The sequence below is a fragment of the Mesorhizobium sp. WSM4983 genome (genome assembly GCF_029625765.1).
Taxonomy (GTDB): Bacteria; Pseudomonadota; Alphaproteobacteria; order Rhizobiales; family Rhizobiaceae; genus Mesorhizobium.
The window spans coordinates 2943-113176 of sequence record NZ_JARTVM010000004.1; the positions used below are offsets into that span (position 1 = coordinate 2943).

Annotated in this window: 115 protein-coding genes, 1 tRNA gene and 3 pseudogenes (1 of these 119 only partly in view); 63 read left to right on the forward strand and 56 right to left on the reverse strand. The window is 63.8% G+C overall.

Translation table 11 applies throughout. The annotated features are described in order from the left end of the window. From P9254_RS13900 to P9254_RS13915, 4 genes and pseudogenes are all read left to right on the forward strand, one after another. Positions 1-1011 (forward strand): annotated as a pseudogene (locus P9254_RS13900) (hypothetical protein); the annotation flags it as partial. Between the two features lie 312 nt (positions 1012-1323). Continuing rightward, complete coding sequence (locus P9254_RS13905) at positions 1324-3555, forward strand: peptidase domain-containing ABC transporter (RefSeq protein ID WP_278056578.1); 2232 nt, start codon at positions 1324-1326, stop codon at positions 3553-3555. A gap of 80 nt (positions 3556-3635) precedes the next feature. After that, on the forward strand, positions 3636-5042 hold the full coding sequence (locus tag P9254_RS13910) for an HlyD family type I secretion periplasmic adaptor subunit (protein ID WP_127403582.1): 1407 nt from the start codon (positions 3636-3638) through the stop codon (positions 5040-5042). Positions 5043-5085: 43 nt separating this feature from the next. Then, positions 5086-6813 (forward strand): tetratricopeptide repeat protein, encoded by a 1728-nt coding sequence (locus P9254_RS13915; RefSeq protein WP_278056580.1) that lies wholly within the window; start codon positions 5086-5088, stop codon positions 6811-6813. A 44-nt stretch (positions 6814-6857) separates the two neighbouring features. On the opposite strand, the gene P9254_RS13920 is transcribed toward P9254_RS13915, so the two are convergent. Beyond that, complete coding sequence (locus tag P9254_RS13920; RefSeq protein WP_143749080.1) at positions 6858-7178, reverse strand: hypothetical protein; 321 nt, start codon at positions 7176-7178, stop codon at positions 6858-6860. A gap of 460 nt (positions 7179-7638) precedes the next feature. Here P9254_RS13920 and P9254_RS13925 point away from each other — a divergent pair, with 460 nt between their 5' ends. Then, on the forward strand, positions 7639-8067 hold the full coding sequence (locus P9254_RS13925; RefSeq protein ID WP_067330644.1) for a hypothetical protein: 429 nt from the start codon (positions 7639-7641) through the stop codon (positions 8065-8067). 68 nt (positions 8068-8135) lie between these two features. On the opposite strand, the gene P9254_RS13930 is transcribed toward P9254_RS13925, so the two are convergent. The 3 genes from P9254_RS13930 to P9254_RS13940 all read right to left on the reverse strand — a co-directional run bounded on the left by P9254_RS13930 (position 8136) and on the right by P9254_RS13940 (position 12232). Further along, entirely contained in the window at positions 8136-9638 is a 1503-nt protein-coding gene (locus P9254_RS13930; RefSeq protein ID WP_067330646.1) for a PAS domain S-box protein, read from the reverse strand. 321 nt (positions 9639-9959) lie between these two features. Next, a complete protein-coding gene (locus P9254_RS13935; RefSeq protein WP_278056583.1) occupies positions 9960-11156 on the reverse strand; it encodes a flavin-containing monooxygenase in 1197 nt (398 codons plus the stop codon). 104 nt (positions 11157-11260) lie between these two features. Beyond that, on the reverse strand, positions 11261-12232 hold the full coding sequence (locus P9254_RS13940; protein WP_127215450.1) for an NAD(P)H-dependent oxidoreductase: 972 nt from the start codon (positions 12230-12232) through the stop codon (positions 11261-11263). A gap of 290 nt (positions 12233-12522) precedes the next feature. Between P9254_RS13940 and P9254_RS13945 the strand changes: the two genes are divergently transcribed. The 5 genes from P9254_RS13945 to P9254_RS13965 all read left to right on the forward strand — a co-directional run bounded on the left by P9254_RS13945 (position 12523) and on the right by P9254_RS13965 (position 15625). Next, the gene (locus P9254_RS13945; RefSeq protein ID WP_278056586.1) at positions 12523-12828 is read left to right on the forward strand and encodes an ETC complex I subunit; all 306 of its coding nucleotides are present in this window, start codon (positions 12523-12525) and stop codon (positions 12826-12828) included. 117 nt (positions 12829-12945) lie between these two features. Continuing rightward, positions 12946-13022: transfer RNA gene (locus tag P9254_RS13950), tRNA-Arg, on the forward strand. 330 nt (positions 13023-13352) lie between these two features. Further along, on the forward strand, positions 13353-13982 hold the full coding sequence (locus P9254_RS13955) for an FkbM family methyltransferase (protein ID WP_278056588.1): 630 nt from the start codon (positions 13353-13355) through the stop codon (positions 13980-13982). A gap of 78 nt (positions 13983-14060) precedes the next feature. Continuing rightward, positions 14061-14642: a CatB-related O-acetyltransferase gene (locus P9254_RS29070; RefSeq protein ID WP_278056591.1), complete on the forward strand. Its 582-nt coding sequence runs from the start codon at positions 14061-14063 to the stop codon at positions 14640-14642. A 17-nt stretch (positions 14643-14659) separates the two neighbouring features. Further along, the gene (locus tag P9254_RS13965) at positions 14660-15625 is read left to right on the forward strand and encodes a glycosyltransferase family 8 protein (RefSeq protein ID WP_278056593.1); all 966 of its coding nucleotides are present in this window, start codon (positions 14660-14662) and stop codon (positions 15623-15625) included. A gap of 447 nt (positions 15626-16072) precedes the next feature. On the opposite strand, the gene P9254_RS13970 is transcribed toward P9254_RS13965, so the two are convergent. The 3 genes from P9254_RS13970 to P9254_RS13980 all read right to left on the reverse strand — a co-directional run bounded on the left by P9254_RS13970 (position 16073) and on the right by P9254_RS13980 (position 17371). Continuing rightward, a complete protein-coding gene (locus P9254_RS13970; RefSeq protein WP_066999301.1) occupies positions 16073-16315 on the reverse strand; it encodes a DUF982 domain-containing protein in 243 nt (80 codons plus the stop codon). Positions 16316-16791: 476 nt separating this feature from the next. Continuing rightward, positions 16792-17037, reverse strand: a complete 246-nt coding sequence (locus tag P9254_RS13975; protein ID WP_059186167.1) for a DUF982 domain-containing protein — start codon at positions 17035-17037, stop codon at positions 16792-16794. 115 nt (positions 17038-17152) lie between these two features. After that, positions 17153-17371, reverse strand: coding sequence for a hypothetical protein (locus tag P9254_RS13980; protein WP_245299680.1), 219 nt, complete (start codon positions 17369-17371; stop codon positions 17153-17155). Between the two features lie 424 nt (positions 17372-17795). Here P9254_RS13980 and P9254_RS13985 point away from each other — a divergent pair, with 424 nt between their 5' ends. Both P9254_RS13985 and P9254_RS13990 read left to right on the forward strand, forming a co-directional pair. After that, positions 17796-18155 (forward strand): ArsR/SmtB family transcription factor, encoded by a 360-nt coding sequence (locus tag P9254_RS13985; RefSeq protein ID WP_066999308.1) that lies wholly within the window; start codon positions 17796-17798, stop codon positions 18153-18155. Next, a complete protein-coding gene (locus P9254_RS13990; protein WP_067330670.1) occupies positions 18152-18427 on the forward strand; it encodes a hypothetical protein in 276 nt (91 codons plus the stop codon). The genes P9254_RS13985 and P9254_RS13990 overlap by 4 nt, the downstream gene beginning before the upstream one ends. Before the next feature lie 252 nt (positions 18428-18679). On the opposite strand, the gene P9254_RS13995 is transcribed toward P9254_RS13990, so the two are convergent. The 5 genes from P9254_RS13995 to P9254_RS14015 all read right to left on the reverse strand — a co-directional run bounded on the left by P9254_RS13995 (position 18680) and on the right by P9254_RS14015 (position 23714). Continuing rightward, positions 18680-19486 (reverse strand): ABC transporter permease, encoded by an 807-nt coding sequence (locus P9254_RS13995; RefSeq protein ID WP_278056596.1) that lies wholly within the window; start codon positions 19484-19486, stop codon positions 18680-18682. A gap of 4 nt (positions 19487-19490) precedes the next feature. After that, positions 19491-20324 carry an ABC transporter permease gene (locus tag P9254_RS14000; RefSeq protein WP_066999251.1) on the reverse strand — a complete coding sequence of 278 codons (834 nt, stop codon included), beginning with the start codon at positions 20322-20324 and terminating at the stop codon, positions 19491-19493. Between the two features lie 23 nt (positions 20325-20347). After that, positions 20348-21460, reverse strand: coding sequence for an ABC transporter substrate-binding protein (locus P9254_RS14005; RefSeq protein WP_278056598.1), 1113 nt, complete (start codon positions 21458-21460; stop codon positions 20348-20350). Positions 21461-21528: 68 nt separating this feature from the next. Beyond that, positions 21529-22623 carry an ABC transporter ATP-binding protein gene (locus P9254_RS14010; RefSeq protein ID WP_095801538.1) on the reverse strand — a complete coding sequence of 365 codons (1095 nt, stop codon included), beginning with the start codon at positions 22621-22623 and terminating at the stop codon, positions 21529-21531. A gap of 194 nt (positions 22624-22817) precedes the next feature. Beyond that, entirely contained in the window at positions 22818-23714 is an 897-nt protein-coding gene (locus tag P9254_RS14015) for a LysR substrate-binding domain-containing protein (protein WP_066999260.1), read from the reverse strand. 82 nt (positions 23715-23796) lie between these two features. Between P9254_RS14015 and P9254_RS14020 the strand changes: the two genes are divergently transcribed. Then, positions 23797-25383 (forward strand): amidohydrolase, encoded by a 1587-nt coding sequence (locus tag P9254_RS14020; protein WP_164746764.1) that lies wholly within the window; start codon positions 23797-23799, stop codon positions 25381-25383. A gap of 31 nt (positions 25384-25414) precedes the next feature. Next, positions 25415-26347: a dimethylarginine dimethylaminohydrolase family protein gene (locus P9254_RS14025; RefSeq protein ID WP_127325416.1), complete on the forward strand. Its 933-nt coding sequence runs from the start codon at positions 25415-25417 to the stop codon at positions 26345-26347. Between the two features lie 113 nt (positions 26348-26460). On the opposite strand, the gene P9254_RS14030 is transcribed toward P9254_RS14025, so the two are convergent. Continuing rightward, positions 26461-26790: a hypothetical protein gene (locus tag P9254_RS14030; RefSeq protein WP_127246655.1), complete on the reverse strand. Its 330-nt coding sequence runs from the start codon at positions 26788-26790 to the stop codon at positions 26461-26463. A gap of 222 nt (positions 26791-27012) precedes the next feature. On the opposite strand from P9254_RS14030, the gene P9254_RS14035 reads away from it, so the two are divergent. After that, positions 27013-28452, forward strand: a complete 1440-nt coding sequence (locus P9254_RS14035; protein ID WP_095801537.1) for an FAD-binding oxidoreductase — start codon at positions 27013-27015, stop codon at positions 28450-28452. A 14-nt stretch (positions 28453-28466) separates the two neighbouring features. Here the strand turns inward: P9254_RS14035 and P9254_RS14040 are convergent, their stop codons facing one another. Further along, positions 28467-28667, reverse strand: a complete 201-nt coding sequence (locus tag P9254_RS14040; protein ID WP_095779104.1) for a hypothetical protein — start codon at positions 28665-28667, stop codon at positions 28467-28469. A gap of 137 nt (positions 28668-28804) precedes the next feature. Here P9254_RS14040 and P9254_RS14045 point away from each other — a divergent pair, with 137 nt between their 5' ends. Both P9254_RS14045 and P9254_RS14050 read left to right on the forward strand, forming a co-directional pair. Further along, the gene (locus tag P9254_RS14045) at positions 28805-29065 is read left to right on the forward strand and encodes a hypothetical protein (RefSeq protein ID WP_127246657.1); all 261 of its coding nucleotides are present in this window, start codon (positions 28805-28807) and stop codon (positions 29063-29065) included. Between the two features lie 3 nt (positions 29066-29068). Continuing rightward, positions 29069-29329, forward strand: a complete 261-nt coding sequence (locus P9254_RS14050; protein ID WP_127246658.1) for a hypothetical protein — start codon at positions 29069-29071, stop codon at positions 29327-29329. Here the strand turns inward: P9254_RS14050 and P9254_RS14055 are convergent. From P9254_RS14055 to P9254_RS14065, 3 genes are all read right to left on the reverse strand, one after another. Then, positions 29326-30030, reverse strand: coding sequence for an SOS response-associated peptidase (locus tag P9254_RS14055; protein WP_278056603.1), 705 nt, complete (start codon positions 30028-30030; stop codon positions 29326-29328). The two genes, P9254_RS14050 and P9254_RS14055, sit on opposite strands and share 4 nt — an antisense overlap. 104 nt (positions 30031-30134) lie before the next feature. Continuing rightward, positions 30135-30353: a hypothetical protein gene (locus P9254_RS14060; protein ID WP_066999287.1), complete on the reverse strand. Its 219-nt coding sequence runs from the start codon at positions 30351-30353 to the stop codon at positions 30135-30137. A 581-nt stretch (positions 30354-30934) separates the two neighbouring features. Beyond that, positions 30935-31081 (reverse strand): hypothetical protein, encoded by a 147-nt coding sequence (locus P9254_RS14065; protein WP_082954140.1) that lies wholly within the window; start codon positions 31079-31081, stop codon positions 30935-30937. A 230-nt stretch (positions 31082-31311) separates the two neighbouring features. Between P9254_RS14065 and P9254_RS14070 the strand changes: the two genes are divergently transcribed. The 8 genes from P9254_RS14070 to P9254_RS14105 all read left to right on the forward strand — a co-directional run bounded on the left by P9254_RS14070 (position 31312) and on the right by P9254_RS14105 (position 39800). Then, a complete protein-coding gene (locus tag P9254_RS14070) occupies positions 31312-31470 on the forward strand; it encodes a hypothetical protein (RefSeq protein ID WP_164748208.1) in 159 nt (52 codons plus the stop codon). A 178-nt stretch (positions 31471-31648) separates the two neighbouring features. Further along, positions 31649-32776, forward strand: a complete 1128-nt coding sequence (locus P9254_RS14075; RefSeq protein WP_336619652.1) for a type III polyketide synthase — start codon at positions 31649-31651, stop codon at positions 32774-32776. After that, entirely contained in the window at positions 32773-33507 is a 735-nt protein-coding gene (locus tag P9254_RS14080) for a methyltransferase domain-containing protein (RefSeq protein WP_278056606.1), read from the forward strand. The genes P9254_RS14075 and P9254_RS14080 overlap by 4 nt, the downstream gene beginning before the upstream one ends. After that, positions 33504-34757 (forward strand): NAD(P)/FAD-dependent oxidoreductase, encoded by a 1254-nt coding sequence (locus P9254_RS14085; protein ID WP_278056608.1) that lies wholly within the window; start codon positions 33504-33506, stop codon positions 34755-34757. Before P9254_RS14080 ends, P9254_RS14085 begins: the two co-directional genes overlap by 4 nt. 399 nt (positions 34758-35156) lie before the next feature. Further along, positions 35157-35636, forward strand: a complete 480-nt coding sequence (locus P9254_RS14090; protein WP_278056609.1) for a DUF2231 domain-containing protein — start codon at positions 35157-35159, stop codon at positions 35634-35636. Positions 35637-35927: 291 nt separating this feature from the next. Further along, positions 35928-36176 (forward strand): hypothetical protein, encoded by a 249-nt coding sequence (locus tag P9254_RS14095; protein WP_176477998.1) that lies wholly within the window; start codon positions 35928-35930, stop codon positions 36174-36176. Between the two features lie 503 nt (positions 36177-36679). Beyond that, complete coding sequence (locus tag P9254_RS14100) at positions 36680-38266, forward strand: tlde1 domain-containing protein (RefSeq protein WP_278056610.1); 1587 nt, start codon at positions 36680-36682, stop codon at positions 38264-38266. Between the two features lie 292 nt (positions 38267-38558). Next, positions 38559-39800: a glycosyltransferase gene (locus tag P9254_RS14105; RefSeq protein WP_278056611.1), complete on the forward strand. Its 1242-nt coding sequence runs from the start codon at positions 38559-38561 to the stop codon at positions 39798-39800. A 3-nt stretch (positions 39801-39803) separates the two neighbouring features. Here the strand turns inward: P9254_RS14105 and P9254_RS14110 are convergent, their stop codons facing one another. Then, a complete protein-coding gene (locus P9254_RS14110; protein ID WP_067325426.1) occupies positions 39804-40559 on the reverse strand; it encodes a bestrophin-like domain in 756 nt (251 codons plus the stop codon). 217 nt (positions 40560-40776) lie between these two features. Between P9254_RS14110 and P9254_RS14115 the strand changes: the two genes are divergently transcribed. The 4 genes and pseudogenes from P9254_RS14115 (at position 40777) to P9254_RS14130 (ending at position 44321) form a co-directional block, all read left to right on the forward strand. Further along, positions 40777-41562: a ThuA domain-containing protein gene (locus P9254_RS14115; RefSeq protein ID WP_278056614.1), complete on the forward strand. Its 786-nt coding sequence runs from the start codon at positions 40777-40779 to the stop codon at positions 41560-41562. 89 nt (positions 41563-41651) lie between these two features. Further along, a complete protein-coding gene (locus P9254_RS14120; RefSeq protein ID WP_278103884.1) occupies positions 41652-42710 on the forward strand; it encodes a Gfo/Idh/MocA family protein in 1059 nt (352 codons plus the stop codon). Between the two features lie 209 nt (positions 42711-42919). Beyond that, positions 42920-43841, forward strand: a pseudogene (gene add, locus P9254_RS14125) (adenosine deaminase). 78 nt (positions 43842-43919) lie between these two features. After that, positions 43920-44321 carry a GFA family protein gene (locus P9254_RS14130; protein ID WP_095801529.1) on the forward strand — a complete coding sequence of 134 codons (402 nt, stop codon included), beginning with the start codon at positions 43920-43922 and terminating at the stop codon, positions 44319-44321. 40 nt (positions 44322-44361) lie between these two features. On the opposite strand, the gene P9254_RS14135 is transcribed toward P9254_RS14130, so the two are convergent. Both P9254_RS14135 and P9254_RS14140 read right to left on the reverse strand, forming a co-directional pair. Beyond that, positions 44362-45084, reverse strand: coding sequence for a 3-keto-5-aminohexanoate cleavage protein (locus P9254_RS14135; protein WP_278056616.1), 723 nt, complete (start codon positions 45082-45084; stop codon positions 44362-44364). A 134-nt stretch (positions 45085-45218) separates the two neighbouring features. Next, positions 45219-45635: a winged helix-turn-helix transcriptional regulator gene (locus P9254_RS14140; protein ID WP_095824647.1), complete on the reverse strand. Its 417-nt coding sequence runs from the start codon at positions 45633-45635 to the stop codon at positions 45219-45221. A gap of 105 nt (positions 45636-45740) precedes the next feature. Here P9254_RS14140 and P9254_RS14145 point away from each other — a divergent pair, with 105 nt between their 5' ends. After that, positions 45741-46328 (forward strand): dihydrofolate reductase family protein, encoded by a 588-nt coding sequence (locus tag P9254_RS14145; protein ID WP_127246668.1) that lies wholly within the window; start codon positions 45741-45743, stop codon positions 46326-46328. Positions 46329-46416: 88 nt separating this feature from the next. On the opposite strand, the gene P9254_RS14150 is transcribed toward P9254_RS14145, so the two are convergent. Both P9254_RS14150 and P9254_RS14155 read right to left on the reverse strand, forming a co-directional pair. Continuing rightward, positions 46417-46560: a hypothetical protein gene (locus tag P9254_RS14150; RefSeq protein ID WP_164763732.1), complete on the reverse strand. Its 144-nt coding sequence runs from the start codon at positions 46558-46560 to the stop codon at positions 46417-46419. Positions 46561-46742: 182 nt separating this feature from the next. Beyond that, the gene (locus P9254_RS14155; protein ID WP_127246669.1) at positions 46743-47987 is read right to left on the reverse strand and encodes a cytochrome-c peroxidase; all 1245 of its coding nucleotides are present in this window, start codon (positions 47985-47987) and stop codon (positions 46743-46745) included. A 205-nt stretch (positions 47988-48192) separates the two neighbouring features. Here P9254_RS14155 and P9254_RS14160 point away from each other — a divergent pair, with 205 nt between their 5' ends. The 4 genes from P9254_RS14160 to P9254_RS14175 all read left to right on the forward strand — a co-directional run bounded on the left by P9254_RS14160 (position 48193) and on the right by P9254_RS14175 (position 51487). Beyond that, positions 48193-48615: an OsmC family protein gene (locus tag P9254_RS14160; protein WP_127246670.1), complete on the forward strand. Its 423-nt coding sequence runs from the start codon at positions 48193-48195 to the stop codon at positions 48613-48615. Positions 48616-48620: 5 nt separating this feature from the next. Then, complete coding sequence (locus P9254_RS14165; RefSeq protein WP_278056618.1) at positions 48621-49148, forward strand: hypothetical protein; 528 nt, start codon at positions 48621-48623, stop codon at positions 49146-49148. A gap of 85 nt (positions 49149-49233) precedes the next feature. Beyond that, on the forward strand, positions 49234-50664 hold the full coding sequence (locus P9254_RS14170) for a patatin-like phospholipase family protein (RefSeq protein WP_278056620.1): 1431 nt from the start codon (positions 49234-49236) through the stop codon (positions 50662-50664). A 79-nt stretch (positions 50665-50743) separates the two neighbouring features. Then, the gene (locus tag P9254_RS14175; RefSeq protein ID WP_095824686.1) at positions 50744-51487 is read left to right on the forward strand and encodes a 2OG-Fe(II) oxygenase; all 744 of its coding nucleotides are present in this window, start codon (positions 50744-50746) and stop codon (positions 51485-51487) included. A gap of 28 nt (positions 51488-51515) precedes the next feature. Here the strand turns inward: P9254_RS14175 and P9254_RS14180 are convergent, their stop codons facing one another. Further along, positions 51516-51842, reverse strand: a complete 327-nt coding sequence (locus P9254_RS14180) for a GYD domain-containing protein (RefSeq protein ID WP_164750533.1) — start codon at positions 51840-51842, stop codon at positions 51516-51518. 216 nt (positions 51843-52058) lie between these two features. Here P9254_RS14180 and P9254_RS14185 point away from each other — a divergent pair, with 216 nt between their 5' ends. Further along, positions 52059-53681 (forward strand): ABC-F family ATP-binding cassette domain-containing protein, encoded by a 1623-nt coding sequence (locus P9254_RS14185; RefSeq protein WP_095824639.1) that lies wholly within the window; start codon positions 52059-52061, stop codon positions 53679-53681. 160 nt (positions 53682-53841) lie between these two features. Here P9254_RS14185 and htpG read toward each other — a convergent pair whose 3' ends face one another. The 3 genes from htpG to groES all read right to left on the reverse strand — a co-directional run bounded on the left by htpG (position 53842) and on the right by groES (position 58000). Next, positions 53842-55734, reverse strand: a complete 1893-nt coding sequence (gene htpG / locus P9254_RS14190) for a molecular chaperone HtpG (protein ID WP_278056623.1) — start codon at positions 55732-55734, stop codon at positions 53842-53844. 270 nt (positions 55735-56004) lie between these two features. Further along, a complete protein-coding gene (gene groL / locus P9254_RS14195) occupies positions 56005-57633 on the reverse strand; it encodes a chaperonin GroEL (protein ID WP_066992865.1) in 1629 nt (542 codons plus the stop codon). A 52-nt stretch (positions 57634-57685) separates the two neighbouring features. Continuing rightward, positions 57686-58000, reverse strand: coding sequence for a co-chaperone GroES (gene groES, locus P9254_RS14200; RefSeq protein WP_066992870.1), 315 nt, complete (start codon positions 57998-58000; stop codon positions 57686-57688). 347 nt (positions 58001-58347) lie between these two features. Between groES and P9254_RS14205 the strand changes: the two genes are divergently transcribed. The 3 genes from P9254_RS14205 (at position 58348) to P9254_RS14215 (ending at position 61222) form a co-directional block, all read left to right on the forward strand. Continuing rightward, positions 58348-58824, forward strand: coding sequence for an Hsp20 family protein (locus P9254_RS14205; protein WP_127246674.1), 477 nt, complete (start codon positions 58348-58350; stop codon positions 58822-58824). Positions 58825-58913: 89 nt separating this feature from the next. Continuing rightward, positions 58914-59423, forward strand: a complete 510-nt coding sequence (locus P9254_RS14210; RefSeq protein WP_278056627.1) for an Hsp20/alpha crystallin family protein — start codon at positions 58914-58916, stop codon at positions 59421-59423. Positions 59424-59794: 371 nt separating this feature from the next. Next, a complete protein-coding gene (locus tag P9254_RS14215; protein ID WP_127216122.1) occupies positions 59795-61222 on the forward strand; it encodes a hypothetical protein in 1428 nt (475 codons plus the stop codon). A gap of 41 nt (positions 61223-61263) precedes the next feature. On the opposite strand, the gene P9254_RS14220 is transcribed toward P9254_RS14215, so the two are convergent. After that, positions 61264-62157: a hypothetical protein gene (locus P9254_RS14220; RefSeq protein ID WP_278056629.1), complete on the reverse strand. Its 894-nt coding sequence runs from the start codon at positions 62155-62157 to the stop codon at positions 61264-61266. Between the two features lie 565 nt (positions 62158-62722). Here P9254_RS14220 and P9254_RS14225 point away from each other — a divergent pair. Next, the gene (locus tag P9254_RS14225) at positions 62723-64279 is read left to right on the forward strand and encodes a serine hydrolase (protein ID WP_278056630.1); all 1557 of its coding nucleotides are present in this window, start codon (positions 62723-62725) and stop codon (positions 64277-64279) included. A 66-nt stretch (positions 64280-64345) separates the two neighbouring features. Here P9254_RS14225 and P9254_RS14230 read toward each other — a convergent pair whose 3' ends face one another. Beyond that, positions 64346-65281 carry a hypothetical protein gene (locus tag P9254_RS14230; RefSeq protein WP_278056631.1) on the reverse strand — a complete coding sequence of 312 codons (936 nt, stop codon included), beginning with the start codon at positions 65279-65281 and terminating at the stop codon, positions 64346-64348. A 184-nt stretch (positions 65282-65465) separates the two neighbouring features. On the opposite strand from P9254_RS14230, the gene P9254_RS14235 reads away from it, so the two are divergent. Both P9254_RS14235 and P9254_RS14240 read left to right on the forward strand, forming a co-directional pair. Further along, complete coding sequence (locus P9254_RS14235) at positions 65466-66572, forward strand: KamA family radical SAM protein (RefSeq protein ID WP_278056632.1); 1107 nt, start codon at positions 65466-65468, stop codon at positions 66570-66572. A 78-nt stretch (positions 66573-66650) separates the two neighbouring features. After that, complete coding sequence (locus tag P9254_RS14240) at positions 66651-67487, forward strand: BA14K family protein (protein ID WP_127246679.1); 837 nt, start codon at positions 66651-66653, stop codon at positions 67485-67487. A gap of 151 nt (positions 67488-67638) precedes the next feature. Here P9254_RS14240 and P9254_RS14245 read toward each other — a convergent pair. Further along, positions 67639-68763, reverse strand: a pseudogene (locus P9254_RS14245) (alpha-hydroxy acid oxidase). Positions 68764-68970: 207 nt separating this feature from the next. Here P9254_RS14245 and P9254_RS14250 point away from each other — a divergent pair. The 4 genes from P9254_RS14250 to P9254_RS14265 all read left to right on the forward strand — a co-directional run bounded on the left by P9254_RS14250 (position 68971) and on the right by P9254_RS14265 (position 72887). Continuing rightward, on the forward strand, positions 68971-69579 hold the full coding sequence (locus P9254_RS14250) for a TetR/AcrR family transcriptional regulator (RefSeq protein ID WP_164746757.1): 609 nt from the start codon (positions 68971-68973) through the stop codon (positions 69577-69579). A gap of 83 nt (positions 69580-69662) precedes the next feature. Then, positions 69663-70088, forward strand: a complete 426-nt coding sequence (locus P9254_RS14255) for a globin family protein (RefSeq protein ID WP_127246681.1) — start codon at positions 69663-69665, stop codon at positions 70086-70088. Positions 70089-70403: 315 nt separating this feature from the next. Continuing rightward, complete coding sequence (locus P9254_RS14260) at positions 70404-71276, forward strand: ferritin-like domain-containing protein (protein ID WP_278056635.1); 873 nt, start codon at positions 70404-70406, stop codon at positions 71274-71276. Positions 71277-71366: 90 nt separating this feature from the next. Then, positions 71367-72887: an FAD-dependent oxidoreductase gene (locus P9254_RS14265; protein WP_278056636.1), complete on the forward strand. Its 1521-nt coding sequence runs from the start codon at positions 71367-71369 to the stop codon at positions 72885-72887. 84 nt (positions 72888-72971) lie between these two features. Here the strand turns inward: P9254_RS14265 and P9254_RS14270 are convergent, their stop codons facing one another. Together P9254_RS14270 and P9254_RS14275 are read right to left on the reverse strand one after the other, a co-directional pair. Further along, a complete protein-coding gene (locus P9254_RS14270; RefSeq protein WP_278056638.1) occupies positions 72972-73160 on the reverse strand; it encodes a hypothetical protein in 189 nt (62 codons plus the stop codon). A 219-nt stretch (positions 73161-73379) separates the two neighbouring features. Continuing rightward, the gene (locus P9254_RS14275; RefSeq protein ID WP_066992896.1) at positions 73380-73589 is read right to left on the reverse strand and encodes a cold-shock protein; all 210 of its coding nucleotides are present in this window, start codon (positions 73587-73589) and stop codon (positions 73380-73382) included. A 541-nt stretch (positions 73590-74130) separates the two neighbouring features. Here P9254_RS14275 and minC point away from each other — a divergent pair. The 3 genes from minC to minE all read left to right on the forward strand — a co-directional run bounded on the left by minC (position 74131) and on the right by minE (position 76187). After that, positions 74131-74994 carry a septum site-determining protein MinC gene (gene minC / locus P9254_RS14280; protein WP_066992899.1) on the forward strand — a complete coding sequence of 288 codons (864 nt, stop codon included), beginning with the start codon at positions 74131-74133 and terminating at the stop codon, positions 74992-74994. Between the two features lie 108 nt (positions 74995-75102). Next, positions 75103-75918 carry a septum site-determining protein MinD gene (minD, locus tag P9254_RS14285; RefSeq protein WP_067321964.1) on the forward strand — a complete coding sequence of 272 codons (816 nt, stop codon included), beginning with the start codon at positions 75103-75105 and terminating at the stop codon, positions 75916-75918. Further along, positions 75915-76187, forward strand: coding sequence for a cell division topological specificity factor MinE (gene minE / locus P9254_RS14290; RefSeq protein ID WP_042638296.1), 273 nt, complete (start codon positions 75915-75917; stop codon positions 76185-76187). The genes minD and minE overlap by 4 nt, the downstream gene beginning before the upstream one ends. Before the next feature lie 232 nt (positions 76188-76419). Here minE and P9254_RS14295 read toward each other — a convergent pair whose 3' ends face one another. From P9254_RS14295 to P9254_RS14310, 4 genes are all read right to left on the reverse strand, one after another. Beyond that, positions 76420-78192 (reverse strand): ABC transporter ATP-binding protein, encoded by a 1773-nt coding sequence (locus P9254_RS14295; protein ID WP_278056644.1) that lies wholly within the window; start codon positions 78190-78192, stop codon positions 76420-76422. Beyond that, the gene (locus tag P9254_RS14300) at positions 78189-79214 is read right to left on the reverse strand and encodes a glycosyltransferase family 2 protein (RefSeq protein ID WP_095801510.1); all 1026 of its coding nucleotides are present in this window, start codon (positions 79212-79214) and stop codon (positions 78189-78191) included. Before P9254_RS14300 ends, P9254_RS14295 begins: the two co-directional genes overlap by 4 nt. 112 nt (positions 79215-79326) lie before the next feature. After that, a complete protein-coding gene (locus P9254_RS14305) occupies positions 79327-80442 on the reverse strand; it encodes a glycosyltransferase family 2 protein (protein ID WP_278103885.1) in 1116 nt (371 codons plus the stop codon). Continuing rightward, complete coding sequence (locus P9254_RS14310; protein ID WP_278056648.1) at positions 80439-81590, reverse strand: acyltransferase family protein; 1152 nt, start codon at positions 81588-81590, stop codon at positions 80439-80441. The genes P9254_RS14305 and P9254_RS14310 overlap by 4 nt, the downstream gene beginning before the upstream one ends. Before the next feature lie 581 nt (positions 81591-82171). Between P9254_RS14310 and P9254_RS14315 the strand changes: the two genes are divergently transcribed. From P9254_RS14315 to P9254_RS14325, 3 genes are all read left to right on the forward strand, one after another. Next, complete coding sequence (locus P9254_RS14315; RefSeq protein WP_278056650.1) at positions 82172-83059, forward strand: EamA family transporter; 888 nt, start codon at positions 82172-82174, stop codon at positions 83057-83059. 311 nt (positions 83060-83370) lie between these two features. Then, positions 83371-83877 (forward strand): hypothetical protein, encoded by a 507-nt coding sequence (locus P9254_RS14320; protein ID WP_067321952.1) that lies wholly within the window; start codon positions 83371-83373, stop codon positions 83875-83877. Positions 83878-84468: 591 nt separating this feature from the next. Continuing rightward, positions 84469-84942: a hypothetical protein gene (locus P9254_RS14325; RefSeq protein WP_095801507.1), complete on the forward strand. Its 474-nt coding sequence runs from the start codon at positions 84469-84471 to the stop codon at positions 84940-84942. Positions 84943-85124: 182 nt separating this feature from the next. Here P9254_RS14325 and P9254_RS14330 read toward each other — a convergent pair whose 3' ends face one another. Then, the gene (locus tag P9254_RS14330; RefSeq protein ID WP_066992920.1) at positions 85125-85769 is read right to left on the reverse strand and encodes a response regulator; all 645 of its coding nucleotides are present in this window, start codon (positions 85767-85769) and stop codon (positions 85125-85127) included. Further along, complete coding sequence (locus tag P9254_RS14335; protein ID WP_095801506.1) at positions 85766-87166, reverse strand: sensor histidine kinase; 1401 nt, start codon at positions 87164-87166, stop codon at positions 85766-85768. Before P9254_RS14335 ends, P9254_RS14330 begins: the two co-directional genes overlap by 4 nt. A gap of 557 nt (positions 87167-87723) precedes the next feature. On the opposite strand from P9254_RS14335, the gene P9254_RS14340 reads away from it, so the two are divergent. After that, positions 87724-87906: a hypothetical protein gene (locus tag P9254_RS14340; protein WP_066992926.1), complete on the forward strand. Its 183-nt coding sequence runs from the start codon at positions 87724-87726 to the stop codon at positions 87904-87906. A 14-nt stretch (positions 87907-87920) separates the two neighbouring features. Here the strand turns inward: P9254_RS14340 and P9254_RS14345 are convergent, their stop codons facing one another. Together P9254_RS14345 and P9254_RS14350 are read right to left on the reverse strand one after the other, a co-directional pair. Then, on the reverse strand, positions 87921-88079 hold the full coding sequence (locus tag P9254_RS14345) for a hypothetical protein (protein ID WP_278056654.1): 159 nt from the start codon (positions 88077-88079) through the stop codon (positions 87921-87923). A gap of 495 nt (positions 88080-88574) precedes the next feature. After that, complete coding sequence (locus tag P9254_RS14350) at positions 88575-88712, reverse strand: hypothetical protein (RefSeq protein WP_156751036.1); 138 nt, start codon at positions 88710-88712, stop codon at positions 88575-88577. Positions 88713-88754: 42 nt separating this feature from the next. Here P9254_RS14350 and P9254_RS14355 point away from each other — a divergent pair, with 42 nt between their 5' ends. The 3 genes from P9254_RS14355 to arsC are packed head-to-tail and all read left to right on the forward strand — an operon-like array spanning position 88755 to position 90207. After that, a complete protein-coding gene (locus P9254_RS14355; RefSeq protein ID WP_067321941.1) occupies positions 88755-89105 on the forward strand; it encodes an ArsR/SmtB family transcription factor in 351 nt (116 codons plus the stop codon). Continuing rightward, complete coding sequence (locus P9254_RS14360) at positions 89102-89800, forward strand: aquaporin (RefSeq protein WP_278056656.1); 699 nt, start codon at positions 89102-89104, stop codon at positions 89798-89800. The genes P9254_RS14355 and P9254_RS14360 overlap by 4 nt, the downstream gene beginning before the upstream one ends. Then, complete coding sequence (gene arsC / locus P9254_RS14365; RefSeq protein WP_067321933.1) at positions 89797-90207, forward strand: arsenate reductase (glutaredoxin); 411 nt, start codon at positions 89797-89799, stop codon at positions 90205-90207. Before P9254_RS14360 ends, arsC begins: the two co-directional genes overlap by 4 nt. A 177-nt stretch (positions 90208-90384) precedes the next feature. On the opposite strand, the gene P9254_RS14370 is transcribed toward arsC, so the two are convergent. After that, complete coding sequence (locus tag P9254_RS14370; RefSeq protein ID WP_067321930.1) at positions 90385-90567, reverse strand: hypothetical protein; 183 nt, start codon at positions 90565-90567, stop codon at positions 90385-90387. 204 nt (positions 90568-90771) lie between these two features. Between P9254_RS14370 and P9254_RS14375 the strand changes: the two genes are divergently transcribed. Continuing rightward, on the forward strand, positions 90772-90921 hold the full coding sequence (locus P9254_RS14375) for a hypothetical protein (protein ID WP_095778956.1): 150 nt from the start codon (positions 90772-90774) through the stop codon (positions 90919-90921). Between the two features lie 166 nt (positions 90922-91087). Further along, positions 91088-91360: a PilZ domain-containing protein gene (locus P9254_RS14380; RefSeq protein WP_095783349.1), complete on the forward strand. Its 273-nt coding sequence runs from the start codon at positions 91088-91090 to the stop codon at positions 91358-91360. Between the two features lie 148 nt (positions 91361-91508). Here P9254_RS14380 and P9254_RS14385 read toward each other — a convergent pair whose 3' ends face one another. The 5 genes from P9254_RS14385 to P9254_RS14405 form a co-directional block, all read right to left on the reverse strand. After that, positions 91509-91793, reverse strand: coding sequence for a photosystem reaction center subunit H (locus P9254_RS14385; protein ID WP_095801503.1), 285 nt, complete (start codon positions 91791-91793; stop codon positions 91509-91511). Positions 91794-91892: 99 nt separating this feature from the next. Further along, the gene (locus P9254_RS14390; RefSeq protein WP_278056657.1) at positions 91893-92216 is read right to left on the reverse strand and encodes a DUF2934 domain-containing protein; all 324 of its coding nucleotides are present in this window, start codon (positions 92214-92216) and stop codon (positions 91893-91895) included. A gap of 102 nt (positions 92217-92318) precedes the next feature. Then, on the reverse strand, positions 92319-93428 hold the full coding sequence (locus P9254_RS14395; protein WP_278056658.1) for a mandelate racemase/muconate lactonizing enzyme family protein: 1110 nt from the start codon (positions 93426-93428) through the stop codon (positions 92319-92321). Further along, a complete protein-coding gene (locus tag P9254_RS14400; RefSeq protein WP_278056659.1) occupies positions 93428-95866 on the reverse strand; it encodes a GcvT family protein in 2439 nt (812 codons plus the stop codon). Before P9254_RS14400 ends, P9254_RS14395 begins: the two co-directional genes overlap by 1 nt. A gap of 148 nt (positions 95867-96014) precedes the next feature. After that, positions 96015-97013: a L,D-transpeptidase gene (locus tag P9254_RS14405; protein WP_278056660.1), complete on the reverse strand. Its 999-nt coding sequence runs from the start codon at positions 97011-97013 to the stop codon at positions 96015-96017. A gap of 387 nt (positions 97014-97400) precedes the next feature. On the opposite strand from P9254_RS14405, the gene P9254_RS14410 reads away from it, so the two are divergent. Both P9254_RS14410 and P9254_RS14415 read left to right on the forward strand, forming a co-directional pair. After that, a complete protein-coding gene (locus P9254_RS14410; protein WP_066992956.1) occupies positions 97401-97595 on the forward strand; it encodes a DUF3606 domain-containing protein in 195 nt (64 codons plus the stop codon). A 188-nt stretch (positions 97596-97783) separates the two neighbouring features. Further along, positions 97784-98041 carry a helix-turn-helix domain-containing protein gene (locus P9254_RS14415; RefSeq protein ID WP_095801499.1) on the forward strand — a complete coding sequence of 86 codons (258 nt, stop codon included), beginning with the start codon at positions 97784-97786 and terminating at the stop codon, positions 98039-98041. A gap of 248 nt (positions 98042-98289) precedes the next feature. Here P9254_RS14415 and P9254_RS14420 read toward each other — a convergent pair whose 3' ends face one another. Then, positions 98290-98508 carry a hypothetical protein gene (locus tag P9254_RS14420; RefSeq protein ID WP_095824617.1) on the reverse strand — a complete coding sequence of 73 codons (219 nt, stop codon included), beginning with the start codon at positions 98506-98508 and terminating at the stop codon, positions 98290-98292. A gap of 239 nt (positions 98509-98747) precedes the next feature. On the opposite strand from P9254_RS14420, the gene ligD reads away from it, so the two are divergent. Further along, positions 98748-100517 (forward strand): DNA ligase D, encoded by a 1770-nt coding sequence (gene ligD / locus P9254_RS14425; protein WP_278056662.1) that lies wholly within the window; start codon positions 98748-98750, stop codon positions 100515-100517. A gap of 289 nt (positions 100518-100806) precedes the next feature. Here the strand turns inward: ligD and P9254_RS14430 are convergent, their stop codons facing one another. Continuing rightward, entirely contained in the window at positions 100807-100929 is a 123-nt protein-coding gene (locus tag P9254_RS14430) for a hypothetical protein (RefSeq protein ID WP_278056501.1), read from the reverse strand. A gap of 44 nt (positions 100930-100973) precedes the next feature. Continuing rightward, complete coding sequence (locus tag P9254_RS14435; protein ID WP_067321902.1) at positions 100974-101162, reverse strand: DUF3606 domain-containing protein; 189 nt, start codon at positions 101160-101162, stop codon at positions 100974-100976. A gap of 212 nt (positions 101163-101374) precedes the next feature. On the opposite strand from P9254_RS14435, the gene P9254_RS14440 reads away from it, so the two are divergent. After that, on the forward strand, positions 101375-101884 hold the full coding sequence (locus tag P9254_RS14440) for a ferritin-like domain-containing protein (RefSeq protein ID WP_066992977.1): 510 nt from the start codon (positions 101375-101377) through the stop codon (positions 101882-101884). A 51-nt stretch (positions 101885-101935) separates the two neighbouring features. Here P9254_RS14440 and P9254_RS14445 read toward each other — a convergent pair whose 3' ends face one another. The 4 genes from P9254_RS14445 to P9254_RS14460 form a co-directional block, all read right to left on the reverse strand. Next, positions 101936-102223 (reverse strand): DUF982 domain-containing protein, encoded by a 288-nt coding sequence (locus tag P9254_RS14445; protein WP_067321896.1) that lies wholly within the window; start codon positions 102221-102223, stop codon positions 101936-101938. A 22-nt stretch (positions 102224-102245) separates the two neighbouring features. After that, on the reverse strand, positions 102246-102545 hold the full coding sequence (locus P9254_RS14450; protein ID WP_067321894.1) for a DUF982 domain-containing protein: 300 nt from the start codon (positions 102543-102545) through the stop codon (positions 102246-102248). Positions 102546-102887: 342 nt separating this feature from the next. After that, entirely contained in the window at positions 102888-103193 is a 306-nt protein-coding gene (locus P9254_RS14455) for a hypothetical protein (protein WP_066992982.1), read from the reverse strand. Positions 103194-103555: 362 nt separating this feature from the next. Continuing rightward, positions 103556-103786, reverse strand: a complete 231-nt coding sequence (locus P9254_RS14460) for a hypothetical protein (RefSeq protein WP_278056665.1) — start codon at positions 103784-103786, stop codon at positions 103556-103558. A 309-nt stretch (positions 103787-104095) separates the two neighbouring features. Here P9254_RS14460 and P9254_RS14465 point away from each other — a divergent pair, with 309 nt between their 5' ends. Next, entirely contained in the window at positions 104096-104353 is a 258-nt protein-coding gene (locus tag P9254_RS14465) for a hypothetical protein (RefSeq protein WP_278056666.1), read from the forward strand. Between the two features lie 130 nt (positions 104354-104483). On the opposite strand, the gene P9254_RS14470 is transcribed toward P9254_RS14465, so the two are convergent. Next, positions 104484-104669 (reverse strand): hypothetical protein, encoded by a 186-nt coding sequence (locus P9254_RS14470; protein WP_066992988.1) that lies wholly within the window; start codon positions 104667-104669, stop codon positions 104484-104486. A gap of 268 nt (positions 104670-104937) precedes the next feature. Further along, a complete protein-coding gene (locus P9254_RS14475) occupies positions 104938-106473 on the reverse strand; it encodes an FAD-dependent oxidoreductase (RefSeq protein WP_278056668.1) in 1536 nt (511 codons plus the stop codon). Between the two features lie 478 nt (positions 106474-106951). On the opposite strand from P9254_RS14475, the gene P9254_RS14480 reads away from it, so the two are divergent. Further along, complete coding sequence (locus P9254_RS14480; RefSeq protein WP_245457179.1) at positions 106952-108901, forward strand: putative bifunctional diguanylate cyclase/phosphodiesterase; 1950 nt, start codon at positions 106952-106954, stop codon at positions 108899-108901. 72 nt (positions 108902-108973) lie between these two features. Here P9254_RS14480 and P9254_RS14485 read toward each other — a convergent pair whose 3' ends face one another. Together P9254_RS14485 and fabF are read right to left on the reverse strand one after the other, a co-directional pair. Beyond that, positions 108974-109789 (reverse strand): oxidoreductase, encoded by an 816-nt coding sequence (locus P9254_RS14485; protein ID WP_095778940.1) that lies wholly within the window; start codon positions 109787-109789, stop codon positions 108974-108976. Between the two features lie 78 nt (positions 109790-109867). Continuing rightward, on the reverse strand, positions 109868-110234 hold the 3' portion of the coding sequence (gene fabF, locus P9254_RS14490; RefSeq protein WP_095824610.1) for a beta-ketoacyl-ACP synthase II. Its footprint extends 908 nt past the window's final position; the window shows 367 of its 1275 coding nt (coding positions 909-1275); its start codon lies beyond the right edge, outside the window — the gene reads right to left on this strand; the stop codon is at positions 109868-109870.

The window sequence follows — 110234 nt, forward strand, 5'->3', positions numbered from 1 at the left end:
GCGACTGGAGCAACGGGTGCGACAGGTGCGACCGGCGCCACGGGTGCGACCGGCTCGACCGGCGCCACGGGTGCCACCGGCTCGACTGGGGCGACCGGCGCTACCGGTGCAACCGGCGCGACCGGAGCAACGGGCTCGACCGGAGCAACCGGCTCGACCGGCGCTACGGGTGCAACCGGAGCAACCGGCTCGACAGGTGCGACCGGAGCCACCGGTGCGACTGGAGCAACGGGCTCGACCGGAGCAACCGGTGCGACCGGAGCCACCGGTGCGACTGGAGCTACCGGAGCAACTGGCGCGACTGGAGCGACCGGCGCTACGGGTGCCACGGGCTCGACCGGTGCGACCGGAACTACCGGCTCGACCGGTGCGACCGGAACTACCGGCTCGACTGGAGCTACCGGAGCAACTGGCTCGACTGGGGCGACTGGAGCAACGGGTGCGACCGGCGCCACCGGCTCAACCGGAGCGACCGGAGCGACCGGCGCAACGGGTGCAACCGGCGCAACCGGTTCGACGGGTGCTACTGGGCCGGGCGGCGCAACGGGCCCGACCGGAGCGACCGGCCCCGGCGGCGAGACCGGTGATCGCGACAAAGGCAACAACGGCCATGGCAATGATCCTGACCACAACGACAGCAGCAATCCTGGGAAGGGACATTCCAACGATGGCACTGATGCCGATGGCTCGCCTGGCCATCGCACCGCCGCGGTCACGGCCAACTCGCTCGGGCTCAAGGACACGACGCAGTTCCTGCAATCCGGCTCGACCGACAGTGATGCCGTCAGCCATGCGTCGTTCCGTCAGCTTGTCAGCCAGGCCGCCGGTTCGGTGACGACCGACCTCCTGAATGTTCTCAACACGATCAGGGGATTTGGTCAGAACCAGAACAAGCCGTTGGGTGCAAGCACCGACCTGACCTCGGATCAGAACAAGCAGGGTGCCGGCTTCGCCAATAGCGACGACACGGTGAAGAAGGCGCTGAAGGATATTCTGAAGCCGCATGACTGAGCATGAGTGAGCAGGAATGGCGACCGGACAGACGACGATAGAAACCGGTCCAAAGCTGAGAAGCGGGCGCGCGGGCTTTGCCGAAGGGCAGGGCCCGCGCGTTCGGCCTTTCCGAGTGGTTAAGGGGCTCGCGCGACCGACCGCCGTGGAGTATCATCAGCGCCCCCAGAGATTCCGGCGGAAATGGTCCGCCCCGGGCAATGTCGAACCACCGCCTGCCTACCCGAAGGGGAGTCCATGGTGAACGTTCCTGGGAGTGCTGAAGTCCAGCCTGTGGAGCTGCGTGCCGGGACCGCGGCCGACCCGACCGGCATGCCCGGCGGCACCAGCGAAACGGGGCAGAGCCCCGGTGGCCCCGCCGAGTTCGACCAGGTCGGGCCGCGCCTCAAGGCGATGCTCCGGGTCGCCCGCTATCACGGTATCGAGCTCGATCCGAACGAATTCAGGGCAGCGAGCGCAGGCCCGTTTCCAAGCGCTACCGACCTGTCGGAATGGGCGCAGAACGGCGGCATGTGGTCCCGGGCAGTGCGTGTTCGCTGGTCACACCTGTTGCGCTTTCAAGATACCGGACCAGTCGTTCTCTTGTTCAGCGATGGCGGCGCCGGTCTCCTCACCGGGGCGAGTGCCGAGCGCAACGTGGTCTTCCTCAAAAGTCCGGAAGCGCCCGACGATGGTCCATCCACCGCTGTCGACGAGTTGCGCCTGTCGCAGGTGTGGACGGGCGAGGCGGTGCTGCTGCGAAACGCGCGATCCTATGTTGCCGCGGATGCGCCTTTCACCCTTCGCTGGATCGCCGAACTGGTGCGGCACGAAAGCCGGCCGCTTCGCGACGTGGCCATCGCCTCCTTCACACTCAGCGTTCTGACGATTTTGCCGCCGCTCATCGTCATGACGGTGGTCAACAAGGTATTGCAGTTCAACAGTGTCTCGACGCTGTTACTCTTGTCGGCCATAGTCGCTGTCGTCTTCGCATACGAGACGCTCCTGGGCCACGCGCGGCGACTGATCATCAACGTCGTCGGAGCCCGCCTCGACACCAAGCTGCAGCTGCACGTTTTCAGCCGCCTCTTGCGTCTGCCGCTCGACTATTTCGAGCGCCACCCCGCCGGCGAGACAATGTACCACCTCGCGCAGGTCTATCGAATCCGCGAGTTTCTGACAGGCAAACTGCTCAGCACGTTCCTGGACCTGATCACCCTGTGCGTGCTGCTGCCGGTGATGTTCTATATCAACGTGACGCTTGCCTGGATCGTCGTTGCGTGCGCAGTGGTGATCATGCTGATCATCCTTGCCTTCCTGAAGCCGCTGCGCCGAAGGTACCAGCGGGTGATCGAGGCCGAGACCTGGAAGTCGGCGGCGCTGGGCGAAACCGTTGTCGGCATAAAGACCGTGAAGGCGCTTGGTCTCGAGCCGCAACGCAAGGCGCTTTGGGACGAGCAGGTGGCGGAGGCGGGAAGCGCGCGCCTCTCCTTCGGGCAGTTCGCCAGCTGGCCGCAGACCCTGGTTACGCCCATTGAACGCGTAATGGTGCTCGGCACCATGCTGATCGGCGCCTATCTCGCGATGAACGACAGTTCCGGCTATATGGTCGGCGGTCTGTTCGCCTTCATGATGATCTCCCAACGCGTCGCGCAACCGCTGGTCGGATTGGTGCGGCTGATCGAAGACTACGAGGAGGTGGGAGCGGCGATCGGCGAGGCGGCATCCGTCCTTAACCGGCCGTTGGAGACGAGTTCGAACTCCCTCGGTCTGCGGCCAAGGCTCCTCGGCGAAGTTACGTTCAGCGATCTGACGTTCAGCTACATCGGTACCAAGACGCCCGCCCTCGACCGGGTCAGCTTCCACATTCCGGCTGGGACCATGTTCGGCATTGTCGGGCGGAGCGGGTCGGGAAAATCGACCATCGCGCGGCTGCTGCAGGGGATCAACCGGGATTACAGCGGGTTCCTGAAGCTGGACGGCGTCGACCTCAAGGAAATCAACCTGCGTCATCTTCGCCAGGGGCTCGGCGTGGTCCTCCAGGACAATTTCCTGTTCCGCGGGTCGATCCGTGACAACATCATCGCCGGCCGCGCAGGCTTGACGCTGTCCGATGCCATGCGTGCCGCGCATCTCGCCGGCGCGGAAGAATTTATCGAACGCATGCCGAACGGATACGATACCTACATCGAGGAAGGTTCGCCCAACCTGTCGGGCGGTCAAAAGCAACGGCTGGCGATCGCGCGCGCCCTCATCCACGATCCGACCATCCTCATTCTCGACGAGGCCACCAGTGCTCTCGACCCGGAAAGCGAAGCGGTCGTCAGTGCCAATCTCATGCGTATCGCCAGCGGCCGCACCATGATCATCGTCTCGCATCGGCTGTCCTCGCTCACCGACTGCGACCAGATCCTGGTCATGGAGCAGGGCAAGGTTCTCGACGTCGCTTCGCACACCGTCCTGCTCGAACGATGCGCGCTCTATCGCCAGCTGTGGTCGCAGCAGAACCGACATTTGGACAATCGTGGCGGCCGGCCGGCGGCCGTACCGCCGCGATTGGTTTGACGATGTGGTGCCGCAACGGGGTCGAGATTGAAATGGTGGTTCTCGCCAAAGATGAGTTAGATAACAAGGGCCGGTAAGCCATGAGTAGCACCTCGCTCACCGTCCGCCAGGCTCGCTGGGGCCGAGCGAAAACGAACGATCCGACGACGCCGGCCATACTCGAGTTCCAATGGCCGTCGACAGCAGTCTCGAATGCGCCGATTCCTCGGGCGGCGCGCGGCATCGTATGGATGATTTCGAGCCTCGTGATCGTCTTGATCACCGTGGCAGGACTGATACCGGTCGACCAGGTCGTGACGACGAGGGGGCTCGTGGTTTCACAATCGCCCAACATCATCGTGCAGCCGCTGGAGACGGCGATCGTCCGCTCGATCGAAGTGCGCGAGGGACAGCATGTGCAAGCCGGCCAATTGCTTGCACGTCTCGATTCGACCTTCGCCTCGGCAGACCTGCAGGCCTTGGCCATGCAGGTCTCTACGCTTGAGGCCGAAGTGGCACGGTTGAAGGCGGAGGCCGACGGCAAGGAGTTCAACTATGACGGCCTCGACCCCAGCTGGACCCTGCAGGCCTCGATCTTCGAGCGCCGCAAGGCGGTCTACGAGGCTAAGCTGGAGAATTTCGATCGGCAAAGCGATGAACTCACTTCCGTGATCTCGCGCGCGCAATCTGATGCCGCTGGCTACCGGCAGCGGCTCTCCGTCGCGGCATCGATAGAACAGATGCGCAAGCAGCTGGAAGAAAGGCAAGTCGGGAGCCGCCTCAATACCCTGCTGGCCGAGGACAATTCGGCCGAAATGTCGCGCGCGCTCGGCAACGCCGTGCAGACGGCGGAAGCTGCCAGGCGCCAGCAGGCTGCGGTAGCCGCCGACCGCGCCGGCTACATTCAAGGCTGGCGCGCGGAAGTCTCGCAAGGTTTGTCGGAGGCGAGCTCTCGCATGTCCGACGCGCGCGAGCTCTTCAACAAGGCAAAGCTGCGCAAGCAACTGGTCGAGCTGAAAAGCGAAGGAGATGCCATTGTCCAGTCCGTGGCAAAGGTGTCGGTCGGCTCGGTCCTGCAGTCGGGCGAGCGCCTGATCACGCTGGTGCCCGCCAAGGCGCCGCTCGAGATCGAGACAAATGTCGTCGGCCGAAGCAGTGGCTTCGTCCATGTCGGCGATCCTGTCGTCATCAAGTTCGATACCTTCCCCTATTCGCAATACGGCCTCGCTCACGGCACCGTGCGCACGCTCAGTCCGGATTCCTTCTCCGCTCAGGAGCAAGCCCGCGATCCAGACAGTTCGCTGGCAATGCTGCCCTCGAACACAGAACCGTTCTATCGGACGCGCATTTCCATCGATCAGGTCGCGCTGCATGACGTACCCGCCGGGTTTGCCCTCACCCCCGGCATGCCGGTGACCGCCGACGTTCAGGTCGGCCGGCGCACGGTGCTCAAATACATGCTTGGGGTGATGCTCCCGATCGGTCAGGAAGCGATGCGCGAGCCGTAGTCTGCAGCTCAAGAGGAACCGGAGCAGCCAGAGGCTGACATCGATGACAATCCTGGATCGCCTGACTGGTTTGGCTAGCCCATCCGTAGCATTGCGCAGGGCGATCCAGCTTGCTGAAAATGGCAAGCCCACCGAGGCCTTTCCGCTCTTCGCCACGGCTGCGCGTGCGGGCATAGGCCAGGCCGAGTATCGGGTCGCGCGTTGCTATCTCGAAGGTTCCGGCGTGCCGCCCAGCCGGGCAGAGGGGACGCGCTGGCTGCGGCGAGCAGCGGATCACGGGAGCGCTGATGCGCAGGCGCTTCTCGCCGCACTCTACGTGACCGGGATGGCGACAGCCGAGACTGACAAGGGCTCCGAGTCGGAACGCCTGTTCGTGGAGGACACCACGAGCGAGCCAGACTTTGCGTCAGCGCTCGACCTTGCCACGAAGGCGGCCGAGGCGGGCTCCGCCACCGGCCAGGCACTCCTCGGCTACATCCTGACCAGCGGTCCCGAACCGATGCGCGACGCGGATGCTGCCTGTAAGTGGTACGAGCGGTCGGCTGCGGCCGGCTGCGCCGAAGGAAGCCTTGGTTTTGCCCTTTCGCTGGCACGGCGGGGTCTATCGGCAGACCGAGCCAGGATTGCCGATGAGGTCCGGCGGGCGGCGGACGCTGGCTTGCCGACAGCGATCTATCTTCTCGCGATCCTGACCGAACATGGCCTGGGTGTCGCTGGCGACATTGCGGGTGCGGCGCGATTATACCAGTCAGCTGCGGAGAAAGGGCTTCCTGCGGCCCAATTCCGATTGGGTCTGGCGCTTATCGACGGGAGCCTCGGCGATCAGGATCCTGTGACCGGAGAGGCCTGGATACGGCGTGCGGCATTGGCGGGCAACGTCGAGGCGGCGAATCTTCTCGGCGATCGTAACGTGAAGAGCCGGCCGCCGGACTTTTCAGAGGCGGCAATTTGGTATCGTCGTGCGGCCGAGGGGGGTCACCAGGCCGCCGCTCGCGCGCTGGCCTCTCTCTACCTGACGGGAAACGGTGTCGCCAGGGACGAGCAAGAGGGGGCGCATTGGCTGCGCACCGCCGCAAGCAGCGGGAACCGGGCAGCGCAAGTCGATCTGGCCAATCTTGTTCTTCAGGGAGCCGGCGAGCCGGACGATATCACGAGCGTAGCGGGGTGGTTCGAGGCGGCCGCATTATCGGGCGACCTTATCGCCGCCTTCAATCTCGGGCTGTGTTTCGCCAAAGGCGTCGGCGTGCACCAGGATGAAACTCGCGCCGCGCAATGGCTGAGGCGCGCGGCTGAAGGCGTGGCTGAGGCTCAGTACATGTATGCGCGCATTCTCAGGGACGGGCGCGGCGTGGCTGCCGACGCGCAACAGGCTCGTGCCTGGTTTGCCCAAGCGGCCGAAGGCGGCATGCTCGATGCGCAAGTGGCACTTGCTGAGATGCTGCTCAATGGCAGCGGAGGCAAACGCTCTCCCGAAGCCGCAATACAGCTGTTCCGACGGGCTGCTGCCGACGGACATGCCGGCGCAATGTTTGCTCTCGGCGCGCTGCAGAGCTCCGGCGAGGGACTGCCGGTCGATCACGTGGCGGCGCAGAAATGGTTTGCGGCCGCGGCCGAGCGTGGGCACGGGCAGGCCCAACTGATGCTCGGCCGATATTTCTCGAAGGGCCTAGCCGGAGAGCACTACCCGGCAGTCGGCCGCCTTTGGCTCGAGCGAGCGGCGGCGCAAGGTCTTGAGGAAGCGGCCGACGAACTCTCCGAATTGGCCGGCTGAGGCATTCACTGCCAAGGCTTAGCACCGGCATCGGTCGCGCCCGACTACTGCGCGCCGGGCGTCCACTCAGGCAGCGGCGCTAGGCTGTGGTTGAACTGTTTCCACCACATGGACTTATCGATCTCGCAGCAGGCGAGAAGCAGGTTATGCGCCTTCTCGAAAGCCTGGGTAGCGATTTCATCAAAGGTCATCTGCGCGTCGTACGGGACCGACACCACCAGTTCCTGACCGGTTTGTGTGCCGCCTTCGTCGACCTGAAGATAAAGCCAAACGACAAAATGCGCGCCCTGGCCACTCGCGTCGGCGTTGCCGATCTTGATGCGGTCGATGCCTGCTGCAGTGACTTTCATGCCGAAGTCCTTCATTTTGGGATTCATGGAATTCCAGAAGTTCGCAGCAATCAGAAAGGTTCCGGGACCGCTGTTCCTATGGTGAAGCATTGATAAAGAGGTACCACCTGGCTGCCGGGCGGGGGCGCAAGCGGCCACGCGCGCACAACCTCGGTCCGAACCCTGGACGTCCGATCGTCGCCGTCTTGCCCTACTGACGGTGCCATGTGATGGTTTTATATAACCTATTCATTTAATTGAATAAGCTTAGGCCCGGATGCCTCTATGCAGCAGCATCGCAACGTTGCCTTTTGACGGCGGAGCCCAGGAACGCTCCGTTGCCAGCAAACCTTCGCGCGTCGGCCCGTCGACCGATCAACCGCGCGCCGAAGGGCTGTCCATTGCAACGCACTGGGATGGCGCGCGTTTTATTGATTGGCAGGGCGGTGACCAATGTGAGCGCCGCTTCATAGGCTGACAAGTCGGAGGCGATTAGGTGGCTAAGTTCAAAGAAGCCCTTGAGCGCGGCAAGAAAGCTCCTCGCCAGCAAAAGGAGGATGCGAACGCCACGGTGCCGGATTTCGGCACCCAAGCCAGGGCCTGGCTGGACGATGTCGTTGTTGCGTCGTTGGTAGCGGCCAAGGCAGAGGTGTCGGGCGAGATGACCATCGACATAGACACCGTTCCGCGGGGCCGTGACAAAGCGCTGACGCCCTCTGTTCGGTTTCGAATCTACCGAAAGCCGGAAGTGAAAAACACCGCCGGAAGGGTATTCACCGTCAACGTTCACGTCAGTGGGGAGGTGTCGGTTTCGTCACCCGGTATGGTCGCCGAGGATGTTGGAAATATAGGGAACAGGTCCGGCGAGAGGTTTCGCAATTTGGTTGTCAAGCTGATCGAAGACGCCGCTAGGGACATGAGCTAGCCCGACTGTCATGCTCGATTGGTCGACCCGGCCGAGGAGATCCCCACCTCAGCTCGGCCTTCTGGTCGTCAGGCAGAAAATCTTTCGCCGTCAAGCGTGATCTCGATAGTGACGCCGGCCGGGTCCCAGTTTCGCTCGACTCGGCCCAACTGGCTCGCGGCGACGCGGACCAGGCGGCTCCCGAAACCTTCTTCTTCGGTTGCGACGGGAGGTGGTCCTCCAACCTCTCGCCATTGAATAAGCACCTTGCCGTCCCGATTGGCGCAAGCGATCTCTATTGAGCCGGCGGCCGCCGAGAGGCTGCCATGTTTGGCGGCGTTGGTGGCGAATTCGTGCAGCAGGAGGGAAAGTGGCGTGATCATTGCCGCGGGCACGGGAATATCGATGCCGGTGATCGCGAAGCGGGGATGCTCATCGGCCGCATGGCGGTATGGCGCGAGGATCGCGTTGACCAATGTATGCAGGCTCGTGGAGACCTGAGCAGAGCGGCCACCAGACGTGAGCATCGTCAGCGCATGCGCCCGCGCCAAGGCGCCGAGGCGGTCAGACACGATCGAGGCGAGCGCCGCCGGCGTTTCGGCGGCCGAAGCGCTCAGCTTGACGATCGAGCTTGCGATGGCGAAGAGGTTCTTCACACGGTGGTCCATCTCGCGGAGCAGTATCTCCCGCTGCTCTTGCGCGCGCAGCCGCTCGGAGATGCCGCGGGCGATCTTGGAGGCACCGACAATTGCGCCCGACGCGTCCGCGATGGGGGAAACGGTCAAAGAGATGGGAACGATACTGCCGTCCTTGCGCAGGCGAACGGTCTCGAAATGCTCGACATGCTCTCCATCCCGAATGCGCGCCAGGATCTCCCTGTCCTCGTTCCGGCGATCGGGCGGTATCAGCAACATGAGCGAACGACCGACAATTTCCGCGCGGGGGTAGCCGTAGAGCCGCTCGGCGCCACGGTTCCAGTCCGTGACGATGCCGTCGGGATCCGTCGCGATGATCGCATCATCCGAGGATTCGACAAGCGCGCTCAGCCGCGCCGCAGTGGTTTCCGCGTGGCCCCGTTCGATCGCAAACCCGAGCTGGCGGGCAATGGTCAACGCAAGTTCGCGTTCACGATCGGTGAAGCTATGGGGGGCTGGGTAGTAGACCATGAACTTGCCGATGAGCTCGCGGGAGCTGGCAAGCGGGATAAAAGCCAGCGCTTCGATGCCTTCGCCGAGGACCGTGTCGATGAGTTGCTGAGATTCACCGCTGAAACGAATATCCTCGACAAAGATGGGCTCGGCGTCGCGCTGATCGGTTGTCCACGGCGTGTGGCCGTTGACAGCCTTGCGGTATTCTTCAGACAGTGAGCGCCACGCGACGAAGCTCATGACGCCGTGGTTGTCAAATCTCAGGATCGAGGCGCGCGACGAACCGAGGGCGTCGCATATGGCATCCAGGGCCGCATCGTAGATCTCGACGAGCCCATGGGCGCGGTAAAGTCGGTCGGTGAGGCGAAAGAGGACGGTTTGCTCGCGGGCAATATCGCCGTCGGCTTGCTCACGCTGGCCGCGCCCTGTGGCCGTAACACTCATAGCCCCTTGCTGCATCGAGTCCTTGACCCAACCGCCTAACGCAGCACCGCGTCGATCGCCCCCTTCGACCGCCGGGTACGATCCCCGACCATGCTCGACAATATGCGCTTTGCGCGGTTTCGCAATAGGACTTGTCACGTTGCGGCGCGGCGGCTGGTGTCGCCGACGAGCCGCGAGCGGCGCCCGTCTAGCGGCTTGAGCCAAATGGCAATTCGCGATCCCAAATCAGGTGCCTACCAGGCCGCGCCGTACTCCGACGCTCGCGGCATATAAAGCTTCCGCGGCCGGCCCAAACGGAAGCCTCGCGCGCAGACTGGCGCCTCAGCGCCTTTGCTTGGCAATCCTGCCGGCGATCGCCGCGCCCTGGATGCGCGCATTGGCGAAGCAGCCGCGAATGCTCGGCCGCATGCCGGTGAACCAGAGGCCGGGCAGTTTCGGGTCGTTCGCCGGGCCGTTGAACAGCGGCACTCCCTTGGCATCGAGCACGCCGAGCCTGCCCACCATCGCCTCCAGCCCGGTGCGGTAGCCGGTGGCGGCAATGACGATGTCAGGCGCGATCGACTGGCCGCTTTCGAGAACGACGCCGTCGTGCCTGAATTCCTTGACCTGCGGCACGACGATGATGCGGCCGGCCTTGATCGCGTCGACCGCACCGTCATCGGCGGCGATCGCCGTATAGTCCGAGCCGAGGCGGCTGGCGCCGCCCGACGGGGCGGGGGGCAGGCCGTACTTCCCGAGATCGCCGAAGACCAGCCGCTGCGTCGCCGCCATCACCGCATCGGCGAGCCGGGCAGGCAGTCTCGCCATGACGGGCGAGAAACGATGCACGGCGATCTTGCCGATGCGCTTGGGCAGCAGCGACGGCCCGTTGCGCGCCGAGAGCCACATCTGCCCGGTCTCGACCCCGGAAAGATGGTTGAGCGCGTCGAAGCCGGAATTACCGGCGCCGACCACCAGCACTTTTGTCCCAGCATAGTCGCTCGCCCGGCCGAAATGCGCCGAATGGACGATCTTGCCCGAAAAATCCTTCATGCCTTTCCAGGCCGGGATAAAGGGTTGTCGGTCGCGCCCGGTGGCGATCACCACGTGGCGCGCCGCTCGCGGTCCCGTACTGGTCTTCAGCAGCCAGTGATCGCCGCGGAAATCGATTTCCTCGACGACGACGCCGAAGGCGATCGGCAGCCGGTGCGTCTGGGCGAAGTCGTTGAACAGGCGGATCACCGCGCTGCGGTGCGGAAAGGCGGGCGTGCCTTGCGGAAATGAAACGCCGGGCAGCGTTGAGAGGTCGCGATGCGTGTTGAGATGCAGGTTCTCATGGCGGTGGTGCCAGGGCTCGGCCAGCCGCCCCTCGCGCTCGAGGATCTCGGTGGCGATCCCGGCCTCGATCAGGGCGTAGGCCGCCGCCAATCCGGCCGCGCCGGCGCCGATCACGATCGCGCCTTCGAGGATCGCCGGCTCGCCGGTCCAATCCGACGAGATTTCCGCTTCCATGCCCATTCTTGTCTTTGTCGTCGTCATGGCTCTCACGTGCCACGGCCATGTATCCGACATATGCCGCTGACGAGGCAATGGGAATAGGCCGTGGTTGCAAAGAGCCCGGCATTGTGTCGCGGATAGGGAGATTATCCGTTGGCGGGGTCGGCGTGGCGATGCACAAGCTTGAAGGCGCCGTCCTCCAGCCGGAACACTTCCGTCACCCGCAAGGTCATCTCGGCCGGCTGTCCGTTCTTGCCCATGCGCGCCTTCGCATGCTGCAGCCCGGTCCAGAAGGCGAGATCGCCGCTCGCGGAGGCCTGCAGCACCTCGATGTCGGTGCTGCCGCCTTCGTGGAAGCTGGCGGCGTCGCGCTCGTATCGGCCGGCAACGGCATCGGCGCCTTCGAGATGGTCGCCGCGCGGCGAAAAGAAGGTGGCCGGCTCGCTATGCGTCACGATTGCCTTCAGCGATGCAGCGTTGCCGTTGACATAATCCTCGGCGATCTTCTCACGCTGCTTCATGAAGGCGTCGAAGGACGAGCCGCCCGGCCGCACGGTTCTGATCCACGTCTCCAGCGCCTCGATGAAATCTTTCAGGAGGGCGGCCGTGTCGCTGTTCTTAACCGCGCCGCTGTCGTCGAGCAGCTCGGCGACATTTCCGATATAGGCCTCCGGCTGCTGCATCACCGGCATGTCGAGGAAGACGAAGGTCTGCCTGAGCGCCTGGTTGGAACCGAAGGCGCCGATCTTGCCTGGGCTGACACTGACGACGCCGGCGGGCAGGCCTTTGAAGACGCTCTTGCCAGAGGGGCGTGAGCCGACGTCGAGGGCGTTCTTCAGGCAGCCCGGGATCGAACGGTTGTATTCCGGCGTGACGAACAGCACCGCGTCGCATTCCCCGATGGCGGCGCGGAACGCCGACCAGGCGGCAGGCGGCGTCTCGCCGTCGAGATCCTGATTATACAAAGGCAGCTCGCCGATCTCGATGAAGCGGCAGCGCAACGAATCCGGTGCGCGGGCCGCCAGCGCCTTGGCGATCTTGCGGCTGTAGGATTGGGCCCGCAAACTGCCGACAAGCAGGGCCAGCTGCAGGACGGGATGTTCGGTTGTCATGGTCATGGCGAACTGTCCAGGCTTGTTGAGGGGGATGGCGACGCGAGGCGGACATAACGAAGGCCCGCAACCTTGGACCTTTGGTCGGAGCGGCTGTGCTGGTCGCCTCTCATTTCGGTCAATGTCCGGGCTGGCGCGAGGTTCCGACCTCCGCTGGCCAAGCCGTGGCTGCGTATGGCCTTGCCGCCGGCGCCGTTGCACAGTATTGACGGGCTGGCGCGTGGCCTAAGGCTCCCATTCGGCCTTTTGGCGCGCGCTAAATGATTGCCCGGTCTTCGGGCGGCAAAGAGGTGGCCATGTCCGCGCGCATTTTCAGCCCAGCCAAAACCGCGATGCAGTCCGGCAAGGCCAAGACCGGCCACTGGGTGCTGGAATTCGATCCAGCCCAGCGCAAGAAGATCGATCCGCTGATGGGTTACACCGCGTCCGGCGATATGCTGAGCCAGGTGCGGCTCACCTTCGATACCAGAGAAGAGGCGGTCGCCTATGCCGAGAAGCAGGGCATTGCCTATCGTGTCGAGGAGCCGAAGGAGCCGAAGCGCCGGCAGATTTCCTATTCGGACAATTTCCGCTATGACCGCAGGACGCCCTGGACCCATTGAGCAATCCGAGCAAAAGTGCACAGCGGTTTTCCGTCCGGAATTGCGTAACAAAATCGGAGCGGATCATCCTTTTAGATCGATCCGCGTACTCGCATCAGCCGGCTCCGGCCGGCCAGCGGTCCCGTAGCTCAGCTGGATAGAGCACCGGCCTTCTAAGCCGATGGTCGCAGGTTCGAATCCTGCCGGGATCGCCATTAATTTCAACCACTTAGCACTTCCTGGCTAAAAGGTTCCAACTCGAAAAAAGAACCGATTTCCAACTTTCAATCCGTTTCGCGGTTGCGGCCGAGGCGGCGGCGAGTTCGCGCTGAGTGCCTCCTTCGACACCCACCGAACGGTCGATGATGGCATGAAAGCGATCGTTCCCGAGGTGATCGCCCGCCGATGACCTGAATGTCTGATCCAAGTGGAAACACGGCGCCTTGACGAATTTGGATGCTTGAAGACGCGCGCGGTGCCCAGTATATCCGCGCCGAAGGGCAGACGGACTTAGAGTGTTACAGGAAAGTTATCTCGAATTTGTATTGCGCTGGCATCTGTATCGCAGATGGCATCGTCCGCCGCGTCCGAAGAGGCAGGCTGAGTTCGACTTTCATCAGCTGATGAAATCCCTTCCGCGCCATGGCCTTTTCATCGACCTCGGGGCCAATGTAGGCGACGTTACCCGGCACGCTCTCAGCTACGGCATGAAGGTAATCGCCTTTGAGCCGGACCCTAGGGCTCTCAAGATCTTGAAGGGCCGGTTCGGCAATGACGAGCGGGTAACGATCGTTCCAAAAGCGGTAGGCGGCTCCGCGAGGACGGCAATCCTTAATCAGAGGCCCGACACGAAAAATGTCCGGATGACCGAGTGGTCATCTCTGTTCGAGGTGCCCGAGCACGCGAACGGCCCCGCCGTTGAAGTCGAAGTGATCGATCTCGTGCAGTTTCTGAGAGGGATCGAGGAACCGATTGCCGTTATTAAGATGGACATTGAGGGTGCGGAAGCGGAATGCATCGAGTCCATGCTCGATGACGGCATCTATCGGTCCATCGGCCATGTTCTGGTGGAGACGCACGAAAGGCTTTCGCTGGATTTGGCCAATCGGATCGCCGTGCTTCGCGACCGCATCAGTAGAGACGGGATTACCAATATAGACTTGGGCTGGGGGTGATATCAGGCTGAGAATCACGAGAGCTATGGCTGGCTCATTTACTGCTAAATCGCAGAAGGGCTGCGGGGAGCTCTGCATATGTCTATCTTTTCCAAATGGTTGCGGGATGCCCGCTCTAAACTTCCGGAGAATGTTGCTATCGGCCGCCACACTTACGGCGTGACGTGGCGAAAGGTTCTGTTCCCATCGAAGGAATCACCTTTGCAAGTAGGGGCCTTCTGCTCGATCGCGGGTGACGTGCTTTTCATGTGCTCCGGTCAGCATTCGACCGGCAGCGCCACCTCATTTCCAATCCACAGCCGGATACTGAACCAACCGGAGCCGATCGGAAATGGCGGCAAACCTGGCGGCATCACGATCGGCAACGACGTCTGGATCGGCCACGGCGCCATAATTTTACCAGGAGTTGAGGTCGGCGATGGCGCGGTGGTAGGCGCCGGGGCGGTGGTCACTAGGGCCGTGCCGACCTATGCGATCGTAGGCGGGTCTCCAGCCCGGCTCATCAGATATCGCTTTTCGCAAGACGTCATCTCGAAGCTGCTGGCAATCCGGTGGTGGGAGTGGGAGGACGATAAAATAAAAAGAGAGGCGGGCGCCCTCACTGGTCCCATCGAAACTTTCATCGAGAAGCATTTTGTGACAGGCACTAGGGCTAAATAGGCCCACAAACGGTTCAAATGACCAATTCGTGTTTTTTTCTGGCGGCAGATGCCAAGTACTTTCCGTATGCATGCCTAGCAGCGCGCAGAATTCTCGACGTTTCGCGCAAAACGACGCCTGGTTTCATCATGCATCTCGGGGCAAATGAGGACGATGTCGGCATTGCGTATCGGTTGCTGAAAGACCGTGTCCGGATCGTGGACGTGATGAACTTCATGGCTAACTCGGGCTACCGTTTTCGGCCGGGGAGCGTCGCCACCTTCATCCGCCTGTTCGCCGACCGGTTCAGCGAATTCGCGGTATACGATCGCATCGCACATATCGACTGCGACGTTCTGTTCAACCGCGACATTGCCGATCTGGTGGACCAGCCTATCCACGCGCACCTGCTAGCGGCCCACGACGACTACATGTACTTCCGCCCGGGTTACCGAGACGAGATGTCGATGCAACCGGGCGCGCCCTATTTCAATGCCGGCATTATCGTCTTCAACATGCGGCCGGTGCGAGAGGAAGACCTGTTGAAGCAGGCCCGAAAGCTCGCCGTTGACGGACAAATGAACGACCAGAACGCGCTCAATGTCGCCTTCGAGGGCAAATGGCAGACGATGCACCCGAACTGGAATCTGATGTCGAACGGGGCCCGGGATTATCGGTTTTCTCAGGCCTATGCACGGCATTTCGCGGGCGGCAAGCCTTGGGGCAGCCAGATTGGAGTCGAGCTTGAAGCCCTCAAGATCTGGCGTGATCTGGCAGAGGATACGCCTTGGAATAAGCCCTTCCGGCAGCGGCTGCCGTTCGAGCGCGGGATAACGAAACGCTTCCTCCGCCGCTTCGATGCCGTCGGCGGTCTCTTCGGTAACGACGTGCATCGCCGCCGCGCGCGTTACGACGCGGCGAAAATGCACCAGATCTACGCAAGGCAAGCGGAGGAGGGCGCGATGGCCGTACAATTCCCGGAGGTGCTCGGCGGGTTTGGCTGATCTTCTTTCCAAATCGGCCGCATCCTGTGGATATTAGCCGCCCGTTCACCATGCCTCTCGCTTCGCATTGAGCGCCGGCGGCCGGCTCGTTGAAATGGTACGGCCTGAACAACAGGCGCCCCGAAAGTCCAGCGGCCGGCGTTTTCATGTATCCCCGTCAGGATGTCCGCAAGGGCGTGCTGAAAAGTATGCGTCGGTCGCTGCTCTCACTCGCTGGGATGCCGCGCAACCAATACCGGACAAAATCAAGCCCGCCCCGGCGATGGGAGGCCGGAACGGGCTCGGCTTGGGTCTGGAACCCTGTAGTCAGGAGACTACGGGGAAGGAACAGGTCGGCGGCTGCAATGTTCCGAAGTTTCTGGCTTACGGGCCGCCGGGAGCAAGTCCTTGGCGGTAATTCGAGACGATCCGGGTGGCGGATTTTTCCGCACGGGATCGCGACACGCTTCAGGCCAGCAGGCCGGCGGCCTTCGCTGCCTTGCGCAGGGTTTTGCGGGCTTCGGTAGGACTTCTCAAGCCGTCGAGCGCGTCGCGGCAGACGCGGCTTGCCGACCGCCAGGCGCGGTCGCGCGCCCGCCTTGGCCAGCGCAGGTCGAGGCATTCGACTGCCTCGAAGCAGCTTGAGACCTTGCGATGTCCGCTTGGTTCGAAATCGATCACGACCGGCTCGGAAAACCAGACGTCGTTCATCACATGCTCCGTTCGTATGTTGGTCTTTTGATAAGCAACGGCGCCGGCAGGCGCCTGTTGGGATGCGGGCCCCGGATGATCGGCGGACCCGCGCATTAACCAAACACTCCCGATAATGTTCCGGAAAATTTTAGAGATTAGCGATGGGCCGGCCGGAGTTGGCTCACGCAGCGGATTCATTGCGCCGGCGCGCCGCGCAAAAAACGTGTGACAACGTCACTGGCCCCGCTGTCGCCCGCGGCGAGATCGGAGCCGACAGGCGGATGAATGCGGGAAGCCTGGTGATTGCCGCGCCCGCACCCACCATTACCGTCGCCACGCTGATGGGGACCGCTTTCGGGCTCTATTGGGAGGTTGGGCGCAGCCAGTTTTACACCGAACCGGACAGCAAGCAGCGGTTTCGGCCGGCGCGGAAGCGTCCGGTCAATTCGCGCGTCGTGTCGCTCTTCTACAGAAGACAGGATGCCGCCTTGGGACTATTCGACCAGCACATGCGCTTCGCGGGCCGCGCTGATGAAGGCTTCCCTGGCATTGTCGGCCGGAACGTCGCCGCTCATAGCCCGGCGGCAGGCGCGCAGCGCCGCGCCATGCTGCGCGCTGCCGGCGTCGCGCCATTGGCCCGTCAGCAGTTCCACAGCCTGCTGGGCGTTGGAGATGTGTCGGATCGAGCCTGCCACGCCGACGGCGACTTCGACCGGCCTGGAAAACCATCCCTGGATCATCGCGAAACCCCTGATGCGTTGTGAGCGGATAATAAACGCGCCACCGCGCGGCAAGTTTCATCCCGATATTTCAACAGGATGTGAGCAGCGCGCCGGTAACGGGCGTGGCTGCCGCCTATCTTCCGAGCGGCTTGCGGGACAGTTCGATGAGTTCCGTCTCATCGGTGATGCCGGCCATGTAATTGGCGATGATGCGGGAGGCTCGCGCCTCCTTCTGCTCTTCGGTTTCTCCATCGATGCGGCCGCTCTCGAAGACACGCCCCAACAGCGCCGTCTCGGCGGGCGTGAATGTGTTTCGCGACATGTTGGACACGGGCTTCTTCCTCCAGCTCATGTCCCCCTTGCTCCCCGGCCAAATATTAGCACGGGTTCGGAAACGGGGTGAGTCCTCAAGGAAACGGCGACAACGTGCGTCTTTCGCGGCCCCCGGCCGGTCAGGTTTTCGTCTCGTTGTCCTGCCCGACGGCATGCCGGAGATGGGGCCAGCTTCGCTATCTTGCTGAACGGACGAAGCGCTGATACTCATTAGCGGCGCGGAATTATTCCGAGTCTGCGCCAACTTGCGCCGCGCAACAACGCGGCGCAGGCTGTCCGAGACCAAGATCCCGACGTGGTGGCAACCGGGTTACGGAGGGTTTTGGTCGAACAAAGAAGCAGGGCAGGTTCCGACTGCGTGTCGGAGCAGGCCCATCAAATGCTCTGGAATTCCGAAGCCATTGCCCCCGTGGCCTCGGAAGAGCATGAACATGGGGAAACCGATGGTGACCAAGAAACTTACCGCCAACGCAGAAAGCGCGGCAGCCTTTCTTGCGGTAATGGGCAACGAGAAGCGTTTGCTCATCATGAATTACCTGGCCGAGGGCGAATTGTCTGTCGGCGCGCTCGCCGACAAGGTTGAACTCAGCCAGTCCGCACTCTCCCAGCATCTGGCCAAACTGCGCAGGTTTGGCCTGGTCGACACCCGCCGCGACCGCCAGATGGTCTATTATTCCTGCAAGTCGTCCGCGGCGCGCGAGCTCCTCGTTCTGCTCGACGGGCTGCTGACCATGGACAGGCCGCTCGCCGGCCCGGCCCGGCAGGCTCTTGTCGAAAGAATGCGGCCGCCGCAGGCCGCTTGAACGGCTCCGACCGCAGGCGAGGGCGAGCAGCCTTCGCCTGCTTCGCCTGCGCGGCGCGCCCTCTGAAGGCGCGATGCAAACAGGATGGCAATGCGCCGGCCGGCATACCTGCCCTGGCGGCACTTTATGATCACTTCATTCGCCGGGACGCGATCCTGGCCAGAATGCTGCTGCCGGGGAAACCGGTAGCGGCCGGATTTCGTCATGTCGTCACGGGCTGGCCGTCGTCGCCGATCGGGCTCGACTTCTCGCGCTCTTCCCATCACTTTTGATTGAAGGATGCTGCGCCGGCGCGGTCGCGGATGCTCACAAGCCGATGATATTATAGCACTTTTCTGCCGCCGCCGACCGCTCCAGGCGGGCCGAAGTTTACGGATTTGTAAATCGCGCGCCGGACTTCGGGTGGCTAGACTTTTGCGCGATCCACACCCCCGGATCACCACGGGCCAGACTTCCACTTTGGCACCGTCAGAGGCTCGTCGCTCCCGGCGGGCCTCTTTCGTTTTGGGGACAAAGCCGCGGATTTACGGTGCGGCTTGCCGGCGCGCAATCATGCTGCGCACGGCGAGCACCAGCACGGTGATGATGATCAGGATCACCGAAAGGGCAGCGATCGCCGGATCGATGTTGTCGCGCAGTCCCATCCACATCAGGCGCGGCAGCGTGATGGCGTTCACCGAGGTGATGAACAGCGTCACGCCGATCTCTTCCCAGGAGAGCACGAAGGAGAGGAGCGCCGCGGTGACGATGCCGAACTTGATGTTGGGCATGATGACGCGCGTCGCGCGCTCCCACACACTGGCGCCCAGGCCTCGTGCGGCGAGGTCGATGCGCCGATCGAGCTGGCTGAGCGAGACCAGGATCAGAACGGTGGCGAAGGGCACCGTCATCACCGAATGCGCCATCGCGACACCCAGCCAGGTGTCGTAACCGAAGAAGGACGAGATGCCGGAGACCGAGGTGAGCAGGAAATACAGGGTCACCGCCGAGACCACCGGCGGCACCACCATAGGCAAAAGGACGAAGCCGACCAGGGCGGCGGTGAAGCGCGGCTGGAACATCCACACGCCGAGGCTGAAGGTGAGCGCGAGCGCCGTGGAAATCGCGCTGCTGACCACACCGATGCGGATCGAGAGCAGGATGGACTCCAGCCAGCGCGGATCCTCGATCAGCGAACGGTAGTGGCGCAGCGACAGTTCGCCGGTCGGCATGGTCAACATGCGGCTCGGCGTCAGCGACACCGGGATGACGGCGAGCAACGGCATAAGCAGAAACAGCGCCACCAGGACGGCGAGGATGAGCGAGACGGGGCCAGGGCGGTAGGTGGGCATCTTGCTACACCAATTGCTTCGGTTTGACGTAGCGGAACAAAAGCGCCATCAGCGCGCCGACGAACACCACCAGCACGACGCTTATCGCCGCGCCCAGGCCCCAGTCCGGGCTCTGGAAGATGCGAAGATAGATGAGTTCGGCGATCATCACGCTGCGGCCGCCGCCGAGGATCGCCGGCGTGACGAAGAAGCCCAGAGAAAAGACGAAGGTGATCATCGCCGAGCCGATGATGCCCGAGCGCGTCATCGGCACGAACACCGTCCAGAAGGTGCGCATGCGGCTGGAGCCAAGCCCGCGCGCCGCGAGCAGCACGCGCTCGTCGAGGCTGCGCATGGCCGAAGCCAGCGGAAATACCGCGAAGGGGATGAGGAAATGCGACATGCCGACGATGACGCCGAACTCGTTGCGCACGAGCGTCAGCGGCTCGGAGATGAAGCCGATCGATTGCAGCCAGGTGTTGACGAGGCCGCGGTTGGACAACAGCGCCACCCAGCCGAAGGCGCGCGTCAGCACCGAGATCCAGAACGGCACCAGGATGCAGAATTCCGCAAGCACGCGCTGCACCGGGCTGCCGCGCACCCAGACGACCGTGATCGCATAGGCGGCGGTGACGGAAACGATGGTGACGATCGCCGCGATGCGCAACGTGCGGACGAATACCGACTGCACCAGCGGATCGCTGACCAGCGCGCCATATTGGCCGAGTCCCGGCGTCGGCAAGGTGAAGCTCCACTTCACCACGCCGAGGAAAGGCCAGGCATAGGCAAGGACCAGGAACAGGAGCAGCGGCGCCATCAACAGCGCCGCGCCCGTCCTGTCGGAGAGGGTGCCCCTCATGTCAGTTCAGCATCTCCGCCCGCTCAAGCCGAGATGATCTTGGTGTATTCGTCGAGCGCCGCGCCGTAGTTCTTGGCGTACCACTCCATGTCGAGCGGGATCTGCTTCTTCATGTTTTCCGGATCGACCGGGTTGATGCGCTTCTTGTCGGCCGGGATCAGCGCGTCGGCCGCCGGGTTGGCCGGGCCCTGGCCGAGCTTGTCGAACATCACCAGTTCCTTCTGCGGATCCTGCGTGCTGGCGATGAACTTCATCGCAGCTTCCTTGCCGCCGGGGTTGTTCTTCAGAACCGCGAGCGCGCCGGGCGAGATCAGGCCCTGGTCCCAGATGAACTTGATCTGGCCGCCCGAGTCCTGCTCGATCAGCGAGGCGCGCGTCGACCAGACGATCGCCATGGAAGCCTCGCCGTTGAGCAGCACGCTCTGGCTTTCGGCGCCGCCGCCCCAATAGGAGACGACGTTTTCCTTGAAGGCGGCGATCTTGTCATGCGCTCGCTTGAGGTCGAGCGGATAGAGCGAGGCGGGTGCCACGCCGTCGGCGAGCAGGGCGGCTTCCCAGCTCGACACACCCCATTTGTAGAGCGAGCGCTTGCCGGGGAATTTCTTCACGTCGAAAAAGTCGGCCATGCCGGTCGGTGCATTGGAGCCGAACTTCTGCGAGTCGTAGGCGATCACGTAGGAGAAGAAATAGGTCGACGCGGCAAATTCCCAGCCGAAGCCCGGCCGCATCTTGCTCTTATCGACGATCTTGTAGTCGATCGGCTCGAGCATGCCCTGGCCGCCCAGCGTAATGGCCGAGAACGGATCGACGTCGACCAGGTCCCAGGTCGGCGCGCCGCTCTTGAACTGCGCGGCGATCGCGCCCTCGGTCGGGCCCGAGCCGTCCATCTTCACCGGGATGCCGGTATCCTTGGTGAAGGCCTGGCCGTAGGCGGCGTCGTAAGCGGTGATGGCGTCGCCGCCCCAATTCACCAGCACCAGCCCCTTGGTCTCGGCTTGAGCATGGGTCGAGCGCAGCAGCATCGGCGTGCCGGCGAGCACGAGGCCTGCAAGCTGCGCGAATTGCCGGCGCGAGATCTCGCCGCGTCTTGCCCTCTCTGCGAGGGAGTCGATGGTCTGTTTCTTGGTCTCGTTCATGTCAGTTCCCCTTGTTTTAATTGATCTGATCCGGAAACCGACGCGGCGAATTCACGCCGCTTCGGCGCTCATTGTCCTCCGTCCGGCAGGAGGAAGCCCTTTTCCGCCGGCCAGGTCAGCCAGACGGAATTGCCCTTGCTCAACGCTGCCGCCGCCACCTCGTTCGGCACCGAGACGGTGACCTTCGCACCCTGGCGCGTGGTCAGGTCGAGCTTGGTCGCCGCACCCAGATAGGTCGAAGCGACAGCAGTGGCGGCGATGCCGTTTTCGCCGGCCGCTGCCTCCGGCGCGATCGACATGTGTTCCGGCCGGATTGCCAGGATAGCGTCGCCGCGGACCTTTTCTGCTTTGCAGCGCATGTTGACCGCCCGGTCCTCGCAGACACCGGTGGCGCCATTATCGGCGGGCTTGACGCCCTTCACCGGCAGCATGTTGATCTCGCCCAGGAACTCGGCGACGAAGCGGCTGGCCGGCCGGTCGTAGACCTCGTCCGGCCTGCCGACCTGCAAGAGCTTGCCGTGATTGAAAATGGCGACGCGCGAGGAAAGCGCCAGCGCCTCGCTCTGGTCGTGAGTGACGAAGACAAAGGTGGTGCCGGTCTCCTGGTGCAGCCGCTTCATCTCGGCCTGCATCTGGCCGCGCAGGCTCTTGTCCAGCGCCGAGAACGGCTCGTCGAGAAGCAGCACGCCCGGCTCGAACACCAGGGCGCGGGCGAGCGCCACGCGCTGCTGCTGGCCGCCGGAAAGCTGCGCCGGCAATTTCTTCTCGTGGCCTTTGAGACCGACGCGCTCGATCATCTCGCCGACACGGCTTTTGATCTCGGAAGCGGACTTCTTGCGCACCTTGAGCGGAAAGGCGATGTTCTGTTCCACGCTCATATGCGGGAACAAAGCATAGCCCTGGAATACCATGCCGGCGGCGCGCTGTTCGGCCGGCCGGTCGGTAATGTCGGTGCCGTCGCTGAAAAGCCTGCCCTCGCTCGGCTGCACGAAGCCGGCCAAGATCATCAGGAAGGTGGTCTTGCCGGAACCGGATGGCCCAAGCAGCGTCAGGAACTCGCCGCGGCCGATATCGAGCGTGAGATTGTCCAGCGCCCGGAACGAGCCGAAGCTCTTGCCTATCCCGTTCGCCTTGATCTCTGCGGCCCGGCCGGGTTGCTGCATCCTGCCTTCGTCCTCACGCTTGTTTCAAATCGTATGCACGGCGCGCGTTCACCGCAACCGAATAGTTTTCGTCTGTTCGGCAAATTTGATTCACGGGTGGGCAGGTGGCGGGAGCGTCTCCCGACTCGGGCGTTCGGAGCGCTCGCCAACGTTCGCGACTAAGATATCCTAAGGCGTGCCGGCGTCCTCCGCCTTCAATACTTCGCCAGCCTGCTTTCCAAAAGCTTCGCCCGCAGCCAGTCGCTGAAGGCATTGAGTACCGGGTGGCCCGCCTTGGCATGCTCGAAGACCAGATAGTAGGAGCGCGGCGAGGGCACCGTCGCTTCGAACGGCTTGACCAGCCTGCCCTCGCTCAGCGCCCGGCGGCCGGTCAGCTCGTCTCCCATGGCGATGCCCTGGCCGGCGATTGCCGCCGAGAACACGAGGTTCATGTCGGAAAAGAAGATGCCGCCTTCGGTGTCGGGATTCTCCACCTTGGACAGCGCCAGCCAGCGCGCCCAGTCCTCGGTATCGCTGAGATGCAGCAGGTTGGCGCGCAGGACGTCGGCGGGCTTGGAAAAGCCGCCCACCTTGTTGAGCAACGTCGGGCTGCAGAGCGGCGTGAAGGAGACCTCGCAAAGCAGCTCCACCGCGCGGTTCGGCCAGTTGCCGACGCCGAAGGCGATGAAGGCGTCGGCCTCCGGATTGCTGACATCGTCGAGCCGCCGCGGCGTCAGCACCGAGAGCGCGACGTCCGGATACATCTGCTGGAACTCGCCGATATGGGTGCATAGGAACATCGAGGCGAAGCCCGGCGGACAGGAGATACCGAAGGAGCCGCCGACGCCGGCGCCGCTGTTCTGCGTCCCCGCGTCGCCGAGCACGGTCAGCGCCTTCCTGACATCGGCGGCGTAGCGCTGGCCGCGCGGCGTCAGCGCCACGCCCTTGCCGATGCGCTGCAAGAGATCGAAGCCGAGGTCGCGTTCGAGCAGCCTCAGCTGATGCGAGACGGCGCTGCGGGTGAGGTGGAGTTCATCGGCCGCGCGCCACACGCTGCCGTGACGAGCAAAACTGTCGAGGGCGCGAAGCGCCTGCGTGGAAGGTATGCGCAAGAGGCCTCAGGTGAACCGAATTTGCACGAGCCGGGAAAACATATCACTTTTTGAAGAGCCGCTTCACTGCTTTCTTTGCGGCATGGAGAAACCGGTGACGACATCAGCGCAGGAAACGGCACTGGCCTGCATCGACGGCATCCAGCCGCTCTTGTCGGCCTGGACGCGCACCATCTTCGACCTCGGCGAGACCGCCTGGCGCGAGTACCAGTCCGCAGCCTGGTATGTCGACCGGCTGAAGCGTGAGGGCTTTTCGGTGGAAGAGGGCTCGGGCGGCATGCCGACCGCCTTCTGCGCGCATTGGACGAATGGCGAAGGACCGACGATCGGCATGTATGCCGAATACGACGCGGTGCCCGGCAACTGCCAGGATGCCGTGACGGTCAAGCAACCGCGGGCGGGGCTCAGCGTCGAGGCGGGTGGCCATACCGATCCGCACTCGGGCCTCGGCATTGGCAGCCTCGGCGGGCTGCTCGCCGCCAAGGCCGCGATGCAGCAGCATGGCATTCAAGGCACGCTGCGCTTCACTGGCGAGCCGGCAGAGAAGGTGAGGGGCTCGAAGCCGATCCATGCCGCCAAGGGCTATTATGACGGCCTTGCCGGCATGATCTCCTTTCATCCCTTCTATATGCTGCCGCTCTGCAACACCGCGCGCTGGGACACGCATTGCGGCGCGGCGTATTCGATGATCTACCGCTTCATTTGCGACGAGCCTCAGAACTGGGGTCGCGCAAGCGATGGCGCCCCGATCCCGCAGGCGCATTCCGCGGTCAGGGCGCCAGGTGCCAACGACGCGCTGATGATGATGTACATGGCTTCCAAGGCGCTGCGCGATTCCATGCTGACCCACCAGGGCGGCTGGTCGATCAGCGAAGCGATCCTGACCGCGGGCCAGGCGACCGCCGACAATCTGCCGGCGGGTCTTGCCGAGATCCAGTACATGATCCGCGTGCCGACCATCGCCATGGCCGAGCAGGTGACCGCCGTGCTCGACCGAAACGCGGAAGCCGCCGCCAGGATGAGCGGCTCCCGCTACGAACGCCACTGGGTGTCGAAGTCGCGCCCGGGACTGGCCAACCACGCCATGGCCGGCATCACCTATGAAGCGCTCTCGACCGTCGGTCCGCCACAGTGGAACGAAGAGGCGAGGGCGATCGCCCGCGAGGTCCAGGTCAATGCTGGCGGCGAGGCGACCGAGAATCCGTTCATCGACGAGCTGGAGCGCCTTATCACGCCGCAGGAGGCCGAGGCGATCCTGCGGCGCGACCTGCCGCCCTCGCAGGTGAACTCGACCTCGGACGACTATACCGACATGAGCTGGCACGCGCCGACATCGCGCTTCTACGTCGCCCGCCCGGCGCTGCGCTCGGCCAACGGTCACGCCTATCCCGCTTGGGTGATGAACGCGTTGGGCGGCATTGCGGCCACCATCGACCCGATGGTGACCTGCGCCTCCAAGACCGTCGCGCTCACCGCGCTTCGCCTACTGGAAGACAAGGCAGCGCGCGATGCGGCCATGGACGAATTCGTCAAGCGAACCGGCGGCGGCGCCGGCGGCTCGAACTGGATCGCGCCGCTTTGTGACTACGAGCCGCCGATAAACTTCCGCTGGCCGGAATATGTCACCACCGGGCGCGGGCGCGACTGGTGGATACCGAGCAGCCAATGATCTCAAGCAGACCGACCCCGAGGAGAACACCATGACCGTCCATGACCGCATCGTCGCTGAGCCGTTCTCGCTGCAGCGCCGCAATCCCAATGGCGGCACCAAGCCGCTCACTGCCTGGGGCTTCGCCAACGAGACCGACGTTCTGAGCGACGTGCTGCTCGGCTCGCCCAATTTCCTTCGCCATCTTTCGACCAGTTCGCTGTCCAGAAAGCATTTGCGCGAGGCGCCCTGCAACATCCAGATCGCCCAGGCGCAGCACAAGGACCTCGTCGCCGCTTACGAGCATTTCGGCGTCACCATCCACTGGCACGAGCCGACGCCGGAACTGCCGATGCAGGTCTATTCGCGCGACTCCAGCGTCATGACGCCCTACGGCGCGTTCATCACCGCAATGGCCAACTGGTGGCGGCGCGGCGAGAACTACGCCGCCATCCGCACCTATGAGAAGCTCGGCATCCCGATCTACGACATGGTGACCGCCGGCACCTTCGAGGGCGGCGACTTCAACGTCATCGAGGAAGGCGTGGTGCTGATCGGCTGCGGCGGCGCCCGCACGCAGGAGGAGGGAGCGCGCCAGGTGCAGGCCTGGTTCGACAAGGAAGGCTGGGAGACGCGCATCGCCTTCATCGACGAATACTACGTGCACATAGACCTGATGGTGGTGCCGATCGCCGAAAAGCTCACCGCCGTCTGCCTTGCTTGCACCGAGCCCGGCATCGTCGACTGGCTGAAGGGCAAGGGCCACGAGATCATCGACGTGCCCTTCCAGGATACGATGGCGCTCGGCTGCAACTTCATGTCGCTAGGCAAGGACAGGGTGATCGCCCCGACCTCGAGCAAGACGCTGATCGAAAAGCTGAAGGCACGCGGCTTCGAGGTGGCGGCCGTCGACATGAGCGAGATCTCCAAGACCGGCGGCGGCATTCACTGCATGGCGCAGGCGCTGAAGCGGGTGAAGGCATAGGAGCACGGCGCCGAAGCTGCCAATCTCCCCCTTGAGGGCCCTTGAGGGGGAGATCTCCAGCAGGACAGAAGGGGGCGCGAAAGAGCTTCGATCTGTCCCGTTTCGCTCCCGCTCTACGCTGCGCCGGTCCACTCAGCGTATCGCCTCAGGCCCATGCCGGCGAACAGCATAATCATCATGATAGTGAAGAAGAAGGCGATGCCGAGGTAGAAGAAATTCGCTATGGGCGAAATCTTCACATACCGCACCTGCTTGAACGGCACGCCGCTCGGCTTTGTCGCCGCCAGTCCGAGCCAGAAGAAGAGGGTGACGGCAACGAGCACGCCGATATAAGGATCCATCCAGTCCGGCACTCTGACGAAGCCGAAATTGAACGCAAACGCCCGGTTCGCTGACAATAGCAGCACAGACGATATCGAACAGGCAAACAACATGCGTTTCATGCGGCATTCCCCTATATCCGCAGCGATAATCTCTCTTGATTGAGAGCCTGTTATTCCTGCCCGTCAAGATTGCTGGCAACGCGCGTGCCGTTCTTGCCAATCGTTTGTTGAGCAACGCCCGCACGGCCGGCTCGCTGCCCGCGATAACTTGCGGGATGCCGAACATGAGCGCACACTAAAATTCGGGCGGAGGGGGCTCATCAACAAGAACGGGAGGAATTCATGAATGCCATGAGCTTCACTGCCCTTGAGGGCGGCAAGACCACAGTCGATGCCGCCGCCCTGGAAACGCTTTCGACGCAAATACGCGGCACGGTGCTGCGGGAGGGTGACGCCGGCTACGACGGCGCGCGCAGCATCTGGAATGACATGATCGACCGGCGGCCCGGGCTGATCGCGTGCTGCGTCGGCGCCTCCGATGTCGTTGCCGCGGTGAATTTCGCCCGTGAGAACGGACTTCTCGTCTCCGTGCGCGGCGGCGGTCACAACATTGCCGGCAGCGCCATCTGCGAGGGCGGCCTCGTCATCGATCTCTCCATGATGAAGTCTGTGCGGGTCGATGTCGCGGCGCGGCGCGCCTGGGTCGGACCCGGCGCCACGCTTGTCGATGTCGACCGGGAAACACAGGCCTTCGGACTGGCGCTGCCGACCGGCATCAACTCGACCACCGGTATTGCCGGCCTGACGCTAGGCGGCGGCTTCGGCTGGATCACCCGTAAATACGGGCTGACCATCGACAATCTCGTTTCGGCCGACGTGGTAACCGCGCACGGCAAGCTGCTGCGCGCCAGCGAGACCGAGAACGCGGACCTGTTCTGGGCGCTGCGCGGCGGCGGCGGCAATTTCGGCGTCGTCACGGGGTTCGAGTTCAAACTTCACCAGTTCGGGCCGCAAGTGCTGTCGGGCCTTGTCGTCCATCCCTTCGCCGATGCCGGGAAGGTGCTTCGGGAATACCGCGCCGCGCTCGAAACCGCCCCCGACGAACTGACCTGCTGGGTGGTCATGCGGCAGGCGCCGCCGCTGCCCTTCCTGCCGGCCGAATGGCACGGCAAGGAAGTGCTGGTGCTGGCCATGTGCTATTGCGGCGATATCGAGGCTGGCGAAAAGGCGACGCAAAAGCTCCGCGCCATCGGCACGCCGATCGCCGACGTCGTCGGTCCCAACCCGTTCACGGGCTGGCAGCAGGCCTTCGATCCGCTGCTCGCGCCTGGCGCCCGCAATTATTGGAAGAGCCATGACTTCACCGAGCTTTCCGACAGCGCGATCGAGATCACCACGACCGCGATATCCAGGCTTCCGGGTCCCGAATGCGAGATATTCTTCGGCCATGTCGGCGGCGTCGCTGGCCGCGTCCCGGCGGAAGCGACGGCGTTTCCGCAGCGGAGCTCGCATTTCGTCATGAATGTTCACGCCCGCTGGCGCGAACCGGCCATGGACAAGGCCTGCATCGAATGGGCTCGAGACATCTATGAAGCATCAAAGCCTCATGCTGCCGGAACGGCCTATGTGAACTTCATGCCGGAGGATGAGATCGACCGTGTCGAAGCGGCCTATGGCGGCAATTATCGCCGGTTGCTCGAGATCAAGCAGCGCTACGATCCGCAGAACCTGTTCCGCATGAACCAGAACCTGCGTCCGAAGGAAGGACTGCGGGCCGCCTGACGGGGCAGCATGCCTCAGCCGCGCCGTCCCGACGCGTCTCGTTGACGAAGCCTTGAAGCCTGGAGCGCGTCGAGCCGTTGCTGGAGATGGCCGTTGAACACGATCATCTCCTTCAGCGCCTTCACCGGGTCGCCCTTGTGCCGGGCGATGAACCGCTCGGCGATTGCCTGAAGCGCCGCTTCCTCGCGGCTGTCGAGCCTGACGATGTGATCCATCTCGGGTGCTCCGCAGGTTCCCACTAGCATGTAAACAAAAAGGGAACAAAATTGTCAACGACGAATTGACTCAGCGAGGAACGGGTTCCTATTTTGTCAGCAGATGGGGCGGTTGCTCAGGATCACGGAGAGCCGCGTTGGGCAGACGGAGAAGCCGCTATGACAGATTGTTCCGGTCGGACGCGGAGGCGATCATCCGCGATGCGTTGGAACTGCGCCAGACCGTGCTGGCGGCGCAGCTCAATCTCAAGACCAACGGCGAAATGTACTGGCGGCTCAACGGGTTGGTGGAGAGGCTGCATGAGATGATGGGCGCGGTGGCGGGCAGGGACCTCGATTTCCGCGCCGCCTGGCTCGGCCTGCTGCCGCTGCCTGAGGATTATTCAGACCGGACATGAGAAATGGCCGGACCCATGGACAGCGTCGGCCGGGCGGCCAAGGCCAACATGCTGCTCAGAGTCGAATGCCGCCACTGCTACCACGCCGGCCGCTTCAAGGCGAACGACGTCGCGAAGGTGGTCGGCTGGAACAAGCCGCTCGAAACCATCCGCTTCCGCTGCAAGCGCTGCGGCCGCAAGGACACTGAGGTCAAGACCCAGTTCATCGACCAGGACCATCCGCCCAAGGGTTATATCTGGGTGCTGCAGAAGGCGAGGAGCTAAAACAACGACCCCTGCGCCGGCGGTTCCGCCGGAAACTTGATCTGCGTCGCCGGCTTGTCCACGATCACCAGCGCGTCGTCCGGCGCCGGCCGCTGCAGCGTCTTCGCCTCCGACCACGGCGCTGTCAGCCACAGCTCGGTCTCCTCCTGAGTGGTCAGGATCACCGGCATCGCCTTCTCGTGGATCGGCGCGATCAACGCGTTCGGCCTGGTCGTCAGGAAGCCGTAGAGCTCGTGGTCGCCCGGACCTTCCTTCACCTTGCGCACGCCATGCCAGGGCGTCCACAGCCCGGCGAAGAAGAACAGCGGGCGGTCCTCGCCGAGCGCGAACCAGAAATTCTTCTGCACGCCGGTTTCAGGATCCTTGTCGCCGGGCTTTGGCGAGGGTTCGGCAAAGCTCGTCACCGGCACCAGGCAGCGGTTCTCGACGCCGAGATAAGGCAGCCAGTGGGCATATTGCGGGTTGCGGATGTTGGTCGTTCCGGGATCGGCATTGCCGCGCACGCGTTCTTGCGGCGTCGGCATGCCCCAGCGCAGCCGGGCGAGCTCGCGGCTGCCGTCGGCGGCATTGCGCACCACCGGCGCCGGCTGGTTCGGATAGATGTCGACCGAAGGTTCGAGATTGCCCGAAATGTCGCGCAGCGCTCGCGTCCACTGGCGGATCGCTTCCTGGCTTGTGGTGATGTTGTAAAGATTGCACATCGGCAGCATCCCCGTCCCGCCGATTGTTCCCATATTTTCCGCGGAGCGCAAACTGGTTGCCGGTGAGGCGATGGCAAGCCACACGAATTGAGGATATCGGGCGCTCAGCGTCTGCGCCCGCCGCGCCGCTTTGGCTCGGCCGGCTCCGCGGCCGGCGGCTCGCCCGGCAGGCCCAGCCGGTGGCGTTCCTCCTCGGCGAAGGCTTCGGCTTCCGCGTGGATGTTGAACAGTTGATGGGCCAGCCGGCCGCCTTCGACGACGCGCACCAGCCATTGGCCGTTGATGAATTTTACGCGGACACTGTCTGGTTCGCCTGCCACCATGTGCAGCTCCAGCTCGTCGTCCTAAGAATTGCATCCTCGAACAGCAATACGATTTAACGCACGAAGGGTCGCCGCAAGCAACCGCTTATTATCCTCAGCAGGAGAATAGTTGCAAGGCACGAGCACACTTGATGTCGAAAATACAGATTTCCGGTAAGGGCCGTTCAAAATGGATAAAATCCAGACACTGAAAGCTTGAAGGACACCCTAGGTAGAATTCGACTTCGATGCGGCGCCCGGTCCGCGCAACGATACGCCTCTCGAGCGCTTTGGAGCGATTGTGAGCGCGTGCAGGTCCACCGCGGCAGCAGCGCTGGTTACGGACCCATCGGTGGTGTGGAGGGCTTGCTTGCAAGGCGCGCCGACGGCCCGGCAGCCTGGGGGGGTGTTTTGGGTTCGGCGGCCGGGCCTGACCGGAGTTTGCGAGCCTGCCGGCTACTTCGAACATGCGCTTGTACTAATGCAAGGGCAAGAACGACCTAGGCCCTAGGACCAAAGCAGTGGGAGGGGCGCAAACGGCCGAATACGAGCACCGGCCCGCGCGAGGCTCCGGCCCGCCTCCACAGAACATTTGCCCAGCATCAGAAACCGAAGAACTGCTTGCCCACGAGGTAGCCCAGCGCCACGACTGCCAGCGGGAACAGCGCCGGCGCTATCCTGCCGAATGGCGAGGATCTTATCTCGCCCGCAGGGGCGTTGGGCTTGGCGTTGCCGAGGTTCTTGGTCATGGGTCCGTTACCGGAATTCGCTGCCGGGTGACCAACAATATTAGAAAGCGCTGATTAATTTTCTCACAATTCGATTGATGCAATTTGCAGCTATCGCCGGTAGTCGCTCTTCGCCCGGGGGTGCGCTTCCCGCTTCCTTGCCGATACCGTCAATGTCGGACCGGGCGAGCGTTCTACCCGCCTGGGAACCCTTCCCGCCCTCGCCAGGTTGATATGCGAGGCGAACCACCATGCTAGATAGGCCCCCTGCCGAAAACCCGGGAAGGACCCTCGCCATCGTGCTGGCGGTCGGCCTCACCATCATCGCCTTGTTCTTTATCGGCTTCAGATATTCGGAGCGCGATCAGGGAGCCTTGATCGTGCCCGGAACGGTGCAGGGCAGCAAGTGATCGAGCCGAAATCCTTGCCTGCTGCTAGGGCGCGGAAAAGGCTGTAACACTTTGATTTGCCTATCATCCCCTTCAAATCTTTTAGTTTCGGGATCATACGCCAGGGGAAGAAACAGGTTTTCCGAAACGTTTATCGAACAGGCAACGGTCAGCGCTTGGCGCCTGCCAAGGCGCGCTCATGAGCAAGGAACCCCTCCGGCAACAGCGCGCACCGCGCCGAGGCCCAGGGAGACAGTACATGTCCGCTAACGCCTACATCAACCGGATCGCGACGGCGGTTCCCCAGCATGAAGTCCACCAGTTCTACCTGCGCTACGCGGCCTCCATGCTCTGCAGCGACCGCAGGAAACTATTCGAACGCATGGCCGGGCTTGCCGGCATTGACCACCGCTTCTCCTGCTTTGCCCCGGCTCTCGACCCCGAAGGGCCGTCGGTCGATCTCGGCGGGATCTTCAAGCGCGGGGCATTTCCCGGGACGGCCGCCAGAATGGCTATGTTCGCAGAGGCCGCCCCCGCGCTGGCGCAAAAGGGCGTCGACGGGCTGCATCTCGGCAACGAGGCTTCGCGCATCACACACCTCATCGTCACCACCTGCACCGGTTTCTCCGCGCCCGGCATCGACCTCGACCTGGTTCAGCGCTGCGGCCTTGCGGACGGCGTCGAACGCACGATGATCGGTTTCATGGGCTGCTACGCTGCGGTCAACGGCCTCAAGCTTGCACGCCACATCGTACGCTCCGATCCGGGGGCAAGGGTACTGCTGGTCAACATCGAGATCTGCACACTACACATCAGGGAAACCACCGAACTGGAAAAGCTGCTCTGCTTCTGCCTCTGGGGCGACGGCTGCGCTGCGAGCATCGTCACCGCCGAGCCGCCCGGCATCGAGCTCGACTCCTTCCGCTGCGCCGTCGCGAACGAGCAGCGCGAACTGATGACCTGGGATATCCGTGACCAAGGTTTCGACATGGTTCTTTCCGGCAAGGTGCCGGCCGCTGTCCAGGAAGCCCTGCGCAGCAACCGGGACGCGATCCTCGGAGGCCGGGCGCCGGAAGCGATCGACCTCTGGGCTGTGCATCCCGGCGGCCGCAGCATTCTCGACGCCGTCGAAAGGGCGTTTGAACTCGAGCCCGCCGCGCTCGAGCCGTCGCGCGAGGTGTTGCGCCAATATGGCAACATGTCGTCGCCAACCGTCATGTTCGTGATGGAGAAGATGCTGAAGCAGCCGGGCGGGCTGCTCGGCTGCGGCATGTCGTTCGGGCCCGGGCTGACGGCCGAGACCATGCTGTTCAGGACCGTCTCATGAGTGCGCTCGTTGAACGCAGCCTCGTTCCGGAAATCCTGGACGGGCTCGCGGCCGACGATGCGCGGGCAATCCGCTCGCGCCGCGATCTCGCCCGCATCAACGCGCTGATGTTCCAGGCGCCGATCATGGCTTCGCTCATGCGGAAATTTTTGCCGAGGCCGCCCGGCCGCATCCTGGAGATCGGCGCCGGCGACGGCACCTTCATGCTCAAGGTGGCGTGGCGCATGGCACGCGATTGGCGCGAGGTGGAACTGACGATGCTCGATCGCGTCCGCCTCGCCACGCCGAGGCTCGCGGCGGATTTCGCCGGGCTGGGATGGAGGGTCGAAACCATCACCGCAGATGTCTTCGATTGGGCGGAGAAGGGGGATGGCAGACCCTTCGACGCGATCACGGTCAACCTCTTCCTGCATCATTTCAGCGATGCTGCACTGCTTCGCCTGTTCTCGCTATTGCGGCCCAAGGCGCCGCTCATCCTGGCGACGGAACCGCTGCGGGCGGGCTTTGCACTGGTCGCGGCCCGGATTCTGCCGGCAATTGGCGTCAACGACGTCACGCGACATGATGCGGTTGAAAGCGTCCGCGCCGGCTTTCGCGGCCACGAGCTTTCCGATCTTTGGGCTGCCGCCGGCGGCAACCCGCTCGAGGAACGGCGCGCAGGGCCTTTCTCGCATGTCTTTGTCGGGGCCTCGGCGATCCAGGTCGGGGATGCGCCCAGGGATAAGCCGTGAAGCGCGCATCCACCCACGATGCGATCATCATCGGCGCCGGCCCGGCGGGCACGTCGGCGGCGCTGGCGCTCGCCCGGCGCGGATGGGCTGTCGCGATCGTGGAGAAGAGCGCGTTTCCGCGCCGCAAGGTATGCGGCGAATACATCTCGGCAAGCAACCTCGCGCTCCTTGACCGGCTGGGTATCGGCGATGCTTGGCGCGGCGAGGCCGGTCCGGAAATACGCCGGGTCGGCCTCTTTTCCGGCAATGCCAGCATCGAGGCGCCGATGCCGGGCGCGCGATCCGGACCCGCGGCAAGAAACGGCTTCGGCCGCGCGCTTGGCCGCGACATATTGGACACGCTGCTGCTCGACGCGGCCCGCTCGGCTGGCGTGGAAGTGTTCCAGCCCTGCCGTGCCGTCGCCATCGAAAGGGATGGCGACCGCCAGGCGGTGCGGATCCAGGCTACAAGCGGCAGTCCCGGCGAGGAGGGGAAGACCCTGCGGGCATCGGTAATCGTCGCTGCACACGGTTCGTGGGAGCCGGGGCCGCTGCCGAGCCAGCTCGGGAAGCAAAGCCGCTCCTCGGACCTGCTCGGGTTCAAGGCACATTTCACCGGGTCGGCGCTGCCGCCCGATCTGATGCCGCTGCTCACTTTTCCCGGCGGCTACGGCGGCATGGTGCTCGCCGACCGTGGCCGCCTATCGATCTCGTGCTGCATTAGGCGCGACGTGCTTGCCCGGCTGCGCGGCAGCCTTGCCCGCGAACGCGGCGGCCATGTCCCGGCGGCCGAAGCCGTCGAGCGTCACATCATGGCGACATGCCGGGGCGCGCGGGACGCGCTGGCGGATGCCCGTCTCGATGGTCCGTGGCTCGCCGCCGGTCCGATCCGGCCGGGGATCCGCGCAGGCTACGAAGCAGACATCTTCCGCGTCGGCAATGTCGCTGGCGAGTCGCATCCGATTATCGCCGAGGGGATATCGATGGCGCTTCAGTCCGGCTGGCTTGTGGCTCAGGAATTCGGCGGGGCGGCGAGCGGGCGGGCGGGACGGGAAGCGGCCGGCCAACGCTACGAGGCGGTCTGGCGAAGATTATTCTCCACGCGGGTCCTGGCCGCCGAAGCCCTGGCTCGGTTAGCCCTCGGCCCCGGCGGCGCCGCGTTGATGGAGGCAGTCGTCCGCAATTTTCCACGCACGCTCACCTTTGGAGCGCGGCTCAGCGGCAAGACGAAACCTGTCCCCGGTTTGGCCGATGCGCGCCTGGCTCGATAGGTTGGCCTAGAGTTCAGCCACGATGATGTCGACTGAATTTTGGCGGCGACCTCACCGCTGCCGTGCCTGTCCGCAATCACCGAAGTGGCGTAATCCGTTGCTGCTCCAGTTGCGGCGTGCGCCAGGAAGCGCTGCGGATCGTCGGGACCTTGCCCTCACCCGCAGTTCGATCGCGCGCGACAAGAGCACACTATCGTTCAGCTCGCTTTCGAGTCGAGCCCACACTGGCATACGCGCCTATAGCGGTGCGTGGATTCCGTCCCGCGCAGCCGCAGTCGGGTTATGGAACATTCCGGCTCAACCGGAGTTTGCATATATCCGGCTTTCTGCCGCCGAGCCCCTGATGCGTTGTGATGTGGCCTGAGGGCGGCGCTCGCCACGCCTCGAGGAGGCCATACGATGGTCCAGCACACGATCCCTCGCAATCCGCACAGCACGGCTAGCATTGCCGGCCATCCTGTTCATGCAATGCTGATACCGTTCCCGATCGCCTTCTTCGTCGCGACCTTCGTTTGCGACCTTATCTTCTGGCGAACCGGTAATCCGGGCTGGGTCACCGCTACGCTCTGGCTGCTGGGGGCAGGTCTGATCATGGCCGTGCTGGCGGCTCTTGCCGGTTTGACCGATGTCCTGGGGGACACCCAGATTCGCAATCTCCAGGACGCATGGCTTCACGCCGGCGGCAACGTGATCGTCGTTCTCATCGAACTTTACAACTGGTACTCGCGATATGCCGACGCGGAGGCAGCGGTAGTGCCGGTTGGCCTTGTCCTGTCGCTGATCGTTGTCCTCATCCTTCTGTTCACCGGCTGGAAGGGTTGGGGAATGGTCTATCGGCATCACGTCGGCGTTGCCGACGATCCGGACCAAATGCGCTGAATGCGCCCGTTTTTCCGGTGATTGAAGCAGCTCCAGGATTTCGCTGGAAGCTGTGTAAGAACAATCAGTTGGATTGGGGAAGCGATTCAGAGGTTGAACAGCTCATAGGCGCCTCGCGACGTTGGCCGACGGAAGCGGGTTCAGCTTGAACAGTCCGATCTAGACTAAGACGGAATCGATAGGCCGGCCGGAAAGGTGTAGGATGCCTTGTCGTCCGCACCCAGACGAGGCACACGGACGCTTGAAAGAGTAGATCGCGCTTTCGCCCATCTAAGGGGGGAGGGAGGCGTCATGGCTTTCACCAAGCACAGCGGAATATTCACGCCAGTCGAGCTGGAGCTCCTCCAGAAAGTATTCGATCAGTTGTGCAACGAGCGCCGTCTGGCGTTAAAAGACGGGGGCGAAAGAGAACAGCTTGCCTCCGACGTGCTCGAAGCTTTCCAAAACGGCTTCAGCGCCGAAGCGGAGTTGTTGCAATCGCTTGCGGAGCGCCGCACCGCACCGTCGCGACGCAATCCGGCTCGACAGCTCCGTCCTTGATTGGGCGTTGCGAAGGCTGTCTTCCCGCATAGCTGTTGGCGTTGCGATCTGCCGCCCTGGAAGAGATGTCGCAGCTGGTCGCGCCAGGCTCTTCCTGCCGTTTTTAACCTCAATCCGTCCTTAGCTGGCGATCGCCCGAAAGGGTGGAACCTTCGCGCTTGCTTGACTCGGCCCGCAAAAACGGGCAGCAAAGCGGCTGAGGGAGAGCATTTTTACCGTGGCGCAGACCATGGAGGGCTCTTTTTTCGTATGGACCGTCGCCACAATGGCGATTGGTGGAGGGATTGGTTAACCATCTTTGTCCATCTTTTGAATCAATCGGCAACAGACGCGTGAAGGTGCAGGGGGCACCAGGCGAACTGTGATCGTGACGGGTGCCAGGTCCGCAAACCGGCATGCCGATTGAGAGTGGTCGTATGGCGTTTTTGCGTTTGAAGAACCGGGGTGACGCTCCTGAAGAGGGGGTAACTTCGAAGAAATCTGGTGGTCATCGTTGGGTTGTAGTGCCTGCTGTCGGCGCTGCCCTGGCCCTGTGGTCGGTCGCGACCATGGCCGGCCTCTATTCCGTGAGCACCTCGCTCACCGCCGCCTCCAACGGATTGCCGCAGAGCCTGCTTGCGCCGCGCAGCATCGTGCTTGGCGACCAGCGCCGCAAGGTCGCGAACGCCTGGGCGCCACGCCTTGCCGCGAACGGCGCGCACAAGACGGGCTCGCTCACCCGCGGCTGCGATGCCGGCTGCCTCAGTCTCGCAGCCAGCTTTGCGAGCTCCACGCCAAACCCCTCCAGTTTGGTGCATGACGGCAAGGCCGCGCGGCTGAAACCGGCACCGGATAGCGTATCGCATGAGAAGGTTGTCGCGGCTTCCGCCGCGGACGTCGCCGACCGTTTCGACAGCGTCATCAAGCGCGCCGGGCTTTCGCCGCAAAAACTGGCCGATGCCTTCCGGCGCGCCGAGAACGCTCCTGTCCTGCTGGCGAGCTTGCCGTCGGCAAGCCGCTTCGGCGGCGCGGCCGACAGCGGTTCGGCCCGGAGTGGGCTGACCTTGAGCGGCCCGGCCGAGTCACGCTTTGGCGGAAATCAGGTCGACGTTCAGCGCGCGTCCGAACTGGCGCTGGCGCTTGCCAATGTCATGCCCGAAGAGACGGTCGACGTGCCGACCGCCGTCGCGCTCGCCAGCGGCGACGCGCCTGAGATGACGGCCGGCGCTTCCGGCGACGACGGACAAGCTGAAGTGCAGGTCGCTTCGCTGCCGCCGCAGGATGATTTGCCCGACAGCATCGCCGTGCCTGGTTTGAGGCCGCGCACCGCCCTCGGGCGCGCGACGGAAGCGCCTGAACAGAATGCCGCGAGGAAGCCGGAACCGGCCAAGCCGCAGACAAGCCAGGCGGCAAGGCCCCAAATTGCCAAACCGGAGTCGGCCAAACCGCAGCCGGCCAAGCCGCAGCCGACCGTTGTCGACTCCGCCGAAGGTGCGCAGACGCCGCGCTCGCTGAGGAGCTCCGACCAAGCGCTTCCGGGTGTGCAGGGTGCGAAGCCGATTGAGGCCGCGCCGGCCAAGCGCAGCAAGGCGCAAGCCTCCGAGATGCTCGCCTACGCCAAGCCGGACACGCCCGAGCGCGGCGGTCTCGGCAACGCCTTCAGGGGTCTGTTCAACAGTCCTTCGACGGGCAATGGCGTCGCCGTCTATGACATCTCGACGGCGACGGTCTACATGCCCGATGGCTCCAAGCTGGAGGCGCATTCGGGGAAGGGCGCCATGGCCGACCAGCCGCGCTTCGCCAACCGCAAGAATTCCGGCCCGACGCCGCCCGACACCTACAATCTGTCGCTGCGTGAATCGCGCTTCCACGGCGTCGAGGCCATCCGGCTGACGCCGACCAGCGGCAGGAACAAATATAATCGCAACGGTCTGCTCGCCCATACCTATCTGCTGCGCGGCGCCCCAGCCCAATCCAGCGGCTGCGTGGCCTTCAAGGATTATGGCCGCTTCCTCTCTGCCTTCAAGAAGGGGAAGATCAAGCGCCTGGTCGTTGTGCCGCGCCTGAACGGGTCGCCCACCCAGGTCGCCCAGGAAGGCCGCCAGGGCTGACCCCGCCCGCCACTATGCCGGCAGCAGCTCGTTGCCGGTAGGCTGCCTTTGATTTCTTGACGGTTTGCGGTCCTTACCGCCGTTGACGCGCGGCGCGGTCGACGCACGCGCTTGATGTCTTCGCCACGTCTCTTGCAACAGCGGCAGTGACCGGTTCCATCGAATTGCGGATGAGGAAAGGAAGAACTCCCTCTCCCAGAAAGCATATATGGCGCAGCCCGGGCTTGCGGCAAGCCCCCGGCAATGCCGTATGTACGCTGCCCTTGACCTCAGTTTAGGAAAGGGAGTTTGCATGCGGATTTTACTGTCGACTTACGGTTCGCGCGGCGATGTCGAGCCGGTGGTGGCGCTGGGCGAGCGACTGCAGGCGCTCGGCGCCGAGGTGCGGGTGAGTGTCCCCGGCGATGAAGAATTTGCAGCGCTGTGCGCCCGTGCCGGTGTGGAGCTGGTGCCGGCCTTCGCACCGGTGCGCGAATGGGTAAAGGAGATGACGCGGCGCAGGGCATCGGAATCGCCGAAGGACGTGGCCGCGCTCATCTCCGGCCAGGCGGCCGAGATCCTCGCCAGGCAATATGATACGCTCATGGCGGCCGCCGAAGGCTGCGATGCCGTGGTGGCCTGCGGCCTGTTTCCGTCCTGTGCCGCCGCGCGGCTGGTCGCCGGGCAGCGGCACATGCGCTACATCCTTGCCACCTTCTGTCCGATATGGCTGCCGTCGGCGCACAACCGGCCGCATGAATATCCGGGACATCCGCTTCCAGCCGGGGTGACCGACAACCGGCTGCTGTGGGAGACGGATATCGCGACCAAGAACGCGCTGTTCGGCCAAGCGATCAACAGCTGGCGCGCGTCGCTCGGATTGCCTGCGGTGGAAAATGTCCGCGATTATGTCTACGGCGATCCGGTCCTGCTCGCCTGCGACCCAGCGCTCGGGCCGTGGCTGCCTTCGGACCTGACCGATGCCAGGCAGACCGGCGCCTGGATCCTGGACGACGAGCGGCCGCTGCCCGACGGGCTGGAGGCATTCCTCGCAGCCGGCCCGCCTCCGGTCTATGTCGGCTTCGGCTCCATTGCCGTGGCCAAGGAGGCCGGCCGTGCGGCCATCGAGGCGGTCCGCGCCAAGGGCCGGCGCACGGTGATCGCGCGTGGCTGGGCCGAGCTTGGCCTTACCGACGACCGGGACGATTGGTTCGCCGTCGGCGATGTCAACCACCAGGCGCTGTTCCGCCGCGTCGCCGCCGTCATGCATCACGGCGGTGCCGGAACGACCGTCGCCGCCGCGCGGGCAGGAGCGCCGCAACTGGTGGTGCCGCAGATCGGCGACCAGCCGTACTGGGCGCGGCGGGTGGCCGAGCTCGGCATCGGCGCAGCTCATGACGGCCCGGTTCCGACAGCGGGGTCATTGTCGGCGGCGATGGAGACGGCGCTGGCGCCCGAAACCCACATCCGTGCGAGCGAGGTTGCCCGTTCGGTCCGCGCCGACGGCGCGGCGGTGGCGGCGAAGCTTTTGATCGAGATGTTCGGTCGTGCCTGACCTTCACTGCGTCAGTTCCGCCAGCGCCCTCTGCAGGGGCGCCGGCGAGACCTGGATCGGGCCGGAGAAGGGGCTGTCCATGTCGATGATCAGATAGATTGCCGCGGCCACCAGCGCCCCGGACACGAGGCACGTGAAGATGATGGTTCCATTGCACGGTGCTCGGAAGCCGAAGCTGGCGAAGATCAGCGTCAGCCAGGCAACGAGCAGCGCGATCAGCGGCGCGGGGATGGCACCCTCGGACTGCTCGGCCAGAATCCAGCGCTGCGCGATCACCTTCTGCAACTGCTGCGTCGCCGCCTGTTGCGTGGCGGTCTGCCTGGCGTTCGCAGGGGTCAATCCGCCTACGATATCGCCGACCTGATTGAGCAGCAGTTCCGACAGCCTGTTCGGGACGACCGTCGTGTCGCTGTCGGCGGTCGAGGTATCGACGACGCGCTGCACATAGGCGGTGAGCGATTGCCGGGCGCCGTCCGCCTCCGGTCCATAGTGTCGGAGCGTTCTGTCGAGCAGAATGAGATCGGTGGCGAAGGTGTGGACGTTGACGTTGATGGATTCGAACGTGTTCTTGGCAGAGTTGATCATCAGGCCGAGGACCAGCGAGGACATCACCATGAAGAGGTTCGCGGCGAGCCGCACCACCGCGCTGGTATCGTCGCCAAGGTGGTGAGCAGGGAAGCGCTCATGCACCATCAGGCTGACCAGCGACGCCCCGGCCAGACAAGCAAAAATCGCCGCCCCTATAAGCACTTCGCCCATAGCTGATATTGCGCACGGGAAAGGACGGTTGCCAATTGGGTGGAGGTGGTTGAATCAAAGCGGAAGCATACAGGCGTATGTGGTTGTTCGCCAACGATGCTTTCTGGCTCGTCGTCATGTGCAGCGGAGCGAAGGGCAAAAACCGCTTCCAATGCCGGCCGAAGACGCTATCTATTGCGCCGGGCGGCTCCACCCTCTCACCATCACGAGGCAATCCATGACAATTCGCGCTGTCGTCTGGGGCGAGAACATCCATGAGCGGACCAATGAGGTGGTCGCCGGCATCTATCCGGAAGGCATGCACACGGCCATCGCCAACGCGCTCAACGCCGACAAGGCGATCTCCGCCTCGACCGCGACGCTGGAGCAGCCGGAGCATGGGTTGCCTGAATCCCGCCTCGCCGAGACCGACGTGCTCGTCTGGTGGGGTCACAAGGACCATGGCGCGGTGGCCGACGATGTGGTCGCGCGCGTCGCACGCCGCGTCTTCGAAGGCATGGGACTGATCGTGCTCCACTCCGGCCATTTCTCGAAAATCTTCAAACGGCTGATGGGCACGCCCTGCACGCTCAAATGGCGCGAGGCCGGCGAGCGCGAACGGCTCTGGGTGACGAGCCCCAGCCATCCGATCGCCGAAGGCATCGGCGAATATTTCGAGCTCGAGAACGAGGAGATGTATGGCGAGCAGTTCGCCGTGCCGGAGCCGCTGGAGACAATCTTCATCTCCTGGTTCCAGGGCGGCGAGGTGTTCCGCTCAGGCCTTACTTACCGGCGCGGCGCCGGCAATGTCTTCTACTTCCGCCCGGGCCACGAAACCTATCCGACCTACCACGACGCGACCGTGCACAAGGTGCTGCGCAACGCAGTGAAGTGGGCGCACAACCCGCAGGGCAGGAATTCCGCCATCCTCAAAGCACCCAACGTGCCGGTAGAGAAGGCGCTGGAGCCGATCGTCGAACGCGGCGGCAAGCTGCATGCGCCCGGCGAGGCTGGTTTCCGCTAAACCGTTTTCTGTTTGGGATTGCGTACAAGCAACAATTAGATCGCCCGCCTCATATCATTGAATCGAACCAATCCCTCTGGAGGAGCAAAATGCGGCTTTTGATACTCGGTACCGGCTGGATGGCGCAGGAGCATGCCCGCCGCTTCGGCGCTATCGAAGGCGTCGACATCGTCGGTGCCGTTGATGTCGATCCAGCCCGCGTCGGCGAGTATGCCGACGCCTACAAGATCCCGAAGCGCTTCACCTCGCTGGAGGCGGCGCTCGACTGGGACGGTTTCGACGCGGTCGCCAATGTCACGCCCGACCGCATCCATCACCCGACCACCATGGCGCTGATCGCCGCCGGCAAGCCGGTGCTTTGCGAAAAGCCGCTGGCCGAGAATTTCGGCAAGGCAAGCGAGATGGCCGATGCGGCGGAAGCCGCCGGCGTCGTCAACATGGTCAACCTCACCTACCGCAACGTCGCGCCTTTGCAGAGGGCGCGACAAATGGTGCAGGCCGGCGAGATCGGCACGGTGCGCCACGTCGAGGCCTCCTATCTGCAGAGCTGGCTGGTATCGAAATTCTGGGGCGACTGGCGAAGCGACCCCAAGTGGCTCTGGCGGCTCTCGCGCGGCCACGGCTCAAACGGCGTGCTCGGCGACGTCGGCATCCACATCCTCGACTTCGCCAGCTATGGCGCCGCCCTCGATATCGACCACGTATTCTGCCGGCTGCGCGCCTTCGACAAGGCGCCGGGCAACCGCATCGGCGACTACCAGCTCGACGCCAATGACAGCTTCGCCATGACGCTCGATTTCGCCAACGGCGCCTTCGGCGTGGTGCATGCCAGCCGCTGGGCGAGCGGCCATCTCAACGAGCTCAGGCTGCGCATCTATGGCGACAAGGGCGGCATCGAGGTGGTGCACAATCTCAATGGCTCGATGTTGAAGGGCTGCATCGGTGCCAATGTCGAGGACGCCAAATGGGAAGAGCTCGACGCCGGCACCGTGCCGACCAACTACCAGCGCTTCGTCGAGGCGGTGAAAAGCGGCGTGCAGGCCGAGCCCAATTTCCGCCATGCGGCTGGTCTGCAGAAGGTGCTGGATCTGGCGGTGGTGTCGGACGAAAAGCGCGCCGAGCTGAGGGCCCACGCGGACACGCAGTGAGGCCGAAGCTGCCGATCTCCTCCCGCAACGGGCCCGCAACGGGGGGGGCTGTCATCACACAAATCTTTCAATCATTTCTTGAAGCCTTGATCTCGCCTTTCGTGATTTGATGCGGCCACAAAGCTCGGGAGGCTTCATTGACCGACTATATCGGGTTGCCGAAGGCCGAAGTGCACATCCACGTCGAGGGCTGCTTCGAGGCCGACGACGTGATCAGGAATTGCGAGGAGGCTGGCATCCCGCTGCGCGCGCCGCGCGACAGGCTCTTCGAGGCGCATGATCTGAAGAGCTTCCTCGAAATGCTCGACTGGCTGTGCGGCACGTTTCGTACGCGCGAGCAGCTGGCCATCACCGCCTATAAATTTGCGCGGCGCATGGCCAAGAGCGGCGTGCGCTACGCCGATGTCATCGTCAATCCGACTCACTGGCCGCACTGGCACCGGAACATCGCCGGCATGATCGACGTCTTCGATGCCGGGTTCGCGGCGGCCGAGCAGGATGGATACCCGCCGGTCGGGCTCTGCATCAGCCTGCTGCGCACCCAGTCGGCCGAGGACGCCATCGAACTGGTGGAGTTGCTGAGCAGGATCAGGCACCCGCGCGTCGTGGCCCTTTCGATCGACGGCAACGAGGCGGCCGCCGGGCGCACCGGTCCGCGCCTTTGCCGAGGCGTTCCGCCGCGCCGCCACGGCCGGATTGCGACGCACCGTCCACGCCGGCGAGTCGAGCGGTCCCGAGGGCGTTCGCGACGCCATCGAGCTGCTTGGCGCCGATCGCATCGACCATGGCGTTCGCGCGATCGAGGAGCCGGCTCTGGTCGACCTGCTCGCACAGAGGCGAATTCCGCTCGGCGTCTGCCCGATCTCCAACATCGCACTCGGCGTCTATCCTTCGCTTGCCGAGCATCCGATCGACGCTCTGCGCAAAGCCGGCGTTCCCGTCTCCATCAACACCGACGATCCGGCGCTGCTCGGCACGACGCTCGAAGCCTCTTACGCCGCCTGCGCCGAGACCTTCGCCTGGGACAGTGAAACCATCCGCCAGCTCGCCGCGACATCGGTGCATGCGAGCTACGCCGACCCGGCGGTGAAGGCGCGGATACTGGCGGATCTGACGGCCTGGCAGGGGTAGGCGACGCTCGGCGGATAGGTGCTTTCACCGCGCCGCCGAACTGCATAAGGTGCCGAGACTCGGTCGAAAGGAGCCAGCATGGTCACGCGACGCGCCGAATGTTCCTGCGGTCAGCTGTCGGCCACCTGCGCGGGCGAGCCGGTGCGCATCTCGGTGTGTCATTGCCTCGACTGCAAGCGGCGCACAGGCAGCGCCTTCAGCTACAATGTGCGCTTTGCCGAGGCCGATGTGACGATAGACGGGCGCGCGCTGCAGTTCACGCGCACCGGCGAGCAGGGCGGGCAGATAACCTACAGCTTCTGCCCTGATTGCGGGACCACAGTGCACTATCGCATCGACACGCAGCCCGGCCTAACTGCAATTCCGGTAGGGGCGTTCGCGGATCCGTCGTTCCCGCCGCCCTTCCAATCCTTCTACCACCGCAGCCGGCGCTGCGAATGGGTCGAGATAACCGCCAAGCCGCTGACGAAGTTCGGCTGACTTTTGGCCTTGGGTCCTCCCCATGAGGCGAGGAACCAAGTCACGCCCGGCGATAGATCCTCACCGCCGCCTTCACCAGCGCCGCATTCCCGTCCGCCACCGTCCCATCAGGCAACTCCTTACCGTCCTCGAGCCCGACACGGGTCGAAAACTTCCGCGCCGCCGCCCGCTCGACGAAGGGCCACACGGTCGCGTTCTCGCCATGCAGCAGGATCGAGCGGTGAATGCCTTCGCGTTGCAGCAGCTTTTCGATGCCGTCGGCGAAGGCAAAGGCCTCCTCCAGCGTCTGCTCGGAAATCTCGATCAGGACGCGCAGCACCCGGCGGCCATGATCGAGGCTGGCCAGCCTGAGCGCATCGCCGATCGACGCCAGCCCGGCCTCGATGCCGACGCCGCGGTCGTGCAACGCTTCCATCACTTCGGGCGCCGCCGCCTCGCTGAGATTGACCGAGGCGTAGTCGGGCAGCTCATGCCAGCCGGCGATGGCCGCAATCGTGCGCCTGTCGTCCTTCTCGATCCAGGCGCCGGTCGAAACGCCGATCAGTGTGCCGGGGCAGGCGCGGCGCAGCGCCGTCATCGTCCGGTCCATCGCTTCCGTGGCAAGGCTTTCCTGCCGGTCGGCGCCGCGCGCATGCACATGCAGTTCGGCGGCACCCGCCGCAACCGAGGCCGCGCCGTCGCGTGCCATGGCATCCGGGTCGAGCGGCAGGGCGAGGTGGAAATCCGCGGCGCGGGCGCCGTTGATGCAGGCCTGGACGATCATGGCGGTCGATCCTGTTCAGGCGGAGTCTAGCGCAGGGGAGCATAGACGGGAAACGGAACCTGCGGGCAGGATCTTATCGACGCCGATCCTTCGCCGTAGAACTCGACTTTGGGCAATTGGCGGCGTGGAACGCCTTACCCCAAATGCTCCTTCCTCAACCTCTTCTTCATCCGCTCCAGCGCCGGCTGGCCACCTGCCGCTAGTTCCTTGGAAACCCGCGCCAAATCCTCATCCGCCTTTCGATATTTGCTGCCCCAAGCGCCAAGCGTGGCGAGTATCGGCAAAAGGTCGATGCCGGCCTCGGTCAGCCGGTAAATCGCTTTCAGCCTGTGGGTCGGGTCGTCGCTGCGGGTGAGGACGCCTTTGTCGACCAGGGTCTGCAACCGCTCTGCCAGCGTGCGCGACGAGATGCCTTCGTCCGACTGCAGGAACTCGCGAAAATGCCTTTTCCCGGCGAAGGCCAGGTCGCGGATGATGAGTAGCGTCCAGCGGTCGCCGATGAGCTCGAGCGACAGGCTGATCGGGCAGCCGGACCTTTCCTTCGTGGACATGAAGTTAGTTCCATTTGTAAATCACTTTTCAATTGACAGCATTCCTTCCGCGCGTCAAATGATTTCAAAAGTAAACCGTGTTTGGAGATGCGAGAGGACCGCGCAATGAAAAAGCTCATCCTGCAAATGCAGATGTCGGTCGACGGCTTCGTCGGCGCCGACGAGAACCGTCGTTGGCAGCTTTGGGAATGGGGCGACGAGAGCGACTGGGACGACGAGCTCAAGCAGGACTTCAATGCCGTGTTCGCAACCGTCGACACGATTCTGCTCAGCCGCAAGATGGCCGAGGAGGGCTACCTCAATCACTGGGGCAATGCGGCGAGGAAATTTCCGCGAGACCGTTTTTATGCCTTTGCCCAGCGTATCATCGCAGCTGACAAGGTGGTACTGAGCGACAGGCTCAAGGCGTCGCGGTGGGAGCGTACCAGGGTCGCGAGCGGCGATCTGCCGCGCGAGATCAATGCGCTGAAGGCGAGCGAGGGCGGCGACATTGCCGTGTTCGGCGGCGCCGGCTTCGCCTCGGCGCTGATCGCCGCCGGGCTGGTCGACGAATTCCAGCTCTTCATCAACCCGGCGGTGCTGGGTGCCGGCCGTCGCATCTTCGACCAGGCGGGCTTCGCCAGGCTGAAGCTCACCGGCTCGAAGGCCTATGCCTGCGGCATGGTGGTGAACCGCTACGCGTCGGCGGGGTGAGGCACTTGAATCAATCTGGCAGCACGCCGTCTCAACCGCTTGTTCGGTTGTCGTTTCCCGGCAAATTGCGAACCGTCGGTGCCATGCCTTACCCGCCTGGGTGCGACGCCAGCGCGTTGGTTTCCCGAGACCCCGCTTCGTCGTTGACCGCGGCGGCGAACCGCCGGGCTTCGTGCGACGTGAGACCGATGAGCGCGCGCCCGGCATGTTCGGCGGGCTTGTCATTGGCCATGTCGAGCACCGCCCAGCTATGATGAGTCGGTTCTTGCACCTACGAATCTCATTTGAGCCCCCGCTCTGACGGGATGCCAATGTAGCAGATGCTTTCTGTCGGTCTGTGACGGAAGCCACACAAACAAGACGCGTCCACCGATTATTTTGGCCGGGGAAGTCCGCGGAGAGCTTTTAGCCGCCCTACTGCCCGGCCTGGTCCGCGTCGGTCAGCGTGCCGAGGAAAGCGACGATGTCGTCGATCTCGGCGTCGGTCAGCGCCGGCTTCTCGCCTGGTTTCCTGCCGTTGAAGGGCGGGTCGGTGTTGAGGTTTCCCCAGTAGGCCTTTGGCAGATCGTCGAATTTCTCGACCGTGCCGTCCGCGTTCTTCGGATACCAGCGGCCGGGATCTGTGTCGCGAGTGGCGTAGAAGGCGACAGCCTCGCGCAGCGAGTGGACATGGCCGTTGTGGAAGAAGCTTTTGCGCAGCGCGACATTGCGCAGGGTCGGCGTCTTGAACAGGCCGCAATACTCGCTCCGGCCCTTGAAGTCGGCCCGCAGCGGCCCGCACAGCCCGAGGTCGAGATAATTGGGATCGGCGTTGGCCGGGATCGCCTGGTTGCGCGGCACGGCGATGGCGATCAGGCCGTAATCGGTGAATTGCGGCGGCTCGCCGTCATTTGCCGGCTCGCTCAGATGGCAGCTCGCGCAATTGCCTTTGTTTTCGTCCTCGAACAGCGCACGGCCGCGCAACTCCTGCGCGGTCAACTGCGCCTTGCCGGCAAGGAAGGCGTCGTAGCGGCTGGAATAGGGGTAGAAATCGGCGCTGCTCTGCTCGAAGGTGCCGAGCGCCTCGACCGCCGCGTCGAAGGCATCCTGCTGATGGTCGAAAATATCCGCGCCGAACGCCGCCTTGAACGCATCGGCATAGGGCGCTTTGCGCAAGGCGGCGACCACGGCAGCTTCATCCTTGTTGCCCATCTCGAAGGGCGACAGCAGCGGGATCCTCGCCTGGTCCTTGCCGTGGTCGGCGCGCCCGTCCCAAGTCAATCCGCCGGTCGGGCCGTTGTCGACGCTTTCGTCGCCCTCGTCCTCGGAGTCGTAGAAGTGCTCGGTGAAGGCCGGCGCCGCCTGCAGGTAGCGCAGCGACGGCACGGCGCGCAGGCCGGGCCGGTCGAGGTTCGGCCCGCCCATCTCGACCGGCGCGGCGGAGGCCGGACCGAAGGCGTGGTTGGGATCGTGGCAGGACGAGCAGGCCTGTCTGCCCGAAGCCGACAGCGATGGGTCGAAGAACATTTTTCGCCCGAGCGCCGTCAGTGCTTCGGCGCGTGCGAAGGCTTGCGTGCGTGACATCGGGCCAGGATGGACGCCATCTGCCGGCTGGCCGGCGGCGGGCCAAAGGACGGCGCCGGCGAGAGCGGCGAGCGTGGCAAATCTCCGTGGTGTCATGACCCTCAATCCCGTTTGCCATTGGCCCAGCAGCGCGGTGCCGCGGATTGTTGACTGGCGGAGGCAAATTGCCAAGCCGGAACGCGGCAGATCAGCCCTCCACGGACATCCTCGCACGAAGAGAACCGTAGCTGCACCCTGGATGGTTGCCGAAATAAATTCCCGTCCGCTATCAATGGCCTCCAAACCGGACGAAGGACTTTCGATGAGCGAGCTGAAGATCAGAACCCGTGCTACCGGCGCCTGCGCCGTGCTGCCGCCGGGCGGCTTGCCGGCGGTAACGACGCCGACCGGCGGCACGGTCGATGTGGTGACTGCGGTCAGCGCGCCGGGCTTCAACCCGCTCGACCTGCTCTATGCCTCCTTGGCCGCCTGCATGGTGCTCAGCGCCCGCATCGCCGCCACCCGCCTCGGCGTCGCCGACCGACTTGGCGAGGTGAGGGCGGATGTCGGCGGCGAGAAGGCGAAGGACGAGCCGGCGCGGGTGGAAAGGTTCAATATCCGGTTGGAGATTGCCGGCGACCTCGACCCCGCGACCAAGCAGCGCATCGTCGAGGACGCCGAGACGATCTGCACCGTCTCCAACACGCTGCGCGGTGCGCCGGCGCTGCACGCGACGCTGGGATGAGGGCCGTGGCGCATCTCTCTGCGATCGACTATGCGACCGCCTCCGACGAAATCCGCGCGGAGCATGACCGGGAGCTTGCGCTGTGCGGCCGCATGACCAACATGAAGCGCATCCTGCTTCACTCGCCGGCCGCGCACCGCATCTACGCCGAATGGTTCACGCTGCGCGATCTCCTGCGTCCGACGCTCGAAGACCGGGCGATCTGGCTGTTTTCGAAGGCGATCGCCGAGACGATGCGCGCCGAGATCCCGGTTACCTTCTTCCGCCGCGCGCTGATCGATTCCGGCCTCGATCCGGACGCGATCGAACCCAGCCCGGACGAAGCGCTGCTGATGTCCTTCGGCACGGTGCTCGCCGCCGACGCCAATTCCGTTGCCGACGAGACCTGGGCCGCGCTGAAGGCGCGCTACGACGAAACGCTGCTCGTCAACCTCGTCGCCTTCGCCGGCATCATGGTGGCGACCTGCGTCTTCACCAATGGAGTGAAGGTGGATCTCGATCCGGAACTGGAGGGGTACCGCCGGAACGCTTGAGGTGAAGGACCCCGGGGCTGCCGTTGCCTTGCTCTGCCTGCTGCGCATAGACTGAGGCCGGGAACGGGCGATCGGGGGGACCTCGATGCGTTGGCGTGTGGGCTTGCTTGTGTTGGCAGCAGCGCTGCTGGCCGGATGTGTCGCCAATGATGTCGAGCCCATCAACACCCATGTGACGCAAGTCGGGCCTGGCTCGCCGGACTACATTCCCGATGCTCCCGCCGACGGGTCGACCGTGGTCGCGCTGTCCTTCTCTGGCGGCGGCACGCGCGCCACCGCCTTCAGCTATGGCGTGCTTCAGGCGCTCGACGCTGTCGAGGTCGGCAGCGGCGGGCGAGCGCATACGCTGATCGACGAGGTGCGCGTCGTCGGCGGCGTTTCTGGCGGTGCAGTGACGGCGGCCTATCTCGGCTACAAAGGGCGTGGTTACCGCGAGCTTCGCGAGCGCTTCTTGCTGCGCGATGCCGAGAGCTCGCTGCACACCGCCAAGCTCGCTCCGGCCAATCTGGCGCGGCTGTGGAAGGGCGGCGTCAACGACCGCAGCACCTTTGCTGCGTGGCTGGACAGGAACCTGTTCGACGGTGCCACTTACAGCGCCTTCAGACGTCCCGGCGCCCCGCTGGTCTGGATCCACGCATCCGACATCTACAACGGCACGGCCTTCGGCTTCACCTACGACCGCTTCGCGGCCATCTGCAGCGATCTCGACAAGCTTCGTATCGCCGATGCGGTGGCGGCCTCGGCGGCGTTCCCCGCGGTGTTCGCGCCGGTTGTCGTCTCGACGACCACGCCGACAACTAGATGCAACTACAAGCAGCCGGACTGGATCGAACGCGGTCTCAACGATCCGGAGGCACCGGAACGGGTCAAGGCCGCGGCTCGCGCCATGGAGTCCTACCAGAACAACGACCGCGTCAACTACATCAAGCTGCTCGACGGCGGATTGACCGACAACATCGCGGTGGTCGGCTTCGCGGAATCGCTCGACATCGCCGGCAGTCCGCACAGCCCGTTGTCGCCGCAGGCGGCGGTGAGGATGCGAACGCTGATCATGATCGTTGCCGATGCGGGCCGCAGGAAAGAACCCGACTGGGTCAAGGTCAAGCAGGGACCGGGCCTGGTCGACATGATCGACGCCACCGCCGGCACCTCGATCGCGTCCTCGGTGCGCGACGAATTCGATTCCCTCAAGCTCGAATTCCGGCTGTGGCGCGAAAAGCTGGTCAAATATCGCTGCAGCCTGCCGGCGGCGGTGGTAGCGCGCTACCGCGGCAGCCTGTCCGGCTGGAAGTGCCGCGACGTCCAGATGGTGGTTGAACTGGTCTCCTTCGCCGACCTGCCGCCAGACGAGGCAGCCGCGCTGAACGTCATCCCGACCCGGCTGAGGCTGACGCCGGAGCAGGTCGAGCGGACCATCCAGGCCGGCCGCGACGCGGTGCGCCTCAACCCGCGCCTGCAGCAGGCATTCCGCCGCGCGCAGGGCCGCTCGGGCTTCGTTGCGGCTGGTTCGCCGTAAAGGTCGCGCCATTTCCGCAGGAATCGGGTGGCCGCCGCTTCGCCTCCGCCCCACTTTGATGGCATCAAAGGAGGCGCTCATGACCGTCCATTCCCTCAACACCAAACGCGCCGGACGCTCCGCCGAATCCCGTGTCGCCGCGCAGGACTGGCACGCGCTCGTCTCCGAGCTCAACGCCCAGGGCTGCGCTGTCGTGCCCGGCCTGCTTTCGCCGGAGGAATGCGCCGAAATCGCCGCGCTCTATCCGCACGAAGAACATTTCCGCAGCCATGTGGTGATGGCGCGCCATGGCTTCGGCAGGGGCGAGTACCGCTATTTCCGTTATCCGCTGCCTGATCTGATCGAGGGCCTGCGCACTGCGCTTTATCCACGGCTCGCCGGCGTTGCCAACGACTGGAACGAGAAGATGGGCGCCGCGCTCCGTTACCCTTCCGACCACGCCGCCTTCCTAAAGCGTTGCCACGACGAGGGCCAAACCAAGCCGACGCCGCTTCTGCTGCAATACGGCCCCGGCGACTTCAACTGTCTGCACCAGGATCTCTATGGCGCGCTCGCCTTTCCGCTGCAGGTGGCGATCCTGCTCTCCGAACCCGGCAAGGATTTCACCGGCGGCGAATTCGTGCTGACCGAGCAGCGCCCGCGCATGCAGAGCCGCGCCGAGGTGGTGCCGCTCAAGCGCGGCGACGCGGTGATCTTCGCCGTGCACAACCGGCCCGTGGAGGGCACGCGAGGTTACTATCGCGTCAACCTGCGCCACGGCGTCAGCCGCCTGCGCTCGGGCAGGCGACATACGCTCGGTATCATCTTCCACGACGCGAGGTGACACGCCTCCGAGGCGGCTTTTCTCGGCTCTACGTTCCAGGCCGCCGATAACGGATCGCTTTCGCCCTGCTTAGCGCGTCCATCGTCTCCTCGACGCTGAGGAGGACGGTGGTCTCGCAGGAGCTGAGTGCCCCTCCGGCACCGATGGCGATCACGACGGACGCCATCGAAACATTGTCCGGCGCCTCCCACAGGTTCCACCCGTCGTGTTCGCCGAACGCGTACCAGAACCCGTGCAGCTTTCCGCCGACCGATTCTATGTATGAGCTGGCTGCCTTGCGGCGATCCTCGGGGTTTTCGATCATTCGCGCCCAGGTCTCGGGCGTGTAGCTGAAGCGCGTCAGGTACATGGCCATGGTTGACCTCCCTTGCCAGAGCCCATCAAGTGGTTGGCTCCAGCACTAAGCGCTCGATCGGTCGGCGACGCCAATCAATTTCACCGCGGCTGGGTTCTGCCTCGAAGGAATAGCCGAGCGCGCGGATGCGGCGCTTCTGCCTCTTCCCTCCGCAGCCTCATTCGCGTATGCCCCGGGCAAATCCCGCCATCTCAGCGCAGTTTCCCGGACCGCCCCATGATCCGTCTCGAAAATATCGGCAAGCAGAACGGCCGTCAGATCGTCTTCATCGAAGCCTCGGCCGCCCTGCAGAAGGGCGAGAAGGTCGGCCTCGTCGGCCCGAACGGCGCCGGCAAGACGACGCTCTTCCGCATGATCATCGGCCAGGAGCAGCCGGACGAAGGCCAAGTCTCAGTCGATCGCGGCGTTACCATCGGCTATTTCAGCCAGGATGTCGGTGACATGGAGGGGATGAGCGCCGTCGCCGAGGTGATGGAAGGCGCCGGCCCGGTGAGCGCCGTCGCAGCCGAGATGCGCGAGCTCGAGCACGCCATGGGCGATCCCGACCGCGCCGACGAGATGGACGCGATCATCGAGCGCTATGGCGAGTTGCAGCACCGCTTCGAGGAACTCGACGGCTATGCGCTCGACGGCCGCGCCCGCGAGGTGCTCGACGGCCTCGGCTTCTCCCAGGAGATGATGGACGGCGACGTTGCAAAACTCTCCGGCGGCTGGAAGATGCGCGTCGCGCTCGCCCGTATCCTGCTGATGCGGCCCGACGTCATGCTGCTCGACGAGCCGAGCAACCATCTCGATCTTGAGAGCCTGATCTGGCTGGAGAAATTCCTCAAGGACTATGACGGCGCGCTGCTGATGACCTCGCATGACCGCGAGTTCATGAACCGCATCGTTTCGAAGGTGATCGAGATCGACGCCGGCGCGCTCACCTCCTATTCCGGCAATTACGAATTCTACCAGGAGCAGCGGGCGCTGGCCGACAAGCAGCTGCAGGCGCAGTTCGACCGCCAGCAGGCGATGCTTGCCAAGGAGATCGCCTTCATCGAGCGCTTCAAGGCGCGCGCCTCGCACGCCGCCCAGGTGCAGAGCCGGGTGAAGAAGCTCGACAAGATCGACCGCGTCGAGCCGCCCAAGCGTCGCCAGACGGTGGCCTTCGAGTTCCAGCCTGCGCCGCGCTGCGGCGAGGACGTGGCGACGCTGAAGGGCATCCACAAATCCTATGGCAGCCGCTCGATCTATGCCGGCCTCGACTTCCAGATCCGCCGCCGCGAGCGCTGGTGCGTGATGGGCGTCAACGGCGCCGGCAAGTCGACGCTTTTGAAGCTCGTGGCCGGCGCCTCCGAGCCGGATGAGGGCTCGGTGGCGCGCGGTCCGAGCGTCAAGATGGGCTATTTCGCCCAGCACGCCATGGAACTGCTCGACGGCGAGCGCACCGTGTTTCAGACGCTGGAAGACAATTTCCCGCAGGCCGGCCAGGCGCCGCTCAGGGCTTTAGCCGGCTGCTTCGGCTTTTCCGGCGACGAGATCGAGAAGAAGTGCCGCGTGCTCTCGGGCGGCGAGAAGGCAAGGCTGGTCATGGCGCTGATGCTGTTCGATCCGCCGAACCTTCTGGTGCTCGACGAGCCGACCAACCACCTCGACATGGCGACCAAGCAGATGCTGATCGAGGCGCTGGCGCAATATGAAGGCACGATGCTGTTCGTCTCGCACGACCGCCATTTCCTGTCCGCACTATCGAACCGCGTGCTGGAGCTCACGCCGGATGGCATCCACACCTATGGCGGCGGCTATACGGAATATGTCGCCAGGACGGGGCAAGAGGCACCGGGGCTGAGGGGGTAGGGCGGCGCTCTGACCTCCGAGCGTAGTAGCGTGGAGAAGCCTTGACCCGTCGGCAGGACAGAGGGGGGCGCGAAGGATCGCGACCGATCTCACCCTTGCGCCGCCTCCTCGTGAGAAGTCACGGCAGGATCCGGGCTCCGTGAGGCGCCCAACGCCCCCACTACTCCCTCGCCAAACCGCGCTCGATCAGGCGAGCAAGCCGCGCCGAAAACGCCCTGGCATCGGCTGGCTTGTCGCCGTCCAGCACGCGCGCCTCGTCGTAAAGCAGATGCGCGGCGTCTTCCTTGAAAGCGCGCTCGCCGTCGCCGAGCTTCGCCAGCGCCGTGACGCGCTCGTGCCGCGGGTTGATCTCGAGGATCGGCTTCGCCGCCTTTTCGAGGCGGCCGGCGGCGTTGAGCAGCCGCTCGAACTGGCGGTCGGGACCGTGCTCCGGTGCGACCAGGCAGACCGCGCTTTCGGTCAGGCGGTCGGAGGCCTTCACGTCCGAGACCTCGTCTCCCAGCGCCGTCTTCACGAAGGCCAGGAAGGTCGCGATTTCGGACGAGATTTCGGCATCCGGCTTGGACGCGGTGTCGAGCAGCGGGATCTCCGACAGTTCGGCCGCGCCCTGCGTCACCGATTTGAACGGCTTGCCGTCGAATTCCGGCGCCATCGTCGTCCAGAAACTGTCGACCGGATCGGTCAAAAGCAGCACTTCGATGCCGCGCGCCCGGAACCCTTCGAGCTGCGGCGAGACCTCGAGCCGGGCGCGGTCTTCCCCGGCCATGAAGAAGATCGCCTTCTGCCCTTCCTTCATCGCGGCGACATAATCGGCCAGGCTGCGCAGCGTCTCGCCGGAAGCGGTCGAGCGGAAGCGGGCGAGCTTCAGCAGCTGCTCGCGCCGCTCGTAGTCCTCGTAGATGCCTTCCTTGAGCACGACGCCGAAATTCTCCCAGATCTTGGCGTAGGCCTCGGCATCGTTATCGGCGAGTTTGCCAAGATCGCCGAGGACGCGGTTGGTGACACCCTTGCGGATCGCGGCGAGCAGCGGGCTTTCCTGGATCATCTCGCGCGAGACGTTGAGCGGCAGATCGGCGGAATCGACCAGGCCGCGCACGAAGCGCAGATAGCGCGGCAACACGTCGGCATCGTCGGTGATGAAGACGCGCCGCACGTAGAGCTTCATACGACCCTTGCGGTCCTGGTCGAAGAGATCGAACGGACGCGAGCCCGGCACGAAGGCAAGCGCGCTGTATTCGTGCCGACCCTCGGCGCGGAAGTGGATGGTGGCGGCCGGCTCGTCATACTGGCCGGCGATGCTGCGGTAGAAGTCGGTATATTCCTCGGGCTTTATGTCGCTCTTCGGCCTCACCCAGAGCGCCGTGCCGTCGGCGACATCGCGCGGCTCGGCGCCCGGCTTCTCAACAAGCGTGATCGGCACCGGCACGTGGCCGGACTGCGACTTCGCCAGCCCTTCGAGCCGGTAAGGCGTGGTGTAGGAACTCGCATCGTCCATCAGATGCAGCACGACGCGCGTGCCGCGCCTGGGAGCTGCCGCAAGCGGCACGGGAGCGATCTCGTAGGTGCCCTTGCCGTCGGAAGACCAGCGCCAGGCTTCCTCGCTGCCGGCCTGTCGGCTGATGACATCGACATGATCGGCCACCATGAAAGCGGAGTAGAAGCCGACGCCGAACTGGCCGATGAGTTGCGAGTCCTCAGTCGCCTTGCCGGCCTCGACGCGCTCGATGAAGGCACGGGTGCCGGAGCGTGCGATGGTGCCCAGAGCCTCGGCCATCTCCTCGCGGCCCATGCCGATGCCGTTGTCCTCGACGGCAAGCTGCTTGTTGTCGGGGTCGGCCGAAATGGTGATGCGCGGCTTTGCGTCCTCGCCCAGCAGCTCGGGACGGGTGATCGCTTCGAAGCGCAGCTTCTCGCACGCGTCCGCGCCGTTGGAGATCAGCTCGCGCAGGAAGACGTCCCGGTCCGAATAGACCGAATGCACCATCATGTGCAGCAGCCGCGAGACATCCGCCTCGAATGTCCTGGTTTCCGTCGTCTTGGTATCCGTCGTCATTCAGAATCTTCCCACATAGTAACTCTGGCCCGTCGCGCCGCGACGTGTCGAAGCTGCCGATCTCCGCCGATGAGGGGAGATGTCCGACAGGACAAAGGGGCGCGTCCCGCCAGCCGATCTGTCGCGGAGTGCTTTCTCGCTTTTCCGGTTCTTGTCAATTCAGAAGGGTGCCGTTTCCCTCGCGCTCCCTTTTGCCCTGCCGACCAATCTCCCCCAATTGAACCCTGTCGGGGGAGATTGGCTGTGTCGGCGCCGCGCCTCCCCAGCGTCCTAGAAGTCCATGCCGGCGCCGGCGGGCATGGCGGGTGCCGCTTCCTTCTTCGGCTTCTCGGCGACCATCGCCTCGGTGGTGACGAGCAGGCCGGCGATCGAGGCTGCATCCTGCAGCGCGGTGCGCACGACCTTGGCCGGATCGATGACGCCCTGGCTGAAAAGATCGCCATATTCGCCGGTCTGGGCGTTCCAGCCATAGGCGAAATCGGTCTTCTCGCGCAGCTTGCCGACGATGATCGAGCCTTCCGCCCCGCTGTTCTCGGCGATCTGACGCGCCGGCGCCTCGATGGCGCGCCGCACGATGTCGACGCCGTATCTCTGGTCGGGGTTGTCGGCAGCCACCGCGTCGAGCGCATTGGCGGCCCTGAGCAGCGCCACGCCGCCGCCCGGAAGAATGCCTTCCTCGACCGCCGCGCGCGTCGCATGCATGGCATCGTCGACGCGGTCCTTGCGCTCCCTGACCTCGACCTCCGTCGAACCGCCGACGCGGATCACAGCCACGCCGCCGGCGAGCTTGGCCAGACGCTCCTGCAGCTTCTCGCGATCGTAGTCCGAGGTGGTCTCCTCGATTTGCGCCTTGATCTGCGCGACGCGGCCCTGGATCTCCTCCTTCTTGCCGGCGCCATCGACGATCGTGGTGTTCTCCTTCTCGACCACCACTTTCTTGGTGCGGCCGAGCATCTCCAGCGTGACGTTCTCAAGCTTGATGCCGAGATCCTCGCTGATAGCGGTGCCGCCGGTGAGGATGGCGATGTCCTCCAGCATGGCCTTGCGGCGGTCGCCGAAGCCCGGAGCCTTGACGGCCGCAACCTTCAGGCCGCCGCGCAGCTTGTTGACCACCAGCGTCGCGAGCGCCTCGCCCTCGACATCCTCCGCGATGATGAGCAGGGGCTTCGCCGACTGAACCACCGCCTCCAGAACCGGCAGCAGCGCCTGCAGGTTGGAAAGCTTCTTCTCGTGGATCAGCACATAGGGCTCTTCGAGCTCGACGCGCATCTTATCCTGATTGGTGATGAAGTAAGGCGAGAGATAACCGCGATCGAACTGCATGCCTTCGACCACTTCCAGCTCGGTGTCGGCGGTCTTGGCTTCCTCGACGGTGATGACGCCCTCGTTGCCGACCTTCTGCATCGCCTCAGCAAGGAAACGGCCGATCTCGGCATCACCATTGGCCGAAATCGTGCCGACCTGGGCGATCTCGTCATTTCTGGTCACCTTGCGGGCGTTGGTCTTCAACTCCTGAACAATAGCCTCGACGGCTTTGTCGATGCCGCGCTTCAGATCCATGGGATTCATGCCGGCGGCAACGGCCTTGGCACCTTCCCTGACGATGGCCTGGGCGAGAACGGTCGCGGTGGTCGTGCCGTCGCCGGCGATATCGCTGGTTTTCGAGGCGACCTCGCGCACCATCTGCGCGCCCATGTTCTCGAACTTGTCCTCGAGCTCGATCTCCTTGGCGACAGTGACGCCGTCCTTGGTGATGCGCGGAGCGCCGAACGACTTGTCGATGACGACATTGCGGCCCTTAGGGCCGAGCGTGACCTTCACCGCGTCGGCGAGGATGTTGACGCCGCGCAACATGCGGTCGCGGGCGTCGGAATGGAATTTCACTTCCTTGGCAGCCATTGGAACACTCCTTCAGCAGGCACCTTTCATTGACCGATCGGGTTGGGCCGGTTCAAGCCGCTTTTCCCAACGCCGATGTCTGCTCGACCACACCCATCACGTCGCTTTCCTTCATAATGAGCAGGTCTTCACCGTTGAGCTTGATCTCGGTGCCGGACCACTTGCCGAACAGGATGCGGTCGCCGACTTTGACGTCGAGGGGAATGAGCTTGCCGCTCTCGTCGCGCGCGCCGGAACCGACGGCGATGATCTCGCCTTCCTGCGGCTTCTCCTTCGCCGTGTCCGGGATGATGATGCCGCCGGCCGTCTTCTCCTCGGCCTCGACGCGGCGGACCAGAACGCGGTCATGCAATGGATGGAACTTCATATCGTTCTCCTTCGGGACAAACAGATTTTGAGAGGTTCCACCACTCCGGACCGGAAGGACCGGAGCGGGGCTCGCGATCCTTTCGGCCTCGCGCATGTGGATTTGGTTTTGCACGCGCCGGTTTCAAGAGGCCGCAAGAAATTTTTTGGCACTCGCAACAGCCGAGTGCTAGCGCCGTGAAAACAAAGGTAATTATGCAGCTTTGACGGGCGCGCCTCGGACCTCTTGACGGCAAAGGAATCAATTCCCAAATCGAACCTGCCGGCGCCTGATGTGGCCGGCAAGGTCAAGGAGCGCCGCTGCCTTGGCGCTCCTCGTATCTATGTTGCTCAATGGAGGATGTAGCTATGAGAACCAGTTTCGACTTTTCTCCCCTGTTCCGGTCGAGCATCGGCTTCGATCGAATGCTGAACGCGCTCGAGACCGCAAGCCGCATCGAAACCGCTGACAACTGGCCGCCCTACGATATCGCCAAGGGCGGCGAGGACGACTACCGCATCACCATGGCCCTGGCAGGCTTCAGCCAGGACGAACTGGCCATTACCCAGGAGCAGAACATGCTGATGGTTTCTGGCCAAAAGGCAGGCGAGGACAACGGCGAGTACCTGCATCGCGGCATTGCCGGCCGCGCATTCCAGCGTCGCTTCGAGCTTGCCGATCACGTCAAGGTCGTCGATGCGAGCCTCGTCAACGGCCTGCTGACAATCGACCTCAAACGCGAGATCCCGGAAGAAATGAAGCCGCGCCGGATCGAGATCACGGCGGACAAATCATCGCCAAAGGCCGCGACAAAGAAAATCGAGGCCGACAACAAGGCGGCCTGAGCCTTCTCGCCGCGCTTTGCGCCAAGCGCCGGGTGATGTTCCCGGCGCTTGTGGGCCTTGTCTTCCGGATGAACAGAAAGGAGGAAAAAATGAGTGTTCGTGATCTGATTCCCTGGGGCCGAAACAATGGTAACCAGGTTCCAAGTGTCTTCCGCGACGGCGAACGCGATCCTTTCCTGTCGCTGCATCGCGAGGTGAATCGGCTGTTCGACGACGTCTTCCGGGGTTTCGGTTCCGGCTTGCCATCCCTAGGCAGCGTATCAGCCTTTGGTGCCGGCTGGCCGAGCGTTGAGATCTCCGACAACGAGAAGGAGATCAAGGTGGCGGCCGAAGTCCCGGGCCTGGACGAGAAGGACATCGAGGTGCTGCTTGATGATGGCGTGCTGACGCTGAAGGGTGAAAAGCGCTCCGAGACGGAGGACAAGGAGCGGCAGTTCTCCGAGCGCATCTATGGCCGCTTCGAGCGTCGAATCCCGCTGGGCTACGAGATCGAAGAAGACAAGATCGATGCCCGCTTCAAGAACGGCGTGCTGACGGTAATGCTGCCCAAGACCGCGAAGGCGCAGTCGCAGGCCAAGCGTATCGAAATCAAGAGCTGATGCCTGGATGCAGGGGTTGGACCGGCGGGTCCGGCCCCTGCGGCATGACGGAACCTCGGCGCTAGATGGAACGGCCAACGCTGGCGTAGGTGCTGGCTGGAGCGTGGCTCCCCTTCCAACGAGTGATCCGCCCGCAGCGGGCGCCAGGTGCTCGCTTGCGGCTCGATGACGTGCGGCCGACGCAGGCCATTCTAACCGTTTACCGCGCTGAGCGCAGATGCCGCTGACGGAACACCGCGCAAGCCTCTGGAAATCCGCGATAACCTTAATTCCTTCCTTCTTTTGGTCAGGCTTCCCGTACGGAACGTTAAGGGCTAGATTAGCAATTCGTTAAGTAATACGGCGGGTGTGAGCGTAAGAGGTGTGCCGTTATGAATTTCAAATCCCTGATCAAACGGGCCGAGGACGTAGACAAGGAATTTCAAGAGCTCCAGTCGGATCTGGCAGAGGCTTTCGAAGAATGTCTTTCGGCTGACGAAGAGACGTCCCCGGGATACGATTCTGCCGCCGACCTGGCGGCAAGCGAGGAGGATCCGCCGGGCGAGACTCAGTCCGAGGCTTCCGCCTCCCGGCTGACGCCGCACACCCAGACACGGTTGGCCGCCTTGGAAGCCGTTTCCGGACTCTTCCGCGACGGACAGGGTCATCTGGAGGAGATCGGGTCAAGGCTGGCCGAGATCGCCACAGCGCACCACATGACGCGCGATATCCTGAACGCCCTGCATCGCGATGCGCTGCGCGCCAATGAGCTGGAGCTGGAGAACGCCGCTCTGGGCGCCGAACACAAGGCCTTGTCGGAACAATTGCTTGACGCTACGCGCAAGCAGCGCGAACGCGACGGCGCGGCCGAGGCCTGGCAGCAGCGCGAGGCAAGTCTCGTCCAGGACAGGGAGTCGCTGCGCGAGGCGCTTGCAGCGGTGCGGCTCGAAATGGTCGAGATGGGTAATGAGAGCGCCAGGCGCGAGGCTGAGTTCGGTGAGATCGTCAAGACCCTGACGGCCAAGACCGTCGAAGCCGACAGGCGCGCTGTCGAGAACAAGCTGCTGCGCGAGAAGCAGGTCGGGCTTTCGATCGAGCTGGAGCAGGCGCAAAAGCGCGAGGCCGAGGCCCGGCACAAATTCGACGAGTTCGCGGCGACCCACGCCAACGAAGCCACGCGGATTGCCGAACTTATGGCCCAGCTCGGCAGCCACGAGAAGGAGGAGGCCCGGCTGCAGAAATCGTTGGAGACGACGCAGGCCAAGCTTGCCGAGGTAACCGAAGCCGCCCGCATTGCCGAAAGCGATGGCGCGGCGGAGCTGGCGCGGAGCCGGGCGGAGCTGCGCGGCTTGCGCTCCGAAATCCAGGAGCTGCAATCGCGGCTCGAGCAGGCCTCCATCGACAAGACCGATGCGGTCGCCGAGGCGACAGGACTGAGGGCGCAGTTGAATGACGCCGTGACCGAGCGGCAGATCGCGGAAGAGAAGCTTGCCGTTCTCAGGAACGAGAGCGAATTGGACAAGAAGAATTTGTCGGTGATCAGTACCAACCTCTCGCAGCTATCGCTGCAGCAGGCGTCGGAGCAGATCCAGCTCGATATCCAGAAACAGGAATGCGAGGACCTGCGCGCCGAGGTCGAGACGCTGAATGCCCGCATCAAGGAGCTGCTGCCTTACGAGCGGCTGCACAGGGTGACGGACGCCCGGGCCCGGCAGGATGTTGTGCCCGTGACGAACGGGCATGTCACCAACGGGCATATCGTGGAGCCGGCGCGACCCACCGCCAGGCGCCGGCGAAACATGAGGGCCGCCGCGAGCTGAGGAAGGGTGTCTAGCCAGCTCAGCGCTTCATCGCTCTGGGCCTACTTGCCGGTCATCCGGTCAGCAAGCTGCTGGGCCTCGGCAAGCAGTGCCGGGAAGCCCGGATCGCCCGGCAGGCGCTCGCCCATGCAGGCGCGATAATCGCCGTCGCCTTTTTCCCAGGCGGCGTTGGCGGAATCATAGGCCTGCTGGTCCTTCAGGTCCGAGTTCTGATAGGTCTGCTGAAATTTCTGGGCAGCCGCGTCCGCCGCGGTCCAAAGCGCCTCGCAGGCCGCGATCTTCGGCACGGGCGGGGACGCGGGCGCCTCGGCGACCAGGACGCGGTCGCCCTTGACGACCGCGACAACGACCTGCTGGTCGTAGATCGGTCCGACATCCTGCGTCCAGCCGCCGAGCCGCGCGACGGCGATATCGGCGCCTTCGGGCTTCTTCAGTGAAAAGTCGAGCGTCTTCACGAATGCGGCGTCGCTGCCGATGGCCTGCGTATAGAAGGCGTCTAGCTTGAGCGCCTCCTCGATGCCGGCGGGCAGCCGGAGGCCTTCATCGTCCTCGTCAGCCTTGGACCGCAGCCAGCGCTCGACCAACCCGCGGGTCGTCGCGACGATGCTCGGGCCGGTATCGCTCTTGGCGTAGCGCAGCCCGTCCAGCATGCCGAAGCCAATATCGGAGGCGCTCAGGCTCTGCAGATTGATCGTGCCGGTTGCCGGAAAATCCTTGACCGCAAGCGGGCCGAGAATGGCGGAAAGACGCTTTTCCAGATCGGCCAGCGCCTTGGTGTTGGCGCCATCGAGCGCCTCCACTTCCGCGTTCGAGCTCTCCTGCGCCGCGATGTCGGAAATCGCCTTGTCGCGCGCGGCGATATAGTCGTCCTCCGGCGATGCCGCGAAAACCACGCCGCTCGCCAGCGCGAACAAAAACGCCCAGACCAGCCGCATGCTATAACCCCAATTCAGACCAAAGCCCTTGTGGCCTTCGCCTGACTTGGCGGCTTTTGCGTGGCGGAATCCCGGGGAGAACCCGAATTTAATATCCGGCCTTTCGCTTCTCTACCTCCGCCTTCCTCAGCAGGAACCGCTGGATCTTGCCGCTCGATGTCGGCGAGGAGGTGAGGCACGCCGCGACAGTTGCGCTCTACGGCGCCCCCCTCTGTCCTGCCGGACATCTCCCCCACGAGGGGAGAGATTGGCAGTTCCGCTGACGGCTCTCCCTTTGCACCGTCGATGATTGGCGAAAGCCGGCGCCACATCTGATCTCCCCCCAAGTGGGGGAGATGTCCGGCAGGACAGAGGGGGGCGCGAACGAACGCAAGCTTTCGTGTCCAGAGCACAGCCATGATGTCGGGGACGGCCGGATCTTCTAAGGCGGGCGCAGGCCCAGAGGTGAGGGACGCACCCGGCGCCACACCAGTCGATTGGGAGGATGATCAGGGCGGCGCAGGGCTTGGCCAGGCCGGTGCCGGCCTGTACAATCTTAGGGTGAATGCAGGGAAGGGAGCGCGCGATGCGGCTTGGTCGGGATCTCTGTCATTTGACGGTTTTGGCCTTCATCGCCGGACTGGCGCTTTGGCCGCACGCGGCATCGGCCGATCCCGTCACGCCCGCGCGCATCGCCGCCGCCTTGCCGAAGCTCGAAGCGCTGGCGCTAGCCGCCGTCGCCGATGGTGCCGTCCCCGGCCTTGCCATCGGCGTCGTGCATGACGACAAGGTGATCTTCCTCAAGGGTTTCGGGCATCGCGAAGCCGGCAGACCGGAGCCGGTCGACGCCGACACGGTGTTCCAGATCGCCTCCCTTTCGAAGCCGATCTCGGCTACCGTCGTGGCCGCGCTGGTCAGCGACGGGGTGGTATCCTGGGATTCGAAGATCGCCGATCTCGATCCGGCCTTCCGCCTTGCCGATCCCTATCCCACCGGCGAACTCACCATCCGCGATCTTTTCACGCATCGCAGCGGCCTTCCCGGCACTGCCGGAGACGACCTTGAGGGCATCGGCTACGACCGCGCCGAAATCCTTCGCCGCCTCCGCTTTGTGTCGCCATCGTCGAGCTTTCGCGCCGGCTATTCCTACAGCAATTTCGGGCTGACCGAGGGTGCCGTGGCGGCCGCGAAGCCGACAGGCAAGCCCTGGGAGACGGTCGCGGAGGAAAAGCTCTACCGCCCGCTTGGAATGGCCGCGACCAGCTCCCGTCACGCGGACTTCGTCAGCCGCGCCAATCGCGCCGCGCTGCATGTCAAGATCGAAGGCGTCTGGGCCGCAAAGGTCAAGCGCAATGTCGATCCTCAGGCGCCGGCGGGCGGCGTGAATTCCAGCGCGCGCGATCTCATGCAATGGATGCGCCTGGTGCTCGGCGACGGGGTTTATGCCGGCCGGACGCTGATTGCTTCCGATGCGCTGCGACAGACGCATCTGCCTCAGATGGCGCTCGGCCGCAATCCCGTAACCGGAGGCGAGTCTTTCTATGGCCTCGGCTGGAATATTGCCTTCGGCCGGCACGGCCTCAGCTGGGGCCATGCAGGCGCCTTCAGCGTCGGCGCGCGTACGGTGGCGACGCTGTTTCCGCAGGAGAAGCTTGGCATCGTTATCCTTACGAACGCCTTCCCGACCGGTGTCCCGGAAGGGTTGTCCGACAGCTTTGCCGATCTGGTCTTCGACGGAAAAGTCGAAAAGGACTGGGTCGAGGCCTGGGACGGAATCTATGCCGGGATGCTGGGTCCGGCGATCGCCGCGGCCAAGGCCGAATATGCCGCGCCTCCGTCTCCGCCAAGGCCGGCCCGGCCGGCCAGCGCCTATTCCGGCCGCTACGGCAATGACTTCATCGGCGGCGCGACCGTGTCGAGCGCGGGCGACGGCCTTGTGCTCGAGGTCGGACCGGCCGGAGCGCGGTCCTATTCGCTGACGCATTTCGACGGCGATCTGTTCCTGACCCATCCCGACGCCGAGACGCCGGACCGGCCGGCGGGCGTGAGCTTCGTCGTCGGCCCCGACGGCAAGGCCTCGGCGATGACGATCGAGTTCCTCGACGACAATCATCTGGGCAGGCTGCAGCGGGTGGGGGACTGATCGCTTCACCCAGAGCCGTGCGGCGATTCTGGGTGAACGACATGTATCAAGCAAAGACCAGCGGGCTCAGGATGCCTGCCCGTAGCGGAGCAGCTTGAAGCAGTCGCCGCTGCCCGTCTTTGTCTGCGTCAGGACCGGTTTCGCGCGGTCGATCCATTCCTGTTGCGACTTGGTGTCGGTCTCTATCGCATCGGCCGGTGCAAGGGCGACGAAACTCTTGCCCTTGCTGAAAAGCCAGCAGGCGCGGGCGAGAAACCGCCTGCTGCGCTGACGCAGCAGGTCGGCGTCATAGAGGATGTCGAGCACCTCGTGCTTGATCTTCGGTTCCTTGTCGGGCTGGGCGACCGCGGCCTCGACCGCCTCGTCGCCGATCGCCTCATGCAGGTCCTTGTAGTCGAGGGCTAGCTGCGTCGTCGCGTATTTGATCTCGTTCTCGTCGCGCACGATGTTGAACCACAGCGTCGGATCGATCTCGTTGACGACAAAGGTGGCTTCGAGGTCGCGCGACAGGTTCAGGATTTCGAAGTCTCGAACATCGACATCGCGTTCCACCAGCAGGATCTTTTCGACCTGCTTGGCGAGCTCCGTTCCTCTGGCGGTGATCGCGGCGTTGCTTCCGCCGTGTTCGGGGCCGACATAGGCGCCGCCCTCATCCAGTACCTCGTCGAACTCGTCCAGCGTTTCGATGACCGGGGCGCCGCGGGCAACGCGCGCCGCCAGCTTGGCGAGAACCTGCTGCAGCTCGGTCTCGCGCTTGCGCTGGTCCTGATAGTTCTGCTGGAAGAAGAAGATGAACAGCGAAACGCCGATGCCGATCAGGATCACGCCTAGCTGCGAAAAGATGTTGCGATAATATTCCAGCAGCTTTTCGCGATGGCGCAGTTCGTCGCGCACGCTGTGCGCCACGCGCAGATTGACGATCAGCGAAATGATCAGCAGCCCGGCGCCGACCAGGATGAGCCCACCGATGAGAAGGTAGCCATGGCCTGCGCTGAAATCCATTCGTCTCGCCCCCCGAAGCCTGCGCCAAATTAGCGCCAATTTCGTCGCGCTCAAAGCCACGAGACAAGCCGGGCATCAGGCCCGGCCGGTCTCGCGCGCCACTCCACCGCTCTGCGGCAACCAAAACGATTGACCCGGCCATCCATCCGGCCGATATCCCGCGCAAGTTCGTACCGAGACCCCAATGACCTCAAATACCGATCTCAAGGAAGCCGCGCGCGGACCCGACGCCGCCTGGCAGGACGACGTGCGTGCCGGCGTGCGCCATGTGCGCGACCTCGCAGCCCTGCCGCTCTCACCGGCCGAGCGCGCCGCTGCGCAGCAAGCCGCCGCCGCCCACAAGGTGCGCGTGCCGAAAGCCTATCTCGACCTGATCGACTGGAACGATCCGAACGATCCGATCCGCGCGCAGGTGATCCCATCGCCGGACGAATTGATCACTGCCGAGGGCGAGCTCGGCGATCCGATCGGCGATCACGCCTTCAGCCCGGTGCCCAGGCTGACCCATCGCCATGCCGACCGCGTGCTCTTGTTCCCGACCTATCAATGCGCGGTCTATTGCCGCTTCTGTTTTCGCAAGGAGTCGCTGACTTCGATTGGCCGCGGCTATACGCGCGAGGCGCTGGAGCCGGCCCTCGCTTACATCGCCCAACATAACGAGATCCGCGAGGTGATCCTGACCGGCGGCGATCCGCTGTCGCTGCCCGACAAGGCGCTCGCCGAAATCCGCGCCCGCATCGAGGCCATCCCGCATGTCCGGCTCCTGCGCATCCACACCCGCGTGCCGGTGGCGCTGCCGTCGCGCATCACGCCCGGCCTTGTGGCGGCCCTGCAAGGAAGGCTGATGGTGACGGTGGTCACTCACTTCAACCACCCACGCGAGATCACGCCGGACACCGAAACGGCTTGCCGGACCATGCGTCAGGCGGGTTTTGTTCTGCTTAACCAGAGCGTTCTCTTGAAGGGCGTCAACGACAAGGTCGAGGTGCTGGAAGAGCTCTGCCGCGAGCTGATCTATCGGCTGGGCGTAAAACCTTACTATCTTCACCATGGTGATCTGGCGCCGGGCATGGCGCACCGCCGCACCACGATTGCCGAGGGCCAGGCGCTGGCCGCGGAACTGCGCCGGCGCCTCTCCGGCATCTGCAACCCGACCTATGTCATCGATCTGCCCGATGGCGGCGGCAAGGTGCCGCTCGGCCCCAGCCACATCGAGGGCCGGGACAGCGAGACATGGCGGATTCGCGGGCAGGACGGGAAGGTGAGGGAGTATGGCGAGGTGGTCGCCTAGTTCCTCATCTCGAGAGGCGGCAGAGGAACTCCCATCCGCCCCCCCGCATTGTATAGCGGGGGGTCGAAGGAGAGCAGCGTGAAGGCATTGTTGGGAATCGTCGGCGGCTTCGTGCTGACCCTGGCCGTGTTTGCCTCAGGGCTCGCCTTCGCCACTTGGCTGCTGGCCGCCAAGCCGGTGCGCCAGGCAACGCCGGCGATCGGCGTTTCGGAGCTCTGGACCAAGGACGCCAGGCCCGTCGATCCGGCGAAGCAGGATCTCGAGCGCATCCCGGCCCAGCAGGCCGCCGGCGCGTCCGTTAAGGCGGACGAGGGGGCCAAAGCGGCGGATACGGCCACGCAGACCGCAGCTCTCCCAACGCCGCAAGCCGCCGCGCCGCGGCAGTTGCAGCCCTTGCCCGAGATCTCTCCGCCCAATGCTTCACAGACGGGCCAGGCCGATGCGGCTGAACAGCCTTCGGAGCAGGCGCCGGCCCAGCAGGTACAATTGCCCGCCGCGCATCTCGAATGGTGCGCCAACCGCTATCGCAGCTACCGCCCGCAAGAAAACAGCTACCGCTCCTACAGCGGGGAGATTCGCCCCTGCATCTCGCCCTATTTCGATCCGGGCGGCGATCGCACAGCCTCGACCGACGGGCACCAACCCGATCAGCCCTGGATGAACAATCAAGGCGAGGTGACTGACGACCAGGCCGAGGTGGAAGGCTACGCCACGACACGGGACGGCTACGCGACGACTTATGGCGGCCCGCCGGAAGAGATTTTGCCGGAAGACCAGCCTTCCAGGGATCGGCTGCTGGGCCCGCAAATGTCGGGCGATCATATCGACTCCTGCTTCAGCCGCTATCGCTCCTACGATCCGCAGGACAACACTTACCAGCCCTATGACGGCGGCCCGCGCCGGCAGTGCGAGTAGGGCAGGCCCACGTTCCTGCGAAGTGACGCTTGGCTCCTGAAGGCGCCCCTTGGGGGGAGATGGTCGGTAGACCAGCGGGGGGTGCATATCGAATGGCTAACGTTAGCGCCGCCCTTCGGCACCTTCCCGCCGCGAACGGGAGATGATCGGCTCAATTCAGCACTCGGCCATCAATCTCCGCGACGCTCGTTGTCCCGGTCAGCGCCATGGTGACGGACAACTCCTTGCGCAGAATGTCGATTGCCGTCGCCACGCCCGCCTCGCCGCCGGCGCCGAGGCCGTAGATATAGGCGCGTCCGACCAGGCAGGCTCGGGCACCGAGAGCCAGCGCCCGCATCAGATCCTGGCCTGAGCGCACGCCGCCGTCGAACAGCATCTCGACATCGGAGCCCACCGCGTCCGCTATCCTCGGCAGCATCGAGATGGTTGACGGCGCGCCGTCAAGCTGCCGGCCGCCATGGTTGGACACCACAATGGCGTCGGCGCCGGCCCTGCTGGCGCTGCGCGCGTCGTCGACATTGAGGATGCCCTTGAGGATCAGCTTGCCCGGCCAGATGCTCCTGATCCAGTCGACATCGCTCCAACTCAGCGTCGCGTCGAACTGATGCGCCACCCAATCCGCCACCGCCTTGATGCTGTCCTCGCCCTTCACATGGCCGGCGAGGTTGCCGAAGGTCCAGCGTTTGGCCGAAAGCATGCGGGCCGCCCAGGCCGGGCGGCTGGCGATGTCGACGATCGTGCGAAGTTTGAGCGCCGGCGGCACCGAAAGCCCGTTCCTGACATCGGCGTGGCGCTGGCCCAGCACTTGCAGGTCGACCGTGAGTACCAGCGCGCTGCAGCGCGCGGCGTCGGCGCGTTCGATGAGCGAGCGCACGAAGCCGCGATCCTTCATCACCTAGAGCTGGAACCAGAATGGCTTGCCGACAGCTTGCGCCACATCTTCGATCGAGCAGATCGACATCGTGCTCATCGTATAGGGAATGCACGCGGCTTTTGCCGCCCGGCAGGCGAGGATCTCGCCATCGGCCCATTGCATGCCGCCGAGGCCGATCGGTGCAAGGGCTATCGGCAGCGACACCTTCTCACCGAGGATCGTGGTTGCCGTGTCGCGCTGCTCGACATCGACCAGGACGCGCTGCTTGAGCGTGATGCGCTCCAGGTCGGCGCGGTTGGCGCGCAGCGTCTGCTCGGCATAGGAGCCGGACTCCGCATAGTCGAAGAAGACGCGCGGCACGCGGCGGCTCGCGGCCCGGCGCAGGTCCTCGATGCAGGTCATGCCCTTGAGCAGTTGCGGCGCCGCCGATGTTGCCCTGATCTCGTCGGGCAAAGTCACGATGCCCGTCGGAACATCGAGTGGCGTGGGGACTGCTCGTTCCATCGTCGTCCTCCCATAAAATATTAGCGAATGCTGATTATTGAAGGTCGCGTGGCCGCTGATGTAAATTCACTAGCGAGTATACTTACGGCAACGGCAGCGCGCCCCATGCCCAGAGCGTCCGACGAGACCAGGCCCGAGATCCTCCAGGCGGCTTACAAGCTGTTTCGCCGCCGGGGCTTTTTCCGCGTTGGCATGGACGAGATCGCCGATGCCGCCGGCGTCACCAAGCGCACGCTCTACTATCATTTCGACAGCAAGGACGCGCTCTTGACCGCCGTGCTCGCTTCGCAGCATGAGCGTACATTCGCCGACTTCCAGAATTACGGCATCGAGTTTTCGGGCGGCGCGGACGTGCTGATCGACAAGCTTTTCGAGGGGCTGGTCAAGTGGTCGTCCAAGCCGCGCTGGGCGGGCTCCGGCTTCACCCGGCTGGCGATCGAGCTTGCCGACCTGTCCGGCCACCCCGCGCGCGTGATCGCGCGCCAGCACAAGGCGCTGATGGAGCGTCATCTGGAAATGCTGCTCGCCGAAGCGAAGGTGCCGTCGCCGAAGGAGCGGGCCCGCGAGCTATTCCTGCTGATCGAGGGCGCCATGGTGATGATCCTGATCCACGGCGACCAGAGCTATTGCAGCGCCGCGGCGGATGCGGCGAAGCGGCTGATGGCAGCCGAGGTGGAGTTTCCGCAACACGATACCCGCCCAACACACGCCTGAAACACACCCGCTCCACAACCGGCATGCCAGCGAAACGCTCGCGCCGGATGTTTGCAGCCTAGCAAATGCGGAGGAGCACGCCGATGACACCCGACCAGATCAGGCTTGTGCAGGACAGTTTTCGCGAGGTCGTGCCGATCAAGGAGGCGGCCGCGGCCTTGTTCTACGAGAAGCTGTTTGCCATTGACGCCAGCCTCAAGGGGCTGTTTCGCGCAACGGACATGAGCAGGCAGGGCGCCAAGCTGATGGCGGCGCTGGGCTTCGTCGTGCATGGCCTTTCCCGCGCCGAGACCATCCTGCCCGCCGTGCAGGATCTCGCCAGGCGCCATGTCGGCTATGGCGTCGAGGAGCATCATTATCCGATCGTCGGCCAGGCGCTGATCGAGACGCTGGAGGCGGGCCTGGGCGAGGCCTTCACGCCTCAGGTCCGCGAGGCCTGGCAAGCCGCCTACGGCCTGCTCGCCGGCGTCATGATCGTCGCAGCCCGTGAGGTGGAGCTGGCGGCTTGAGCTCTCGTCAGGCTGGAGCGCGAAGCTGAGCGCGGCAGGCGATCTCCTGGGCCTTGTTCATGGCCCGGAGGTCGCGGCGAGGCGCCCGTCGCCGCCCTGCCTGCAAGCCCGGCGCCGACCTGGGCGACAGGGCTCGAGCCATTGGCTGCGCAAAACCGCACCGGCGCCACGCGAGCCGTATCGCGGCCGCATCAGGCTCCCCCAGGCAAAGCCATATCGGCTTCTTTTCAGGAACATTCTGCCTTCTGCGAAGTTTGGCGGCTGGCCCGCTCATTGAGGCCAAACCGGTTGACAGGCGGGCTTCGGGAGGAAGCTATGACCGCTGTCACGCCTTCACTTCATGTTTGTCGCCGCCGGGCACTGCAAATCGGTCTTGGAGCGACCATTGCTTCAGCGGCCGGCGTTGCTTCGACTTCGTCTGCTGCCGCGCAGGACGACATAAAAGACGAAGACATTTTCCGCTTCGCGCTCAACCTGGAATATATGGAGGCCGAATATTACCTCCGCGGCACCACGGGAAAAGGCATCGAGGACTCAGACATCGGTTCCAAACCCGGCGATGTCGTCGGCGGCAAAAAGGTTGCCTTCGATACGCCCGCGGTCGGTGAATTCATGCGCGAGGTCGCGGAAAACGAACTTGCCCATGTCAGGTTCTATCGCAAGACGCTTGCGTCGAATGCGGTGGACCGGCCGGCGATCGATTTCGATGCCGGCTTTGCCGCGGTCGCCAAGGCGGCCGGCCTCGGCGACGATTTCGATGCGTTTGGCAACCAGATGAATTTCGTGCTCGGCGGCATGCTGTTCGAGGACGTCGGTGTGACGGCCTACGCCGGTGCGGCAACTGTCCTGAAGAACAAGGAATTCCTCGCTGCTGCGGCTGGAATTCTCGCGGTCGAGGCCTATCACCTGGGAATGGCGCGGTCGTCGCTCTATCGCATGGGCGAGAAGGCCTGGAAGGCGGCGAATGCGGTTTCCGACGCACGCGACAAGATCGATGGGAACGAGGACAAAGACCAGGGCATTCAGGTTGACGGCAAGGCCAACGTCGTTCCTTCGACGCCGGATGCGATTGCCTTCACAAGGACGCCGCAGGAGGTGCTGCGCATCGTCTATCTGACCGATCAGTCGGGTGTGAGCAAGGGCGGCTTTTACCCGAACGGGATGAACGGAACGCTCAAGAGCACCTAGCCGTTGAAGTGGAGCCGGTCACGATGATCTGCAACCCGGGCCGAGCAGCATTCGGCGCGGGCATCCTATTTCGTTTCGACGAGGCAGGCAATGAACGTCAGCAGCGAAGCGACCAGATCTTTTTGGACACTCGACACCAGCTTGCCCAACTCGCCTCGCCTCGAGCGGGATGAGCATTGTGACGTAGCCGTCATCGGCGCCGGCATCGCCGGCGTTTCCATCGCCTACGAACTGGCCTTGGCGGGACGCAGGGTGGTGCTCGTGGATCGCGGCCCCTTGCTCGGCGGCATGACATCGCGCACGACCGCCCATCTGGCACCCATCTGCGACGATGGCTTGAGCGCGCTGATCGACATGCGCGGCGAGGCTCTGGCGCGCGGATTCCAGGAAAGCCAGCAGGCCGCCGTCGACCGCATCGAACGCCATGTCGCCACGCTGGAGATCGACTGCGATTTCCGCCGGCTGGACGGCTTCCTGTTCCCGGCCGCATGGATGGACGAGAAAGAGGCCGCCAGAGAATGCAACAAGGAGTATGCGGCTGCGGCAAAGATCGGCGCCGAAGCTGAGCATGGCAAGGGTGTGCCGCTCAAGGGCCATGAATCGGCGCCCATCCTGCGCTATCCAGACCAGGCGACCTTCCATCCGCTGAAATATTTGCGCGCGCTGCTGGCCGATTTCGAGAAACGAGGCGGCAAGGCATTCGCCGACAGCGCCGTCACCGAAATCGAGGAGGGGGACAAGGTTCGCCTGAAATGCGACGGCGGCTCCACCGTAACGGCTTCGAACGCAGTGTTTGCCACCAATTCCCCGATCAACACCTGGGTCAAGATCCACAGCAAGATGGCGCCTTACCGCACCTATGCAATGGCTTTCGACATTGCCAGGGGAACCCTCCCGGATGCGCTCTACTGGGATATGGACGATCCCTATTATTATGTCCGCCTCAATCCCGGCCCCGGCAAGACGGACTGTCTCATAGCCGGCGGCCGCGATCACAAATCGGGCGAAGCGGATGACGGCGCGGCGCGCTTTGTCGCGCTCGAGGCCTGGATCAGGGCATTGGTGCCCGATCTTGGCGGAGAACGAGCGCGATGGTCCGGCCAGGTCCTCGAAACGATCGACTTTTGCGGCTTCATTGGCCGAAGCCCCGGCAACGGCAACGTCTTCATCGCCACCGGCGACTCCGGCCAGGGCATGACGCATGGCGCCTTGGCCGGACTGCTCATCCGCGATCTGATCGTGGCCGGATCGAACTCCTGGGAAGCCGTCTACGCCCCCGACCGGACGCCGCCCGCCGCGCTCGCGCACTACGTCAATGAGAACCTTACGACGGTGAAGAACCTTGCCGGCTATTTGCTGCCCGGTGAGGTCAAGTCGGCCGACGCCCTCGAGCCCGGCGAAGGCGGCATACTTCAGGACGGCTTGAGCAAGTTCGCCGTGTGCCGCGATCGCGACGGCAAGCTGCACCGGCATTCGGCCAGTTGCACGCATCTCGGCTGCATCGTGCACTGGAATTCGACCGAGCAATGCTGGGATTGCCCCTGCCACGGCTCGCAGTTCGCGCCGGACGGAGCTGTCCTCAACGGCCCGGCCATCCGGCCTTTGGGATAGTTCAGCTGGAGGGCATTGGATCGGCGATCCCCAGCCGCGGGAACTCGAGCCGAATCGCGTCGGGAGAAGTGGAGACCTCTGTCGCTATTTTCGCCTTGCCGGCTTCTTCTTTGGCTCCGCTTCAACCGGCCCGCGGGCGAGTCTGGCCGCGCGGAGCCGTTCCGTCTTTGCCTGCCGCGCTACCGCTTCGCCCTCGATTATCGTGCGCGCCGTCTTCGTGGTGGCTTCGCTCTTGGCGTCGCCCTTCGGCTTAAACACACTGGTTTCGGCCATGGTCTACCTCGCAATTTGAAATGAAGAAGGCCGGGCAAGCCCGACCTTCCAAAGCATATCTCCCGAAATCGGAAACCGGTTAGGGGAAGACATGCGTAAAACCCCAAAACATGTTGCCCGAAATCGGGAGCCGGTTTCGGGACGGAGACATCCGCAAGATCAAAGTGCTCCAAGGCCAATGCCGGTACATCCGCGGTCAAAGGCCATGGATGCACGGCATCAGCCCGCCTGGATATTCTCCGCCGAGCTTTTGCCGTTCCGCTGGTTCTTCACGATGTCGAAGCTCACCTTCTGGCCTTCCGCTAGCGAGCGCATTCCGGCGCGCTCGACGGCGGAGATATGGACGAACACGTCCGGCTGCCCATTGCCCTGCTCGATGAAGCCGAAGCCTTTCGTGGCGTTGAAAAACTTCACGGTTCCAGTAGTCATACGATTTTCCTTTCAAATCGACGCAAATCATCGCCGCCTGGCTGCGTGCCAAACGTCGCAGTCTTCGAAATTGAGAGGGAAGATCGTCAGGGCGCCAAGGCGCAGAAACAACATTCGTTCAACAAGTTCGATTTGAAAAACATAGCGCTTAACCGAAGCGGCGACAAGGCGAGGCGAAATAATATTGTCGGCGCCGTTGTCCTGAAAAGCTTGCCGGCGACTAAATTTCGCTTGACGCGCGACGCCGTCCGACTCCTATGAAGGGCTTCCGCGTGGCGCCGAAGAAAGAGCCGAGATACAGATCTTGGTGCCTCCGCCGACAAGAACCGAAATGCCGAGCATATTGTTGGCCGCTAGGCCCCTTGCCGGCTCACGCCATGTGTCGAATTGTGTGCTGGATAGACGCTGCGGCAGGCACTGTGACCACCCCGCCACAAAACTTAGCTGCGCCAGTTCCTCAGCGGCCGCCACCCGCAAAATTAACCTTTTGTTAACCATTCGCCCGGCACCCTTTAACCATTGAGTAAGGATTCGTCTGGCCGTGACCTTCGCCGCCCCTTTGCACAACAAATCCATCCGCTTCCGCGCCCGCTCCTTCGTCGCTTTCACGCTGACGCCGGAGGCGCCGATCGACGAGTGGCTGGAGGGGCTCGATCACTGGATCGGCAACTCGCCGGGCTATTTCAACGGCCGCCCGGTAGTGTTGGATCTCAATACTTTGAAGCCAGGCCCGGAGGAGATCGCTGCACTTGTCGGCACGCTCGCCCGGCGCGGCATCCGCGTCTATGCGATCGAGCTCGAGGGCGCCGAGCTCGGCCCCGATTTGCCGCCGCTGCTCGCCGGCGCCAAGGAGGCGACCGCCGAGGGCCTGCTGGGCAGGGCCGCGCGCAAGGCGAAGGCGGAAGAGATCACGGTCGAGACGGCTACGGTCGAGGACGTGCAGCCGGGGCAAATGAGGGCGCCGCAGGATGAACTGGCGAAGCTCGATGCGCAGAACGCGCGAGCCGCCGAAGCAGCCAAGTCGGAACCGGCCGGGTCGGGGCAGGGTGCTGTACCGGCACGGCACGAGCCTTCCGCCGGCACGCTGATGATCAAGGCGCCGATCCGCTCGGGGCAGTCGGTCTTTCATCCGCATGGCGACGTCATCGTGCTGGGCTCGGTCGCGTCCGGCTCGGAAATCGTCGCCGGCGGCTCGATCCATGTCTACGGCACGCTGCGCGGCCGGGCGATCGCCGGCTCGGAAGGCAACACATCGGCGCGCATCTTCTGCCGCAAGAATGAGGCCGAGCTGCTCGCCGTCGACGGCTGGTACACCACGGCCGAGGAGATGGAAGGCGTTTCGCGCGGCAAGGCGGTGCAGGCCTTCCTCGAAAACGATGCGCTGTGCGTGGTGCCGCTCGGCTGAGTCTTTGGCCGCGCAAGCTTCGGACCGGTTTCGCGTGCCATTGTCCTTCATGAGTCCGCCGTGCCCGGCACGGCCAGAGAATAAAAATCGCCAACGGAGGCTGGATATATGGGCAAGGTAGTCGTGGTCACCTCGGGCAAGGGGGGCGTCGGCAAGACAACCTCGACGGCCGCGCTCGGCGCTGCCGTGGCCAAGACCGGCAAGAAGGTTGCGCTGGTCGATTTCGACGTCGGCCTGCGCAATCTCGACCTCATCATGGGCGCCGAGCGCCGCGTGGTGTTCGACCTCGTCAACGTTATCCAGGGCACCGCAAAACTGTCGCAGGCGCTGATCCGCGACAAGCGGCTGGAGACGCTCTATCTGCTGCCGGCCTCGCAGACGCGCGACAAGGACGCGCTGACCGAGGAGGGCGTTGCCGAAGTCATCGCCCGGCTGCGCTCGGTGTTCGACTATGTCTTCTGCGACAGCCCGGCCGGCATCGAGCGCGGCGCCCAGCTTGCCATGCGCTTCGCCGACGAGGCGGTCATCGTCACCAACCCGGAAGTGTCGTCGGTGCGAGATTCCGACCGCATCATCGGCCTGCTCGACGCCCGCACCATGAAGGCCGAGCAGGGCGAGCTGATCCAGAAGCACGTGCTGGTCACGCGCTATGACGCGACGCGCGCCTCGCGCGGCGAGATGCTGTCGATCGACGACGTGCTGGAGATCCTTTCGACGCCGCTGCTCGGCATCATCCCGGAAAGCCAGGATGTGCTCAGGGCCTCCAACCTCGGCGCGCCGGTGACGCTCAGCGAGCCGATCAACACCGCCGCCAAGGCCTACCTCGAAGCGGCACGGCGCCTGGAAGGCGAGGACCTGCCGGTGGTCGTCCCCTTCGAGCGCAAGGGTTTCCTCGAACGGCTTCTCGGAAGGAGGGCGGCATGAGCATTCTCGACCTCTTCAAGCGGCGCACCAGTGCGCCTGTGGCGCGCGAGCGGCTGCAGCTGCTGCTCGCCTATGAACGCCAGAGCCGTGGCCAGCCAGACCTCGTCTCCATCCTGCGCGAGGAGATCATGGCCGTCATTGCCAAGCATGTGCAGATCGACCAGGACTATCTCCAGGTCTCGATGGATCGCGGCGCCACCATGTCGACGCTGGAGATCGACATTCAGATCCCCAACAAGAGCGCCGCGCCACTGGCGATGGCGGGGTGAAGCTGGTTTAGAGCCGGCGGGACAGCACCCCCTCTGTCCTGCCGGACATCTCCCCCGCAAGGGCCCGCAAGGGGGAGATCAGATGTCGTCGCCGCTTTCGCCAACTTCCGACGGAGCAGGAAGAGCGCGGCAGCCGGAGCTGCCAATCTCCCCCCTTGCGGGGGAGATGCCCGGCAGGGCAGAGGGGGGTGTCTCGCGCCAACCGTCGCCACTTCCCTCGCAAAGAAAGCCCTCACTCCGGCTGGTACAGCTCATCCATGCTGCGCGCCGCCAGTTCCGCGAACGGCGCCTGCTTCTTCACCCGCCCATGCTCCAGGATCACCAGGTCGTCGCAGAACGCGATGGTCGAGTGGTGATGGCTGATGACGATCGTGGTGCGGCGGCCGGCGCGCGATTTCAGCGTTTCCACGATTGCCGCTTCCGAGAGCCCGTCCACCGCATTTGTGGCTTCGTCGAGGATCAAAATGTCGGGGTCGCGCAGCAGCGCTCGCGCCAGCGCGATGCGCTGCCTTTGCCCGGCCGACAGGTTGACGCCGCGATAGCCGACCACCGTCTGGTAGGCCTGCGGCAGCGTCTCGATGAAGCCATGCGCCTCGGCGAGCTTGGCCGCGCGGCGCGCCTCTTCCGCGCTGGCCGTGTCCTTGCCGTAGGTGATGTTGTCGAGGATGGTGCCGTCGACCAGCTCCAGCTCCTGGCTGGCCAGAGCGATATGCGCCCGCCATTGGGCCGGGTCGATCTCGCCGAGCGGCGCGCCGTCGACGACGATGCGGCCGCCATCGGGCTCGACGAAGCGGCAGAGCAGGTTGACGATGGTCGTCTTGCCGGCGCCTGAGCGGCCGATCAGCGCCGTCGAGCGGCCGCTCACGATGTCGAAGCTCGCCGCATGCAGCACCGCCGCGCGCTGCTCCGCATTGGCATAGCTGAAGCTGACGCCCTCGAAGGCGATCTTCTCGCCGAGTCCCGCGAACGGGCGGCTGCCCGTGGGCGGCGCGGGCTTGCCCTCGGGGTCGAGCAGCCAGCTCACCTCCTCCAGCGAACCGGAAAGCCCCTGCAGCTGGCTCCAGGTCATCTGCAGCGCGCGCACATGCGGCTGCAGGCGGTAAAGCAGGATGAGGAAGGCGGCAACCAGCGGGAAGCTCAAGCCGGCAAGCCAGGCGCCGATCACCACCGCCAGGAACAGCACCGCGTGCAGCACTTCCGTGAGCGGCGCCAGCGCGCCCTGGCGGCTGGAAAGCGTGAAGGCCGCCCGCCGCACGCTGTCCGATGCCTTCTCGAAGGCGGCCTTCTCGCGCGCCTCCTGGCCGAAGATGCGGATGAGACGGCCGGCATGCACCAGGTGCAGCATCTGCGAGGCTAAAGCGCTGTTGCGGGCCGCGACGCTGCGGCTCGGGCCCTTGAGATGGGCCGACAGCACCATATGTGCCGCTTGCACCAGCGCCAGGCCGAGCATCACCAGCAGCGTCATCTGCCAGGATAAGAGCAGCAGGAAGGCAAGCAGGATAACCGCCGCCGAGGCGCTGACGATCGCGCCCAGCACCCCCTGCATGGCGTCCGACGCCCGCCAGGATTCGTTGGAGATGATGTTGAGCAGCCGCCCTGGGCTCTCCTTCAGGAAGAACGGATAGCCGACGCTGAGCAGGCGTTCGGCGAGCGCGCCGCGGATCGATTGACCGGCCTTGCCGTAGATATGCGCGGTCAGCACCGCATTGGCGAAGGCAAGCAGGTTCTTGAGCAGGATCGAGCCGAGGATCGCGGCCGAAATCGCGATCAGCCGCTCGCGCTCGCCGAGCCCGGCGCCGACCTTCTGCAGCAGGGCGGAGAGTCCGGCCATGCCGGTCGCCTCGCCATGTCCCATGATGATGCCGAGCAGCGGAATGATCAGCCCGATGCCGAAGCCTTCGAGCGCAGCACTGGCAAGCCCGAGCGCGACCACGACGGGCAGCAGGCCGAGCTGACGGCGGCCGAGCGCCCGCCGCAGCATCGCCAGAGTCGGGTGCCCGCTCATGGCGCGCCGGCCTCCGTCCTGGCCTCGGCGGCTTCCTGAGCGTGCCGCGGCTGCCAATCGGGCCGCCCCGCCAGCACGAGCGTCATGAATTTCGCCGCGCCCGCGAGGTTCATCAAAACGATCGGCCAGTGCGAGAGCCTGAGATCCTGGTCGAAGCGCGGGCCGCCGATCAGCTCGCGCGTGGCGGCACGTGCCGCCCAATAGAAATGGCGAAGCAGCCATGGCGCGCGGCGGAAATGCTTGAGACACAGCGCGCCATTGCCGAAATGATAGTCGCGGTGCAGCCGATCGATCGCCTTGCGGCCACGCCGGCCGTGGTGATGGAAGATCGTCATGTCGGGCACATATTCCACCGCCATGCCGGCGAGCATGGCGCGCACCAGGTAGTCGGTGTCTTCCGCCGAGCGCAGCGGCCCGCCGGCGCCGAAGCGTTCGTCGAAGGGGCCGATGCGAGCGGCGACGTCGCGATGCATGGTCATGTTGCAGCCGAGCACGAAGCCGCCCGGATGCACGGCGGGCGTCAGCCGCTGGCGCTCGTCGCAGCGCTTGATGGTGAAGGGCAGGTCGCGCGCATCGCCGAGTTCGACGCGGCCGCCGCGGATCAGCCATTTCTCACCGCTTGCATAATGCCGTTGGAGGTCGGCGAGGTAGTTGCGGTCGAGCCTGCAGTCGTCGTCGTTGAAGACCAGCACGTGCCCGCGCGCCCGCGCCAGCCCCGCATTGCGCGCCGCCGCCAGCCCGGGCCGCGGCTCTGAGATCGCCGTAAGTGGAATGTCGGAGCTCGCGGCGATCCGGGAAAGATATTCCGCCGTGCCGTCGCGCGAGCCGTTGTCGACCACCACCAGTTCGGCGGCGAAGGCGGGATGCGCAAGACAGGCGGCACGGATCGAATCGATGCAGGCTTCAAGCACCGCCGCGCGGTCACGCGTGCAGACGATGAAGGAGACCTGCGGCCGCTGCCTGGGCCAGGGAGGCGCGGGCAGGGCCGGGTGCCGCGGCAGGGGATGGCGCGCGTCGTTCATGGAGAGGGCTCAGCGCTGAGGCTGCTGACCTCCCTGCTTGTGAGGGGAGATTGGCTGTCGCGGCGGCTTTCGCCGATTTCCACCGCCGGCGAGTGGACGCGGCCAAAGCTGCTCATGCCGCCTCCATCCTGTAAGGCGCCAGCACCGATGCCGCCGGCGTGGATTTGAAGCGGTAGGCGAGCCTGTCGGCCTGCTTGCCGGCCCACATCGAAGCCTGGCTGAGCCACGGTGCCCAGGCCCCGGGGCGCAACGCATATTGCTCGCGGCGGCGGATCGCGTTCCATTTCGCGGAAAGCGTCAAAAGCTCATGCGTGAGCGCGGGTTGCTCCTCGTCGTTGACGAGCTGGTAGAGGAAATAGAAGAGGTTGAGCGCACCGGCCTCGAAGCTTGGGCGCACCGCCGCGGGCAGCGCGGCAATCCGCTCTTCCAGCGCGCGAATGAAGGCCGCCGCCCCGGCCACCGTCGCGACGGAAACTTGATCGCCGATGGCGCGCAGGTCCTTGGTATCGTCTGTCAGACCCTCGCGCTCGAGGTTTTCGCCGACGATCCGGAGATGCGTGCGCCGCATCTCCTTCACATGCCGGCTGGTCACGCTGCCGGAATGCACGCGGTAGACCAGCAGGCTCTCCTCCATCAGGGCCGCCGGATAACGGTCGGCGAGCCGGCGGAAGAGGTCGAAATCCTCGGCATGCCGGTAGGCGGCGTCGTAACGAAGGTCGGCCTCGCCGATCACCCGGCGGTTGTAGACCACGGTCGGGTGCATGAAGATCGTGAAGAATTTCGCGAGCGCGGCAAGGTCGAGGCGGAACACCGGGTCGAACCTGCCGGACGCGATACGGCCACGCACCAACATGTCGACGATCGAGCCGCAGAAGCCGATCTCGGGACGCGTTGCAAACAGCGCCGCCTGGCGCGACAGCCGCCAGGGATAGGCGAAGTCGTCGGCGTCCATGCGCGCGACGAGCTCGCCTTGCGCGCTCGCCAACCCCTCATTGAGGGTGGCTACGAGACCGCGGTTCTCGCGCGAAATAATGGATACGCGGCTGTCCGCCTTGCGGCAGCGGTCGAGGATCTCCAGCGACCGGTCGGTCGAACCGTCGTCGATGGCGATGATCTCGAGCCGGCTGTAATCCTGCCGCAGGATCGATTGGATTGCAGCGCCGACATAGGGCTCGGCATTGTAGACCGGCAGCAGCACGGAGATGAGAGGAGTGGCGCTCGCCATCATCGCCTCGCCTCGGTTCGCTGCAGGTCGAGCGCGGACACGCTGGCCGGCGGGCCTATCCAGCTTGTCTCGCCCGCCATGCCCGCGCGCGACCGCGCGACATAGGGGAAATAGCGCTTGAGACTGTTGAGCGGCTTTTCGAACAGCGCCCAGGAGAGCGAGGCGACAAGCAGCGTGGCGGCACCTGCGACAAGGAAGCGGCCAGGCCCTTGCTCCGAGACGTTGAGCGGGATCCAGGGCTGCGCCTTGACGGCGTAGGCGAGAAGGATCGGGTGGTAGAGATAGACGCCGTAGCTGATGCGGCCGAGGAAAAGCAGCGGTGGCAGTTCGGCCAGCTTGCCGAGCCTGCCGCCGAGGCCGTTGGAGCAGGCGGCGACGATCGCCACCAGCGGCACCAGCGGCAGCACCTGCACCAGCGCCCAGTGCCCCCACTCCCATGCCGAGTTCGCCGGTCCCGGATCGGAGCAGACGACGAGCAGGAAAACGACCGCGAAAGCCGGCCAGCCGAGCCGCATCCAGCGCGGCACATCGGCGCTCCTGGCGCGGCGAACGGCAAGCAGGGCGCCGCAGCCGAGCGCGTCCATAGAGGCCGGCGGCAACAGGTCCCGGGCGAGCGCCGGGTTGGCGGTGAGCGGCCAGTAGAAGCGGTACGCGAACGAGAAGAGGATGACGCCGATCGTGATCGCCTCGATACGCCGGCGCGGCGCCAGCAGCACGATCAGCGGCCAAGCGAGATAGAACTGCTCCTCGATGCTGAGGCTCCAGAAATGGCAGAGCAGCCAGGGGTTCCAGTCGTTGCGCAGCGCATACCAGAAGTTCGAGAGATAAAGCGCATGCCAGGCAAGCGACGAGCTGGACTGTTCCAGATTGGTGAGCCAGACCAGGGCCAGCACCGCGAAATAAGGCGGAAAAATTCGGATCACGCGCCTGGCATAGAAGGCGCGCAGGGCCGGCCCGGAAGCGAATGCGTTGCTGTCACGCGCGTCAAGCAAAAGCCGGGTGATCAGGAAGCCGGAGAGCACAAAGAACAGCCGCACGCCGAGATGGCCGAGGAAGGAGGTGCCGTTCGGCGCAAGGAAATGCGCGTAAAGCACCAGCGTGACGGCCACGGCTCGCACTGCGTCAAGCTGGATGTCGCGCTGAACTGTCATTGGCGGGGTCCCCAGGTTCCGCCGTAAGATCCTGCGCTGGACCTGCAAAGCACGCCGACTCCGCCTGTCGACGAATCTCCGTCCGGGGCGAGAGTGCCGTCCTTGGCTGTCAGCGGAATGCCCATTCGGCTCAACGTAGCGGCATCCTCCACTGCCCATGTTGGTTAACATCTGTCTCCGCTTATGTTGCGGCGCAACACACAATGCTTACGAGTTTGAAATAAAGCTGTGATTTGGAGGGTTGCAGACGACAGTTGACTTGGGAAGTTTGGCCTATGGTCCTATATGGTGATGGTCGGTTGGTCTGATTTTTGAAGTATTTATCGCTACGGATGCTGTGACGCATTGCGACAACCGTAGCGGGTGTTTTGGCGATATTGACAGTAACGCTCCATTTAGCCAAAGACTATTCAAATCGCGTTGTGAAAAGTATATTGAATTTCAAAGTCTTGTGCGGCGCAGCAATCCAGTTGCGAGACTTGAAGGGCCTGTCCCAGCATCGGGTCCCCCGTTGCCTCACGACAGGGGCAACGCCAGTCTCTATCGCCGCCTCGGACCGGGGCCCGGGGGGTGGAGGAGAAGTGACGTCGACGCCGAGTGCAAAACCGCAGGCGCAGCTGGGAGCCTTGCCCGTCCTCGGCCTGCTTGGTGCCATCCTTTCGGTGCAGGTTGGCGCGGCCTTCGCCAAGGGCCTGTTTCCGGTGCTCGGGCCGGACGGCACAACAATGCTGAGACTCCTCATCGGCGCGCTGATGCTGGCGGCAGTGCTCAGGCCATGGAAAGTGCTGCCGACACGAAAGGGTCTGCCTTGGCTCGCCGTCTATGGCGTCACCGTTTCGGTGATGAACCTGCTCTTCTATGCCGCGCTCGAGCGCATTCCGCTGGGCATCTGCGTGGCGCTCGAATTCACCGGCCCGCTTTTTGTCGCCACACTCGGCTCGCGGCGCCTTCTCGACCTCGTCTGGGTGGTGCTTGCGGTCGCCGGCATCGTGCTGCTCTCGCCGTTCGCCGATATCAGCCGCGGGCTCGATCCAATCGGCGTGCTGCTTGCGCTTGCCGCCGGCGCCTGCTGGGGGCTCTATATCATCTGTGCGCAGAAGGCCGGCGCCGAGCTTGGCGCCCGCACCTCGGCCTATGGCATGGCGATCGCCGCGCTCGTCGCGCTGCCTTTTGGCTTCACCGCAGCCGAACCTTATCTCACCGACTCGCATGTCATGGCGGCCGCGGTCGTCGTCGGGCTGTTCTCCAGCGCGCTGCCCTTCTTGCTGGAGATGATGGTGCTCGCCAGAATGCCGGCGAAAGTCTATGGCATGATCGTCTGCCTGGAACCCGCCGGCGCCGCGCTGACCGGGTTTCTCTTCCTGCACGAGAGCTTGAGCGTTTTGCAATGCGCCGGTATTGGCGCCGTGATTGCCGCCGCGTTCGGCGCGGCCGTAACGGCGAGAGCGCCGGTTCCGTCACCCTGTTAAGGATCAATGCCATATCGCCTGAGGGCGCGGCGGTTTTGGGAGAGCATAGAACAACCACTCGTAGCGCGTTGCGCGAAGCCGTGCACGCGGGTATCCACGCCAGAAAAAGCCGTGCACGCAGCCGGGCCCAATCACATCTGGTGGTTGAGACAGGACTTAGGTCCGACATCGCTGCGAAAAAGGTCTTAAAAAGCAAGACAAGGGTCGTGGGCCACTTCCCCACGACGGGTTGATTAGGGATGCTGATGTTGCGACATTGCCGGTGGGGTAGTTCGGCCGAAGGGTCGGATGGCTGGCAAGGGGAGATTGGGATGCGCGTATCGCGCATGGGCTGCAGGCATGTCTTGCGGGCGCTCGTTGCGCTGGCGCTTGTTGTCGCGCCTTTTCATCTCTCCTTCGACGGTCCTGTCGTGGCCAAGGCCTATGCCGGCAAAGGCGGCAATGGAAACGGCAATGGCGGTGGGAACAGCGGCGGCGGAAACGGTAACGGCAGCGGCGGCGGCAACAGCGGGAACGGGAACGGCAACTCGGGCGGCAACAGCGGAAACAGCAACTCGGGCGGTAACAACGGAAACGGAAACAGCGGCAACAGCAAGGGCGCAACGAACACTGCAGCAACCGGCGATGTCGATGATCATGTGAATGCGGCGACCGGCGACAAGGTCGAGGTCAGTGCCAATAGCATCCAGGTCACGCACCGGAACGGAATGAAGGAGAGCATCGAGAACGGCCGTTTCAGGATGGAGGACAAGTTTGGTCGCACCATCGTCGAGCGCAAGGCCACAGTGGCCGATCTCGATCGCCTAAAGAGTTTGTGAGAGCGAGGTTCTATCTGGATTAGATCTTAAGGGGCCAAAAGCCAGCGCTGCAAAATCAGGTTGCCACCTTTTGCTTCGTCTCTTCGGTCCTGATCGTCTTACGACAGAACTCCCGCTGCTCACCTTGCCCCCGCCTTTTGGCGGGGGTACTTTTTTGGGGCCCTTGAGACGGCTGCCGGATAAGGCGGGCTCTTGGCGCATGCCCCCGCAGTCCGGGAAACAATTCATGCGCAAACCAAAGGATACGGCGCTTTTCCGCCCAGGAGGGCGCATGCGCCGTAGCATGCCGCGGTTCGTTGAGTGTCCGCGCCGTTCTCGCGTGCGACAGTCATAATGAATTGCTGGCCGCTTTCCAAGCGATTTGGTTAACGCGACGGCAGTCGCAGCTTCCAGTTGTGTTCCCGGGTGGTGCGACAATGGTCCCCAAGTGACTGCAAAAAGGTCCGACCGGAGGTGGCATGGGTCGTGGGCCGCTTCCGTAACCTTACCAAAGCGTGAATCTTGTCTGGTCAAGACACCGGTTCCGCCTTGGCGGGCTGAGAGCGGAACTTCGGCAGGCCCGAGGCGGAACCGGCATGAACCAAGGACGGCATGCGCGAACCCGCCTCAAAAAGGTTTGTCCGCCTTACGCTGCGCGCCGCGGCCGCGCTGGCGCTTTTTGCCGCGCCTGGTCATTTCACGTCCAATAGCCTCGCCAAGCTCCTGGTGGCCACCGCTTATGCCGACAACGGCGGCGGCAACGGCAATGGCGGCGGCAACGGCGGCGGCGGAAACGCTGGCGGCAATTCCGGCAACAGCAATGCCGGTGGCGGCAATGCCAATGCCGGTCCTGGCAACAACAGCGGCAAAGGCAACACCAGCCCCGGCGGCAAGGCCGCCAGCCGTGTCAATGCGGCGACGGGCGACATAGTCGAGATCGACGGCAACAGGATCACCATCATCCACCGCAACGGCATGAAGGAAGAGATCGAGAACGGACGCTTCGAGATGAGCGATGCGCAAGGCCGCACCATCGTCGAGCGCCGGGCGACCGAGAAGGATCTGGCCCGTCTGCTAGGCTTGTGAGGGCCGAGAGAAGCTACCCCCTTTTCCCGCGCCTTCGCATGTCACCCCCGCCTTCAGAGGCGGGGGTGATTTGCTTTTGAAGTGACGGTGAATGGTGAATAGGGAACAGTAATCAACGAAACGCACTTCACCGAATGGGAACGCGCCGACGCTTCACCATTCACTGTACTTTCCACTATTCACTAATTCCTCTCTCTCGCTTCATGCATCAGCAGCGCCGCCTCCGTCCGATTGCGCACGTTGAGCTTGGCGAGCACTCGGGTCATGTGGTGCTTGACCGTCTTTTCCTGCAGCGACAGCCGCATCGCGACCTCCTTGTTGCTCAGGCCCTCCGCCACCAGCCCCAGGATCTCGGCCTCGCGGCCGGTGAGCTGGCTGAGCGGGTCGGGCTTGCGGCTGGTGGGCTGCAAGAGATCCGACAGCAGCCGGGCCGAAAGCGTCGGCGAAACGTAGCTCTGGCCGTTGGCGACGTCGCGCAGGATCTCGGCCAGCGACTTGGAGCCGACGCCCTTCAGCACATAGCCCCGCGCGCCCGCCTTCAGCGCCTGGGCGACATCGGCATTGGTCTCGGACACGGTGAGCATGACGATCTTTTGCTCAGGCGCCGCCGAAAGGATGCTGGCCAGCGCATTGAGGCCGCCGCCGGGCATGCTGATGTCAAGCAGCAGCACGTCGGGCGCGCTGGCGCGGACCAGCTTTTCGGCGTCCTCGGCGCTGGCGCCTTCGCCGACAAGCTCGAAGCCGCCGATCTCGCCGAGGCTGCGCGCCACGCCCTCGCGAAACAGCGGATGATCGTCGACAATAGCGATGCGGATGGGTGCGGTCACGGCTGCTCCTCGACAGACAATGTGATTACCAGTCTCGTTCCCCCCGGCCCCGAAAGCGTCTCGAACTGCCCGCCAATGCTTTCGATACGCTCCCTAAGACCGGCGAGCCCGAGGCCTTCGCTTCGCGCAGGATTGAAGCCCGGGCCGGTGTCCTGCACCTCGACCAGAAGCTTGCCGCCCTTCATCGTGGCTCTCACCTGCTGGCCCTTGCCCTTGCCGTGCCGGAAGGCGTTGTTCAGTCCTTCCTGCACGAAACGATAGATGCTGATCTTCTCTGAGGTGCCGAGTTCCGGCAAGCGCTCCGGCAGCGTCAGCAGCACTTTGGTGTCGGTGCGGCGCTCATGCTCGGCGACCGCCAGCCGCAATATGTCGGCCACTGCCTGCGTCTCGATCTGCGGCAGCACCAGGCCGTTGCAGATGCCGCGTATCTCGCTCATCGCTTCGCCCAGCGTCTTATGGATGCCGGCGATTTCCGCCTCGCGCTGCGGTTTGGGTGTGGCGGGGTCGACCAGCACCGGACTGTCCATCCTGAGCGCGGCAAGCGCCACCAGCTGCGCCGGGCCGTCATGCAGGTCGGCGCCGATGCGCCTCAGGTAGCGTTCGTTGATGGCGGTGGCTCGCCGCGAGGCGCGCTGCACGCGCTGGCGTAGCGACGAGTTCTGCGCCAGCGCCTCCTGCAACTCGCTGACCTTGGCTTCCAGCGCGGCACGCTGCGTCTGGATGGTGCGGCTGCCGCGAAACACGATGCCCGACAGCAGCGCCAGCGAGGCGGCGGTGGCGCCGGCCACCACCAGCCAGGTCCATCTGAGTGCTGAGTTCAGCGTCTCCTGGAAATCGTCGGCGACTTCGTAGAATTCCGACACCGCCACCACTTCGCCCGACCAGGGTTCGCGCACGGGGTTGTAGATCTCGAACAACGGCGCGGTCACCGCTTTCTCTTCGCTGGTCTCAGGATCGTCGGCGAGGTTGTTGAATTCCGCCACGACATTGCCGGCAAAGGCCGAGATCAGATTGGGGTTGGGCGGAAACGTCTTGCCGATCAGCTTCGAGTTATCAGCGTAAAGCACCGTGCCGTCGCGCCGCCACAGCTTGAATGACACCAGCCTCTTGCCGAGCGCGCCCTGGCCGAGCGTCTCGTCCAGCGCCCGTTTGACCGTGTCGTCGAGCTCGCGGCTCTTGCGCAGGTCCGGCAGCAGCGGCGCGATCACGCTGTCGACATAGAGCGCCGTCGTGGTGGCGGAGTTGTGCATCACGCCTTCGCGGATTTGCGAGGTCACCCAGAGGCCAACCACGAGCATCACCGCCAAAAGCCCGATGCCGCCGGCAATCACAAACTGCCAGGCCAGCGACAGCCCGCTCCAGATTTGCACAAGTCGCTTCAAGGTCTCCCTGAGCATTCGCGCGATTCACCCCACCACGGACAAAGAGTATAGGCCAGCCGCGGCAATTGCGACACCGACCTTGCTCCGGCCTTCAGGCGAGCGGTTAACAGCGCGGCCGTCGAGGCTGCAGAAACCGCTTCCAGGTGCCAAGAACGCCTAGTCCGGCCCCCGGCACAGATGCGGGCGGAACATTAGCAGTTTCTAAGTGTTGAGGTCTTTGCGAGGGCTTCCGAAAGAAACTTCGGCCTATGCCCCCTTGGCAGGCGCGTTTCCTGACCGCCGACATGTGGAGAGGACCATGAACAACATCATCTGGATCGTAGGTGCTATCGTCATCGTGATCGCCATTTTGAGTTTTCTGGGTCTGCGCTGATTCGAGCCGGGCCGCTCGTAGCGATGGCGGCGCGAATGAAACGTGCGGCGGCTTGGGGTGGCCTTGGCCATCCGGCTTTTGGTCGTGCTCGCGGGTATGATCACCGCACTTGTTTTCAGGCGGATGGGCTGGAACGCAAAATAGGGCGACCGCGTTTTGCCTCGCTATGTCGAGGAGTTCTCACCTTCACAAGGCCGAGATGCCAGGCTTGGCCTCGATTGCCGAGGCGGAGCGCCAGGCGCGCGCCGAAAAGAACGCCAGACTGAGGGATCTTCGTACGCATACATCGTGGCTGGTGCTCGATCCCGACGCGCTTTTCCGGGACGAGATCGACTGCTCGGCGCTGTTCGGTGAAGTGCCTGGGCTAAAAATCGTCGGCTAGGAGAGGCCTCGGCTTCAGGCCGTCTGAAGACGTCCGACAGGTGCCCCGCGCGAGATCGCTATCAGCCGCGCGACGGCCAATGGCGCCAGGAACATGAAAACCGTCGTGATGCTGAGGAAGATCGACCAAACCAGATCGATCACGCTGTGGTCATAGCAGACTGCGAATTCCATGGCGCCTTACCCTTTTATCCACCCGGCTGCGCATCAGGTTGCCACGCAATGGGCCAAGCATGATCCTCATTTTCGAGAAATACAAGAGATCGCTAATTTGGGTAGTGGGTCAGTTTGAAAGTCCATCCCGATCAGAACAGGCGCTTTCGCCTAGGCCCCGTCCGGAAACAGGCGGAAGCGGGCGTCACCGACAAGCGTTGGGAGAAGCGCGATCATCGTTGCGCTTGTCGAAGCCGAGAAGCCAACAGTGCGCCGCCCTTACAAAAAAGCGCGTGACGTAAAAAGAGAAGGGCTCGCGGCGTTTAGGCGCGAGCCCTTTTCCTTGCTGAGAGCGACATTGTTGGGTGTGCTCTGGCGGTCGGATATTCGTCACAATCACGGGTTTAGAGGAAGCTGGGGATCATTCACATTCGCTCAATAGAGCGTGATGGACGGGGGAGTTTGGGCTAACCCGCGATTTCAAACCGACCCACTATCCTAGTTGGGATGGAAATTTCACCGGCCGGCCGCGTCGTAACGAAACACCAGCGGCTTGTCTTGGTAATCAGCCAGCGTGTGGAGCAGATCGCCGATGGTCAGGTCCGAGGATCCAATGGAGGAGCGGGGACGATATTTCTTGTCAGGAGTGAGCATGTCGGCTATGCCTCGTTTCAATATTTCAAGGATTGTTGAAACGTGGATGAGCGACAAGCCCTGATGGCCTTTGGTGCGCTGTCGCAGGAAACGCGGCTGAAACTGCTTCGGTTGCTGGTGGTTGCCGGGCCGGACGGCATCGCCGCCGGTTCGCTTGCCGAACAGGTCGAGGTATCTCCGTCCAATGTCAGCTTCCATCTCAAGGAACTGGAGCGCGCCGGCCTGGTCGGCACGCGCCGCGACGCACGCTCGATCGTCTACAGCGCGGAATACGATGCGCTTTCCGCTCTGATCCGCTTCCTGATGGAGGATTGCTGCTCGGGCCGGCCGGAAATCTGCGCGCCGGCGCTCGCCGCCCCGTGCTGCCGGCCGGGCGAGGGGCCCCGGCAATGATCTCTTACGATCTGCCGCGACGTGCCGTTGCTGAAGCCCTGGGCGCCGGCCTGATGGTGGCAACGGTGGTCGGTTCCGGCATCATGGCGGAGACGCTGACGCATGACACCGCGCTGGCGCTGCTCGCCAACACGCTCGCGACCGGCGCAATGCTGGTGGTGTTGATCACCATCCTTGGACCGATCTCCGGGGCGCATTTCAATCCGGCCGTCTCGCTCGTCTTCTGTTTGAACCGGTCGCTCCCGCCGCGCGATCTGCCTGCCTATCTCGCCGCGCAGTTCGCCGGCGGCATCGCCGGCACGATCGCCGCGCACCTCATGTTCGCCCTGCCGCCCTTGGAGATCGCGACCAAGCCGCGCGCCGGACCGGCGCAATGGTTTTCGGAGATTGTCGCGACATTCGGCCTGGTCGCTGTAATTCTCGCCGGCCTGCGCTTCGAGCGACGGGCTGTGCCATGGCTGGTAGGCCTCTTCATCACCGCCGCCTACTGGTTCACCGCCTCTACGTCCTTCGCCAATCCGGCCGTCGCCGTGGCGCGTGCGCTCACCGACAGCTTTTCCGGCATCAGGCCGGCCGATCTCCCGGGTTTCATCGTCGCCGAACTGCTCGGCGCCTTTATCGCGCTGGCGCTGATGGGATGGCTGCTGCGGCCCGAATCCATCGAGCAATCCGAGCCACTGAAAGCCGAGCCATGACGGTCACCATCTACCACAACCCCGCTTGCGGCACCTCGCGCAACACGCTTTCCATGATCCGCGCCAGCGGTGAGGAGCCGATGGTGATCGAATATCTGAAGGCGCCGCCGAGCCGCGAACGGCTACTCGAATTGATCGCGGCGATGGGCATCACCCCGCGCGACCTGTTGCGGGAGAAAGGCACGCCCTACGCGGAGCTTGGCCTCGCCGATCCGAAATGGAGCGACGACGAGCTGATCGGTTTCATGCTCGCCCATCCGATACTCATCAACCGGCCGATCGTGGAGACGCCCAAGGGCACGAGGCTCTGCCGGCCGTCGGAGGCGGTGCTGCCGCTGCTCGACAACCCCGTGCGCGAATTCATCAAGGAGGATGGCGAGAAGGTTGCCTGGTTGCCGCAAACCTAGAACGCCAGATGCTTCATGAAGTAGATCGAGGCTCGTGGTTTGCGAACGAGTCGACAAAGTGATGGGCACGACACCGACTTCTTGCCAGTTCCTGCATAAGGTCCGCCGCTATCGGAGCTTGGCGATAGATTTGTCGCGCGGCGAACCCGTGGCGGCGATCGCTACGCCCGCAGCCGCTCAGGCGCAGTCCTTCAACTCGACCACCTCGACGCCGAGGCGGAAGGCCTGACCATCGGCATAGGAGCGCGCAAATTGCTCGGCTTCGAAAGGGAAGGTCAGCGTAGTGCCGTAGGCGGTGACGCGCACCGTCCACCTCTGGCCCTTGACGAGTTCAACGCCGTGAAGCTTGGCCGTCGCCATCTCACCCTCCTCCAGTCCGGCATGCTCGCGGACGCAAAGACTAACGCCGCGGAAGCCGTTTGAGTACAAATAATCCGACCCAATCGTGTCGCTGCCGCGTCGATTCCGACATTCGGCGCGGCGCTTCCGTGAAATGGATCACGTTCGCTGCTGGAACCCCGGACAGGTCGAGTGGATTAGACTTACGAGCAGAGGAGGTGTCCCATGATCCGCAAGCTGAAGTCCGGCGACTACCGGCTCTATTCGCGCAAAGTGGATCCGAGGACCGGCAAACGCCGGAATCTCGGTACCTTCAAGTCGCGCGAGGCTGCCGAAAAGCACGAGCGCGAGGTCCAGTATTTCAAGCGGCATTAGCGGCATGCGACAAGCTCGTTCGGTCCGGCGCCGCCTGTGCGGAAACGGGATCGGCGAGTGGGCAGTGATTAGAAAACGCTAACGGAACGGAAACACGTCCGCGCTAGGGTGGTGCGTCGGGCGATTGAGTTTGAGCCCGCCGGACAAGTTTCGGGACCAGTGCTTCATGGCCACCTTTCCCCACTTAGAGCGCCGTCTTCATTCACGAGAATTCGTACTGAAGGAGGCCACGATCGTCACCGGCGACGCCAGCATCAAGTGCTCCGTCCGTAACCAGCACGAGCATGGCGCCGAACTGCGCGTCGGGCCGCAGGTGGAATTGCCCGACCGTTTCACGCTCATTGTTCCCGATGACGACGCCGTCTATCGGGCCGTGGTGCGCTGGCGCCGCAACGAGCGCGTCGGCGTGCAGGTCTACAGCAATTCAATGAAGGGCTGATGGCCTCCTTCGTTAGCCCCGGCAACGGGGCGGAGCGGCGTCGCCGCTTCTCCACCGCCGTCGTCTCGTTGAGCGCGGGGGCCACGCGCAGGCCGCCGAGCGCGAGCTGCTAAACTGAGGCTCGGCTCTCGCCGGACCCTTCCCGTGCTCAGTCGTGATGCTCGGGCATGGACTTCAGCTGGTCCTTCGTCCATCTGGTCACGGCGTGGACGTCGCCGTCCTCGTCGCGCATGAAATCCAATTGGTTGGCGCTGACGGCGACCGGCTTTGCACCGATGCCGAGGAAGCCGCCGACATCGATGACGACCTGGCTGCCATGCATGTGGTCGACCGAACCGATCTTTTCATCGTCGGGGCCGTAGATGGTGGCGCCTTCGAGAACGCTGGGAGTCAATTCGGCGTTTGTCAGCCTTACGTGGTTGGTATGATCCATGACAGGTCTCCTGTGGTTAGACAGGAGGAACTGTCGATGGCAACGAGGGTTCCGCCGACGTCGAATGCCGGCAACGTCGCACGCGTCTGGGTTCCTGACCTACAGCCCTTTCCGTGCCCGGATGCTCCGCGCCGCCTGCTCGATCGCGGCGCGGTCGCTGCCCAGCCTGTCGAGCAACTCCTGCGCTTCTTGGGCCGATATGCCGGTGCGTATCGCAATCGCCTCGACCGTCAGCACATCCGCGCTGTCGATCTCGCGCGTTCCCGGCAGCGCATCGTCTGCCGTGAGCGGCAGCGCCGCCTCGCGATCGATCTCCATCTCGGCCTGGCGCCAGTGCCGCTCATGGTCGCCATGCAAGCTGCCCTCGCGCTGCCAGAGCTCATAGGCACGCTGCCTGATCTTCTCGGTCCGATCATCATCCATTGCCGTTCCTCCCTTTGCGTGCCACTCAACGCGGGATGAGGCGGAACGATCCGCGAGGCCCAAGAAGTGATCGGCTGGCGCCAGCCAAAGCCTGGCCGGTGGTCAGGCTCCGTAAGTCGCCAGCGGCTTGCCGAATGTCCCGGGTTCCGGTTTGACGCCCAGGCCCGGCCGCTGCGGCACGGCTATGAAGCCCTTTTCGATCACGACCGGGTTCTTCCGGTCGAAATGCCCGTCGATATATTCCTGGGCGATCCAGGCTCCCTCCATCCGGCGCGGCTCGACCGTGGCAGCAAGATGGACACAGGCCGCCGCGATGATGTCGCCGCCCCAGGCGTCGTCGCAGCTGTGCGGCAGCGAGCGAATGGCGCAAAGGTCGCGCACGGTTGTCATCTTCGTGAGACCGCCGAGACGCGTCACCTTGAAGCCGAAGCCGTCGGCGATGCCCATGGAGATCGCTCGCATCACCGCGTTCTGGTCCTCGGTACTCTCGTCGAGATAGACCGGATGCGTCACGCGGCCCTTCAGCGTAGCGACTTCATCCATGGTGTTGCAGGGCTGTTCGAAGACGAAGGGGATGGCGTGGCAAAGCCGGTCGAGATGGATTGCCGACGCGATTGTCAGGCCCCGGTTGCCGTCGACCGCGATGCGCGCCTTGTAGCCGACAGCTTCCCAGACCTTGTGCACGACGGCCACGTCTTCTTCGAGGTTGCGCCCGCCGATCTTCACTTGGAGGCGCGGATAGCCGGCCTTCACCTTGTCGGCGGCGATCCTCGCCGTTTCGTCCGGCGGACCTACGATCAGCGAATAATAGGCCGGGACGCGATCGGTCAGCGCGCCGCCCAGCAGCGTCGAGACCGGCACGCCGAGCTTTTGGCCGAGCAGGTCGAGAAAGGCCATGTCGAACGCGGCCTTGGCATAGCCATGTCCGTTCAAGCGCTCGTCCATCTGTTTCGCAAGCAGCCTGATCGAAGCGATCTCCGCACCGATCAGTCCCGGGGCGATTTCGGCGATCGCCGCGCGAGCGCCCAGCGCATGGTGCGGCTGATAGACCGGTCCGATCGGACAGGTCTCGCCCCAGCCGGTGAAACCGTCTTCGGTCACGATCTCGACGAGCGTCGAGTCCAGCGACTCCACGTCGTCGCTGGCCATGCGGTAGACGCCGCCTTTGACGGGCAGCTGCGCCGAATAGACGTTGATCCGATCGACGCGCATCACATACGCGCCCTGGCCGAGGTCGGATCGTAAGGCGAGTCCGCGATCACCTCGGCGATCTTCCATTCCCCCAAAATGGCGACCTCGAGCTTGGTGCCGGGTTTGCTCAGACGTTCCGGCAGAAGGGCCAGCGCCACGTCATGGCCGAGCGCATAGCCGTAGCCGCCCGACGTAATGCGCCCGACAAGCTCGCCGTCGATATAAAGGCCCTCGGAGGCAAGCGTGCTCGCGCCGTCGGTTTCGATCTTGAGCGTCACCGACCGGCGCTGGTCGTTCCTCGCTTTGTATTTCAGCACCGCCTCGCGGCCAGCGAAATCGCCCTTGTCGAGGCGGATGAAGCGCTCGAGCCCGCTCTCCAGCGCGTTGAGCTCAGGGTTCATGTCGCGATACATGGCGCGATAGGATTTTTCGAGCCTGAGCGACTCCAGCGCATGCAGCCCGACAAGCCGCATGCCGTGCTTCTCGCCCTCCTTGAGGATGGCATCCAGCAGCTGCCGCTGATAGGACAGCGGGTGAAAGAGTTCCCAGCCGAGCTCGCCCTCATAGTTGACGCGCAGCAGCCGCACGTCGCTGGCCAGTGCGACGCTGCCGGTCGCCACGCTGAACCACGGGAACTTTTCGTTCGAAAGATCGATCTCGGTCAGCGGCTGCAGCACTTCGCGTGCCTTGGGCCCGACGACTGTGAAGCAGCCGCGATGGTTGGTGACGTTCTTCAGCGATACGCTGCCGTCGGCGGGCAGCAGCCTTGAGAGATCGTCGAAATTCCAGCGCTCGGCGCGCGGCGTCGAGATGAGGTAGAACAGGTCTTCTCCGAGGCGCGCCACCATGTACTCCGCCTGCACCCCGCCGCCTGCAGTGAGGTGATGCGCCAGCGTCACCTTTCCGACCGCCGGCAAGCGATTGGCGATGATCCTGTCCAGCCAGGCGGCCGCGTTCGGTCCGGACACCTCGAACTTGGTCATGGGCGTCATCTCGACCAAGCCGACGGCAGTGCGCACCGCCTGGACTTCCTGGGCGACGAGGTTCCCCTTCGGCGTCCATCGCCAGCTATACTGGTCCTTGGCTTCGACGCCGTCGCGCGCGAACCAGTTGGGCATCTCCCAGCCATTGAGAACGCCCCAGACGGCGCCGAGCTCGGTCAGCCTGTCATAGGAAGGCGCGGTCTTCTGCGGCCGGGCGGCGGGCATGTCCTGTCCCGGATACTTCTGCTCCGCATGTGTGCCCCAGGCCTCGCGGACCTTTTCGCGCGTCCAGGCCTTGTTGGCATAGTCGCCGAAGCGGCGCGGATCGAGATCCGAGGTGTCGAGGCTGTTGCCGCCTTCGACGATCCGTTCCGACAGGTAATAGCCTATCGTGCCGCCCCACAGGATGCCGCCTGGCACGCCTTCGGCCAGCCAGACATTGGGCCGGCCCCAGGCCGGCCCCATCAAGGGAAGCTCGTCCGCGGTCATCTGGAACGGTCCGCGCACATTGGCCTTGATACCGACGCGCCCCAGCGCCGGCACCAGCTGCAGAGCCTGCTCCCAGTTCCACGACACCGCCTCGAAATCTTCTTCGACGAGGTCGGCGCCGAACCAGGAAGGGACGCCGTCCTCGGCGAACAGTTTCAGGTTCGCCGTGCGCTCGTAAGGCCCGAACATCAGCCCGTCGCCTTCTTCGCGCAGATAGCCCTCGAACCCTTCGTCGCGCAGGATCGGCATTTCGGGGCGGCCCTGCCTTTTCCGCTCGACGATTTCCGGCACCGCTTCGGTGATCCAGTACTGATGCAGGATCGGGATCGCCGGGATATCGAGGCCGAGCAGCGCGCCGGTCTGGCGCGCATAATTGCCGGTCGCGGAGATCACGTGCTCGCAGGTGATGTCGCCCTTGTTAGTCTGGACGAGCCATTCGCCGCCGGGCGTGCGCCTGAAGCCGGTGACCTCGGTGTTCAAGTACACCTTGGCACCCAGATCCCGCGCGCCTTTGGCCATGGCGATGGTCACGTCGGCCGGCGCGATGTGGCCGTCATCGGGATGATAAAGCGCGCCCAGCATGTGGTCGTTGTCGAGCAGCGGCGCCAGCCGCCTCGCTTCGCCCGGCGTCAGCAACTCAGCGCGCATGCCCTGGACGTCGGCCACGCTCATATAGCTCTTGAATTCGTCGAGCCGGTCGCGGCTGTTGGCGATGCGCAGCTGGCCGCATTTGTGCCAGCCGACCGGCTGGCCGGTTTCGGCCTCCAGCCCTTCATAGATCTCGATGGTCTTCTTGATCATGCGGCCGACATTGATGTTGCGGGTATAGGACGGGATCAGGCCCGCTGCATGCCAGGTGGAGCCGGCCGTAAGCTGGGTCCGCTCGAGCAGCGCAACGTCGGTCCAGCCGCGCTTGGCCAGGCCGTAAAGGATGCCGGCGCCGACGCATCCTCCGCCGACGATCACCACTCTCGCATGTGCTCGCATCGAACCACCAATTCCAGATCGTTTTCAAAAGCGCGCCGCCGAAGCTACAGGCGACGGAAGACCGTGTAACGTTCCGAAAAACTAGGGGTAACGATAAATTGGGCTTATGCAGCGATCCCGCCTTGGCGGCTCACTCCTCCCGGCGTTTTTACTGCGCCTGCCCGTCCTGCGCCGTCTCGTCCTTGAACTCGACTTTCGTGCCCGGCTTGACCATGGCGGCGAGGTCTTCGGCATCCCAGTTGGTCAGCCGGATGCAGCCATGCGAGTAGGTCGTCCCGATCTTGCCGGGATCCGGCGTGCCGTGGATGCCGTAGCTTTCGATCGAGAGGTCGATCCAGACCGATCCCACCGGATTGTTCGGTCCCTTGGCGATGGTGAAGGGCCGCTTGCTCTTGACCCCCTTGAAGGCGAATTTCGGATTGTAGTGATAGGTCGGATTGCGCACCACGCGTTTGACCTCCGCGGCGCCGCTCGGCGCCGGCTTTTCCTCGCTGCCGATCGAGGCCGGAAAGACTGCAACGGCTTTGCCTGACGCATCGAGCGCGCGGACCTGGCGGGATGCCTTGTCGACCTCGATGGTCTCGATCTCCGCCGGGGCGTCGCCCCGTCCGAGATCGGGCACTACGAGGCTCTCATCTGCCTTCCGGAACCCGACGCGCGGGTTTAGCGTCTTCAGCAATTGTTCGCTGATGTGGAAACGCTCGGCCAGCCTCTCCCGCGCATTGCGATAGCCGAGGCGCTTCAGACTAGCCATCCGCTCCAGGCGGGTGGGGATGCGCCTGGTAAAGGGGCCGCGCACGTCCTTGACCGTGATCTCATATGTCACCAGAACCGGCTCGGCGGAGCTCGCCGTCAGCTTGTCCCAGGTCTCGCGTGTGAGCTTGCCGTCGGAAGCCAGTCCGTTGGCCGCCTGGAACGCCGCCACGGCTTTGGCAAAATTGTCGGAGAGGCGACCGTCGATCAGGCCCGGCGAGAAGCGGGCGCGATCGAGAAGGATCTGAACCTTGAGAAGCATCGGACTGACGTCCTTCGGCTCGCCCTCGCTGAATTGCGCCTGATTGACCGCGTCGAGGTCAAGCCTCGCCGCCTGAGCTCCGCTGCATGCGAGCGCGAGCGCCACGGCAGCGACAACGAAGAGCCGGACCATCGACTTCACTCCCGGGTTACGACAGAAACCTGTCTTTATGACGCGGGCGTGCCGATCTGGTTCCTGTCGCAGCGCCGGCGTGAAAATCATTAGAACGTGCACCTTTGGGCGTACGATCTTGAATTTTATGCCGAAACCAGTTCCCAAGAGCGAAAAATGCTGGCATGATCATATAAGGGTCTATGCATTCTCTGATTCGATGGGCCCTTGCCTGGTGACCGGCGGCTCCCCAACGCCCCCCGCCCATGCCGCCGGTTACTTCACTTGACGCCTCAGCCCCAGGCAATGCCGTGGCCGACCCCATCCCGGCCGTAGCGCTTCACGCACATATTAGCGGTTTGGAACATTCCTGCCTTCCCGGTGTTCGTTTTGCCAGGAGGAGCAACCATGGCAGACGTCAAAACGAAGCGCGATTTCCGGGACCGCGACCGTGTGTCGGCGGACGACGATTATGAGGTTCGCTACTTTGCCAAGCAGCATCGCATCACGCCTGAACAGGTTCGGGAACTGATCAGCGAGCACGGCAACGACCGTAAGATTTTGCAACGTGAGGCAAGGAAGCTGGGTGACAAAGCTTTCTGATTTGGGGCCGCCGATCTTTGCCCGGTTGCGGGTCAGAGCAGCCGCCAACGAAGAGGACCAGTTCCGGATATGTCCCGCCTGCGGGCAGGCAGTGGACTGGGGCGACCTCCGGCAGGTGATCTGGCACGAGCAGTCGGGACACACGAAGCTGGAAATTGACAGCTGAAAAGCCTAGGGGAGACCCCTTGATGGATTTGACGCCAGAGGAGTCGCGAGCCGCACGAGAACTCCTGCATTGGTCGCAGGTGCGCCTCGGCGCCAAGGCCAGCCTAGGCGAAGGGACCATTCGCGACTTCGAGAACGGGATCAGAATTCTGCGGGTCGAGAAACGAACCCGCATCCGTCGCGCTTTTGAGGCGGCGGGCGTCGTGTTCACGGCGAAGGGGCCCTCGCTTTCGGCCGTCAGGCCCGAAATGAATGGCTATCGCCATAAACAGCGCCGCTAAGCTAGTCCCGCTGCCGAGCGCTGCTGGCAGCGAGCTAACTGTCCACGCAAACCGGAGGTCGCGTCCTCCGTGAGGCCTGTGAGCACTCGTGGACGTTTGCCGGAGAGCTTCGACTTCAAGCTGGTTCAACCTCGACCAGGCAAATGAACGACGCGCATGGCTGACTTATTTGCAGGGCAGGACCGCGGCCGCGCGTTGCCGGCGTTCCCGAAGGGGAAGTCAGAGACTCCTCGATCTTCGAGGCGGCATCAACTTTCCGGAAACCCGTATCGCAGCTTTTGGCCGGTGCCCGGCTGCTTGACAGCGTCAAGTCCCAGTCGCGTGTGTTCGTGCTTGGCAAAAGCTTTCGCGTCCGCTTCGGAACCGAAACCCTTGATGGTGACAACGCCATCCTCGATAACGCGCACGTAATACCTGTCTTCCAGCGTGTCGATTTCGACCGAATCCATTACGATTGACTTGTTCATTGACGGCCCACCTGAAGAAGATCCACCCCGCAGCCAAACGTCGCCGGCTAAGGATTGTTCCGCACTCAACTGATAAAACATCTGATCAGATAATCGGAGCACTCTGCGGCCCGGGGGGCAACGCGTTGCCTTTGCGAGGCCGCGCTTTGCCAAGTTGGACAAACATACGATTTTACTAAAATGGAAGGAACTGATGGGACTGCTCCGGCTTGAGTCGCGGTTCGTGGAGTCGCGCGTGCATGACCAGCGGCAAAGACCGGCTTTCCTTCATCGAGTTCCAATCGCCCACCTTGGTCGAGAAAGCTCCCGAAGACGGCGAATGGCTGCACGAGATCAAATATGACGGTTACCGAACCCAGCTCATCGTGGAGGGCGGAACAGCGCGAGCCTTCACGCGCCGCGGCTATGACTGGTCACATCGCTACAGGAGGATTGTCCAGGCGGCGGCGGGCTTGCCGGTGAAATCTGCGATCATTGATGGCGAGGCTGTCGTTCTCGGCGACACCGGCTTGCCTGACTACCAGGCGCTGGAGCGCGAGTTGGGCAACGCAAACTCTTCGAGATTGATCTTCTATGCCTTCGACCTGCTGCACCTCGACGGTCGCGATCTGCGACAGCAGCCGCTGGTCGAGCGCAAGGCAGCGCTCGAAACGCTCCTGAAGGGCAGCGCGCCGACGCTGACCTATGCCGAGCATCTGGAGGTGAGCGGCAGGGAGATGTTCGATCATGCCTGCCGGATGGGCCTGGAGGGGATCGTGTCGAAGCGCGCGGACGCGCCCTACCGTTCCGGCGTGCAGACGAGCTGGGTCAAGGTCAAATGCATCAAGAGCGACACCTTTCCGATCGTCGCGTTCGTCGAGAAGCTTGGTGCTGAGCCGCGCCGGATCGCATCGCTCTATATCGGCAAGCGCGAGGGCGATCGGCTGCTTTATGCAGGCAAGGCTCAGAGCGGTTATACGCTTGAAGTGGCGCGACGCGTTCGCGAACGGCTCGATCCGCTGATCATCGGCAAATCGCCTTTGTCGGAGCCCATTGTGAAGCCAAAGGCGACCTGGGTGAGACCCGAAGTCCTGGCCGAGGTGCAGTTCAGCGGCGTTACCGATCGCGGGATCTTGCGCGAAGCCGTGTTCAAGGGGCTCCGCGAGGACCTGGTGGCCGTCCCGCCAAAGCCGCCGGCGCCGTCGAAACGAAGAGCGGACCGAGATCACGGCGTGCCGCGTGAGAATATCTTGCAGCTGCTGCCCGATGCGGTTTCGCCTTCCAAGGATGAGCTCGTTCGCTATTGGAGTCTGGTCGCCGATCAGGCGCTGGTGCACCTCGGCCGTCGCCCACTGAAGCTCGTCCGTCATGCCTTCGGGGCAACTTTCTACCACAAGGGACCGCTGCCCGAGATCCCGGCAGCGGTGCACCAGCTGCGCGTCGAGAAGCGAGAAGGTGGGGAGGGCACTCGGGTCTGGGTCGACGACCTCGACGGCTTGCTCGGGCTGGTCGAAATGGATGCGGTCGAGCTCCACCCGTGGAATGCCACGGTGGATGACATCGAGCATGCCGACCGGATCGTGCTGGATCTCGACCCTGGTGAGGGCGTGGAATGGGCGCAAGTGACTGAGACCGCGCTGGCGCTGCGGGACATCATGGCAGCGTCAGGTCTGGAAAGCTGGCCGAAGGTCACGGGCGGCAAGGGCATTCACTTGTTGGCGCCGCTGGCGGCGAAAATGACCCACGACCGCGCGCGGCAGCTCGCCAGGTCGATTGCCCAGGTCCTCGCCGACGCAGAACCCGACCGCTACTTGCTGTCGGCCGCGCCGGCGGCCCGCAAGGGCCGCATCTTTATCGACTATCTTCGCAACGGGCGAGGCAACACGGCCGCCGGCGCTTTTTCGCCGCGGGCCCGCCCCGGCTTCCCCATCGCGCATCCCGTTACTTGGGTGCAGGTAGAGCGGCGTATCCGGCCGGATGCGTTTACCATGGACCATCCGTTCAGGGCGGCTCAGCGAAATGCGGCGTAGCGGGCGAGGCCCGTCCAAGATCATCCCGAATCTGCGTTCTTAGTCATAGGCGATTGAATTTTCGGACGGAACCAGTTTCCAAGAACGCAAATTGCTGGCATGATCATATAAGGGCCTATGCATATTTTGATTCGATGGCCCCTGTTCCTGGTAACCGACGGCTCCCCATCGCCCCCCGCCCATGCCGTCGGTTGCCTCATTTCGAAATCTCAAGTTAAGGACGCAGCCCTGACCGGTCGAGCAGGGCTGAGGCACGCCGCAAAGTCTTTGCCATTGTGGCCGACGGCAATCACGAGCCGAACCAAAATAGCGCCAGAAGGGCCACAAAGATTACGGCCGCGGCGACGCTACCCCACATGAAGACCCTGCTGGTGCCACGCTGCTCCTCCTCGCGGGATAGGTTATTAGCCATGTCAAGTCTCCTTCGCAGTATCTCCGCACAAGTGCGAACGCCCGTCAGCGGCTCGCCACCGCCCTTGCTTCGCGCTCCAGCGTCGCACGATCGTTTCCGTGCTTTTTGATGAGGTCGCGAGCCTCGGGGATTGTCAGCTGAAATTTCCTCGCGAAGTGGGCGATCTCATATTCCTCATCGCCTGACACGCGGCCGCGGTCGCGGAAATCACGCTTGGTCGTGTCGTCTGCCATGGTTGTTCCTCCTGGATAGGAATAAAACCGCCTCCCTTTGGGAATGTTCCAGCCTCTGGGAGGTTGGTATGCGGACGCGGCTTCCGTCCTGTCAGCGACGCTTTTCGAGGAGCCGCGGGCCTGCTGCTCGTCATGCCCACTCCCGTCACTCTCGCCACGGAACAATCCGCAGTCCTTGTGGTTCGGGCGCACCCAACTAGGAGGAACAACCTATGTCTGAATCCCGCGAATGGCTGATCCAGTGGCTGAGGGATGCTCACGCGATGGAAGAGCAAGCCGAGACGATGCTGTCCGGCCAGCTGGGCCGGCTCGAGAGCTATCCGGACCTCAGCGAACGCATCCGCGCTCACCTCGCCGAGACCAAGGAGCAGGCGAGACGATTGAAGTCTTGCCTCGATGGCCTGGAAGAAGGTTCGTCAACACTGAAGGACGCAGGCGGAAAACTGACCGCAATGGCGCAGTCGATCAGCGGCGTGTTCGCCGGCGACGAGGTGATGAAAGGCTCTCTGGCCAGCTACACCTTCGAGCATATGGAGATCGCTTCCTATACGATCCTCATGGCTGCCGCTGAAGCCGTGGGTGAAGCCGAGATTGCTCGGGTCTGTGAGCAGAACCTGCGCGAAGAAGAAGCGATGGCCGAGTGGCTGAAGGACAATCTTCCGCAGGTCACCGAGACATTCCTCGCCCGGGCCGATGCCGACAGCGACAGCGCCAAGCGCTAGTTCGCGTCCTACAGGTGAAACGAGGCGGCGTTGGCCGCCGCCTCGGTCACATCAAGCGTGCTTCGGTTGGGCTGCCTTTCCAGTTGGGAGCGGAACTGCTCCCTCCTCGATGAGGATGTCCTTCCGGCGGGCAAAGGCAACGAAGACCCCTCTCGCCGTTTCTGCGTCGATTTCGCCGGCCAAGGCGGCCTTGCAGGCACGCATCGCCGCCTTCTGCTCAGGGCTGTTGCCACACCAGTCGGCGACGAACTGATAGGCATCTACGACAGTGTTCAGCTGACGCGGAAATCCCAGTCCGACCCAGACGCGGATCGGCTTTTCGAACGGTTTTGCAAGCATCGCGACTGCCTCCTTTTTGCGGCTACGCAGTCACGCCGCTGCCTGGGCCCTTGCCGGTCATCCAAGGCAAAGTGACACTCACGTCCTCGTGGATTTTGACCGACTTTGCGAAGCCGCAGAACGCGTCTCTGGCCGCCGTTAGCGGATAGTCGCTGTCGAATGCTCGCTGACAGGCACGCAGGGCGGTCTCGTAGATGGTGCCGCGTCTGTTCTTGGGCCATTCGTAGAGAAATTCCAGGGCGTCATCGAGGCACGCGATTTCCTGGATGAGGCTGTTCCCGCTCTTCACGAAAACAGGGCTGTCAAACATCCGATCGTTCATAAGATCCTCCAAGTCGAACGAACAATTTGAGTTCTGAGACGGGCCGGAACCTTCAACGATCCTGGCCTGGCTGCGATATGGGTTTGCGGTTTTTGGCCGTCAAGATGAGGGCGCGTGCGGGAGCGTTCGGCTCGATGGGAACCTTCCGCGGGTCTTGCTGTTCGGTACGCAGCGGCGGAGCGAACCTTTGCTCCGAAATGAGGGCCGCCATCCGTGAGCGAGTCATGTGGCCGCTCTTGCGAAAACCCGCCCGCGCTCCTCCCCGGGCGGGTTTTTGCCGGAGCAATTCTAGAAAGCGTGACTCGGATTTCCGTCCGGAACTGCCGGCAGGCACAGTCTTCCTTACGCCGGCCGCTGAACCACCGGTGGCTTTCGCGCGGGAGGCTTGCTGGTGGTCACCAGCCTGACCTTGTCGATGTCCACTGTAACCGGTACGCCGAGCTTCACGGTCACCCGGTCCCCATTGACGCGCGTTACATCTCCGACGAGCTCGATCGGCTGGCCTCTCTTCACGGTCGACGTGCGGTCGATGATCGAATGCGGCTGCTCATAGGAGGGAATCGACACGCTGACGCGGTCCTCCGTCACCCGCCGGCGAACCGTTGCGGTGATGGCGACCTCGTCTCCGACCTTGATGCCTCTTGCCATAGACGCAAGACTGGTGCGGTCGGCGGATTCGTCAAGCGATCGCTAACGTATCTTTGCGCACTTTCCAGCGCGTGCCTTGGCACGCGTGCAAGAAAACCGGATCTGGCTCGTCAACAGGCTACTTCCTGAACGACAGTGCCTTCGCCTCGCGAACGAGCGAACCCCAATTCAAGCCTAGGAAAGAAACAAGTTCCAAAGCCTGCGCTTCGCTAATGCCGATCTCCCGGACAAGCCGTTGAACAACAGCTTCCTGTGACTGACTGTCAGATGTGAGCGCCATGGGAAGTCCCCTATGGCGGCGCAACGTTCAAGTCAGAAATTAGTTCCCGCCAATTCCGGGCTTGGCTGCCACCGGCGGTCCGTTATTGGCTGGAAGCGAGCTTCTGGATACGCCCTTTGTCCAGACGGAACACCCCCTCGGTGCCGCCCTGGCGCTCGAAGTCGGTCTGGAGTTCGTCCCACGTACCCAGATATTTGCCGCATTCGGCACAATGGATTTGGGTAATGGGTTGAGCATCGATGGGGATCTGCAACCGGATCACACCGCAAAACGGGCATTCCAATTTGTGATCCAGATACCTACCGGCGATCATCGCCCACCATCTCGCAATCGGCAGGTCTGCGCAAGCCGCCGATTCTTGTGCATGCCGCCGGGAGGCACAAGCGATTCTGGGGCAACGAGACGCAGCACTTCGCCACGCCCTCCGACATCGCGCGCCCGCCTGTCTGTATCTTATGCATAACGCGTTCATGACCGGCGAGACCATCCAAAACGATGGCTGGTGTGAGCGGGCGAGGCAGACGGCTGCCGTGCCGGGCCTTCGCGATGCAATGGCATTTTCGGCGCAACGCTAATATACATGACGCCCGAATGAGCAGCGCCTCCGCACACGAGGAATGCCATGCGAAGGGTCATCTTCACAGCCATGTGCATTGCCGCCGCAACAGGCGCCAATGCGCATGATTGGTACGAAGACAAGATTGACCCGGTAACGAGATTCAAGTGCTGCGGCAGTCAAGATTGCCGCGCCATCCCTCAGTCTTCGGTGCGGTCCAGAGCCGACGGCGGCTATACCTATTTGCCCGACGGTTTCAACATCCCGCGAGACCGGGTTCAGGAATCACCGGATGGCCAATATCATATCTGCGAAAACAACTAACGTGATAACCAATCAGCCCTATTTGCGCTGCTTCTTCGCGCCGCGGCTCAAGGTTTCTCGGCTGGTCGCACGCTGAGGGGATGGCCGTTTTTCGGAAAGGTCCATCGACCGGCTCAAGCGGCGGCGTGAACTACACGCCCGAGTGCCTCGCCCTGATGATTCTGGCTTCCCGCAACAGCGCAGGACGATCGCGTCCAACCGCTTTTATCAGCCTCCTGGCTTGCGCGTCCGAAATGCCTGTTTTCTGTTTCAGCAAAATGACGAGCTGCTTGTCGTCGATCCGGTTATGGGAACTGCTTTCGCCGGGTTCGGTCATTGTTGGATCCTCCTCCGACCGAACGGAAAGAAGCCCTGAAAGGTTTCATCGCGTTGTTGCTTTTCGTAGGCGATTGGTACCGCCGATCGCATGGCGGCAAATCAGCCTTCGCCAGGCCGTCTGAAACGGCAAAACGGCCTTTGGTCCTCAACTGCATCACATTTGCAGCGGTCGGCCGTTCCGGGCGGATGTCGGATTTGAGCGCATTGCAGACCGACGCCGGCCGCCTCCGTGCGTGCGCTGCTCTAAGCGGCCTCTGCATGCTTCATCAGGTAGCGCTCTGGCGTTCCATCTCCAATTCGGCCTTCAGGCTTTCGATGTCGCGAAAAATCGAGGCGACCGCCAGTGTGCGTCCCTTGCGCTTGAAACGCAGGAGGCAATCTTTGGCGGCGATGTCGCCTTCCACCGCGATCTCGTCCCATCGCTCCGCATGTCCAACGTAGTTGATCGGGACGTCATAATGCTGGCTCCAGAAGAACGGGACGGCAGTGTATTTCTCGCGCTGTCCGAGCATGTTCAGAGCAGCCGTCTGCCCCTGCCTTTCTGCGACCACCCAGTGCTCGACCCTGATGTTTTCGCCGGAGTGGGGATCGGGCCATCGCGCAATGTCGCCTGCCGCGAAAACGCCCGGCGCGCTCGTCTCCAGAAAGGCATCCACCATGATGCCGCGGTCGAGCCTGAGCCCAGCCTTTTCGGCAAGCCCGAGCCGCGGCCGCACGCCGATGCCAGCGACGATGAGATCCGCGGTCAGCGTAAGGCCGCTGCTCAGTTGCACGTTCGTACCGTCGATGGCGGTCGCGGTGTCCTTGAGATGAAAGACGACGCCATTTTGCTCGTGGAGGCTGCGGATGAAGTCGCCCATCTGCGGCCCGAGGACCCGCTCCATCGGCCGTTCGTCGGGCGCGACGACATGAACTTCGATGTTCCGCGCACTAAGGGACGCGGCAACCTCGAGGCCGATGAAACTGGCGCCCAGCACGATGGCGCTGCGGGCCGTCTCGGCTTCCTCGATAATCGTGCTGCAGTCGGAGAGCGAGCGCAGCGTATGGACCTGTGGCTGATGGGCGCCCGGGATCGTGAGGCGGACCGGTTCGGCTCCCGTAGCAAGCAGCAAACGGTCGTAGGCAGTTCGGTTCCCGTCTGCGTGCACGACCTCGCCGGACCGGACATCGACGTCGGCGACGCTGGTCTTGAGGCGCAGATCAATGCCGTTCTTGGCATAGAAGCTTTCCCCGCGCAGCGGAACCCAATCCGACGGCGCCTTGCCGGCGAGGTAGTCCTTGGAAAGGTTGGGGCGATCGACGGGCGGCGCCTCGTCGTCGCTGAGCATGACGATGCTGCCCTGATGGCCTTCACGACGCAGTCTTTCGGCGGCTGCGAAACCAGCCGCGCCGCCTCCGACGATCACGATTCTGCCGGCAAACTGGCCAGCCCCTCCGCTGCTGGGCTTTTGAGCCACTCGCTTGCGCTTCTCGCCCACGAATATGCGATCGCCGCGCTGTTCCACCGACCAGCAGGCGAGTGGACTGAACGCAGGCGCACGCACGGCTTCGCCGGTGCGCAAATCGAAGCAGGCGTGGTGCCACGGACATCGAACGGTATCCTCCACGACAAGACCGTCGACCAGCGGCCCGCCATAATGCGTGCACGCCGCCCCGATTGCGAAGACCTCTGTCCCGCGGCGCACCAACAGCACCTGTTCATCGCCATAGTGACCGACCAGCTTTGCGCCATCGGCAAGGTCGGATAGCGCAATGCCTTGGGCCAGATCCGGTCCGTTCGATTTAGAGTGGTCTTGAGCCATCTTCTTTCTCCCTGCGCTATTCGATTGGAGTCCGACCGAGCCAGACTGACTCCCGACGCTGTTTTGGGCAAATCAACGATCGCCTGGCCTGCTTTGCGCCAGTCGATGCGCAAAGTTCGAGGCCTGTCACGACATCGGCACCCATCCTTTGGTGACCGTAGCGGCCGACGAATGATTTGATGGAGTTTCGTCAGATCGGTTTCCAAACGGACCCAAAGATTTTCGCAAACTCCCGCCACACCGGGGTAGATCGAAGCGCAGAGGCAGCGTGGGGAACAGTCCGTTCGGCTGGAGTTGTGGACAGCCTCGACCCCGATGGGGAGGCGGGCCGGACCGTCGCGCTCGCCTATCCATGACTGATGCGGCGTAAGTCGCTGAAATCCTTAACGCGATTTTCATTCCGCTCGTTTAGCCACTAGGCATGAGAAATTCCGACCAGCCCGGCCCAGGTTCAGCCCTTCAGGGGCAAAGCGAAGCCGTGGAAGCGGGAATTCTGCGGGATCAGTTCGCTGACCTGAAGAAGGGCCTTTTCATCTCGATGCCCATCGGCACCGTTCTCTCGGCCCTGATCCTGGCCGTGCAGATGCTCTCGGGCGGTGGCCCGGCGGCGGCGCTGTGGTTTGTGGCGGTCACCATCATCAACGGCGCCCGCATAGGACTGGCCCTCACCCAGCCGGAAATTGCCTTTAATGGGCCCGATGGCCGGTCGAGGCCGGTCGATGCGCGACTTTCCGTTTACGGGCTGTTGGCCCTGGCATCGGGCATCGCCTGGTCTTTTCTGGCCGTGCTGTCGGATGGATACACCACTCCCCAGGCGCCGCTCTATCTGATCGTGCTCGCCGGCCTGTCGGCCGGTTCGGTCACCTATGGTGCGTCATACGCGCCGGCTTCGATCAACTTCTTGACATTGCCGCTTCTGATCGCCGCAGGATGCGTGTTGGCGAAAGGCAATATCGAGAACTACGTCCTCGGCCTCACCGTCCTGCTTTTTCTTGGAGGCATGATCAGAAGCTCGCTGCTCGGGCAGACCCGCTTCAAGGAGACGAGCCGCCTCAAATACGAGGCGAGGGCGTTCGCAGCCCGGATGGAACGAAACTCCAGGTGCGATCCGCTGACGAACTTGCTCAACAGGCACGGGCTCGAGCACGCAATTGGCGAGATGGGTTTTTCCGACGGTCCGTTCGTGACCATGCTGATCGATCTCGACGGCTTCAAATCCGTCAACGACACCTATGGTCACAATATCGGCGACGACCTTCTGGTCCGGGTCGCGCGCAGGATAGAGAACCACGCGCCGCCGGGGGCAACGATCGCGCGCATCGGCGGCGACGAGTTCGTGCTGCTCTTTCCCGCCGCAAGCTCGCAGCACTCGATAGACGAGCTTGCGTCCTTGATCATCGCGGCCATCGCCAATCCGGATCCGGCATTGAAATCGGTGCGTGTCGGCGCGTCGATCGGTATATACGTATCGGAGACACCGCGACTGACGGAGATGCTGCTGCGCGCCGACTTCGCGCTTTACGCGGCCAAGCGCAGCGGCAGGAACGAATACTGCCTCTTCGATGCCGAGCTCGATCAGGGGCTCGAACGCAAGCACTGCATCGAGCGCGACCTGCGCGCAGCCATCGAGAGAGGCACGCTTTGCTCATGGTTCCAGCCCATCGTGCGGCTGGACGCGCAAGCGGTCGCCGGCTTCGAAGCGCTGCTGCGGTGGCAGCATCCGGTTCACGGCGCCATTCCCCCGCCGGAGATCGTGACAGCGGCACGCGAAACCGGTCTGCTTTCCTTGCTGACGGAGAAGGTCTTTCTCAATTGCTGCTCCATGATCGAGGAACTGGCGAGGAAAGGGCGCCAGGATGTGCGCGTTGCGATGAATCTGTCGCCGCGTGAACTCGAGGCAGGCAATGTCGACGATATGATGCTGGACATCCTGAAGACGAGGAATGTCCCCGCGGCCATGCTCGAGATAGAGATTACCGAAGAGGCGCCCGTGGATCGCGCCCGGGTCGACGAAAAGCTGGAACGCCTGGCGGACGCGGGCATATCGATCGTGCTGGACGATTTCGGCACCGGCTTTTCGACCCTGGTTTCGCTGAAGGACAGTCGGATCCGCAAGATCAAGATCGACAAGGACTTCGTTCGCGATCTGGCCAAATCCGTGGAAGATCAGGCGCTGGTCAAGGCCGTCATCGATCTCGGACGAACGCTTGGCATAGAGGTCATGGCGGAGGGGGTCGAGACGGACGCCGATCGCCTGATCCTGCGCTCGCTCGATTGCATGATCGGGCAGGGCTTCCTCTTCTCGGCAGCGCTTCCCATGCACGATGCGCTGGCCTTCGAGCCGAGGCATTTCGACACCTCTGCCGCTGCAAATGCCGCCTGTGATCCCGGGCAACTCCCGTCGCGCCGAACCGGCAGCGCCGCCTAAGGGGGTGGGCGGCTGCGGCTGCCCAACTCCTGTGTCAGAGAGCCTCGAAGGACCCTGTCGGCGACTTGGATATCAGGCCGGCAGGCCGTTTTGCTTTCGCAGGCTCTTGTCGAAGGCGGATTCGGGAACGAAACGGCGCAGCAAGCTGATCTGGCGAGCCATTTTTCCGGCAGCATAGCGCCTCCGCGGAACGGAGGCGGTCGCCGCTTGCAAGACCGTCTTGGCCACGATCTCGGGCGCATCGCCTGTCTCGATGGCTTTCCGCAGAACCACATCCATGCCGGCGCGCGCGGTGCCATAGATGTCCAGCAACTGATCGGGCCTTGCGAGATTTTCTTCAAACGACGTGCGGGTGTAGGCGGGCTCGACCAGCACCACGCGAATTCCGAACGAGCGCAGTTCATGGTCCAGCGATTCTGAATAGCCTTCGATCGCATGCTTGGTCGACGCATAGAGAGCGGAATAGGGAGCCGGAATCAGGCCCAGCACGGAACTCAAATTCACGATTCTGCCGCTCCGTTGGCGTCGCATTGTCGGCAGCACCGCGTTGGTCATCCGGATGACACCAAAGACATTGACATCAAACAGCGCCTGAGCCTGCGCAGTCGAGGATTCCTCCGCGCCGCCGAGCAGGCCGATGCCGGCATTGTTGACGAGCAGGTCTATGCGTCCGGTTTCGGCCAGCACCTCTTCGACCAGCTTCGATACGGACGCGTCGTCGGTCACGTCGCCGGTCAGCATGGTAACGCCGTCGGACTGTTCGGAGATCGCGCGACGGCTGGTTCCGAACACGCGAAAGCCCGCGTTCCGGAGGGCTGCGGCTGTTGCGCGCCCGATGCCCGAGGATGCCCCTGTGACGAGGGCGACGCCAGGATTGGTCTTTTCCATGAGATCACTTTCTTGCGGCTGGAGTGGGGAAATCGGAAGGCCGAAACAAAAGCCGCAGCCAGGGAGCGGCTCGACCGTTCATGCCTGTCCGTCCCAGCGCCGGAACAGCGCGCTGGCGTTCACACCTCCGAAGCCAAACCCATTGGAGATCGCGTAGTCCATTTCCATTGGCCGGGCTTGGTTCGCGACGAAGTCTATGCCGTCGCCGGCCGGATCGGGCGCGCCCAGATTGAGGGTTGGCGGCGCCACCTGGTCCCTGAGCGCCAATATCGTGAAGATCGCGCCGAGCCCGCCGGCAGCGCCGAGCAGGTGTCCGGTCGCCGACTTGGTCCCGCTGACGGCGATCGAGAAATCCGCGCCGAAGACCCTTTTGATCGCTTCGATTTCTCCCAGGTCGCCCACCGGCGTGGAGGTCGCATGCGCATTGAGGTGGCGGATGTCGCGT

Bases quoted from the DNA above. Each gene is read 5' to 3' on its own strand.
- P9254_RS14065 (WP_082954140.1), bottom strand. From the start codon at position 31,081: ATGACCAAGAACCTCGGCAACGCCAAGCCCAACGCCCCTGCGGGCGAG.
- P9254_RS14310 (WP_278056648.1), bottom strand. From the start codon at position 81,590: ATGACAGTTCAGCGCGACATCCAGCTTGACGCAGTGCGAGCCGTGGCC.
- P9254_RS14090 (WP_278056609.1), top strand. From the start codon at position 35,157: ATGGTCCAGCACACGATCCCTCGCAATCCGCACAGCACGGCTAGCATT.
- P9254_RS14130 (WP_095801529.1), top strand. From the start codon at position 43,920: ATGGTCACGCGACGCGCCGAATGTTCCTGCGGTCAGCTGTCGGCCACC.
- P9254_RS14320 (WP_067321952.1), top strand. From the start codon at position 83,371: ATGCGCGTATCGCGCATGGGCTGCAGGCATGTCTTGCGGGCGCTCGTT.
- P9254_RS14440 (WP_066992977.1), top strand. From the start codon at position 101,375: ATGTCTGAATCCCGCGAATGGCTGATCCAGTGGCTGAGGGATGCTCAC.
- P9254_RS13945 (WP_278056586.1), top strand. From the start codon at position 12,523: ATGTCCGCGCGCATTTTCAGCCCAGCCAAAACCGCGATGCAGTCCGGC.
- P9254_RS14095 (WP_176477998.1), top strand. From the start codon at position 35,928: ATGGCTTTCACCAAGCACAGCGGAATATTCACGCCAGTCGAGCTGGAG.
- P9254_RS14380 (WP_095783349.1), top strand. From the start codon at position 91,088: ATGGCCACCTTTCCCCACTTAGAGCGCCGTCTTCATTCACGAGAATTC.
- P9254_RS14225 (WP_278056630.1), top strand. From the start codon at position 62,723: ATGCGGCTTGGTCGGGATCTCTGTCATTTGACGGTTTTGGCCTTCATC.
- P9254_RS13995 (WP_278056596.1), bottom strand. From the start codon at position 19,486: ATGCCCACCTACCGCCCTGGCCCCGTCTCGCTCATCCTCGCCGTCCTG.
- P9254_RS14005 (WP_278056598.1), bottom strand. From the start codon at position 21,460: ATGAACGAGACCAAGAAACAGACCATCGACTCCCTCGCAGAGAGGGCA.
- groES (WP_066992870.1), bottom strand. From the start codon at position 58,000: ATGAAGTTCCATCCATTGCATGACCGCGTTCTGGTCCGCCGCGTCGAG.
- P9254_RS29070 (WP_278056591.1), top strand. From the start codon at position 14,061: ATGTCTATCTTTTCCAAATGGTTGCGGGATGCCCGCTCTAAACTTCCG.
- arsC (WP_067321933.1), top strand. From the start codon at position 89,797: ATGACGGTCACCATCTACCACAACCCCGCTTGCGGCACCTCGCGCAAC.
- P9254_RS14265 (WP_278056636.1), top strand. From the start codon at position 71,367: ATGAACGTCAGCAGCGAAGCGACCAGATCTTTTTGGACACTCGACACC.
- P9254_RS14485 (WP_095778940.1), bottom strand. From the start codon at position 109,789: ATGGAAAAGACCAATCCTGGCGTCGCCCTCGTCACAGGGGCATCCTCG.
- P9254_RS14420 (WP_095824617.1), bottom strand. From the start codon at position 98,508: ATGAACAAGTCAATCGTAATGGATTCGGTCGAAATCGACACGCTGGAA.
- P9254_RS14060 (WP_066999287.1), bottom strand. From the start codon at position 30,353: ATGGTGGCAGGCGAACCAGACAGTGTCCGCGTAAAATTCATCAACGGC.
- P9254_RS14465 (WP_278056666.1), top strand. From the start codon at position 104,096: ATGCGAAGGGTCATCTTCACAGCCATGTGCATTGCCGCCGCAACAGGC.
- P9254_RS13930 (WP_067330646.1), bottom strand. From the start codon at position 9,638: ATGAGTGTTACGGCCACAGGGCGCGGCCAGCGTGAGCAAGCCGACGGC.
- P9254_RS14455 (WP_066992982.1), bottom strand. From the start codon at position 103,193: ATGGCAAGAGGCATCAAGGTCGGAGACGAGGTCGCCATCACCGCAACG.
- P9254_RS14295 (WP_278056644.1), bottom strand. From the start codon at position 78,192: ATGAGCGGGCACCCGACTCTGGCGATGCTGCGGCGGGCGCTCGGCCGC.
- P9254_RS14275 (WP_066992896.1), bottom strand. From the start codon at position 73,589: ATGACTACTGGAACCGTGAAGTTTTTCAACGCCACGAAAGGCTTCGGC.
- ligD (WP_278056662.1), top strand. From the start codon at position 98,748: ATGACCAGCGGCAAAGACCGGCTTTCCTTCATCGAGTTCCAATCGCCC.
- P9254_RS13920 (WP_143749080.1), bottom strand. From the start codon at position 7,178: ATGAAGGACTTCGGCATGAAAGTCACTGCAGCAGGCATCGACCGCATC.
- P9254_RS14300 (WP_095801510.1), bottom strand. From the start codon at position 79,214: ATGAACGACGCGCGCCATCCCCTGCCGCGGCACCCGGCCCTGCCCGCG.
- htpG (WP_278056623.1), bottom strand. From the start codon at position 55,734: ATGACGACGGATACCAAGACGACGGAAACCAGGACATTCGAGGCGGAT.
- P9254_RS14025 (WP_127325416.1), top strand. From the start codon at position 25,415: ATGACCGTCCATGACCGCATCGTCGCTGAGCCGTTCTCGCTGCAGCGC.
- P9254_RS14470 (WP_066992988.1), bottom strand. From the start codon at position 104,669: ATGACCGAACCCGGCGAAAGCAGTTCCCATAACCGGATCGACGACAAG.
- P9254_RS14430 (WP_278056501.1), bottom strand. From the start codon at position 100,929: ATGGCTAATAACCTATCCCGCGAGGAGGAGCAGCGTGGCACCAGCAGG.
- P9254_RS14375 (WP_095778956.1), top strand. From the start codon at position 90,772: ATGATCCGCAAGCTGAAGTCCGGCGACTACCGGCTCTATTCGCGCAAA.
- P9254_RS14305 (WP_278103885.1), bottom strand. From the start codon at position 80,442: ATGATGGCGAGCGCCACTCCTCTCATCTCCGTGCTGCTGCCGGTCTAC.
- P9254_RS14175 (WP_095824686.1), top strand. From the start codon at position 50,744: ATGACCGTCCATTCCCTCAACACCAAACGCGCCGGACGCTCCGCCGAA.
- P9254_RS13935 (WP_278056583.1), bottom strand. From the start codon at position 11,156: ATGACGACGACAAAGACAAGAATGGGCATGGAAGCGGAAATCTCGTCG.
- P9254_RS13985 (WP_066999308.1), top strand. From the start codon at position 17,796: ATGGTGACCAAGAAACTTACCGCCAACGCAGAAAGCGCGGCAGCCTTT.
- P9254_RS14340 (WP_066992926.1), top strand. From the start codon at position 87,724: ATGCCAGGCTTGGCCTCGATTGCCGAGGCGGAGCGCCAGGCGCGCGCC.
- P9254_RS14035 (WP_095801537.1), top strand. From the start codon at position 27,013: ATGAATGCCATGAGCTTCACTGCCCTTGAGGGCGGCAAGACCACAGTC.
- P9254_RS14235 (WP_278056632.1), top strand. From the start codon at position 65,466: ATGACCTCAAATACCGATCTCAAGGAAGCCGCGCGCGGACCCGACGCC.
- P9254_RS13905 (WP_278056578.1), top strand. From the start codon at position 1,324: ATGCCCGGCGGCACCAGCGAAACGGGGCAGAGCCCCGGTGGCCCCGCC.
- P9254_RS14055 (WP_278056603.1), bottom strand. From the start codon at position 30,030: ATGTGCAATCTTTACAACATCACCACAAGCCAGGAAGCGATCCGCCAG.
- P9254_RS13970 (WP_066999301.1), bottom strand. From the start codon at position 16,315: ATGAACGACGTCTGGTTTTCCGAGCCGGTCGTGATCGATTTCGAACCA.
- groL (WP_066992865.1), bottom strand. From the start codon at position 57,633: ATGGCTGCCAAGGAAGTGAAATTCCATTCCGACGCCCGCGACCGCATG.
- P9254_RS14205 (WP_127246674.1), top strand. From the start codon at position 58,348: ATGAGAACCAGTTTCGACTTTTCTCCCCTGTTCCGGTCGAGCATCGGC.
- P9254_RS14270 (WP_278056638.1), bottom strand. From the start codon at position 73,160: ATGGCCGAAACCAGTGTGTTTAAGCCGAAGGGCGACGCCAAGAGCGAA.
- P9254_RS14450 (WP_067321894.1), bottom strand. From the start codon at position 102,545: ATGAACGATCGGATGTTTGACAGCCCTGTTTTCGTGAAGAGCGGGAAC.
- P9254_RS14010 (WP_095801538.1), bottom strand. From the start codon at position 22,623: ATGCAGCAACCCGGCCGGGCCGCAGAGATCAAGGCGAACGGGATAGGC.
- P9254_RS14030 (WP_127246655.1), bottom strand. From the start codon at position 26,790: ATGAAACGCATGTTGTTTGCCTGTTCGATATCGTCTGTGCTGCTATTG.
- P9254_RS14475 (WP_278056668.1), bottom strand. From the start codon at position 106,473: ATGGCTCAAGACCACTCTAAATCGAACGGACCGGATCTGGCCCAAGGC.
- P9254_RS13940 (WP_127215450.1), bottom strand. From the start codon at position 12,232: ATGACCATGACAACCGAACATCCCGTCCTGCAGCTGGCCCTGCTTGTC.
- P9254_RS14040 (WP_095779104.1), bottom strand. From the start codon at position 28,667: ATGGATCACATCGTCAGGCTCGACAGCCGCGAGGAAGCGGCGCTTCAG.
- P9254_RS13975 (WP_059186167.1), bottom strand. From the start codon at position 17,037: ATGATCCAGGGATGGTTTTCCAGGCCGGTCGAAGTCGCCGTCGGCGTG.
- P9254_RS14230 (WP_278056631.1), bottom strand. From the start codon at position 65,281: ATGGATTTCAGCGCAGGCCATGGCTACCTTCTCATCGGTGGGCTCATC.
- P9254_RS14075 (WP_336619652.1), top strand. From the start codon at position 31,649: ATGAGCAAGGAACCCCTCCGGCAACAGCGCGCACCGCGCCGAGGCCCA.
- P9254_RS14150 (WP_164763732.1), bottom strand. From the start codon at position 46,560: ATGGCCAATGACAAGCCCGCCGAACATGCCGGGCGCGCGCTCATCGGT.
- P9254_RS14155 (WP_127246669.1), bottom strand. From the start codon at position 47,987: ATGACACCACGGAGATTTGCCACGCTCGCCGCTCTCGCCGGCGCCGTC.
- P9254_RS13915 (WP_278056580.1), top strand. From the start codon at position 5,086: ATGACAATCCTGGATCGCCTGACTGGTTTGGCTAGCCCATCCGTAGCA.
- P9254_RS14210 (WP_278056627.1), top strand. From the start codon at position 58,914: ATGAGTGTTCGTGATCTGATTCCCTGGGGCCGAAACAATGGTAACCAG.
- P9254_RS14445 (WP_067321896.1), bottom strand. From the start codon at position 102,223: ATGCTTGCAAAACCGTTCGAAAAGCCGATCCGCGTCTGGGTCGGACTG.
- P9254_RS14160 (WP_127246670.1), top strand. From the start codon at position 48,193: ATGAGCGAGCTGAAGATCAGAACCCGTGCTACCGGCGCCTGCGCCGTG.
- minE (WP_042638296.1), top strand. From the start codon at position 75,915: ATGAGCATTCTCGACCTCTTCAAGCGGCGCACCAGTGCGCCTGTGGCG.
- P9254_RS14335 (WP_095801506.1), bottom strand. From the start codon at position 87,166: ATGCTCAGGGAGACCTTGAAGCGACTTGTGCAAATCTGGAGCGGGCTG.
- P9254_RS14405 (WP_278056660.1), bottom strand. From the start codon at position 97,013: ATGGTCCGGCTCTTCGTTGTCGCTGCCGTGGCGCTCGCGCTCGCATGC.
- P9254_RS14145 (WP_127246668.1), top strand. From the start codon at position 45,741: ATGAAAAAGCTCATCCTGCAAATGCAGATGTCGGTCGACGGCTTCGTC.
- P9254_RS14325 (WP_095801507.1), top strand. From the start codon at position 84,469: ATGCGCGAACCCGCCTCAAAAAGGTTTGTCCGCCTTACGCTGCGCGCC.
- P9254_RS14400 (WP_278056659.1), bottom strand. From the start codon at position 95,866: ATGCGAGCACATGCGAGAGTGGTGATCGTCGGCGGAGGATGCGTCGGC.
- P9254_RS14395 (WP_278056658.1), bottom strand. From the start codon at position 93,428: ATGCGCGTCGATCGGATCAACGTCTATTCGGCGCAGCTGCCCGTCAAA.
- P9254_RS14350 (WP_156751036.1), bottom strand. From the start codon at position 88,712: ATGCTCACTCCTGACAAGAAATATCGTCCCCGCTCCTCCATTGGATCC.
- P9254_RS14080 (WP_278056606.1), top strand. From the start codon at position 32,773: ATGAGTGCGCTCGTTGAACGCAGCCTCGTTCCGGAAATCCTGGACGGG.
- P9254_RS14180 (WP_164750533.1), bottom strand. From the start codon at position 51,842: ATGGCCATGTACCTGACGCGCTTCAGCTACACGCCCGAGACCTGGGCG.
- P9254_RS14370 (WP_067321930.1), bottom strand. From the start codon at position 90,567: ATGGCGACGGCCAAGCTTCACGGCGTTGAACTCGTCAAGGGCCAGAGG.
- P9254_RS14360 (WP_278056656.1), top strand. From the start codon at position 89,102: ATGATCTCTTACGATCTGCCGCGACGTGCCGTTGCTGAAGCCCTGGGC.
- P9254_RS14250 (WP_164746757.1), top strand. From the start codon at position 68,971: ATGCCCAGAGCGTCCGACGAGACCAGGCCCGAGATCCTCCAGGCGGCT.
- P9254_RS14115 (WP_278056614.1), top strand. From the start codon at position 40,777: ATGACAATTCGCGCTGTCGTCTGGGGCGAGAACATCCATGAGCGGACC.
- P9254_RS14120 (WP_278103884.1), top strand. From the start codon at position 41,652: ATGCGGCTTTTGATACTCGGTACCGGCTGGATGGCGCAGGAGCATGCC.
- P9254_RS14185 (WP_095824639.1), top strand. From the start codon at position 52,059: ATGATCCGTCTCGAAAATATCGGCAAGCAGAACGGCCGTCAGATCGTC.
- P9254_RS14415 (WP_095801499.1), top strand. From the start codon at position 97,784: ATGGATTTGACGCCAGAGGAGTCGCGAGCCGCACGAGAACTCCTGCAT.
- P9254_RS14050 (WP_127246658.1), top strand. From the start codon at position 29,069: ATGGCCGGACCCATGGACAGCGTCGGCCGGGCGGCCAAGGCCAACATG.
- P9254_RS14460 (WP_278056665.1), bottom strand. From the start codon at position 103,786: ATGATCGCCGGTAGGTATCTGGATCACAAATTGGAATGCCCGTTTTGC.
- P9254_RS14215 (WP_127216122.1), top strand. From the start codon at position 59,795: ATGAATTTCAAATCCCTGATCAAACGGGCCGAGGACGTAGACAAGGAA.
- P9254_RS14345 (WP_278056654.1), bottom strand. From the start codon at position 88,079: ATGGAATTCGCAGTCTGCTATGACCACAGCGTGATCGATCTGGTTTGG.
- P9254_RS14390 (WP_278056657.1), bottom strand. From the start codon at position 92,216: ATGGATGATGATCGGACCGAGAAGATCAGGCAGCGTGCCTATGAGCTC.
- P9254_RS14135 (WP_278056616.1), bottom strand. From the start codon at position 45,084: ATGATCGTCCAGGCCTGCATCAACGGCGCCCGCGCCGCGGATTTCCAC.
- P9254_RS14000 (WP_066999251.1), bottom strand. From the start codon at position 20,324: ATGAGGGGCACCCTCTCCGACAGGACGGGCGCGGCGCTGTTGATGGCG.
- P9254_RS14105 (WP_278056611.1), top strand. From the start codon at position 38,559: ATGCGGATTTTACTGTCGACTTACGGTTCGCGCGGCGATGTCGAGCCG.
- P9254_RS13965 (WP_278056593.1), top strand. From the start codon at position 14,660: ATGACCAATTCGTGTTTTTTTCTGGCGGCAGATGCCAAGTACTTTCCG.
- P9254_RS14020 (WP_164746764.1), top strand. From the start codon at position 23,797: ATGGAGAAACCGGTGACGACATCAGCGCAGGAAACGGCACTGGCCTGC.
- P9254_RS14255 (WP_127246681.1), top strand. From the start codon at position 69,663: ATGACACCCGACCAGATCAGGCTTGTGCAGGACAGTTTTCGCGAGGTC.
- P9254_RS14385 (WP_095801503.1), bottom strand. From the start codon at position 91,793: ATGGATCATACCAACCACGTAAGGCTGACAAACGCCGAATTGACTCCC.
- P9254_RS14140 (WP_095824647.1), bottom strand. From the start codon at position 45,635: ATGTCCACGAAGGAAAGGTCCGGCTGCCCGATCAGCCTGTCGCTCGAG.
- P9254_RS14110 (WP_067325426.1), bottom strand. From the start codon at position 40,559: ATGGGCGAAGTGCTTATAGGGGCGGCGATTTTTGCTTGTCTGGCCGGG.
- P9254_RS14170 (WP_278056620.1), top strand. From the start codon at position 49,234: ATGCGTTGGCGTGTGGGCTTGCTTGTGTTGGCAGCAGCGCTGCTGGCC.
- P9254_RS14410 (WP_066992956.1), top strand. From the start codon at position 97,401: ATGGCAGACGTCAAAACGAAGCGCGATTTCCGGGACCGCGACCGTGTG.
- P9254_RS14220 (WP_278056629.1), bottom strand. From the start codon at position 62,157: ATGCGGCTGGTCTGGGCGTTTTTGTTCGCGCTGGCGAGCGGCGTGGTT.
- P9254_RS13980 (WP_245299680.1), bottom strand. From the start codon at position 17,371: ATGAGCTGGAGGAAGAAGCCCGTGTCCAACATGTCGCGAAACACATTC.
- P9254_RS14260 (WP_278056635.1), top strand. From the start codon at position 70,404: ATGACCGCTGTCACGCCTTCACTTCATGTTTGTCGCCGCCGGGCACTG.
- P9254_RS14435 (WP_067321902.1), bottom strand. From the start codon at position 101,162: ATGGCAGACGACACGACCAAGCGTGATTTCCGCGACCGCGGCCGCGTG.
- minD (WP_067321964.1), top strand. From the start codon at position 75,103: ATGGGCAAGGTAGTCGTGGTCACCTCGGGCAAGGGGGGCGTCGGCAAG.
- P9254_RS13910 (WP_127403582.1), top strand. From the start codon at position 3,636: ATGAGTAGCACCTCGCTCACCGTCCGCCAGGCTCGCTGGGGCCGAGCG.
- P9254_RS14070 (WP_164748208.1), top strand. From the start codon at position 31,312: ATGCTAGATAGGCCCCCTGCCGAAAACCCGGGAAGGACCCTCGCCATC.